81 protein-coding genes, 3 rRNA genes and 1 riboswitch (1 of these 85 only partly in view) are annotated in these 112500 nt (G+C 47.7%); of the genes, 5 read left to right on the top strand and 79 right to left on the bottom strand.

Annotated features, from left to right (window positions below):
• On the top strand, nt 1-726 hold the 3' portion of the coding sequence (locus MKY16_RS00420) for an alpha/beta hydrolase (RefSeq protein ID WP_340953611.1). The gene continues 309 nt to the left of window position 1, outside the view; the window shows 726 of its 1035 coding nt (coding positions 310-1035); the start codon falls outside the window, past its left edge; the stop codon is at nt 724-726.
• Nucleotides 727-836: 110 nt separating this feature from the next.
• Here the strand turns inward: MKY16_RS00420 and MKY16_RS00415 are convergent, their stop codons facing one another.
• From MKY16_RS00415 to pth, 44 genes are all read right to left on the bottom strand, one after another.
• Nucleotides 837-24563, bottom strand: a complete 23727-nt coding sequence (locus MKY16_RS00415; RefSeq protein ID WP_340953607.1) for a non-ribosomal peptide synthase/polyketide synthase — start codon at nt 24561-24563, stop codon at nt 837-839.
• 93 nt (nt 24564-24656) lie between these two features.
• The gene (locus tag MKY16_RS00410; RefSeq protein WP_029514647.1) at nt 24657-25049 is read right to left on the bottom strand and encodes a 3-hydroxyacyl-ACP dehydratase FabZ family protein; all 393 of its coding nucleotides are present in this window, start codon (nt 25047-25049) and stop codon (nt 24657-24659) included.
• Between the two features lie 19 nt (nt 25050-25068).
• On the bottom strand, nt 25069-26310 hold the full coding sequence (gene fabF / locus MKY16_RS00405; protein ID WP_340953603.1) for a beta-ketoacyl-ACP synthase II: 1242 nt from the start codon (nt 26308-26310) through the stop codon (nt 25069-25071).
• 23 nt (nt 26311-26333) lie between these two features.
• Entirely contained in the window at nt 26334-28034 is a 1701-nt protein-coding gene (locus tag MKY16_RS00400) for a thiamine pyrophosphate-binding protein (protein ID WP_029514645.1), read from the bottom strand.
• Entirely contained in the window at nt 28031-29254 is a 1224-nt protein-coding gene (locus tag MKY16_RS00395) for an aldehyde dehydrogenase family protein (RefSeq protein WP_029514644.1), read from the bottom strand. The genes MKY16_RS00400 and MKY16_RS00395 overlap by 4 nt, the downstream gene beginning before the upstream one ends.
• Nucleotides 29255-29298: 44 nt before the next feature.
• Entirely contained in the window at nt 29299-30759 is a 1461-nt protein-coding gene (locus tag MKY16_RS00390) for a class I adenylate-forming enzyme family protein (RefSeq protein WP_340953600.1), read from the bottom strand.
• A 12-nt stretch (nt 30760-30771) separates the two neighbouring features.
• A complete protein-coding gene (gene fabI, locus MKY16_RS00385) occupies nt 30772-31542 on the bottom strand; it encodes an enoyl-ACP reductase FabI (RefSeq protein WP_029514642.1) in 771 nt (256 codons plus the stop codon).
• Between the two features lie 462 nt (nt 31543-32004).
• On the bottom strand, nt 32005-32538 hold the full coding sequence (locus MKY16_RS00380; RefSeq protein WP_340953598.1) for a hypothetical protein: 534 nt from the start codon (nt 32536-32538) through the stop codon (nt 32005-32007).
• Between the two features lie 293 nt (nt 32539-32831).
• Nucleotides 32832-34169: a TrkH family potassium uptake protein gene (locus MKY16_RS00375; protein ID WP_029514640.1), complete on the bottom strand. Its 1338-nt coding sequence runs from the start codon at nt 34167-34169 to the stop codon at nt 32832-32834.
• Nucleotides 34170-34254: 85 nt separating this feature from the next.
• On the bottom strand, nt 34255-35781 hold the full coding sequence (gene lysS / locus MKY16_RS00370) for a lysine--tRNA ligase (RefSeq protein WP_029514639.1): 1527 nt from the start codon (nt 35779-35781) through the stop codon (nt 34255-34257).
• 110 nt (nt 35782-35891) lie between these two features.
• Nucleotides 35892-36368: a transcription elongation factor GreA gene (greA, locus tag MKY16_RS00365; protein ID WP_013308160.1), complete on the bottom strand. Its 477-nt coding sequence runs from the start codon at nt 36366-36368 to the stop codon at nt 35892-35894.
• Between the two features lie 214 nt (nt 36369-36582).
• Nucleotides 36583-37611: a tRNA dihydrouridine synthase DusB gene (dusB, locus tag MKY16_RS00360; protein ID WP_029514638.1), complete on the bottom strand. Its 1029-nt coding sequence runs from the start codon at nt 37609-37611 to the stop codon at nt 36583-36585.
• Between the two features lie 44 nt (nt 37612-37655).
• A complete protein-coding gene (locus MKY16_RS00355; RefSeq protein ID WP_176715713.1) occupies nt 37656-37856 on the bottom strand; it encodes a helix-turn-helix domain-containing protein in 201 nt (66 codons plus the stop codon).
• Complete coding sequence (gene folK, locus MKY16_RS00350) at nt 37808-38356, bottom strand: 2-amino-4-hydroxy-6-hydroxymethyldihydropteridine diphosphokinase (RefSeq protein ID WP_029514636.1); 549 nt, start codon at nt 38354-38356, stop codon at nt 37808-37810. The genes MKY16_RS00355 and folK overlap by 49 nt, the downstream gene beginning before the upstream one ends.
• Nucleotides 38357-38365: 9 nt before the next feature.
• On the bottom strand, nt 38366-38728 hold the full coding sequence (folB, locus tag MKY16_RS00345; protein WP_029514635.1) for a dihydroneopterin aldolase: 363 nt from the start codon (nt 38726-38728) through the stop codon (nt 38366-38368).
• Nucleotides 38729-39177: 449 nt separating this feature from the next.
• Nucleotides 39178-40044 (bottom strand): dihydropteroate synthase, encoded by an 867-nt coding sequence (folP, locus tag MKY16_RS00340; protein WP_029514634.1) that lies wholly within the window; start codon nt 40042-40044, stop codon nt 39178-39180.
• Nucleotides 40041-40937 carry an aminotransferase class IV gene (locus MKY16_RS00335; RefSeq protein ID WP_340953592.1) on the bottom strand — a complete coding sequence of 299 codons (897 nt, stop codon included), beginning with the start codon at nt 40935-40937 and terminating at the stop codon, nt 40041-40043. Before MKY16_RS00335 ends, folP begins: the two co-directional genes overlap by 4 nt.
• Nucleotides 40938-40940: 3 nt before the next feature.
• A complete protein-coding gene (gene pabA, locus MKY16_RS00330) occupies nt 40941-41516 on the bottom strand; it encodes an aminodeoxychorismate/anthranilate synthase component II (RefSeq protein WP_165150716.1) in 576 nt (191 codons plus the stop codon).
• A 5-nt stretch (nt 41517-41521) separates the two neighbouring features.
• Nucleotides 41522-43144 carry an anthranilate synthase component I family protein gene (locus MKY16_RS00325; protein ID WP_340953589.1) on the bottom strand — a complete coding sequence of 541 codons (1623 nt, stop codon included), beginning with the start codon at nt 43142-43144 and terminating at the stop codon, nt 41522-41524.
• A 126-nt stretch (nt 43145-43270) separates the two neighbouring features.
• Complete coding sequence (cysK, locus tag MKY16_RS00320) at nt 43271-44209, bottom strand: cysteine synthase A (RefSeq protein ID WP_029514630.1); 939 nt, start codon at nt 44207-44209, stop codon at nt 43271-43273.
• Between the two features lie 239 nt (nt 44210-44448).
• On the bottom strand, nt 44449-45393 hold the full coding sequence (locus MKY16_RS00315) for a peptidyl-prolyl cis-trans isomerase (RefSeq protein WP_340953585.1): 945 nt from the start codon (nt 45391-45393) through the stop codon (nt 44449-44451).
• 20 nt (nt 45394-45413) lie between these two features.
• On the bottom strand, nt 45414-46298 hold the full coding sequence (gene hslO, locus MKY16_RS00310; protein WP_025718327.1) for an Hsp33 family molecular chaperone HslO: 885 nt from the start codon (nt 46296-46298) through the stop codon (nt 45414-45416).
• A 219-nt stretch (nt 46299-46517) separates the two neighbouring features.
• Nucleotides 46518-47285, bottom strand: coding sequence for a type III pantothenate kinase (locus MKY16_RS00305; protein ID WP_039274025.1), 768 nt, complete (start codon nt 47283-47285; stop codon nt 46518-46520).
• Between the two features lie 6 nt (nt 47286-47291).
• On the bottom strand, nt 47292-48182 hold the full coding sequence (gene nadC, locus MKY16_RS00300) for a carboxylating nicotinate-nucleotide diphosphorylase (RefSeq protein ID WP_039274023.1): 891 nt from the start codon (nt 48180-48182) through the stop codon (nt 47292-47294).
• Nucleotides 48172-49785 (bottom strand): L-aspartate oxidase, encoded by a 1614-nt coding sequence (nadB, locus tag MKY16_RS00295; protein WP_340953581.1) that lies wholly within the window; start codon nt 49783-49785, stop codon nt 48172-48174. Before nadB ends, nadC begins: the two co-directional genes overlap by 11 nt.
• 277 nt (nt 49786-50062) lie before the next feature.
• Nucleotides 50063-52102 carry an ATP-dependent zinc metalloprotease FtsH gene (gene ftsH, locus MKY16_RS00290; RefSeq protein ID WP_340953579.1) on the bottom strand — a complete coding sequence of 680 codons (2040 nt, stop codon included), beginning with the start codon at nt 52100-52102 and terminating at the stop codon, nt 50063-50065.
• 97 nt (nt 52103-52199) lie between these two features.
• Nucleotides 52200-52739, bottom strand: a complete 540-nt coding sequence (gene hpt, locus MKY16_RS00285) for a hypoxanthine phosphoribosyltransferase (RefSeq protein WP_023986447.1) — start codon at nt 52737-52739, stop codon at nt 52200-52202.
• A 47-nt stretch (nt 52740-52786) separates the two neighbouring features.
• On the bottom strand, nt 52787-54235 hold the full coding sequence (gene tilS / locus MKY16_RS00280; protein WP_029514625.1) for a tRNA lysidine(34) synthetase TilS: 1449 nt from the start codon (nt 54233-54235) through the stop codon (nt 52787-52789).
• Nucleotides 54236-54301: 66 nt separating this feature from the next.
• A complete protein-coding gene (locus tag MKY16_RS00275) occupies nt 54302-55240 on the bottom strand; it encodes a protein kinase domain-containing protein (RefSeq protein ID WP_023986445.1) in 939 nt (312 codons plus the stop codon).
• The gene (locus tag MKY16_RS00270; RefSeq protein WP_029514624.1) at nt 55224-55973 is read right to left on the bottom strand and encodes a VWA domain-containing protein; all 750 of its coding nucleotides are present in this window, start codon (nt 55971-55973) and stop codon (nt 55224-55226) included. Before MKY16_RS00270 ends, MKY16_RS00275 begins: the two co-directional genes overlap by 17 nt.
• Before the next feature lie 126 nt (nt 55974-56099).
• A complete protein-coding gene (spoIIE, locus tag MKY16_RS00265) occupies nt 56100-58607 on the bottom strand; it encodes a stage II sporulation protein E (RefSeq protein ID WP_081317563.1) in 2508 nt (835 codons plus the stop codon).
• 505 nt (nt 58608-59112) lie between these two features.
• Entirely contained in the window at nt 59113-59637 is a 525-nt protein-coding gene (locus tag MKY16_RS00260) for a S1 domain-containing RNA-binding protein (RefSeq protein WP_014279051.1), read from the bottom strand.
• A 123-nt stretch (nt 59638-59760) separates the two neighbouring features.
• Complete coding sequence (locus tag MKY16_RS00255) at nt 59761-60090, bottom strand: FtsB family cell division protein (protein WP_029514621.1); 330 nt, start codon at nt 60088-60090, stop codon at nt 59761-59763.
• A gap of 4 nt (nt 60091-60094) precedes the next feature.
• On the bottom strand, nt 60095-60673 hold the full coding sequence (gene yabQ, locus MKY16_RS00250) for a spore cortex biosynthesis protein YabQ (protein WP_029514620.1): 579 nt from the start codon (nt 60671-60673) through the stop codon (nt 60095-60097).
• The gene (gene yabP, locus MKY16_RS00245) at nt 60670-60954 is read right to left on the bottom strand and encodes a sporulation protein YabP (protein WP_025721693.1); all 285 of its coding nucleotides are present in this window, start codon (nt 60952-60954) and stop codon (nt 60670-60672) included. The genes yabQ and yabP overlap by 4 nt, the downstream gene beginning before the upstream one ends.
• A gap of 179 nt (nt 60955-61133) precedes the next feature.
• Nucleotides 61134-61412, bottom strand: coding sequence for an RNA-binding S4 domain-containing protein (locus tag MKY16_RS00240; RefSeq protein ID WP_016818913.1), 279 nt, complete (start codon nt 61410-61412; stop codon nt 61134-61136).
• Nucleotides 61412-61684 (bottom strand): HU family DNA-binding protein, encoded by a 273-nt coding sequence (locus MKY16_RS00235; protein ID WP_007428028.1) that lies wholly within the window; start codon nt 61682-61684, stop codon nt 61412-61414. Before MKY16_RS00235 ends, MKY16_RS00240 begins: the two co-directional genes overlap by 1 nt.
• A 333-nt stretch (nt 61685-62017) precedes the next feature.
• Nucleotides 62018-63517, bottom strand: a complete 1500-nt coding sequence (gene mazG / locus MKY16_RS00230) for a nucleoside triphosphate pyrophosphohydrolase (RefSeq protein WP_340953576.1) — start codon at nt 63515-63517, stop codon at nt 62018-62020.
• Between the two features lie 157 nt (nt 63518-63674).
• Nucleotides 63675-65333 (bottom strand): putative polysaccharide biosynthesis protein, encoded by a 1659-nt coding sequence (locus MKY16_RS00225; RefSeq protein WP_340953573.1) that lies wholly within the window; start codon nt 65331-65333, stop codon nt 63675-63677.
• A gap of 141 nt (nt 65334-65474) precedes the next feature.
• Nucleotides 65475-66017 carry a stage V sporulation protein T gene (gene spoVT / locus MKY16_RS00220; RefSeq protein ID WP_029519371.1) on the bottom strand — a complete coding sequence of 181 codons (543 nt, stop codon included), beginning with the start codon at nt 66015-66017 and terminating at the stop codon, nt 65475-65477.
• Nucleotides 66018-66184: 167 nt separating this feature from the next.
• Nucleotides 66185-67303: a peptidylprolyl isomerase gene (locus tag MKY16_RS00215; protein WP_340953566.1), complete on the bottom strand. Its 1119-nt coding sequence runs from the start codon at nt 67301-67303 to the stop codon at nt 66185-66187.
• On the bottom strand, nt 67287-70814 hold the full coding sequence (gene mfd / locus MKY16_RS00210; RefSeq protein WP_340953564.1) for a transcription-repair coupling factor: 3528 nt from the start codon (nt 70812-70814) through the stop codon (nt 67287-67289). Before mfd ends, MKY16_RS00215 begins: the two co-directional genes overlap by 17 nt.
• Nucleotides 70815-70948: 134 nt before the next feature.
• The gene (locus tag MKY16_RS00205; protein WP_007428020.1) at nt 70949-71179 is read right to left on the bottom strand and encodes an anti-sigma-F factor Fin family protein; all 231 of its coding nucleotides are present in this window, start codon (nt 71177-71179) and stop codon (nt 70949-70951) included.
• An 86-nt stretch (nt 71180-71265) separates the two neighbouring features.
• Nucleotides 71266-71826, bottom strand: a complete 561-nt coding sequence (gene pth, locus MKY16_RS00200) for an aminoacyl-tRNA hydrolase (RefSeq protein WP_029519374.1) — start codon at nt 71824-71826, stop codon at nt 71266-71268.
• A 196-nt stretch (nt 71827-72022) separates the two neighbouring features.
• Here pth and MKY16_RS00195 point away from each other — a divergent pair, with 196 nt between their 5' ends.
• Entirely contained in the window at nt 72023-72223 is a 201-nt protein-coding gene (locus MKY16_RS00195) for a hypothetical protein (protein WP_029519375.1), read from the top strand.
• 67 nt (nt 72224-72290) lie between these two features.
• Here the strand turns inward: MKY16_RS00195 and MKY16_RS00190 are convergent, their stop codons facing one another.
• The 13 genes from MKY16_RS00190 to MKY16_RS00130 form a co-directional block, all read right to left on the bottom strand.
• Nucleotides 72291-73244: a ribose-phosphate diphosphokinase gene (locus tag MKY16_RS00190; RefSeq protein WP_013308125.1), complete on the bottom strand. Its 954-nt coding sequence runs from the start codon at nt 73242-73244 to the stop codon at nt 72291-72293.
• A gap of 59 nt (nt 73245-73303) precedes the next feature.
• The gene (gene glmU / locus MKY16_RS00185) at nt 73304-74701 is read right to left on the bottom strand and encodes a bifunctional UDP-N-acetylglucosamine diphosphorylase/glucosamine-1-phosphate N-acetyltransferase GlmU (protein ID WP_209950313.1); all 1398 of its coding nucleotides are present in this window, start codon (nt 74699-74701) and stop codon (nt 73304-73306) included.
• 345 nt (nt 74702-75046) lie between these two features.
• A complete protein-coding gene (spoVG, locus tag MKY16_RS00180; RefSeq protein ID WP_007428016.1) occupies nt 75047-75334 on the bottom strand; it encodes a septation regulator SpoVG in 288 nt (95 codons plus the stop codon).
• Between the two features lie 175 nt (nt 75335-75509).
• Nucleotides 75510-76337 (bottom strand): pur operon repressor, encoded by an 828-nt coding sequence (gene purR, locus MKY16_RS00175; RefSeq protein ID WP_013308122.1) that lies wholly within the window; start codon nt 76335-76337, stop codon nt 75510-75512.
• 181 nt (nt 76338-76518) lie between these two features.
• Complete coding sequence (ispE, locus tag MKY16_RS00170) at nt 76519-77373, bottom strand: 4-(cytidine 5'-diphospho)-2-C-methyl-D-erythritol kinase (protein ID WP_340953561.1); 855 nt, start codon at nt 77371-77373, stop codon at nt 76519-76521.
• Nucleotides 77374-77517: 144 nt separating this feature from the next.
• Entirely contained in the window at nt 77518-77697 is a 180-nt protein-coding gene (locus tag MKY16_RS00165; protein WP_007428013.1) for a small, acid-soluble spore protein, alpha/beta type, read from the bottom strand.
• Between the two features lie 162 nt (nt 77698-77859).
• On the bottom strand, nt 77860-78141 hold the full coding sequence (veg, locus tag MKY16_RS00160; RefSeq protein WP_013308120.1) for a biofilm formation stimulator Veg: 282 nt from the start codon (nt 78139-78141) through the stop codon (nt 77860-77862).
• Between the two features lie 201 nt (nt 78142-78342).
• Nucleotides 78343-79239 carry a sporulation peptidase YabG gene (gene yabG / locus MKY16_RS00155; RefSeq protein WP_023986432.1) on the bottom strand — a complete coding sequence of 299 codons (897 nt, stop codon included), beginning with the start codon at nt 79237-79239 and terminating at the stop codon, nt 78343-78345.
• A gap of 55 nt (nt 79240-79294) precedes the next feature.
• Nucleotides 79295-80179: a 16S rRNA (adenine(1518)-N(6)/adenine(1519)-N(6))-dimethyltransferase RsmA gene (gene rsmA / locus MKY16_RS00150; protein ID WP_029519379.1), complete on the bottom strand. Its 885-nt coding sequence runs from the start codon at nt 80177-80179 to the stop codon at nt 79295-79297.
• 7 nt (nt 80180-80186) lie between these two features.
• Complete coding sequence (gene rnmV, locus MKY16_RS00145) at nt 80187-80732, bottom strand: ribonuclease M5 (RefSeq protein WP_013308117.1); 546 nt, start codon at nt 80730-80732, stop codon at nt 80187-80189.
• 146 nt (nt 80733-80878) lie between these two features.
• A complete protein-coding gene (locus tag MKY16_RS00140; protein ID WP_029519383.1) occupies nt 80879-82027 on the bottom strand; it encodes a 3D domain-containing protein in 1149 nt (382 codons plus the stop codon).
• Between the two features lie 271 nt (nt 82028-82298).
• A riboswitch (cyclic di-AMP (ydaO/yuaA leader) is annotated at nt 82299-82581 on the bottom strand.
• Between the two features lie 201 nt (nt 82582-82782).
• On the bottom strand, nt 82783-83553 hold the full coding sequence (locus tag MKY16_RS00135) for a TatD family hydrolase (protein WP_340953559.1): 771 nt from the start codon (nt 83551-83553) through the stop codon (nt 82783-82785).
• Nucleotides 83554-83595: 42 nt separating this feature from the next.
• Entirely contained in the window at nt 83596-84879 is a 1284-nt protein-coding gene (locus tag MKY16_RS00130; protein ID WP_340953557.1) for an HD domain-containing protein, read from the bottom strand.
• A 331-nt stretch (nt 84880-85210) separates the two neighbouring features.
• On the opposite strand from MKY16_RS00130, the gene MKY16_RS00125 reads away from it, so the two are divergent.
• The gene (locus MKY16_RS00125) at nt 85211-85465 is read left to right on the top strand and encodes an AbrB/MazE/SpoVT family DNA-binding domain-containing protein (RefSeq protein WP_007428005.1); all 255 of its coding nucleotides are present in this window, start codon (nt 85211-85213) and stop codon (nt 85463-85465) included.
• Nucleotides 85466-85589: 124 nt separating this feature from the next.
• Here the strand turns inward: MKY16_RS00125 and rsmI are convergent, their stop codons facing one another.
• From rsmI to MKY16_RS00075, 10 genes are all read right to left on the bottom strand, one after another.
• The gene (gene rsmI / locus MKY16_RS00120; RefSeq protein ID WP_340953555.1) at nt 85590-86471 is read right to left on the bottom strand and encodes a 16S rRNA (cytidine(1402)-2'-O)-methyltransferase; all 882 of its coding nucleotides are present in this window, start codon (nt 86469-86471) and stop codon (nt 85590-85592) included.
• Entirely contained in the window at nt 86468-87223 is a 756-nt protein-coding gene (locus MKY16_RS00115) for a tRNA1(Val) (adenine(37)-N6)-methyltransferase (protein WP_029519389.1), read from the bottom strand. The genes rsmI and MKY16_RS00115 overlap by 4 nt, the downstream gene beginning before the upstream one ends.
• A 91-nt stretch (nt 87224-87314) precedes the next feature.
• Nucleotides 87315-87689 (bottom strand): DNA replication initiation control protein YabA, encoded by a 375-nt coding sequence (gene yabA / locus MKY16_RS00110; RefSeq protein WP_025722558.1) that lies wholly within the window; start codon nt 87687-87689, stop codon nt 87315-87317.
• Nucleotides 87690-87716: 27 nt separating this feature from the next.
• A complete protein-coding gene (locus MKY16_RS00105; RefSeq protein ID WP_013308110.1) occupies nt 87717-88517 on the bottom strand; it encodes a PSP1 domain-containing protein in 801 nt (266 codons plus the stop codon).
• A 138-nt stretch (nt 88518-88655) separates the two neighbouring features.
• Nucleotides 88656-89651, bottom strand: coding sequence for a DNA polymerase III subunit delta' (holB, locus tag MKY16_RS00100; RefSeq protein ID WP_023986424.1), 996 nt, complete (start codon nt 89649-89651; stop codon nt 88656-88658).
• Nucleotides 89652-89812: 161 nt separating this feature from the next.
• The gene (locus MKY16_RS00095) at nt 89813-90256 is read right to left on the bottom strand and encodes a YaaR family protein (protein WP_013308108.1); all 444 of its coding nucleotides are present in this window, start codon (nt 90254-90256) and stop codon (nt 89813-89815) included.
• A gap of 197 nt (nt 90257-90453) precedes the next feature.
• Nucleotides 90454-90783 (bottom strand): cyclic-di-AMP receptor, encoded by a 330-nt coding sequence (locus MKY16_RS00090; protein ID WP_007427998.1) that lies wholly within the window; start codon nt 90781-90783, stop codon nt 90454-90456.
• 74 nt (nt 90784-90857) lie between these two features.
• Nucleotides 90858-91505, bottom strand: a complete 648-nt coding sequence (gene tmk / locus MKY16_RS00085; protein ID WP_029519390.1) for a dTMP kinase — start codon at nt 91503-91505, stop codon at nt 90858-90860.
• Between the two features lie 103 nt (nt 91506-91608).
• On the bottom strand, nt 91609-93192 hold the full coding sequence (locus tag MKY16_RS00080) for an aminotransferase class I/II-fold pyridoxal phosphate-dependent enzyme (protein WP_340953553.1): 1584 nt from the start codon (nt 93190-93192) through the stop codon (nt 91609-91611).
• Nucleotides 93193-93335: 143 nt separating this feature from the next.
• Entirely contained in the window at nt 93336-93521 is a 186-nt protein-coding gene (locus MKY16_RS00075) for a sigma factor G inhibitor Gin (RefSeq protein ID WP_023986422.1), read from the bottom strand.
• Between the two features lie 399 nt (nt 93522-93920).
• Here MKY16_RS00075 and MKY16_RS00070 point away from each other — a divergent pair, with 399 nt between their 5' ends.
• On the top strand, nt 93921-94448 hold the full coding sequence (locus MKY16_RS00070) for a hypothetical protein (protein ID WP_029519392.1): 528 nt from the start codon (nt 93921-93923) through the stop codon (nt 94446-94448).
• Between the two features lie 364 nt (nt 94449-94812).
• Here the strand turns inward: MKY16_RS00070 and MKY16_RS00065 are convergent, their stop codons facing one another.
• The 6 genes from MKY16_RS00065 to gyrA all read right to left on the bottom strand — a co-directional run bounded on the left by MKY16_RS00065 (nt 94813) and on the right by gyrA (nt 104744).
• Entirely contained in the window at nt 94813-95232 is a 420-nt protein-coding gene (locus MKY16_RS00065) for a hypothetical protein (protein WP_013308104.1), read from the bottom strand.
• Between the two features lie 234 nt (nt 95233-95466).
• Nucleotides 95467-95583, bottom strand: a 5S ribosomal RNA gene (gene rrf / locus MKY16_RS00060).
• A gap of 144 nt (nt 95584-95727) precedes the next feature.
• Nucleotides 95728-98656 (bottom strand): 23S ribosomal RNA (locus tag MKY16_RS00055).
• 345 nt (nt 98657-99001) lie between these two features.
• Nucleotides 99002-100557, bottom strand: a 16S ribosomal RNA gene (locus MKY16_RS00050).
• Together the 16S, 23S and 5S rRNA genes form the textbook arrangement of a ribosomal RNA operon.
• A 321-nt stretch (nt 100558-100878) precedes the next feature.
• On the bottom strand, nt 100879-101967 hold the full coding sequence (locus tag MKY16_RS00045) for an HD-GYP domain-containing protein (RefSeq protein ID WP_340957533.1): 1089 nt from the start codon (nt 101965-101967) through the stop codon (nt 100879-100881).
• A 212-nt stretch (nt 101968-102179) separates the two neighbouring features.
• The gene (gene gyrA, locus MKY16_RS00040) at nt 102180-104744 is read right to left on the bottom strand and encodes a DNA gyrase subunit A (RefSeq protein WP_318627822.1); all 2565 of its coding nucleotides are present in this window, start codon (nt 104742-104744) and stop codon (nt 102180-102182) included.
• Between the two features lie 466 nt (nt 104745-105210).
• Between gyrA and MKY16_RS00035 the strand changes: the two genes are divergently transcribed.
• Nucleotides 105211-106038, top strand: coding sequence for a YheC/YheD family protein (locus MKY16_RS00035; RefSeq protein WP_029518980.1), 828 nt, complete (start codon nt 105211-105213; stop codon nt 106036-106038).
• A 141-nt stretch (nt 106039-106179) separates the two neighbouring features.
• Here MKY16_RS00035 and gyrB read toward each other — a convergent pair whose 3' ends face one another.
• The 6 genes from gyrB to dnaA all read right to left on the bottom strand — a co-directional run bounded on the left by gyrB (nt 106180) and on the right by dnaA (nt 112500).
• Nucleotides 106180-108090, bottom strand: a complete 1911-nt coding sequence (gyrB, locus tag MKY16_RS00030; RefSeq protein ID WP_013308100.1) for a DNA topoisomerase (ATP-hydrolyzing) subunit B — start codon at nt 108088-108090, stop codon at nt 106180-106182.
• 30 nt (nt 108091-108120) lie between these two features.
• Complete coding sequence (gene remB, locus MKY16_RS00025) at nt 108121-108372, bottom strand: extracellular matrix regulator RemB (RefSeq protein ID WP_007433255.1); 252 nt, start codon at nt 108370-108372, stop codon at nt 108121-108123.
• Nucleotides 108373-108388: 16 nt separating this feature from the next.
• Nucleotides 108389-109504: a DNA replication/repair protein RecF gene (recF, locus tag MKY16_RS00020; RefSeq protein WP_013308098.1), complete on the bottom strand. Its 1116-nt coding sequence runs from the start codon at nt 109502-109504 to the stop codon at nt 108389-108391.
• A gap of 54 nt (nt 109505-109558) precedes the next feature.
• Nucleotides 109559-109777 carry a S4 domain-containing protein YaaA gene (gene yaaA / locus MKY16_RS00015; RefSeq protein ID WP_029518979.1) on the bottom strand — a complete coding sequence of 73 codons (219 nt, stop codon included), beginning with the start codon at nt 109775-109777 and terminating at the stop codon, nt 109559-109561.
• Between the two features lie 47 nt (nt 109778-109824).
• Nucleotides 109825-110967 (bottom strand): DNA polymerase III subunit beta, encoded by a 1143-nt coding sequence (gene dnaN, locus MKY16_RS00010; RefSeq protein WP_029518977.1) that lies wholly within the window; start codon nt 110965-110967, stop codon nt 109825-109827.
• Nucleotides 110968-111153: 186 nt separating this feature from the next.
• Complete coding sequence (gene dnaA / locus MKY16_RS00005; protein ID WP_250241425.1) at nt 111154-112500, bottom strand: chromosomal replication initiator protein DnaA; 1347 nt, start codon at nt 112498-112500, stop codon at nt 111154-111156.

Here is a 112500-nt window from a genome sequence, read left to right as displayed (position 1 = left end):
AGCGAGGAGGCTGCTACTCCACGAACCGGGGAAAACATCGTTCGGGAGCTTCATCTCGCCTTAAAAAACGCAGACATCCAAGCTCCTTATATCCTGGTAGGCCATTCTCTCGGAGGGATGTACTCAAGACTGTACGCGCAGACCTACAAAGACGAAGTGGCAGGATTGGTTCTGGTGGATGCCAGGCCTGAGAATGACGCTCGCCGGACAAATGAGATCTATGCCAAAGAACGACCTAAGGTCAATCCCTCCCCGTTAATATCCATTCTCCTAGAAAAGTCAGGAGCATTTCGCCTGTTTCCCAATTTTATGCTAACGGGTCGAGTCGAATATCAAGATAGAAACTCTTTTGTGAATATTGTCGCTTCTTCTAAGTACTTTCGATCTGTTGCGGAGGAAGGTGATCTAGCAAGCACTACCGAAGATGCCATACGGGGACAGCATCTGGGCAACCTCCCTGTACGTGTAATTGCCCGGGGCGTTCAACAAGATTTGACTCAGTTCGGTATTAGTAAGCGCGGAAATGATCAGATCGAACAAAGCTGGCAAATGGGACAGCGCGAGATGCTTAACATCTCTACAAACAGCAAATTTATTGTTGCCAAGAAGAGCGAGCATATGATCATCCATGATCAACCGGAGCTTGTCATCCAGGTCATCCGTGAACTCATCACCGACACCAGTCATTTTCAGTCAACCATGTCTAGAGCATACACAGACAATTAGGGACTTTATATGTTAAGGACAGCATAAAAAAACAAAAGACGCCCCGAGTTCCTTCTATATAAAGGAATCCGGGCGTCTTTGCTACCCTATACTATTCTCGTTGATTGATCTTAGGACAGAATAGGCTTGTTTTTAGATGAGGCTTCTGCAATTTTACCAAGTATTTGTTTCAGTACTTTAGCATTTTCCCCGACAAAACCGGAATCAAGCAGCACATCATGCGTTCCGATGACTTCGTATTCTTTGTATTGACCATGCGTCGCCTTTTGCCATAACAATTTATCTAATGATGTATCTGGACCAATACTATCATCCTCCGCAATCAGAGCATGGATATTCGCATGAACTTCACCTGCGTTAATAAGCTCATCGCGGTAGGTGGAGTACACCAACATTTTGTCCATGACTCGCTCCCTGTCGGCTGGATCGGCGAGGAATACTTTGTACTGCTCCCTAATGCTATCCAGCACCGTCTCGACAATCTCTTCAAGCTCCTCAGGTGTCGATTCATCCTTGGACATCTTTCTCATAGCATCTACCATAATAATGTCACCAACATGGTAGCCTCGGCTTTCCATAGCTTTAGCTACCTCGAAGGCGAGATTTCCTCCAAGTGAGTATCCAAGGAATACATATGGGCCCTCGGCTTGAATGTTCACGATGGCATCGATGTATCGATCCAGCATATCTTGGCCCTGAAAACGATCGCCGATAAATTCCATCCCGTACACCTCGCAAAGCCCATCCAGCTCCTTGGCCATCTCATAGTACCCCAGAGAGTGACCTACCCGAGGAGGGAAGCAAAATACTTTAAGCGTTCCTTTCCCTGGGAAGTGGATAATTTCCATTTCTTGTTCGTCGGCAGTAGTTGTTGCCTGCAGCTTGAAAATTTCATGCGCCATTTCTTCCACAGTCGGCAGATTAAACACGGCCTGGAGTGGGAGATGGACGCCCATATTAGACGAGATCCTTTGGATCAAGCCCAATACTTTCAGGGAATGGCCCCCAAGGTCAAAGAAATGATCTCTGATCCCGATTTCCTGTACGCCGAGCACCTCGGACCAAATCTGAGCGAGCTCGACTTCTGTCTGCGTACGTGGCGCGATATACTCCGCTGTGCTCCGCAGAAGGATTTCTGGTGCCGGTAGCGCTTTGCGATCCAATTTGCCATTCGGATTCAGCGGCATTTGTGCGAGCTGTACGAAAGCAGACGGAATCATATAGCTTGGCAGCTCGCTGCCCAGTGCTTCGCGTAATACGCCCGCTGCGAGCCCTTCCTCGGCCACAAAGTATGCGCACAGCTGAGTACTTCCGCTGGAGTCAGCCAGTGCTAGAACAACCGCTTCCTGCACCGATGGCACCCTCAGAATTTGTGCCTCCACTTCTCCCAGCTCAATGCGGTAACCCCGGATTTTTACCTGGTGATCGATCCGTCCCAAATACTCAATATTCCCGTCTGGCAGCCATCGGGCCAAATCGCCCGTTCGGTAAATCCGTGCTCCCGGTTTGTACGGGTGAGGAATGAACTTCTCTGCGGTCAGGTCCGGCTGGTTGAAATACCCCCGCGCTACCCCTTCGCCTGCAATGCAGAGTTCTCCCGGTACCCCCACAGGTGATACCTGAGAAGCGCTGTCCATCATCCATACTTGGACGTTAGCGTACGGTTTGCCGATCGGCACATGCGTTAGAGCCGCAGTCTCAGGGCTAGTTGTATATCGGGTCGCATATACGGCCGCTTCGGTAGGACCATAGATATTCTCCAGTACTGCGTGTGGAGATACTTTATAGTACTCTTCTACAAGTTTGGCAGGCAGCGTCTCGCCGCAGGCAAACAGGTATTTCAGAGTAAGGAATCCTTGGGTGCCGCTTTCTTTCAAGTATTGAACGAGCACACTGAGCATCGATGGCACCAAATTAAGATGCGTGATTCGGTTCGTATCCACAGCCTCCAGCAGTGCCATCGGGTCTTTGTCCACGCCTTGTGGCAGGATCACGAGAGTCCCCTGTCCAAAGAACCAGCAGAACAGCTCTGGCACAGAGAAGTCAAAGGTGAATGTCGTTTTGAGCAGGAAACGGTCGCCTGCCAACATCGGATATTCAGCTTCCAGCTGACTCAGCGTATGGACGGCAGAGCGGTGTTCAATCATTACACCTTTCGGCTTGCCGGTTGAACCTGACGTGTAAATGATATACGCCAGATGCTCCGGCCCCGCAATTGGCTCCAGATTCGAGCTATCCTCATGGTACGCCTGCGGATCATCAAGTGCCAGGATCGTGCCAGTGAACGGGAACCGATCTTTAAGATGGTTCTTCGTCAGCAGAAGCTTCGCCCCCGAATCCTCCAGCATGTGGCGAATACGGTCTTCTGGGAACTCCGGATCAATCGGTACATAGGCCCCACCAGCTTTTAGAATGGCATGGATACCAATGATCATCTCAAGCGAGCGCTCGACCATGATGCCAACTGGTTGGTCCGGTCTGACCCCTTGGGCACGCAGTGTACGTGCAAGACGGTTCGCCTGCTGATGAAGTTCTCCATAGGTAAGCTTCGTTTCTCCGTAAACAAGTGCTGTACGATCCGGTGTGAGCGCAGCTTTTTCCTCAAATATGCCGTGGAGGGTCTGCTCACGCGGATAAGGAGCTACTGTATCTCCCCACACCTCTATTATTTGTGATTTCTCTTCTGGCGTGATCAGTTCCAGCTCATCAATACGGATAGCAGGTTGTACAGATACGCTTGTCAGAATTCTCGTCAAGTGTCCTTGAATCCGTTCCACGCTCTCCCGGTCATAGACGCGAGCATTATATCGATACAAGAACTCCAGACTACGTCCCGGCAGCACAATAAGGTTAAAATCATAATTCGTCTGTTCAAACATCTGAACATCTGTAATTTTGTATTCAGCCTCTTCACTGGCAATTTTCTCTTCTAGATGCTCTTCTACCGGGTAATTTTCGAACACCATAATATGAGAAATCAAATCTTGCTTTTGTTCGCTCTGTGCTTGAATCTCATAGAGCGGATAGGAATCATAAGCATGTCCTGCCAAATATAATTCCTGCTGTCTTTTCATCACATGGGAGAACGTATCGCTTCCCTCGGCCTGAACCCGAACTGGAACTGTATTAATGAAGAGACCGATCATGCTTTCGATACCCGGAATCTCGGCAGGTCTTCCCGATACCACACTTCCGAAGACGATATCCTGGCTTCTATTGTAGCGCTGCAGCACGATTCCCCAGGCTGCTTGCATCAGCGTATTCATCGTCACCTGATGCTGTTTGGCCACCTGTTCCAGGCGATCGGTCAGTTCCGCATCCAACGTGAATACCAGCTTCTCCGACACATAGGCCTCTGCTTTTGCCGATGGCTGTGTGATGGCTTGTGGCAGCTTCGTCTGCTGCTCGTAGCCTTCCAGGTACCCTCTCCAGTAAGAGGATGCCTCTTCCTCGCCTTGTTTCTCCAACCATTGAATGTACTGGCTGTACGATGCTGCTACAGGAAGCTCAGGTTCCCTTTGCTCACGTAGAGCTCCGTATGTTTCAAACACTTCCTGGAGCACAAGTGGCATACACCAGCCATCCAAAATGATGTGATGAGAACTCCACAACAGATGGTAATGCTCTTTTGCAGTACGTAGAATAGCAACACGCAGCAAGGCTTCATTCGCAAGATCAAAGCCTCTTGCTTTGTCTTGGGCAACATAAGCTGCAAGACGCGCTTCTATTTCAGCGGAATCCAGCTCATGCAAATCCTCGTATACGAAATCGCATGCTCTTTCTTTGAACACAATCTGTATAGGGAAATCGCCCCATCCAGCATGGAAATTCGTTCTCAATATGGCATGCCGTTTCATCAGTTGCTGTAAGCTGCGTTTGAAAACCTCAGGATAGAACACTCCCTGAATTTCAAATGTGGCCTGCTCAAAGTAGACCTCTGAATGAGCCTCCAGCAAGCTGTGGAACAACATCCCCTTTTGCATCGGCGTCAGTTTATACATATTTTCAATACTACCGATATGCCGTGTCTGCTCTTCTAACTCCTCAATCTTTTCCAAGCTGATATCTTTGAGGAGTACATCGCTTGGTGTTAGTTCTGTTCTTTCCTTACTTACGCAATGTCCAATGACTTCACTAAGACGGTTCTTCAGAATGCCAACAAACTTAGCCACGGACTCCCCGTGGAACTGATGATGGTTATAGCTGACCGAGAGTTGAAGCTGCCCTTCGGCAATCAGTCCATTAATGTTCAATGCCTGATGCTGCACCATCTGCTCACTGACCTCAGGTCCTACGGAGTAAGGCGATACTTCCATCGTCCCTCCTGCAAGATCCTGATCGAACTGACCCAAGTAGTTGAACGTAATCTCCGGTTCAGCCGAGAAGGAGGAGGCATCGGGACTGTCGCTTAAATATTTCAAAATCCCATATCCGACACCTTTGTTCGGGATACGACGCAAGCCTTCCTTTACACGCTTGATTCTGGCCCCGATCTCCAATTCCCCGTCCATCTCAAGGGCGACAGGGTATTGACTTGTAAACCAGCCTATTGTGCGAGTAATATCCAGTTCCGGTACAACAGGCTCCCGCCCATGTCCCTCCAGAAGGATGCCTACACGTTCGATTCCCGTCCACTCGTGAACAGCCATACCAAGGGCTGTCAGGAGCAGATCGTTGACCTCCGTATTGTAAGTACGGTTCGCTTCTTTCAGGAACTGCTCTGTCTCTTCTGGTGACCATCTGACCGTGATAGCCTCGCTATCTTTGATGAGAAGAGCGCCATCTACCTTGTCTTTGGGAAGAGGGACAAAGCCACCTCCTTCTACCTCTGCCCAATAGCTGAGTTCTTGTTCAGCCGCCGGGCTGTTAGCAAATTGTGTGATTCCCTCAACCCATGCACGGTACGAATCCGTCTTCTGCGGAAGCTTGACTGCTTCTCCACGTGCTGCCTGCTCGTAGCCTTCCTGCAGGTCCTCAAAGAGGATACGCCAGGATACGCCATCCACAGCCAGATGATGAATAACGATCAACAGATGTTCGCCTTCTGCACAGCGGAACAGACCCAGTCTAAAGAGAGGTCCATCCTCCAGAGAGATGCTGCGCTGAATGGCTTCCGCACCCGCTTCTATTGCTGAAGCCGGGTCTGTCTCATCCCGCAGGTCGTGGATTTGGAGGCTATAGAGTTCACCCTCACCTACGCTCCGGTTCCAGGCCTCCAATCCCTGCTCTCCTTGGCGGAACACCAGTCGTAAAGCATCATGATGCTCTGCAATTGTCCGAACAACCTCGGCGAGCGCATCGGTATTGAAGCCATCCCGTCGGTACAACATGACCGACTGATTAAAGTGATGCAGATCCATTGACTGTTCATCGAAGAATCTGTGCTGAGCAGGTCCCAGTCTTACCGATCCGTGTACCTCGCCTTGGTCCGCAATTCGGCTGACCACACTAACGCGCTGCGCCAACTCTGCAATTGTCGGATAACCGAACAAATCCTTCATTTCAAGCTTGTAGCCTGCTTGAAGAAGCCTTGAGGATACTTGAATGGATTTGATCGAGTCACCTCCAAGTTCAAAGAAATTATCATGAATGCCGACAAGCGGCACGCCAAGTACACCTTGCCAGATTGAAGCCAAAATGTTCTCCACATCCGTCCGCGGAGCGGTAAAGTCTGCTCCCGCCTTTATACCCGAGTTCGGTTCAGGCAGTGCCTTGCGATCCAGTTTGCCATTCGGTGTCAGAGGCATCACGTCCAGTTGGACGAAGTAAGACGGAATCATATATGCAGGCAGTCCGGCAGACAGTTCGTTTCTCAGCTCGCTGACAGACATTTCACGATCCGCTACAAAGTAAGCACACAGAGACTTCTGTCCATTGGCGTCTGCCCACGCAACAACGAGAGCTTCCTCGACAAGGGGCATATCCAGCAACTTGGCCTCAATCTCACCAAGCTCAATACGATAGCCCCGTATTTTGACTTGATGGTCAATACGCCCAATGTACTCAATGTCTCCATTAGGAAGGCGACGAGCCAAATCTCCGGTGCGATACATATTTCCTTCCGCAGCGAACGGATTCCTAATGAATTTTTCTGCGGTAAGATCCGGACGGTTCAGGTATCCACGGGCTACCCCGTCCCCGGCGATGTACATTTCGCCCTCCACACCTAACGGTACGAGACGAAGCTGTTCATCCAGGATATGAATGTATATATTGTCTGACGGCAAACCAATCGGTACGGATTCCCGTGTATCCTTCGCAGGATCATACAGGTGAATCATGCAACCGACGACGGTTTCGGTTGGACCGTATTCATTGTAGATTTTGATATTGCCACCAAAGAGGTCGGTAATCGTTTTTGACAAATGTGTGGTCAGATTCTCTCCACCCACAATAAGCTGCTGAATGCGACTCTCTACCGGGATGGTCATATCTTTAATCAGACTGAGATGCGTCGGCGTCAGCTTGAGAATATCCACCGCATTTTCGCGCAAAATATGCTGAACAACCTCCGCTTTATCTATACCATCATAAATCCGTACTATTCCTCCATTTATTAACGGAGTAAACATTGATGTCATCGTCAAGTCAAACGAAATGGACGAATACAGCGGGAAGTCCGTTGGTTGCCCTGCACAATAGACTTTATTTGCCCACCAGATGTAGTTCACGATTCCTTTATGGTTAATCATGGTTCCCTTCGGATTTCCTGTTGTACCCGAAGTATAGATTAGATACACCAAATCGTTTCCTCTCACAGGAATATTAGGATTATTCACTCCAGCTCCGTAGATGTGCGGGGCATCCAATTCCATAACCATTCCCTCAAAGGCCGCTAGTTTCGTCAGGTGGCTCTGTGTGAGCAGAATCTCAGCGCCAGAGTCCTTCAGAATATACTGAATCCGCTCCTGCGGATATTCAGGATCAATCGGTACATAGGCTCCGCCCGCTTTGAGTACCCCCATGATGGCAACCAGCAGTTCCACTGACCGATCCGCCAACAGCCCCACTACTTGTTCACTCCGTAGTCCTTGGGCTATCAAGGTGGAAGCCAGTCTGTTCGCCCGCTCATTCAGCTCCCGATACGTGATCTGGATGTCGCCGCTTACTGCCGCGATCTTATCTGGCGTACGGGCAACCTGTTCTTCAAACAAGGTATGCAGGCCCTGATCACTTGGGTAGACATGAGCCTTGCCCCCCCAATCAAGCAGGTTTGTCCGTTCCTCAGATGTTACAATCTCCAGTTCCTGTATCGTCGCTTGCGGACGAGTAGCTACCTGATCGAGCATTTGCAATAAATGTCCTCCGATTCGCACAATGCTTTCTTGCTCGTAGACCGATGCATTGTAGCGAATGCAGACCTTAATGTCCTCGCCTGGAATGACCACCAGGTTAAAGTCATAGTTGGTTTGCTCAAACATGGTGAAGTTGGCGACTTCGAGATTGTCCTCCGTTTGATTACCCGATTGCTCCACCTGTTCGTCGAGCGGGTAATTTTCAAAGATCATAATATGAGAAATCAGGTCCTGCTTTTGGCTTGTTTTCCCCTGAATCTCATACAGTGGATAGGTATCGTAGACACGACCAGCCAATGATTGTGCCTGTGTACGTTTCATTACCTCGACGAAAGCCTCGTCTTTGGATGACTGTACACGGATAGGTACTGTATTAATAAACAGACCCACCATATTCTCGATCCCTGCAATCTCAGCCGGTCTACCCGACACAACGCCGCCGAAAACGACATCCGAGCTGGCATTATAACGTTGAAGAATCAGTCCCCAAGCTGTCTGCATGAGTGTGTTTACGGTCACGTGATTGCGCTTCGCGACAACATCCATTTTACCGGTCAAAGATGCACCCAGATGGAGAACATGCTCTTTTAGGACATAGCCCGCTTCTTTGGCTTGAGATTTCGTTTTACCTTCCGGCAATACGGTATTCCCGTCATAATCTTCGAGATATTGGCTCCAATATGTTGAAGCTTCTTGATCATCCTGTGCATCAAGCCACTCGATATAACGGCTATAGGGCTGAGCTGGCGGCAGGACAGGCTGTAATTGCTGTTTCTTGGCAGAATAATAATCGAACAGCTCCTGTGTAATGATCGGGATACACCAGCCATCCATAACAATATGGTGGAAGCTCCACAATACAAGACAGCTTTGATCCTTCTGCAAGACGGTCACTCGCATCAGCGGATCTTCTGACAAGCTGAACCCCTTAACCATATCTTCAGCAATATAAGCCTTGATTCGGGCTTCTTGTTCCTGCATAGATGCGTCGCGCAAATCTACGTAGTGCAGAGGGATTAACCGTTGCTTAAAGACAACTTGCAGCGGTACATCCGCAATGTTGTTGTAAAAGCCGGTACGTAGTATGGCATGTCGTTGCACCAAAGCCTGGAAGCTCTCGAAGAAGATATCTACATCGAAGCTGCCACGCATCTCAAACGTTGCCTGTTCGAAGTATGAAGAGGAATCCGGCTCCAGCAGGCTGTGAAACAGCATGCCCTTCTGCATTGCCGTCAGCTTGTACACATCCTCAATCTCTCCGATATGAGCCGTCTGCGCCGTAAGTCGATCAAGCTGCTCCAATGTTAATCCTTGGAACAGAACATCACTAGGTGTAAGCTGTGAACACTCCTGAGCTACACAATGCCGGATGACCTCACTAAGGCTTGACTGTAATAATTCAGCAAAATGACTCACCGTCTCGTTACGATACTGCCTGTTGCTGTACGTAATCGTCAGTGATAGCTGTCCTTCAGCAATCATGCCATTCACATCCAGAGCATATTGCTGCGGTGTGTGATCGCTGAGCGCCTTACCGACTGAATGTGTAGACAAGCTAAGAGCATTCCCCTCCAAATCCTGGTCAAACTGTCCAAGGTAGTTGAAGGAAACTTCTGGTTCTACGCTGAATCGAGTGTCTTTTTCCGGTGCCATATATTTCAGCAGACCGTAGCCGATACCTTTGTGCGGAACCTCTCGCAAATTCTCCTTGATGCGCTTGATCCGGGTAGATACTTCCTGCCCATCTTGCAGGTTCAGCAGAACAGGGTACTGAGTTGTGAACCAGCCCACGGTACGGGTAATATCCAGATCTGGTACGATCATTTCCCGTCCATGTCCTTCAAGGTTAACCAGAACCTGCTCCATGCCTGTCCAGCGCTGAATAGCTGCTCCCAGAGCAGTCAAGAGTAAATCATTCGTCTCCGTATGATAAGCCCGGTTTGCTTGTCGCAACAGCAGCTCTGTTTCTTCAGCAGACCACGTTACCGTAACCGACTCGGTATCCCGAACGGTGCCTGGCTCCTGATCCTTATCCTTGGGCAGTGGAGCCAGAAGCGTCTCCTCAATCTGCTGCCAGTATGAACGCTCCTCGTCCAGGGCAGGACCTGCTGCATACTTCGCCGCTTGCTCGGACCATACAAGATACGAATCGGTCTTTTGCGGAAGAACAATCGTTTGTCCATTCAACGCCTGCTCGTATCCTGTTGCAATGTCTTCAAACAGGATGCGCCAGGACACACCGTCAACCAAGAGGTGATGAATGACAATCAACAAATGATCGCCATCTTCACAATGGAACAGGCCTAGCTTGAACAGTGGGCCACCTTCCAAGTCAAAGCTTGCCTGAATGGCATTGGCTTGGGCCTGAACCGCAGCTGTCTGGTCTTCCGCCTGCCGCATATCAGCAATGTCCAATGTGTAGAGCTCGCCTTCATCCGTTCCCCGATTCCAAGCTGCGTATCCAGCTTCTGTAGGCCGGAAAACCATGCGCAGCGCGTCATGATGGATCGCAATTTGGTCCATTGTCAATCGGAGTGCAGCCTCATCAAAGCCGTCTTTCCGATAGAGCATGACGGCATGATTATAATGGTGCGGCTCCGCTGTATGGCGTTCAAAGAACCAGCGCTGAATTGGCATTAACTCTGCTGCACCTTTAATTTCGCCCTGTTCCGCTGTACGTCCGGCTGCCTGAAGATACGGGCTGAGCTCGGCAATTGTCGGATATTTGAAGAGATCCTTCATCTCTAATTTATATCCAGCTTGGAACAATCTCGAGGACACTTGAATCGCCTTGATGGAGTCACCACCCAGGTCGAAGAAATGATCGTGGATGCCGACCTGCTGTGCTCCCAGCACACCTTGCCATACGGAAGCCAAAGCTTCCTCAGCCTTCGTCCTTGGCGGTTCATAAACCGCTCCAGTCTGCACATTGGCCTCCGGAGCCGGAAGCGCTTTGCGATCCAGTTTGCCATTTGGTGTCAAAGGCAGCTGTTCCAATTGCATAAAGTAAGATGGAATCATATAAGCCGGCAGTTCGGCAGCCAAGGCTTTTCTCAACTCTCCTACCGTCAGCATCTGATCGGCTGTGAAATAGCCGACAAGCACTTTTTGTCCACTTCCATCCTCTTGGGCGAGCACAACGGCCTCTCTTACAGACGGAGCATGGAGCAGCTTCGCTTCCACTTCGCCTAGCTCAATACGGTAACCACGGATTTTTACCTGATGGTCAATCCGTCCCAAATACTCCATGCTGCCATCCGGCAACCAGCGTGCCAAGTCACCCGAGCGGTACATACGCTCGCCTGCTTCGAACGGATGAGGGACAAACTTCTCTTCCGTCAATTCCGGTCGGTTCAGATAACCTCGCGCCAGACCTACGCCCGCCACATAGAGTTCACCTGGAATGCCAATCGGCTGTGGACGGCGTTGTTCATCCAAAATGTACGCTCGCAGCGTCGGAATCGTGGTGCCGATATTGCTGCGGCCCTGTTCAATTTCCAACTCTGTAATTTCCTTGTAGGTTACATGCACGGTCGTTTCGGTAATGCCGTACATGTTAATGAGCTGCACTTGCGGATACTTCGTTCTCCAGTCCTTGAGCAGGGCCGGAGCTAATGCCTCTCCACCGAAGATAATCATACGGAGGCTCAGTTCTGCCGCTTGATGACCGAGTTCTTCCTGTAGCAACTGGTAGAAGTACGTCGGCGTTTGGTTCAAAACGGTGACCTTCTGATCCTTAAGCAATTGTAAGAAACGATCTGGACTCTTCGCGGTAAGCGATGGAACGATGACCAACCGTCCTCCGTTCAGCAATGCTCCGTACATTTCCCATACAGAGAAGTCAAAACAGAATGAATGGAACAGTGTCCACGTATCCTGAGGACCAAAGTCAAACATATTTTTATCATTAAAGAGCAAGCGAACTACATTTTTATGCTCAATCAGTGTTCCCTTTGGCTTGCCTGTCGTACCCGATGTATAGATGACGTAGGCAAGATGCTCCGGTCCGGCTGCAGGCTGCAGGTTTGAGACATCCTCCTTGTAGGAAGCCGTTTTGTCCAGACTTACGATATCCCCGGCGAAGGAGACCCGTTGCTCCAGATGCGCTTGTGTCAGCAGTAGCTTGGCTCCCGAATCCTCAAGCATAAAGCGAATGCGGTCCTCTGGATATTCAGGGTCTACAGGGACATAGGCCCCGCCTGCCTTCAAGATGGCTAAAATTCCGACCACCATTTCAAGGGAACGATCCGCCATGATTCCAGCCAAACCGTCTGGTTGCAAACCACGTTCTCTCAGCGTTCGGGCAAGTCCATTGGCCCGCTCGTTCAGCTCGCTGTAGGACAGGGCTGCATCTTCACATACGACTGCCACTGCATTCGGAGTACGTGCGGCCTGCTCCTCGAACAGCGCATGGATCGTCTTGTCACGAGGATAGTCTGCCTTGGCTTCGTCCGGCGCTTTCATCAGCCTTAATTTTTCCTGAGGTGTCACGATATCAAGGGATGACAACGGCAGTGCCGGATTGGCGATGGCTTCCCGAATAAGCTGTACAAAGTGGCCTGCCATCCGCTCAGCAGTCTCTTGCTTGTAGATCGCAGTCGCGTACTCAAGCGTGCAGTTCAATGCCCCGTCTGCTTCACTCACGGTCAGCGTGAGATCGAACTTGGCAGCCGGATGTACATTATCGTAAGGAGTGAAGCGCAATCCTTCTATTTCTTGTTCTCCCTGCTCGATATTTTGCAGGACAAACATGGTATCAAATAGTGGGTTACGGCTCAAATCACGCTGAAGCTCCAGCTTTTCTACCAGCTCCTCGAACGGGTAATCCTGGTTTTCATAGGCCCGCAGCGCTGTTTCCTTCACTTCCTGCAGATAAGCCTCGAAAGGCTTTTCTCCTTCTGGATAAGTACGAAGTGCCACTGTGCCGACGAACATACCGATGAGGCCTTCGAGTGTCGCATGAGATCTTCCTGCCACAGGTGAACCGACAATGACATCTTCCTGACCTGTGTACTTGTGCAAGAGCGCTGTATAGGCTGCCAGCAGTACCATGAACAGAGTGGAACCCGTTCGGGTAGCCAGCTCCTGAAGTGAAGCACTCAGAGAAGAATCAATTTGGAAGTCGATTCGATCCCCTGCAAAGCTTCGCACCGCAGGACGAACTTCATCTCCTGGCAAATCCAGCACTGGCAAGCTTCCACGGAAAGCATCCAGCCAGTAAGCCTCCTGGACCTTAAGACGCTCGCTTCCGAGCTGCTCTTGCTGCCATACCGCATAGTCTGTGTACTGGATCTGTAGCTCAGGAAGTACGTCCTCCTCTTGGTAGAAGCGGAGAAACTCTTCTATGAGAATATTCATAGAAACCCCATCTGAGACAATATGGTGCATGTCAAACAATAGTAAATGGCGCTCATGTGCAATTCGAATAAGGCCGACCCGCAGCAATGGAGCTACACCTAAATCAAAAGGACGGACGAACTGCTGAAGGGTAGCTCCTGCCTCTTCCTCGCTCAACTCCACATATTCCACAGCAAACGGAACATCCGTCAGGAGCTGCTGTACAGGTTCACCGTTCACGGTCACAAAACGAGTACGCAGCGAACCATGACGATGAATCAGACGACGGAATGCCTGCTCTAGCCGTTCCCGATCCAAAGCTCCCTCAACGGTAAGAATACCCGGCATATTGTAGCTCAGCTCTCCACCTTCCAGCTGACTTAGAATAAACATTCGTTTTTGGGCCGAGGACAATGGATAATGCTCTCTCGCTCCCGCTGTAGGAATTTCTTCGAAATTCAGCGGTGTATAGCCCTCAATAGCACGGGCCAATCCTTCAATAGTAGGAGACTCGAACACTGCTCTCAGACTAATCTCGCGATTCATTTCCTTGCGAATTCGTGAGACTAGCAGGGCTGCACGCAGGGAATGACCTCCAAAATGGAAGAAATTGTCCTTCACTCCCGCATTCTCTACACCTAGCACCTCTTGCCAGATTTGGGCTAATTGCATTTCTACAGGTGTCTTTGGAGCCTCAGATGAAGCAACTGCCCATCCACGCTCGCCCTGCAGCGCTTTTCGATCGATTTTTCCGTTCGACGTCAGAGGCATATCGTCCATTTGTATGAAGCGGGAAGGGATCATATATCCAGGCAACATCTCCGACAGAACCTCTCGGAGCTCGGATACCTCAAGTTTCTGAGCGGCTACGAAGTAAGCGACTAGATCTTTGTAGCCATCATTGCCCTCTACAGCCATGGCCACGACTTCCTGAACGGACGGCACTCTGAGCATTTGTGCTTCTACCTCGCCTAGCTCGATACGGTAGCCGCGGATTTTGACTTGGTGATCTATTCGACCTAAGTACTCGATGGTTCCATTCGGTAACCAGCGAACCAAGTCACCCGTCCGATACATACGCTCTCCTGGAGCAAATGGATTGTCCACAAACTTCTCGTCCATTAACTCAGGCTGGTTATGATACCCCCGCGCTAACCCGATACCCGAAATGCATAGCTCTCCAGCTACACCGACAGGTTGCAATCTAAAATGGTCATCCAAGATGTACACACTATGGTTAGCAATAGGTCGTCCAATAGATACAATATCCGTTGCTCCCTCACTGTCCGGGACAGACCAGATTGTGGTGCATACGGAGTCCTCTGTTGGGCCATAGCCATTAGAGTAACGTACATGCTTCCTCCACTCTTCGATCAACTCGATCGATGCGGCCGATCCAGCGGTTAGCAAGCACCGCAGTGTTGGCAAACGCTCTGGATCAAGGTGGATAGCGTAAGCGGGTGGCAAAGTCGCTACCGTAATCCCCTTATCGTTCATGAACTGCTCGAACAGGGCATGATCTAAAATATCTTGTGGAGAAGGGATGCACAGAACAGCCCCGTGGCTCAGCGCCGTTAAAATTTCCGAAACCGATGCATCAAACGACAGGCTTGCAAACTGAACGATCCGATCCTGCGGTGTAACTTCGAAGTGTGTCCCGTATACGTCCGAAAGATTGGGTAGTCCCCGATGCTCGACTAATACGCCCTTAGGCTGACCCGTCGTACCTGAAGTGTAGATCACGTAAGCCAGATCATCCGGGCCGGCAGTAGCCTCCAAATTCGAGGTGTCGGCATCATAGGTCGATGATTCATCCAGCAGCAAAACATTTTCCGTCCATCCGAGATGCTCCAAGAGATGGGCCTGTGTAAGGATCAGCTTCGCCCCGGAATCTTCAAGCATGTAACTGATTCGTTCTTTCGGATACTCTGGATCGATTGGAACATAGGCACCCCCGGCTTTCATAATGCCGTAGATCGCAACGATCATTTCGAGCGACCGTGCAGCAATCAGTCCCACCAGATCTCCCGTCTTGATTCCCTGAGTACGGAGCCTTCTCGCCAGTCCATTGGCTTTTGCATTGAGCTCGGCGTAGGTCAGCATCTCGTCCCCAAACAAAAGGGCAGTCGCGTCTGGCGTTCGTCCCGCCTGTTCCTCCAACAGCCCGTGGAACGTGTTACATTGCTCGTAAATGCCTGGTGTATTTCCCCATACGTTCAGAATCTGTTCTTTCTCCTGCGGCGTGACTAATTCTAGAGCATCCACGGAAATTGCAGGATTCTCCACAATTTGTTCCATCAGGTGGAACAAGTGGCCCTTGATTTGCTCGATCGTGGCTGGATCATAGACGAGCGCATTGTATTGGAACAACAATCTCATCTCTTTGCCCGGTAGAACAATTAAGTTAAAATCGTAATTCGTTTGTTCAAGAAGCTCCGCTTCCTCAATCTCAAAGGCAGCCTCGCCACCACCCAGACGCTCTACTTCCTCTTCCACAGGATAATTCTCAAACACCATAATATGAGAGATGAGATCCTGCTTCTGATCCGTCTGAGCCTGAATTTCAAACAACGGGTAGGTGTCATACATATGAGAAGCCATATATTGTTCCTGCTGCTGCTTCATCAGAACTGTGAAGGGGAGACTCTCCTCTGTCTTCACACGAACGGGAATCGTATTGATGAACAAACCGATCATCCGATCAATGCCCGGAATTTCTGCTGGTCTGCCTGATACTACACTTCCGTATACAACATCCCGACTACCGTTATAGCGTTGAAGCGCAACGCCCCAAATGGACTGCAGCAGTATATTCATCGTGACATGAGCATCTCTGGCCACCTTTTCCAGGCGTTCAGTCAATTCCCTGCTGAGAGGATAATTCAGCTTCTCTGCTACATAGCCTTCTCCTTTAGCTGCTCCACCGACTTGAGGTAAAAGCGTCTGTTGTTCATAACCGGCCAGATATCGGCTCCAATAGTCGGCCGCAGCTGCTTCATCCTGCTGTTCGAGCCATTCAATATACCGGCTATACGGCTGAACCTCTGCCAGGTGAGGCTCTCTTCCTTCCAGGAGGGCAAAATAGTGTTCAAATACCTCCTGCGTAATTAACGGAACACACCACCCATCCATGACGATGTGATGAAAGCTCCATAAGAGGCGGAAGCTCTCTTCATCTGTTTGTAGAATCGATACACGGAGAAGCTCGTCTTCAGCTAGGTTAAAGCCCAGTGCTTTATCCTTAGCACCAAATGTCTTCAGGTAAGCTTCGCGCTGCGATGCATTCATCTCCCGCAGGTCTTCGTACACCAATTTAGCGCCTCTGTGCCGAAATACAACCTGCAAAGGCTCGCTGCCCCATCCGCTGTAAAAGTTCGTACGCAGGATAGCATGACGCTCCACCACTGCATCCAGACTGTGTCCGAAGGCGGTCGGATCAAAGCTACCCTTAAAGTCAAAGGCAGCCTGCTCAAAATAAGCACCCGTATGCGGCTCAAACATATCATGGAACAGCATGCCCTTCTGCATCGGTGTCAGACTATATACATTCTCAATATCGCCTATGTGGCTGGTCTGCTTAGAAAGCTCCTCCAGGTCGGCAATGCTTAGACCCTTCGCAAGCACGTCGCTTGGTGTCAATACGGTTTTTTCTTGGGTTACGCAATGCTGGAGAAGCTCCCGCAGGCTTTCTTCAATATATCCAGCGAGCTGTTCCATCGTAGATGACTTATACTGTTTTCCGTTATAAGTCATCGTCAGAGTCAGGGCTCCGTCCGTCACCATGCCATTGATATCTAGCGTATAGGCCGGTTCCTCCAACAAGCTTTGCGCGCTTCCGGTCGGATAAGGAGAGATCTGCAATGAGCCTCCTTGCAAATCCTGATCAAATTGCCCCAGATAGTTAAAAGAAATCTCAGGTTGCAAGCTGAAGCTATCTTCATCCAACTGACTTGCCACCGTTTTGAGCAACCCGTAGCCAATACCTTTGTTCGGAATTCGGCGCAACCCTTCTTTCACAGACTTGATCAAGGAGGCCACTTCCGAGTTATCCCCCAAGTCTAAAATCACCGGATATTGACTTGTAAACCAGCCGACGGTACGGGTGATGTCAATATTCGGTATAATCGGCTCACGACCGTGCCCTTCCAGATTCACAGCAACCTTTTCGATCCCAGACCACTTGGATATCGCCATGCCTAGAGCAGTCAATAGCAAATCATTCGTCTCTGTTTGATAAGCACGGTGGGCTTTTCTCAACAATTGGTCGGTTTCTTCTATAGTCCATTGTGCTGTTACTACTTTGCTATCCTGTAAAAGAAGGCTTTCCACAGCCTCATCCTTCGGCAACTGTTCGAGTGGCTGATCCTTTAGCTCTCTCCAATACGCCCGATGAGTCTCCATTTCAGGGCCTTCCGAATAACGAGCAAGGGCGTCACCCCAGTCACGGAAGGAATCCGTCTTCTGCGGGAGTGTCAGTGCTTGGCCTTGAATCACCTGCTCATAGCCTGCTGCGATGTCCTCGAACAAAATCCGCCAGGATACTCCGTCCACCACCAAATGGTGGATCACGATCAGAAGGTGGTCTCCATCCTGACAATGGAAAAGCCCTAACTTCAGCAGCGGGCCTTCTGCCAGATGGATACTGCGCTGAATGTCATCCGACAGCGATGTAATGGCTGCAGTCGGATCGGATTCATTCCGTAAATCAGCGGTGAACAGGCTATAAAGCTCTCCTTCTTCAAGATCACGATTCCAAGCTTCGTAGCCATGCTCTGTCTGACGGAAAACCATACGAAGGGCGTCATGATGCTCAGCAAGTTTTCTCAGCACCTGATGCAAGGCCTTTTCCTCAAATCCCTGTTCACGATACAGCATAACCGCTTGATTGAAGTGATGAGGCTCTGCCTGCTTCCGGCCAAAGAACCACTGTTGGACTGGAGTCAAGCGAGTCGCTCCACGCACAACTCCCTGTTCAGCCATGTGCACAGCCGTCTGTATTTCCGCGCCTAGCTCGGCAATAGTTGGCGATTTGAACAGTTGCTTCATCTCTAACCGATAGCCGGCCTGCAGTAACCGTGACGACACCTGAATGGCCTTGATGGAATCTCCACCCAATTCAAAGAAATTGTCATGGATACCCACCTGTTCGGCACCCAGCACCCCTTGCCAGACAGACGCCAAAGCTTCTTCGGCCGGTGTACGAGGAGCTGTATACTTCCGTCCTGTATGCGCACCTACTTGCGGAGCCGGCAGAGACCTGCGGTCCACTTTTCCGTTTGACGTTAATGGCATACGATCCATCTGAATAAAATAGGATGGCATCATATAGCCCGGAAGCACCTGCGATAGGGCAAGGCGTACTTCGCCTGCCGTGAGCGCACGATCCGCCACATAATAAGCGCAAAGCTGCTTCTCTCCAAGCTCATCCGCGCGAACGACCACTACGGCGTCGATTACTGACTCCACCTTGGCCAGTTGGGCCTCGATTTCAGGGAGTTCGATGCGGTAACCACGTATTTTGACCTGCTCATCAATTCTTCCTTTAAACTCCAAATTCCCATCTGGAAGCCAGCGTACCAAATCCCCAGTTCTGTAGCAGGGTTCTCCGTCCTTCACAGGACTAGGGACAAATTTCTCTGCTGTGAGATCAGGACGATTGAGATATCCGCGCGCTACACCTTCACCGCCGACAATGAGTTCACCCCAAGCACCAATAGGCTGTAATTGCAGCGATCCATTGACCACATAAGCGGTCGAATTACTAATTGGGCGACCAATCGGTACGACCCCTTCGGCACGACCTGGAATCTCGTAGGTGGTGGAGAAGGTCGTATTCTCTGTCGGACCATAGCCATTGATAGGGACAAGATCAGGATTAGCCTCGATTACACGATTCATATGAGATATGGACAGTACGTCACCGCCGACTAGTAATGCTTTGAGCCCTCTGAACAGGTACTCATCCTGCAGGGAAAGCTGATTGAAAAGCGGTGAAGTAAGCCACAATGTCGTAATCCCGTACTTGGCAATAGCTGCTTTGAGCCTATCGGCAATCAGAATGTCGTCATTCTCTACGAAATAGAGCTGTCCACCGTTAAGCAAAGCTCCCCATATCTCGAATGTAGAAGCATCAAAGGCTACGGCTCCCGTTTGCAAAATCCGCGTAGATTCATTCAGCTCCACATAGTTGGTCTCTTTGACCAGACGAACCACGTTCCGGTGTTCAACCATAACGCCCTTCGGTCTACCCGTCGTACCCGATGTATAGATGACATAAGCAAGCCCCTGCGATCCTTGGGCAGTCTCCGGCTGGGCAGGTTCAGCTGCATAAGCCTCTTCACTGCTAAGATCGACAATCGGTATACCGTAGTCTACATTTATAAGCTCGCTCTTTTGCACCAATAATAGCTTGGCGTCGGAATCATTAAGCATATAACGCACCCGATCTTCCGGGTAATCAGGATCAATCGGCACATAGGCTCCACCCGCTTGAAGCACCGCGAGCATACCAATGACCATTTCGATACTTCGTCCGCCCATCACGGCCACAGGCTGCTCCCTCAACGTTCCCAAACGACGCAGTGTTTGGGCCAGTCGGCTCGCCTTGTCTTCCAATTCAAGGTACGTTAGCTGGACATCGCCGAATACAAGCGCCGTCTGTTTCGGTGTACGCTTGACTTGTTCTGCGAACAGCTCATGAATGGTCTTGTCTCTTGGATAAGGAGCCGATGTCGCGTTAAATACTTCAACGATCTGTACTTTCTCCTCCGGTGTGATCATTTCTATCTCGGCCAGTTGCAACTGGGGATTGGCCGAGACTGCGTGCAGAATCCGGAGCAAGTGCGTTGCAAGTCGCTCTACACTTTCACGGCGATATAAAGCCGTACTATACTCGAGGCCAAAGGCTAATTTTGAGCCCTTCTCCTCTACATTGAGGGACAGGTCAAATTTGGCTGTGACGGTGTCCATCAAGTAAGGAGTAAAGTGCACTCCGTCCATTTCCTGCTCTTCCTGCTCGGTATTTTGTAATACCAATAGGGTGTCAAAGAGCGGATTGCGGCTGACATCACGTCCTACGCCCAGCTTTTCGACCAATTTTTCAAAAGGGTAATCCTGATGCTCAAACGCCTTGAGCGCTGTTTCCTTGATTTCCAGAAGATAATCCTGAAAGGTTTTATCTCCTGCCGGGTAGCTGCGCAAGGCCAGTGTGTTGACAAACATTCCGATGATACCCTCAAGCTCAGCCTGCGGCCTTCCGGCTACTGGAGAACCTACGACGATGTCCTCCTGTCCTGTATATTTGTGCAGTAGTACCGAATAAGCAGCCAGCAATACCATATACAGTGTAGTACCTGTACGGGATGCAAGCTCTTGTATTGCCTTATTTCCAGACTCATCCAATGTAAAATCAATTCGGCTCCCCTCGAAGCTTCGAACCGAAGGTCGTTGGAAGTCTGTAGGCAGATCCAATACCGGCAACTCTCCTTCAAAGGCTTGCAGCCAATATTTCTCAAGATCTTGCCATTGGTTCTCTGACTGTTCCCGTTGCCATACGGCATAATCCTTGTACTGGATGTGCAGCTCTGGTAGCTGTTCTCCTTGATACAAATGAGTAAGCTCCTCTATCAATATTTGAATAGAAACCCCATCTGAAATGATGTGATGCATATCAAACAGCAACAGATGACGCTCCTCCTGGAGCTTCACCAAGCTAACACGCAATAATGGAGCCTGGCTCAGATCAAAGGCACGAATAAAGCTGTGAATGAGCGTATCCGTCTCCTCCACCGAAGCCTCTGTGTAGTTCAACACGAACGGCACATTCCTATGCACACGCTGAACAAGCTCCCCATCCTGCATATAAAAGCCGGTTCTCAGGGATTCATGGCGCTGGATCAGTGCCTGGAACGCAGACTCCAGCCGCGTGCGATCCAACGGTCCATCCACCGTAAAGACCCCTGGCATATTGTAGCTGAGCTCTCCCCCATCCATCTGTCTCAGCACGTATAACCGCTTTTGCGCTGAGGACACTGGGTAAGCTTCGCTTTCCGCCGCCTGCGGGATGGATTCGTACATGGTTGGAATGTGTTTTTTCACAAGTTGGGCCAAGGATTCGACCGTAGGTGACTGAAACACCTCACGCAGCGAAATGCTACATCCCAATTCTTTGTGAATCCGTGAAACGAGCACTGTTGCCCGCAAGGAGTGACCCCCAATTTCAAAGAAATTATCTCTGACACCAACGCGGGCAACGCCCAAGATATCTTGCCAGATGAGTACCATCTGAGCTTCCACAGCAGTTCTCGGAGCCAAATAAGCCTCGCCGGATTGTACGCTGCTTTCAGGAGCCGGCAACGCACGGCGATCCAGTTTGCCATTTGGCGTAAGCGGCATTTGCTCCAGCCGGACAAAATAAGAAGGAATCATGTAAGCGGGGAGTTCCGCTGCCAGCTGAGACCGCAATTCCCCCGGCGAAAGGTCACTGGAGGCTACATAGTAGGCGCACAGCAATTTTTGGCCCTGTTCGTCTTCCCGTGCGAGGACAATCGTTTCCCGTACGTTCGGAGCCTTGAGAATTTGGGCTTCTACCTCGCCAAGCTCAATTCGGTAGCCGCGAATTTTGACCTGATGGTCGATCCGCCCCAAATATTCAATATTGCCATCAGGCAACCAACGAGCAAGATCCCCCGTTCGGTACAGCCGCTCTCCCGCCCGATACGGATGTTCAACGAATTTCTCAGACGTCAAATCCGGCCGATTCAAATACCCACGGGCAAGACCGTCCCCCGCAATGTATAGCTCTCCCGGAACCCCAACAGGCTGCAGGCGTCTTTGCTCATCGAGAATGTAAGCGCTAAGTGTCGGGATCGTTCTGCCAATATTGCTTTTCCCCGCTTCAATCTCATGTTCCGTGATTTCCTTGTAGGTGACATGGACCGTTGTTTCCGTAATTCCGTACATATTGATCAGCTGCACATCAGGATACTTGACCCGCCAGTTTCTCAGAAGAGATGGACTTAAAGCCTCTCCACCAAAAATGATTTTTCTAAGGCCAAGCTCTGTCGAAGAGTGCGTCAGTTCTTCCTGTAGCACCTGATAAAAATACGTCGGCGTCTGATTTAAAATGGTGACTTGGTTATCTTTCAACAACTCCAGGAAAGCTGCTGGGCTTTTGGCTGTGAGAGATGGAACAATCACCAATTTCCCTCCATAAAGAAGCGCTCCGTACATCTCCCAAACGGAGAAATCGAAGCAGAACGAATGGAATAGCGTCCACGTATCCTGAGAGGTGAAATCAAATAGATTTTTATCGTTAAAGAGCAGTCGAACTACATTTTTATGCTCAATCAGCGTGCCCTTCGGGTTGCCGGTTGTACCCGACGTGTAGATGACATAGGCCAGATGGTTTGGTCCCGAAATGCTCTCCAGATTGGAGGCATCTCCTGTATACGTTGCAGAATCGTCCAGGCTCACAAGCTTTCCGTCAAAAGTGGTACTTTCCCACAGATGACCTTGGGTAAGCAACAGACGGACACCTGAATCCTCCAGCATATAATGGATACGCTCTTCCGGATAATCAGGGTCAATCGGTACATAGGCACCACCTGCTTTTAAAATGGCCAACATCCCGATGACCATCTCCAAGGAACGGTCAGCCATAATCCCTACGAGCGTATCTGCTCCTACACCCTCGGAGCGCAAATATCTCGCAAGCTGGTTAGCCTGCTCGTTTAGAGCTAGGTATGTAATGCTCTGCTCGTCCATCTGAACGGCTACGTGATCTGGCGTGCGCTCGGCTTGTTCTTCGAATAAGCCATGGATGGTCTTCTCACGTGGATAGTCAACTGTAGTGCCTTCCGAAAGAGCCAAAATGGATTGCTCTTCGGGTTCGCCCAATAAGTTTACCTCTGCGATAGAAAGCTGAGGTGAATGAATGACCTGCTCGGCGATCGTAAGCAACTGGGAAACCATGTCCTTAACTTCGCTGCGTTCAAACAGCTCCGTCCGATAATCGACATCCAGTACCAGTTCGCCTTCATCCAGGATCTCTACGATATGAAGTACGAAATCGTTCACTTCATCCCCGCAGAAATCATAATCTGTCAAAATACGCACATCATCCAAATCAACCCAATTGATAAGACGATATTCCATTGAAACGCCAAAAAGCCGCTGAATATCCTTGTTGCCATGCATTTCTCTAAGATCCTGAATTAACTGATTGTATGGATATTTCTGATGCCGCAGGATTGACATCTGATCTCTGGCTACATCCTGCACGAAGCTCAGCACATCCATATCCTTTTCGACGTATGTTCTGGCAGCAGCGGTGCTGACGAACATACCTATCTTTTGCTTCTCTTTTTTGTTCCCCCGGTTAGCGAACGAAGTTCCAATCACCACATCCGGCTGATTCGTCATTTTGTGTATGTAGATATACATCGCACCCATGAAGAACTGGAACAAGGAAATTCTGTTCTGTTGGCAAAATGCCTGCAGCTCGTGATACAGCACTTCTGGTACAGTAAAATGCTCCCGAACAGCGTGAGTGCTTAAAGACAATGGATTATATGACTTCCAACCCGTAAGCTCAGGCAAATCAGAAAATTTATCCAGCCAGTATGCCTTATCTTTCTGGTATCTGTCAGAAAGTTCGTATGCATTCTCATCTGCAATATATTCAATATACGAGCAATCGTCGCCCAGCTTCGGCTCATTTCCTTGAATTAACTCCATGTAAAACGCTGTTAGCTGATTGCCATAGACCACCATTGATATTCCGTCAGAAATAATATGGTGCATCTTGATATTAATCCAATACTCTTCCTCGCTAATCTTCACAATTAAAAACTGGAAGAGTTCAGAATCCAGCAGGGGCAAGGGTTTGCTTTTGTGTTGCTCAAGTAAGGCTTCCACTTCAGATATACTTTCATAGTGGGAAAGATCCAGGCACTCCAACTGTCTTTCTTCATAAGGAACGACATACTGTTGAGGCACTCCATCCACTGAGGTAATACGAATACGGAACGCATCATACTGTTTGATAATCAAATTAATAGACTGCATGAAGGCAGCGATATGGATATGCCCCTTCATCTTAGCTGTACCGGAAAGCTGTGACACTGACGTATCTGGGTAGAGTAATTCGGTATACCATATACGCTTCTGCGCATTTGTTAAATCATATAACTGCATGTCATTCATCTCATTCACTCCTATTCCATGATGTGAATATCCTCCCGCTGCACCTGGCAGTCAGGAGGACAAAAGGAAAGTTTAACGTGCGCTTCCACACCGTCATTGATCCAGTGAAACAATTTCTTCCGCCTCAACTACCAATCGATCCCCTACGGAAGCACGACCGCTTCCCAGAATATAGCCCCGTCGACGCTTGATCACTTCAAAGTAGAGATCAATTCGGTCCCCAGGCTTCGCCAAGCTATGGAACCGAATCCCATTGAGATTGGTCAGGTATGAAATCCCTTTTTTATCAACCGCCACGAATGCCGCCAATTGTGCAAGCGACTCCACAATCAACATAGGAGGCATGTATGGATTACTGTCTGTAATGAACCACTCACTCCAGGTGACAAGCTTGTATCCCTTCGCCCATTGCGACGTTTCGTACCCGGTCACGCCATCCAACAGAAGAAAAGGGTACCGGTGAGGAAGCACATCCGGGATATGGATTAGCTCTTCGCTCACAGGCTTATTCCCCTTCCCACTTGCGAACAGCAAGGCAGACGTTGTGCCCTCCGAAACCAAATGAATTGCTAATCGCTGCGCGGACCTCGCGTTCCTGATATACATGCGGCACAAAGTTCAATTCAGGAGCTTCCGGATTGTCACAATTGAGTGTCGGTGGTATTTTGCTGTGAATCATGCTCTGCACAGTCGCAATTAATTCGACTGCCCCTGCACCGCCCATTAAATGGCCAGTCATGGATTTAATAGACGATATCGCCAAACGGGGGGCATGCTCCCCGAACACTTTTTGAATAGCATTAATCTCCATACGATCATTAAATGGCGTACTCGTACCGTGGGCATTGACATAGTCGATTTCCTGCGGTGTTAAGCCGCCATCCTGCAGTGCGATGTTGATCGCTTCTGCCGGGCCGGAGCCAGAGGGATCTGGAGCCGTGATATGATACGCATCCGTTGTGCATCCGTAACCCACAACTTCGGCCAGAATGGTGGCTCCGCGGTTCAAAGCATACTCCAACTCCTCCAGCACCAAGACTCCTGCTCCTCCACCGATGACGAATCCATCACGATCCACATCAAACGGACGACTAGCCTTCTGCGGCTCTTCATTACGTCTGGAGAGAGCATGAATATTCGCAAATGATGCCAGATCAAGCTGACTAAAATTGGCTTCTGCTCCACCGGCAACCACGACATCAGCCGTGCCGTACTGGATCGTACGTAATGCTTCACCGATGGCATTGCTTCCTGTAGCACAAGCTGTAACCACAGCAAACGAAGGCCCCTTGGCCCCAATAGCAATGGAGATTTCACCAGGTGCTGAATTAATCATCATCGAGGAAACAAAATAAGGAGAAACTCTTTTGGGACCAAGCTTTGTTAATTTCCCATAGTTCTCCTCTATAACGTCGAGGCCGCCTGCTCCAGAGCCGACAATAACCCCCACGCGACTTGCATTCTGCTCATCAATCACTAATTTGGATTGCTCCACCGCCTGCCGGGCAGCCGCCAAAGCAAACTGAGTGAACTGTGCCACTTTATTAGCTTCCTTCTTGCTCATATATTGCAATGGGTCAAAGCCCGTAACCTGTGCACCGATCTTTGTCGGAATGTCCGCTGTATCGAAAACAGTGACAGGTCCAATTCCGCTTTTTCCTTCTAACAGTGAATTCCAGAAATCCGTAAGATTAAGCCCAACCGGCGTTACGACTCCCTGTCCAGTCACTACAACACGTCTTCTCACTGTATCCACGTCCTTCGTTGAAATTAATTCTTGGAAGCCTGTTGCTCGTAGAGAGGAAAGTCGCCATACACATGACTGATTTTTTCATGCACATCCGCAAGATCAGCATATACCTCGACGACCACAAGCTTGTTCTCCTGATACTTTTGCCAAGCAAGCTGAAGCTGTTCCCGTGCCTCTCCCTTACTCCGAATTGCGAGGCTTTCCACAAACTCATACTGGGGAATTTGAATTCCTGTCTTGGCCGCCTCAGAAACAAATGGGAGGGACTGCCCTGTGAGATGTTTATAATTCATCTGATTCTGCAACCAACCATAGCCACCATTATTGAGTACGATATAGATTAACGGTATTTGATACTCCACCGCCGTCATAAAATCCGAAGAGAAGAGATTGAACGCACCGTCACCTACAAGTGCCACTACTGGACGTTGCGTTGCCACACTTGCTCCCAGAGCAGCAGCCGCACCGAATCCAAGACTCGTTTGATCACTAGGAACAATCGAAAGAGAGCCTTGGGCAAAGCGGAAATATGGATAAAAATAGGACCACATATCCTGCAATCCATTTTCTTGAAGAAGCACTAGATTTTCAGGAAACTCCGTCTGAATGATTTCCAACAGCTCAGGAACGTGGATCCCAGGAGCTTTTTTCAATTCCTCCAGATAGATAGCCCTTTGAGAAAAAGCCTTCTCTTTACAGCTCCTAATCGTTTCAAGCCACACTCCATCAGGCTTCTGCCCTAGCCGATCATGCCATTGCTCCACTGCTGCATATCCATCACCAAGCACTTTGATACCCCTGTATTCGTGTGCAAAATCCTCCAGATTTACATTGACTTGAATCAAAGGTGTATCCTGTAGCAGAATATCCCACTCGAACGTAGCCGTTTCTTCCAAGCGGCTGCCCAGTGTGATCACCACATCAGATTCCTTCCAGATTTGTCTTAGACTGAGATCCGTATAGAGTCCGGCAACACCGCAGAAAAGTTCGTGTTCTTCATCCACTACACCCCGTCCCGAGGCAGTTGCGAACAAGGCCGCTCCATGTTGGTGAGCGAACCGCTCAATCACATCACCTGTACCTGACTTCATTCCCCCTCCGACTAGAATGAGCGGCCTGCGCGCCGTCTTTATAATCGCCCAAGCCGCATCCAACTCCCGCAGAGACGGAGAACACGAAAGCTTCTCGGGCGGGGTAAACTGAAGTCCTGTTGGCACAGGCTGGTCCATCAGGTTTTCAGGGAGTTCGATATAGACAGGACCCGGCGCTCCATTGATGGCCAAAAAGGCAGCCCGCTCCATCGCCCATACAAGCCGATCTACATGCTCGACACGATAAGCCCATTTTACAAGCGGCTTCACAAGTGAGATTTGATCGGCTTCCTGAAAGGATCGGGTACCCAGCTTATCTCCTCCGGTACCAAGCGCCAGAAGCAAGAGCGGAGCGCCCAGGTTCTTGGCTTCCAGCAGCCCTGTAAGTGTATTACTGAGCGCAGGCCCTTTACCCACAACACATACGGACATCTGGTTGGTGGTGAGCGCATAACCTGCTGCCATGAACACAGCATTACGTTGATCTTTGCACAAAATAAAATCCATACCGGATGAGGGGAGTGACGATACGATTTTGAGGTCATCACTTGGTAATCCAAAGAGATGCTGAACCCCAGCCGATTTTAAGTAGCCAATGATGGCATCCCAGGGAAAAAAGCTCGCAGTCATACCAAACTCCTCTTTTCCGACAAATATTCTGCGACAATTTCTGAAATCAAGATCGGCTTTGAAATGAGCTTGAAATCGTAAAAAATATAGTTCGACATCGTGCCGTAGCCACCAAAAGGCTTATTGCCTTGATCCACATCCTCAAGCGTCTGATTAATGGTCAATGTGTGCTTCTTTCGTAGAACGTCAGTCAGGTGCTCCGATCCGTATAAGCTGCAACCCATTGCACGTTCACTGAAATAACTGGAGGAGATACGCTTGATCAGTTGCTCGTCGTTTTGGTAGCTAACTACATTGAAGACTGGCGAAAAATACTCAATAATCTCCAGATTCTGATCCAATTCACTATATACAACCGTTGGCTCCATTTTTTTCGTACGGAAATCAATGCCGCCGCCGTAAATAATAAACTTATCGTTCGTGTTAAAATATTCAGAAACCGAATATAGCGTGTCTTTATAGAATATAGGGGTATAGTTTGCATTCGGGTCATCGTTGGCTCCAAACACGAGTTGGTCAAGCTGTTGAATCAGCAGATCCTTGAAATGCTCACTCACATCTTGATGTACCAGAATGATGTCGGGGCCTAGGCAGTCCTGTCCAGAGTTGAACAATCTCATTCGGATCACATCGGTAACCGCCAGCTCCAGATCTGCATCAGGCCCGATGATGAAAGGATTTAGCCCTTGTCCGTAAAAAATGTAGAGCTGATCTTTTCGAATCTGTTTTTTGATCTTCTCCGCATTGGTATAGCTCCCGGTGAACACCACAATATCAGCTGGCATCACGGAATTCTCCATGAACACCTTCTGGCTAACTTTGCGAATATAGATGGGTAATCCATGTACAGCCTGAAGCTTTTCATGCAGCATGTTGACGTACTCATTTACGTGAGAAGAAGGGCGAAAGTCTATATTTTCAACGTACAGGGACGGAATCAAAAGGTATAATGCATAGGAGTATAAAATGACGTTGGAAGGCATGAATACAGCCATAGATCGTTGCCGACTTGGCTGATAGGTCTGCACTTCTTGCAGAGCACCTTGAAGTGTGAGGATCGTGGAGTCAATTTCTGCATTGGCGGCCCGATAGGATGAAAATTGCGTGAGAATATCCATCACTTCCTGCCGATTTTCAATCAAATAATTGAGGCATTTCAGAATAGATTCATGCCTTTCCAAAAACAGTGTGTTTTCTGCCAATTCTGGATTTATATTCATGGCACATTCTCCCTTTCCTATATGCGGTTTTGGTAAATATCTTGCTATACTTTGCGAGAGGCAACTTTTTCCAGGGCAATACGCTCCATCTCCAAACGATCCACTTTTCCATTGCGATTTAAAGGAAAGTGGTCGAGCGGAAGCAAAAGATCGGGAAACATGTATGAAGGGAGCACACGATTTATTTCTTTGCGGAGTACAGACAAGGCTTGCAAGGATTCGCCTTCGATGAAGGCAAAAAGTAATGTCCCTTTAGCCTCATCCTCCAAGGTGATCACGCAGGATCGGTAACCTAGAGAACCAATGCGGTCCTCAATATAGACCGGAGATACCATATAGCCCATCCGGTTGACCGTCTTGCCGCTGCGTCCAATGACATACAGCATTCCGTCATCCAGATAGCCCAGATCCCCCGTCTTGAACCAACCGTCCTGTAGAACGGATTGCGTCAGGTCTGGACGATTCAGATAACCTTCCATGCATCCAGCACTGCGTATCCACACTTCGCCTACGACACCGTCCGTCTGCTGTTTGCCTGTAGAATCTAGTATTTTCAAATCCACACCAGGTAATGGTAGACCACAACCCTTAGGACACTCTAGCGTCCCTAGCGTAACGTTGCCCAGTTCAGAAAGGCCGTAACCATTCAGCAAGGGCTGTCCAAATATGTTGTTAAATTTCTCTTCAAGGTCTTGGGTAAGTGGGGAACCGCCTACGCACCACATGCGCACCGGAGCATCCTTGACCATTTCCAGTTGTTCGGGTTTTCGGTTTAGCATACGCAACAAGGTGTAAAAAGCAGAGGGGTTAGCGTCTACGACCGTCGCCCGGTCTTTCGTAATACTTGCAATGACGCTCCAGAGGTTTTTTGGATTGCAGATGATGAGAGAACATGAGGTTAACCACCAGGAGAAGATAAGTGAGATTCCATAAAAATGAGAGAAAGGCACAACGGGGAGCATATGGTCAGACGGTAGGTAGTTCATGGCGTGTATGGAATGCCTGATGTTCTCCATAAAAGCTGAACCAGCTTTCACGATTCCCTTGGGTTTTCCCGTCGTACCTGAAGAATACAGAATGAGCGCATCTGGCCTCTCGCACCACTTGTTAAAGTCGAGGGCTTCAAGCTTTGGCTCTCCCACCCAATCCGGGTGCACTGTTTCTTCTTGAATCAGATCTTGAATTAGAATAACGAGTGCATGAGGAAGTTCTAAATCGGAATCCGTAAGGATGCAACAGGCATCCGCTTCATCATAGATTTGGGCCACCTCATCGAGCACAGTCTGCTCGTCCACCACAGTCACCGAAACAGCGATATTGCACAGGGAGAACAGAGACACAACAAACCAATAAGAATTGGCCGCTTTCAGAATCACTCTACCGTCTTCGGGAATGCCTCTGAGAGTCAACATCCGGGAGAAGATCGTAACGTCTCGCTCCAGACGCTCCCTGGTCATAATTCCTTCAGATGAGATAATCCGGCAATCCGTATGCGTAATAAGCACAACGTTCCCTCCTTACATCCCCGTAATATGGTATCCAGCATCTACATGGATAACTTCACCCGTAATGCCTCTCGATAAATGGGAAAATAGGAATAACGCCGTATCTCCGACTTCAGACGTATCAACCGTCTTGCGTAAGGGCGTAGTTTCTTCAATATGTTTGAGCATTGTGTTAAAATCCTTAATGCCATAGGCAGCCAAAGTCCGTATCGGACCAGCGGAAATCGCATTTACACGAATGCCATATGTGCCCAGATCATTCGACAGATAGCGCATGCTGGCTTCCAGTGAAGCCTTCGCCACACCCATAACATTGTAATTTTTGATCGCTCGTTCTGCGCCAATATACGTCATGGTGACGATACTCCCACCCTCTGTCATCAGTGGGTACACTCGACGGGATACAGCAGCCAAGGAATAGGCGCTGATTTCTTGTGCAACGGCGAATCCCTCGCGAGAAGTGTCAACGAACAAGCCATCCAAATCCTCAGCCTTAGCATAGGCGACACTGTGAAAATAACCATGCAACACGCCTACTTTTTCTTTTAGAAAATCCGCCAATGCATCAAGCTCTTCATTGCTTTGTACATCGCAAGGACAGACCAGTGCTCCCGGAATGGTTTCAGCAAGCTTTAGTACCCGCTCTGCAACCCTCTCATTTTCGTAAGTAAAAATGAGTTGTGCCCCTTCAGCAGCTAAAGATTGAGCTGTCCCCCAAGCAATACTCCTGTTATTAGCCACGCCCATAATCAAAATGTTCTTACCGCTCAGTAGTACTGCCACAGAAACCACCTTTCTTTTTTTACATTATTAAACAAAATAACAACTTAATTGCGTATGTCTACATTTATAGACATATGTAATCTTTCCTGGAATATTATCGCGTTAATTGCCAAACTTAGATAGGCGACGTTTTAGGCAAATCACAAAATTTATTTTAAAATTTGTGTAACACATCATGTATGCTGTCTGTCATCTCACAAAAAATAATTGTGTTGCTTCTGTTGGTCTGTGTTCAAATCGAAAGGGATACATGTGTGTGAAAAAAGATAGCGAGGCGAAAATAAGGTGACTGTCAAAGTAAGTTAAACATAAAATCCGCATATTTTTGTAAATATTTACATTCCGATGACAGACTCACCCCACTACCGGAAGTAACCACTTCATTTTCACCAACAATGACTCTCCCGATTTGAACATCCTGAGTGACCAGCCAGATATCATCTAAGTGTAAAACCTTAACCTTTATAGACTACGCTTTTGTTTTTTGGGAGCTAAAGTATAGCTAAAGGAGACAACAAAGTCGATTACCAGAACGATCGCCCATGTTTGCATAATGCCCTCCAAAGACACCGTACGCTGAGGATCATCAACATACACAATGATGGCGAGCAACAAAGCATTACCTATAGCCCAACCCAAAAGGTGAAGCAACCAACCTATCCGTTCCTCTTTTGCATGAGCAGCACCATACTTGCGTTCAGGCTTGGGTCCCTTACCAAACCAATGGGAGAACCGTACATCCGCCCACTTAATTAACCTATGACCAAATGCTACTGTAATACCAAAATAACAGGCCGCCAAGCCAGTAGCAGTCGTAATCTCCATGCCACTTTTCACCGTGATGAACACCGCAATTAGTAACAGGATATCAATAATTGGGGTAAAGAGTAAAAGAAGCCCACCTAATTTCTTCAACCCAAACATATACCTTGCGACTAACCCTGCAACAACAAAAACCCAAAACAAAACCTCAGCACTAATAATAAATAAATACATAATGGACGATTCCTTTCAAATTAGAAATTGGTATTCACCTCAACTATCCCCCTTTCATGCCCACTATCATACAATATTATACATAATATTCCTAGTATTTTGTCTATAATTACATAAAAGGAAACAAATAGCCGTTTTTTCTGTGAAAAACAGTATCTGTTCAAACTATTTCGTCTCGTTCTCAAAATGGGCATTTTACATCATATGCTACCCATAAAGAATGATGATGATCTGAAATGAAAAAAAGATGTACCTATGCTAATCAGCACGGGTACATCTTTTTTACAGATACACTATCCAATTACGATATGCCCTTCGGGACGACGGTACAATGTCTTGGTTGAGCGTGGACGAATGGCATAGGCAATCGTAAGAGGACCAATTCGACCAATAAACATAGTCACACAAATAATCAGCTTGCCTGCGTCAGACAACCCTGGCGTCACTCCTACGGACAACCCTACCGTTCCAATTGCGGAAGCAGCCTCAAATGCCAGGGAGAGAAATGGGGCATCCTCTGTCATTAAGAGCAGTATAACCACAATCGAGAATATAAATAGGGCTAGTACAATAATGGTCAGCGCCCGCATCATGATATCTTTGGGGACCCTATGACGGAAAAACACGATTTCCTTCTGTCCTCGCATGACGGCGATTAGCGCACCTACCATAAGCAGAAACGTAGTCGTTTTGATTCCTCCTCCAGTTGAGCCTGGAGAAGCACCGATAATCATCAGCAACATAATAAAAAACTGACTTGCCTGCCTTAACCCGCTGATATCGACTGTGCTCGTACCCGATGATCTCGTGGAGACCGATTGAAAGACAGCTCCATATACTTTGCCTTCCCAGTTCAGTGCACCCAAGGTTCGTGCATTGGTAAACTCAAAAATAAATAAAACCAGCGCACCAATCACAATGAGCACTCCCGACACGCTTAGCACCATTTTGGAGTGTAGAGACAGTCTCCGGGTACGGCGGAAATCGAACAGATCGCTAAGCACCAGGAAACCCAAGCCTCCTGATATAACGAGCACAGATGCAATCATATTGAAAACAAAATCTCCAGCGTATTGTTGGAAGCTAGTCCCGAACAGATCGAATCCCCCGTTATTAAAGAGGGATACGGAATGGAATATTCCATAATAGATCGCTTGTCCGACAGGCATTTCTCGCATCCACCGCAAAGCCAAGACAACGGCAGCTATCGCCTCAATGGTAAAAGAAAAGATCAGCACCTTGCGAATAATACGCACGATCCCTTCCATGCTATCGGCATTAATAGCCTCCTTAAGCAGCAACCGATCCTTCAGCGATAATCGCCGCCCCAATAACAGCGCAAACAAGGTCGCTAAGGTCATAAACCCCAGCCCGCCTAGCTGCATCAGCACCAAAATGACGGTTTCGCCAAACATCGTATACGTTGAATCGACGTCAACGACGACCAGTCCTGTGACACAAGCGGCTGAGACGGACGTAAAAAGCGAATCAATCCAATGCGGAGCATGACCACTATGATTGGCAACAGGAAGCATCAGTAGCAAAGTACCCAATGCAATAATCAATAAATATCCAATGACCAATATAAAAGGAGGCGATGCGAACCGACTAAGCTTGACGCTGCGTTTCATTAGAGTATTCTCTCCATCCGTTCTTATGAAAAAGAGGAACAAGACACGGGAAACCCGGCTGATCCTCTATATTCATAATGTTATGTTATTCTACTGTACGGTTACGCATATGCGGGAAAAGCAGCACATCGCGAATGGAAGGCGCATCTGTCAGCAACATGACCAAACGATCGATGCCGATGCCCAATCCGCCTGTTGGCGGCATACCGTATTCCAAGGCGCGGATAAAGTCATCATCCATTTCATGAGCCTCATCGTTACCGTGCTCACGTTCCAGCAATTGAGCTTCAAAACGTTGGCGCTGGTCGATTGGATCATTCAGCTCAGTAAACGCATTCGCATGCTCACGAGCGACCACGAACAGCTCGAAGCGATCCGTAAACCGCGGATCTTGTTCGTTTTTCTTGGCCAACGGCGAGATTTCAACCGGATGTCCAGTAATAAAGGTCGGCTGAATGAGCGTTTCTTCTACGAACTGCTCAAAGAATGCATTCAGGATATGGCCAAAGGTCATGTGTGGTTCGACCGGAACTTTGTGCTCTTTCGCAAGACGATGAGCTTCTTCATTACTCATCTGCACGCTAAAGTCTACGCCTGTTACTTCTTTAACAGCATCAACCATGGAGACTCTGCGCCATTGCGGCGTCAGATCCACTTCCTGGCCTTGATATTGAATGTGCTGTGTGCCCAGTACTTCTTGCGCAATATGTGCAACCATGTTTTCCGTCAATTGCATGATATCTTTATAATCAGCATACGCTTCATACAGCTCAATCATCGTAAACTCAGGGTTATGGCGGGTCGAAATACCTTCATTACGGTAAACACGACCGATCTCATATACCTTCTCCATTCCGCCGACAATTAGTCGTTTCAAATGGAGCTCAATAGCAATACGCATATAAAGCTGCATGTCCAATGCATTATGGTGCGTAACAAATGGCTTCGCTGCCGCTCCGCCAGCAATGGAATGTAATGTTGGGGTTTCAACTTCCAAATAGCCGAGCGAATCGAGATAACGACGCATGGATTGAATAATACGGGACCGTGTAATGAACGTTTTTTGTACTTCAGGGTTCATAACCAGATCGACATAGCGCTGACGGTAACGCAATTCAACATCTTTCAGACCATGATATTTCTCTGGTAATGGATACAAGGATTTGGACAAGACCTCAATATCCAGCACTTTGATTGTCGTTTCGCCTGTTTTGGTCTTAAAGAGCACACCCTTAACACCAACAATATCGCCCAGATCCAAAATGCCAAATGCTTTATATTTGGATTCAGGTACTGTGTCTTGACGAACATAAATTTGAATACGTCCGCTAAGATCCTGTATATGAGCAAAGCTGGCTTTTCCCATAACACGTTTAGCCATAATGCGGCCTGCTATGCTAACTTCAATATTCTTTTCTTCCAGTTCTTCCTTAGTCAAACTGTCATACTTGCTCAGTAGTACGCCCGCTTCAGCCGTGCGTATGTATTTGCGTCCAAAAGGATCAATGCCCAATGAGCGAAGCTCGTCCAATTTGGCACGACGAATTTGCAATAATTCACTTAATTCCTCGCGGTTTTCTTGTGTTTCCTGGTTAGTAGTTTCATCCGACATGGTGCTAAATCAGCTCCTTCAATATGAATAGACGGGCCGGGGTCCGTCCGGGTGTAGAGAAAAAAAGCCTCCACAAGGAAGCTTTTACATTAAATTCCAAAGTCCGTGTCTTATTTCTTGATATCCACGATTTTATATTGAATAACGCCTGCTGGAACGGTGACATCCACAACAGTTCCCTTTTTCTTACCGAGAATTGCCTTGCCAACCGGACTTTCATTCGAAATCTTGTTCTGTAGCGGGTCAGATTCGGCAGAACCTACGATAGCATACTCTGTAATATCTCCGAATTCCAAATCTTCAACAGTCACAGTTGCGCCTACTCCCACAACATCGGTGTCAATTTCATCACTATTGATAATGCGGGCATTGCGTAGCATCTTTTCCAACGTAATTACACGGCCTTCAATAAAGGCCTGCTCATTCTTCGCATCCTCATATTCGGAGTTTTCACTAATATCTCCGTATCCGATGGCTACCTTAATCCGTTCAGCCACTTCGCGGCGTTTGACAGACTTTAAGTTCTCAAGCTCATCTTCGAGCTTCCTAAGACCTTCCTGTGTCAGAATGACTTCTTTATCGCTCATCTTAACCGATTCTCCTGTCATGGGAAAAGTTTAAAAGTGCATCGGAATGCACGCTTTCAAAACATAATATGCCACTCTGAGGGAATGAGAACATTTCCTGCTGTTGTCTTGAGAGCTGCACACAATTTGTAGCATACATCAAGATTTTATACTGAACGATTATAGGGCAAGCAATTAGAAAAGTCAATCGCGTGCGCAGGCCGGAACAGCTTCCTTATTGCGCAACAGCAGCAGGAGATGCAGCGCTTGTAGAAGGCTCATCGTTTTCTACCATGTGCAATTGAGATACAAATTGATCCAAAATACGTACCATATCGTCGCGCTTTGTTTCTTCCATAATGGCATCCTTAATACGTGCTGAACCTTTAAGCCCCTTGAGGTACCAAGCCAGATGCTTGCGCATTTCACGGACAGCTACTGCTTCACCCTTCAATGCAACCAGACGATCCATATGCAGAATGGCAATACGAATTTTTTCTTCCGGTGAAGGATCGGGCAACAGCTCACCTGATTGCAAGTACTCAATCGTACGGTAAAGCATCCACGGATTTCCCAGAGCACCGCGTCCGATCATAACGCCATCACAATTGGTCAAATCCAGCATACGGCGAGCATCTTCCGGTGATGCCACATCGCCATTTCCAATTACAGGAATGGTAACTGCTTCTTTAACTTCTTTTATAATATCCCAATTCGCATGTCCCGTATACAGTTGCTCCCGTGTACGGCCATGTACACTAACGGCCTGTCCTCCGGCACGTTCAACAGCGCGAGCGTTCTCTACGGCATAAATATGCTCACTATCCCAACCAATACGCATTTTCACAGTAACCGGCTTGTTTACTGATTCCACTACCGCCGATACCATTTCATAAATCTTGTTTGGATCGAGCAGCCAACGAGCACCTGCATCACATTTGGTCACTTTGGGAACCGGGCAACCCATATTGATATCAATAATATCTGCATTCGTTTCCTGATCTACGACCTTCGCTGCTTCCACCAAAGATTCGCGGTCTCCCCCGAAAATTTGCAAGCTAAGTGGCTTCTCACGCTCATCTACAAACAGCATCTCGCGTGTACGCTTGTTGCCGTGAATGATCGCTTTATCACTAACCATTTCTGCACATACCAGACCTGTACCGAATTCCTTGGCGATCAGGCGAAAAGCAGGGTTGCACACGCCTGCCATCGGAGCCAGAACGACTTGGTTTTTCATTTCAATACCGCCGATTTTCAACATATCTGTTCACCCCTTTATTCTTTCTTTTGTATCATTATTTATCGTCATTCCGTCAGTTCCCGGACTTCAATTCCTAGCGTTTGGGCGATAATGTTCAGCATGTCTAAGTCTATTGTACGATTGCCTCGCTCCACAGCACCTAATACAGTCAAAGATATACCGGTACGCTCTGCCAACTCCTGCTGTGTGAACCCTTTTAGTTTCCGAAAGGCGCGGAGTCGTTGCGCCAGCTGCATGTTTTCCAAAGCTGTATGCCGTCCTTTCCATCCACAGAATTCAATGCAGTATGCACGATACTGTACAGACCGGACGGATCTTGGTTCGGAACGATGTCAGCCAAGGGAACCAGCACAAAAGCACGCTCCAACATGCGAGGGTGAGGAAGCTCCAAATCCGGTGTAGCCAGTTGTGCCGCTCCCATCCATAACAAGTCCAGATCAATGGTTCGTGGACCATTAGGAATATGTCTTACTCTCCCCAGACGACTCTCCACCTCCAGCATATATACCAGAAGCTCCTCTGGAGCAAGTGTTGTAGATAGGGCTACCGTCATGTTCAAAAAAGAAGGTTGATCCAGATACCCAACAGGCTCTGTTTCGTACAGGCTGGAGCACCGTATTACCCGGATACCCGGATGTTCGTCCAGCGCCGTAATGGCTTCATACAGGGTATGCTCGCGCTCCCCCAAATTAGCCCCTAAAGCAATATAAGCCTCTGATGCCTCAGAGGTCGAATGTGCATTCATGTATCGTTCCTACTTTCTTGCGCGATAAAGCTCAACCGTCACGCCTTGAAAATGAATATCAAATGGCGGATGCGGCTTCGTGACTTTGACAGTCAGTGCATTGACACTAGTATAAGTGTCCAGTAGGGAAGATGCAATACGTTCGCCCAAAGCTTCAATCAATTGGTAAGACTCCTTTTCTACAATATCTTTAACGGTGTAATGCACCTCTGCGTAATTAACCGTTTTGTCCAAAGCATCCTGCTCACCCGCTTCATGCAGATCAAGCTCCAGTTCCAAATCAATATAGTAACGTTGTCCCAGCTTACGTTCCTCTGGAAAAACGCCATGATATCCGTAATACTCCATACGATGCAATTTCATTTTATCCATTGTGGGTAGGCCCCCTGTTATTTATTAGATTTTTCTAAATAAGCTCAACTAAAGGTGTACACGCGGCACCACTACGCGGTCGGATGGTACTTCCCATCGCTGTTGTGCCCAGATTTCCTTATATTAGGATAAAATGGTTGGAATCCTGGCACAAAGGCGACCGCTTCGCTTGTACAGCACCATTCCGTCCACTTCGTTTTCGTTCTACTATTTTTTCCGTTCTTCTTACATTAATTTCTCTCTAAAAAATACAGTGACTTTATGGTGCGTTGTAGCGGAATGAAGGATTTGAATCCGGAGAAGCGTAGCGCTCGCCTCCAAAGCTTTTCAAGGAAAAGCTACATCGTAAGCATATACTCAACGGGATTCCTACAGTCATATGTTTTACCAATTCAAAAGAATCCCGTTGCAACAGCGATCACAGGATCAAATCATTCATGAAGCGTCTCCTAACCACCGTAACTCAGTGCATTTTTAGACCCGTACACCATCGCATCACACATACGTACGGTGCGCTTGATTTGCGCCACATCGTGTACACGCACAATCTGGCACCCTTGAGCAATGCCAAAAGCAACAGTAGCCGCCGTGCCCTCCACCACATCATTCACAGGCAAATCCAGTGCTGTACGAATAAATCTTTTGCGCGACGTAGCCAATAACAGCGGAAAGCCCAGCTGACCCAATCTATCGAGAGAAGTCATGGCATGAATATTTTCATCGTAATCCTTGGCAAAACCGATACCTGGGTCTAAAATGATCTGTTCCTCACGTACCCCCGCATCCAGCGCTAATCGGATACTTTCTTTTAAATCGGACAGCATATCAGAAACCAAATCACTATAGTTATGGTCATGACGATTATGCATCAAAATGACCGGGCAATCGAATTCCGAAGCTACACGTGCCATATCAGGGTCTGCCTTAAACCCCCACACATCATTAATGATATGTGCGCCAGCTTCGAGTGCCTTTCTGGCTACTTCAGCTTTGTAAGTATCTACAGATAATGGAATGTGCGGTGCGATACGATGGATGGCCTGGACGACCGGAATGACCCGAGCCAGCTCCTCTTCCACACCTACTGGATCATGACCGGGACGGGTAGACTCCCCGCCAATGTCAATGATATCAGCTCCATCTTCCACCAGCTTCAATGCATGTAAAACAGCAATCTCCGGGTTATAATGTAATCCTCCATCGGAAAATGAATCCGGGGTCACATTCAGTATACCCATGATCTGTGTGGAATGTCCGAGTGTAAGCTCGGCATCCCCCATTCGGTAACTACGTTGATAAAGGGTCGGTATGTTCACTTGATCCCTGCTTTCTGTCTATAATCGTGCAACAGCAAAGCTGCTATGGACCTGGGCTGCGTCAAGGGAACCGAAAAATGATTCGTTGTTCCTCCCGGCTCCAACAACAAATCCACGGGCCGTATTTCTTGTATAGAGTTGGTCATAAAAATTTCGTCAGCCTGTTTCAGCTCGTCCCAGCGGTACAGGCCTTGCTCACAAGGAATGTCTCGCAGATGCGCCAGCTCCAAAATGAATCCACGCGTAATGCCTGGCAGAATCCCTGTAGACAAGTCAGGGGTATACAGCGTATTATTCCGCACAAAGAACAAATTGCTGACCATTCCCTCTGCCAGGAAACCATTGGCCGTAAGCATCATTCCTTCAGCCTTATAACGGACAGCTTCGGCATACTGCTGAAGTTCCCGTTTCGCAAGAATATTATTCATATAATGCAGCGACTTTAAGCGAACCTCACCCTCTGGAGTGTTTCTGGGGATTCGCAACAACTGAAGCGCCGATGGGGAAGTCGATTGCCCGATTTGTGTATTGGTAGAGGGCAACGGTTTGGCAAACAAAATATGGTTGGGACGCGTATAGTCACCCGTCGGCAATCCTAGCACCTCTTCACCCGCTGATACGGTGTAGCGGATGTAGGCTTCATCCAACCCATTTGCCACCATCAGATGCTGAATGTGTTTCGTAAGCTGCTCCTCATCAGGTTGAAAAGGAATGCCAAGCATTCGGCAGCCTTCCTGTAGTCGATGCAGATGCCGATCCAGCAAGAATGGGGCACCCTTGTAGGTGCGGAATGTTTCAAACAAACCCATTCCGTATAAAAAGCCGTGATCACTTACGTGAACCACGGCTTTTGCGGCTTCCGTGAGGACGCCGTTGACTCCGATATATTTCATGAATCAAACGCCTACCTTGCGTTTTAGGAAATTGCGTAACAGCTGATGCCCGTAATCCGTAATAATGGATTCTGGATGGAACTGAACTCCTTCTACGGAAAATTCTTTATGCCGCAAACCCATAATTTCACCTTCTGCGGTTTCAGCGGTAATCTCTAGACACTCAGGCAGACTCTCACGCTCTACCAGCAATGAGTGATACCGTGTTGCTGTGAACGGAGAAGGCAAGCCTTCAAATACTGACGTATTGTGATGAAGAATCGGTGAGGTTTTACCGTGCATGAGTCGTTCAGCCCGGATAACCTTACCGCCAAAAGCCTGTCCGATGGCCTGATGGCCGAGGCAAACGCCAAAAATCGGAATGCGACCTTTAAAATGGCTGATCACATCCAGTGATATCCCCGCCTCATTCGGCGTGCATGGACCCGGCGAGATCAAAATATGCTCTGGTGCCAGCTCTTCTATGCCTTTCACATCAATCTCATCGTTCCGTTTTACGGTTACTTCTTCGCCAAGTTCACCCAAATACTGAACAAGATTGTACGTAAACGAATCATAATTATCAATCACCAAAATCATACGACTCACCCTCCTGTGATACCGCTTCTGCTCAAAGCGGCTTCTTGTTCACCACATTGTACCGCCTTCATGACAGCTCTGGCCTTGTTCCGACATTCCCGATATTCCCTGTACGGGTCTGAATCAATGACGATCCCCGCACCTGTCTGTAAATAGGCAGTGCTGCCTTTAACAGCTAGTGTTCTTATTATAATATTTAATTCCATATTACCGTTATAGTCAATCCATCCAAGGGACCCAGTATAAGGCCCCCGCCGGACAGGCTCTAATTCTTCGATGATTTCCATCGTGCGCACCTTGGGTGCCCCGGTAATGGTTCCGCCTGGAAAAGTAGCCGCAATTACATCTATAGCTGTACGACCTGGGGCTAACTTCCCCTCCACCTGAGAAACCAAATGCATAACGTGCGAATAATACTCGACAGTCAGCAGTTCAGGTACATGCACCGATCCGTATTCGGCAATCCGTCCGATATCGTTACGCTCCAGATCGACGAGCATAATATGCTCGGCGCGTTCTTTTTCGCTTGATAGAAGCTCTGCTGCCATAGCGGCATCTTCGTCCGGTGTTAGCCCCCTTCTTCTCGTACCTGCAATAGGTCGGGCGCTCACACGTCCATCCTCCAGCTTCACCAACAATTCTGGCGATCCACTGACGATCCGTAAATCTGGCATACGCAGCATACCCATATAAGGGGATGGGTTCAGCAGACGAAGCCATTCATATATATTCTCAGGAAGGGCTGCAAGCGTACGTTGCTGACGAATCGACAAGTTAACCTGAAATACATCCCCTTGGGCAATATATTCCTGCACACGTCTTACGGCCTGTTCAAAATCTTGTTGGTTGAATGCCGCTGTCCAACCTTCAGATTCTTGATGAGCAGCCTCTAACCCCTCTTCGGCAAGCCTAGCACAACGACGAGGGTACGCAGGATCAATCTCTCCAGCATTTATGATGTTATTCCACTGAGTCAGCATACGTTCTGCACGTTGGGCAGCTTCCGCGTAATGCTCGCAAAGTATGAGATTTGGCCCATCCAGCATAACGCCATGGGTCAAATCGGTATCACTGCTGACTTTATCGGAATGCGCAGGATTGGGCATATGAACAGCACAATATATGCAGGATTTTTCGTGATCATAAATCCATAGCTCATTCACCCTCATCCATACATAATCAGGTATGCCCGTATCGTCTGCAGCTTGAGATGGCAAACGCTCCAACGAGCGAGCTACATCGTATCCAAGATAACCTGCAAATCCTCCAGAGAAAAAGGGCATGCCAGGTACACGCGGTGCACGGTAAGGAGCGATCCAGTTATTCATGACTTTCAAAGGTTGACCATGTATATCTCCATGCTTCCCACTTTGCAAATCGGTCCAAACTGCATGTTCTCCCTTGCCTTCCAATACAGCAACCGGATTTAAGGCCAGATAGGTGTACCTCCCACCTTTAGCGCTCTCCAGCAAAAAGGCATATGGCGACGAATCCTCCCAAGCCTTCCGCCACGATGACGGTAGCCCTCCCACGGGTAATGGGTACTCAGCGATATAGGGAAGTATGCTCCAGCCTTCCTCCTGCCAAACCTGCCACTGCGCCTCCGTCACTCTAGCTGTCGATTTCATCCGTGTGTGCTTCCCCTTCCCTACTTTTCAATAAGTCTACATTCTCTCCTTAAAAAGAAACCCCCACTCCCCTGCAACAGGGAAATGAGGGAATCCTTACGTATAGTATACACAATTACGACATAATTACAGCTCGAAATTGTACAGTGGTGTACTCAGGTAACGTTCTCCATTACTTGGAATAATGACAACGATCCGTTTACCCTTGCCCAATTGCTTAGCAAGTTTCAAAGCCGCATGGACAGCCGCGCCAGATGAAATACCGGACAAAATGCCCTCTTCCTTGGCCACTCTACGTGCTACCTCGAAAGCTTCGTCGTTTTCTACATGAATAATTTCATCATAGATATCACGGTTTAAAATTTCAGGAATAAAGTTGGCACCCAACCCTTGGATCTTGTGGGGTCCTGGCTTACCGCCTGCTAACAGCGGGGAAGAGGCAGGTTCTACGGCCACAACTTTAATATCAGGGAATTCTTTCTTAAGCACTTCACCGGCTCCAGAAATGGTTCCGCCAGTACCTATTCCCGCTATAAAAGCGTCCAGAGTTCCGCCAATGGAATGAATGGCTTCCACAATCTCAGGACCGGTCGTTTCACGGTGAATTTTGATATTAGCTTTGTTCTTGAACTGCTCAGCAGCAAAATAATCCGGATTTTCACTCAGCAATTCTTCCATTTTCTTAACGGACCCGTTCATGCCTTCTGATCCTGGTGTTAACACAAGTTCGGCTCCATAAGCGCGCAACAAATTACGACGCTCTATGCTCATCGTTTCTGGCATAACGATGACTGCCTTATAGCCCTTCGCAGCAGCAACCATAGCCAAGCCGATTCCTGTGTTACCGCTAGTTGCTTCAATAATGGTACCGCCTGGCTTAAGCAGACCTTCACGTTCAGCTTCTTCTACCATACTAATCGCAATACGGTCTTTTACACTGGAGCCTGGGTTCTGATATTCCAGTTTCAAATAGATTTCGGCGCTATCTTCCGGTACGATCCGGTTGAGGCGAACAAGGGGGGTTTCCCCGATAAGTTCGGTGATGTTATTAACAACTTTAGCCATGATAATTCCTCCCTGACTGTAGATGATATATTAAAAAATGCGAAATCATATTGTAGATCAATCTTAGTCAATCACTTTAATTTTGTACCGTTCATTTAATTTCCGATAAAAATAGTGGGTTTTATACGCTAATAATAACAATCTTCAATTCCAATGTCAATACGAGTGAGTAAGCTGCGATGCTGTCAACCCGCGTTATCAGCATCGCGCTTCCTTCAAACCAATGTTCTTTCACTACGTTACAGAGAAGCGGAGGATGCATTCTTTCCAGATAAAATACGCGCTCCATACTTATCACGCAGACTCTTCTCAACCTCTTCCAAAGGAGCGGCTTGTGCAAGCGCAAGAGATCGACGAATTTGCTGCCGGATCTGCTGCTTATCCGGAGAATTCTTCAACCGGACATCCTGTACATAAATGACAGCATAGCCATCGTTAACAGAGATTGGACCCGCAACATCCCCAGAGCTTAGCTCTCTCGCCGCCTTCATAATCGCCTCCGGTTGCAATGGATCATATTCATCCACCCATCCCAGCTGTCCACTGCTATCTTTGTCGAAAGGCTTACCTGAATGCTCTTGAATCAGCACATCGAAGCTCTCCCCCTGCTTAACCCGGTCTAGCAACGCTTCTGCTTCCTCCGCATTATCCACATAAAGAGCTGCCAATTGGATCTGCTTACCGACGGCAAATTCCTCGGGATGCTGCTCCCAATACTCGTCAATCTCAGCTTCCTGAACTTGAATACCCTGCGTAGCTATTTTCTCCAAACCAATCCGGTATTCCGCTTCATTCCGCAAGTCAACCGGATCTAAGCCAAACTGTCGCTGCATTTCATCAAAGTAGGTATGATCTGATTCATACCCTTTACTATCCTGCTCCAGCACCTGCTGTAAATCCTCTTGGGTGATCTTGATACCGAGACGCTTGGTTTCAGCCTGCACGGCTTTACGATTCAACATTTGCAACAGCGTATTGGTTCCATATCGCTTTTTCAGTTCCGCTACCCACTGTTCCTCCGATATGCCTTCCTGACCCATCTCCGCCACAGTACGATCGCCGTCATCCTTGCTTACATCACCCGGCTTTGGCAGCCCCCGAAGCATGATAAGACCACCCAAGGCGGCGACGCTAACGGTCAGAATAATGACAGCTGTCCATAATCCCTTTTCCCGTGTAGTCATCGCTTGCACCGCCCATCCGGTTAGGCTTTGGCTTGATCTAACAGATTTTGCAGCTCATCTTTATTAAACTGATAAGCCTCATTACAAAAGTGACATACGACCTCAGCCTGTCCTTCTTCCTCAATTAACTGCTCTAATTCGCTTTCTCCCAAACTGATCAATGTTTTTTCCACGCGCTCACGTGAACACTCACATTGAAAATGGATATCCAATTCATCGAGAATCCGAACGTCCGGCAGCATCCAGCGCAGCATTTCATCAAGTTCCAGCCCTTGATCCAGCAAAGCGGTAACGGGCGGAATGGAGCTGACTGCATTTTCGATCGCAGTTATCTCATCATCATTCAAGCCTGGAAGCAACTGAATAATAAATCCACCGGCCACAATAACCGAGTTATCAGTATCTACCAGCACACCCAAGCCCACCGCTGACGGGGTCTGCTCCGATTTGGCAAAATAATAGGTAAAGTCCTCACCCAGTTCACCGGAAATAATCGGAGTACTGCCGCGATACGGTTCTTTTAACCCCAAATCCTTGATGATATGAATGAACCCCTCTGTACCTACAGCACCCGCTACATCCAGTTTGCCCATACTATTGCTCGGCAAATGCACATGTGGTTCAGTAACATAACCTCGTACTTCCCCTACAGCATTGGCATCAACGACGATTTGCCCAATCGGTCCATCACCTTTAACTTGAATGGTCAATCGCTCTTTGCCTTTTAGCATAGAACCCATAATAGCTCCTGCTGTGAGGGTTCGCCCTAAAGCAGCGGTAGCCGTTGGATACGTATCATGTCTTCTCCGCAATTCCTCTACCAATTGAGTTGTCCGAACAGCAAAAGCTCTAACCCTCCCATCCATGGCTGTGCCACGAATAAGTCGATCCTGCTTATTTTCCATATTGATATCCTCCCCTATTCTCCAGGACAGCTATGCTGCTTATTTTCGTTAGTATTGCTCATCATTGAAGCATAATTTCCTACTATATAAACAACCTGCATCGACAGATCACGCGAATTGTTCAAAAACGTAACATATTTCAGTATAGACGAAAAACGCCGCTAATCCAAACCGATAAGATCATCGGTTGGACGCAGCGGCAGCTTATATCCACTTTTTTTATTCAGCGTTACGTTGGTAAATGATACGTAATCCTTCAAGCGTCAACATCGGCAACACTTTCTGAATGCTCTCTGTCTCTGATGCGATTAGCTCTGCAAGACCTCCGGTAGCAATAACCGTAGGCTCCGCCTGCATTTCTTCCTTAATGCGCCTCACAATGCCATCCACTTGCCCAGCATAACCGAAGATAATCCCAGCTTGCATGGCATGAACCGTATTACGACCAATAACCTTTTTGGGTTTCTCCAACTCGATACGGGGCAGCTTGGAAGCCCGTTGATACAGTGCCTCTGTCGAAATTCCGATACCCGGCACTATTACACCACCCAAGTAGTTTCCCTTATCGTCAATACAATCAAACGTCGTCGCGGTTCCAAAATCCACCACAACCAGCGGCCCGCCGAACCGTTCGACAGCCGCAACAGCGTTCACGATCCGATCCGCACCTACTTCACGCGGATTCTCATAACGCAGGTTAAGACCGGTCTTGATTCCCGGTCCGACGATTAACGGCGTTTTGCCTATGTATTTATCGCACATTTCTTCTAATACACGGACCAATGGCGGAACGACAGAGGAAATAATAACTCCATGGATGTCATCCTTTAATACGCCACCCATACTAAAAAGATTATGTATGAGTACGCCGTATTCATCTGCGGTTGCCTGTCTGGAGGTACTTATCCGGTAATGGTGCAACAGCTCCCGCCCTTCGTACATCCCCAGAACAATATTGGTATTACCTACATCCACTACAAGAATCAATGGGTGTCACCTATCTTTCTTTGCGTTAAGGTCAAGGCTGATATCCAGACTATGAAAAGAGTATGTCAGCCTGCCTACAGAAATCACATCTACGCCACTCTCAGCCATCTCACGCACTGTATCCAGCGATACATTGCCCGAGGCTTCTGTTTTGACATGTGGTGCCCGTTCCCGAATGAACCGAACGGCTTCCTTCATATCTGGGGCAGACATGTTATCCAGCATAATGATATCCGCCCCAGCTTCCAGGGCTTCCTGCACTTGTTTCATGTTTTCCGTCTCTACTTCAATCGTCATCGTATGCGGTATATTAGCGCGCGCTCGACTCACAGCTTGTTCAATCCCACCTGCGCCCTTAATATGATTATCCTTAATCATAACAGCATCGTACAGGCCAAAGCGATGATTCGAGCCACCGCCTACACGAACAGCATACTTCTCCAGCAGCCGATGTCCTGGTGTTGTTTTGCGTGTATCCACCAAGCGGGTGGACAAGCCATGCAATTGATCTATAAAAGCTCGAGTCCGCGTGGCAATGCCAGACATTCGTTGGAGCAAATTTAACGCCAGTCGCTCTCCAGTCAAAATCGCATGGGTACTTCCATTTACTTCAGCCAAAACGCTTCCCTTTTCAATCCACTGTCCATCGGTCACCAGCGGAGTAAACGACAAGGAAGGGTCCACTACCTGAAATACAAGGGCAGCCACGGGTAAACCCGCAACTACGCCGCTCTCCTTGGCATGAATGACAGCCTTGGATTGGTGGCCCTGCTCAATCGTCCAGCGCGTGGTCACATCGCCAGAGCCTGTATCTTCTCGCAGCCAGCTGCGAATTTGTGCCGTCAGTTCCTCCTGATATCCACTAAACTCTCCATAAAGCTCGCTGTTAGATGTCATGAACGTACTCCTCCGTTATCCCTTGATCACGTCGCTGCTGAACATGCTTTCGCCAGGCGCTATCATCTGTCTCAGGAAAATCCTCGCGATAATGCGCTCCCCGGCTCTCCTCACGCAGTAACGCACCATCTGTTACTAATAAAGCACATGTGAGCAAATTGGCAAATTCGATCTCTTCCCGGCTAGCGATCACAGCCTCGAAAATAGGCAATTGCCCTTGCAGCTCATCTAATGCTGCTTGCAGCCCCTCGCCGTGCCGACGAACTCCAGCATAACGAACCATTGCTTCTTGCATCTTATGCCGTTGCTCCGTGACGGATGAAGCCGGGAACTCTGTGCGGTTATCGCTATAAGATATCAACGTATGGCCGACCAGCGGTGGCAATGAATGCAGTCGCTCAATAATCCTGCTGGCGAATACAATAGCTTCAGATAATGAATTGCTCGCAAGACGATTAGCTCCGTGAACACCTGTAGAAGAGGTCTCCCCGCAGGCGAATAAACGCGCAATGGAGCTTTCCCCGTGTAAATTGGTCTGAACACCACCCATCATATAATGGGCAGCAGGCGCAATGGGAATCCAGTCTGTCGTCATATCCAAACCAAATGACAGACATGTCCGATAAATGGTTGGAAAACGTCGCTTCACCCGCTCAGGCGGCTCATGCGTAATATCCAAGTATACAAACGCAGCTTGGGTGCGTTCCATCTCATGAATGATAGCACGAGCTACGATATCTCTGGGTGCAAGCTCCTGCCGTGAATCATACTTGTCCATGAAGCGTTCTCCGTGAATATTGCGTAACACGGCTCCTTCTCCCCGTACAGCTTCGGAAATTAGAAACCTTGGAGCGCCCGGATGGCACAACGCCGTAGGATGAAACTGTATGAATTCCATATCCCGGACAATCGCCCCAGCACGATACGCCATAGCAATACCATCCCCGGTTGCAATATCCGGGTTGGTCGTATAACGGTATAATTGCCCGCTACCTCCTGAGCACAAAATCGTTGCATTAGCAGTGATATACGACCTTTCCTCACCTGGCTTTTGGACGAGGGCCCCAATACACTCACCATGCTCAGTCAGCAGGTCGATGACCATGCACTCTTCCCACACTTCGATACCGGGATGAGCAGCAACCTGCTTTGACAACGCACGAACAATTTCATAACCCGTAGCGTCCCCATTCGCATGCAGAATACGCCGATGGCTATGCGCTCCTTCCCGTGTCAATGCTAGTTCACCATCCACACGATCAAAAGCCGTTCCCATACGTATTAACTCTTGAATACCACCTGGACCTTCATGGACAAGCGTTCTGACCGCCTCTGGTTCGCACAAACCTGCACCAGCAATCAGGGTGTCCTGCATATGATAAGCAGGTGTATCCTCATCCGATGTGACAGCAGCAATGCCGCCTTGAGCATAACGTGTGTTGCTTTCCATCAAAGTCTTCTTGGTGATCAGCAACACTTTCCGATTCTCTGCAGCCTTAATGGCTGTATATAAGCCCGCAATGCCCGAGCCGATAATTAACACGTCGGCTTCCAATCGGGTCAATTCCGCTACATCAAAATCAACTAGATATCTTGGAATCATGCCTTCACCTGATTTCACAGAAGAATAGCGCACACCATAGGTTCTACAGTATGCGCTCACGTATATGTTCAAAATAATAGAAAGTCGATTGCAGCGGCTGTTGGCTTTTATAAGCTAAGAAGACGACAGCCGTTTATTTAACAATAAATGTACACAACGTTCCGGTGTCTGTCAAATCACGTTAGCAATAATCTTCCATTTAAAAAGCTCCGGAAAACCAATAATACCTGGTTCCCCGGAGCTTGCATATACGCTTATTCAACTATCCATTGAATGATTAGGTTGTTGACGGTGGAGTACCACCGGAGTTGCCCGAATTGTTATCATCCTCTGGCTTTTGCAGATTAGGGATATCATTCGGTTGATCTGTTGTATTCTTAGGCTCTTCATCCTTACCTTGAATACGTACACGGACGTCTCCAATGTTGTCGATCACAGGCTCACCGTTTTCCGGTGTTCCTTCTCCCTCAGTCGTGCCACCATCCAAAGAACCTGTCTCAATCAAACGTTTGATTTGTTCAAGTTCCAAGGTTTCTTCTACCAGCAAGGTTTGAGCAATCAAATGAACCTCTTTGGAATACTTGGTCAGGAGTTCTCTAGCACGCTCATAAGATTCAGTGATGAAACGATTCATCTCCTGGTCAATCTGATAAGCGATCTGATCACTGTAGTTCTGCTCATGACCGATATCGCGTCCAAGGAATACTTGGCCTTGTGAAGTACCGAACTGCATCGGACCAAGTTTCTCACTCATACCATATTCTACGATCATGCTACGTGCGATGCTTGTTGCTTGTTGGAAGTCGCTATAGGCTCCTGTTCCGATCTCACCAATGAACAGTTCCTCGGATACGCGTCCACCCAACAATCCAGTGATTTTGTCCAGCAATTCCTGCTTAGTTGTCAGCATGCGGTCTTCCTTCGGAAGCATGATGACATATCCGCCTGCACGTCCACGTGGAATAATCGTTACCTTGTGAACCATGTCGGCATTTTCCAAGAAGAAACCAATAATCGTATGGCCTGCTTCATGATAAGCAACAATTCGTTTCTCGCGGTCACTGATTACGCGGCTGCGTTTTTCTGTACCTACGATAACACGGTCGATGGCTTCATCTACTTCTCGCATCGAAATATCCCTGCGGTTACGACGAGCCGCCAACAAGGCAGCTTCGTTCAATAGATTTTCCAGATCAGCGCCTGTAAAGCCTGTTGTACGTTTCGCAATTACATCCAATTTAACATCCTTCGTTAACGGCTTGTTGCGAGCATGTACATACAATACTGCTTCACGGCCTTTAACATCTGGACGGTCAACCGTAATTTGACGGTCAAAACGTCCTGGACGAAGCAACGCCGGGTCTAGGATATCTGGACGGTTTGTAGCAGCTACAATGATAATACCTTCGTTTGCGCCGAATCCATCCATTTCTACGAGCAATTGGTTGAGCGTCTGCTCACGTTCATCATGTCCGCCACCCAATCCAGCGCCACGTTGACGTCCAACGGCATCAATCTCATCAATGAAAATGATACAAGGTGCGTTCTTCTTAGCGTTCTCGAACAAATCACGAACACGGGAAGCACCGACCCCGACGAACATTTCTACAAAATCAGAACCTGAGATACTGAAAAACGGTACTCCAGCCTCGCCTGCAACAGCTCTTGCCAAGAGTGTTTTACCCGTACCTGGAGGGCCCACTAACAGAACACCTTTCGGAATACGAGCGCCCACAGCTGCAAACTTGCGTGGGTCCTTCAAGAATTCTACGACTTCGACAAGCTCCTGCTTCTCTTCGTCAGCCCCTGCCACGTCCTCGAACGTAACCTTCTTCTTCTCTTCGTTATACAGACGGGCTTTGCTCTTGCCGAAGTTCATAACTTTGCCGCCACCGCCCTGTGCCTGATTAAACAGGAAGAAGAACAACAGGAACATGATCACCAAAGGAATGATAGAAGTCAAAAACGTCAGCCAGATGCTTTCGCCTTCCATTTTCTTCTGTACATATTCAAACCCGTTCGTTTCGCTGGCATTTACCAGTTCACTTAGTGCTTGATCCGTTGGTGGAACATATACGGAAAAATTGGTCGATTTAGCATTAGCCGGCTGCTTCTTATATGCACCGGTTACAAGATAGGCGTAACCGTCAAATTGGACCGTTACTTTAGAGATGTTATTAGCTTTAACCTCTTGCCGTAATTGGTCATATCTAGGGAGATCGGAGGCTTCGTTACTGTTACTAACAAACTGAACGATACCCACCACAACTAAAAAAAGAATCAAATAAAAACCAGAATTCCGGATGAACCGATTCATCCCCTACCTCCTCTCGAGACACTTAAGTTATTTTACCATAGCCTGTAAGTCCTTCTCAACAAAGGGCCTTATTTAGTCCTAGGACTGGAGGCTGAGATTAGCTTGTATAGATTTCCGGCTTCAAAATCCCTATGTATGGGAGGTTCCGGTAGTGCTCGGCATAGTCCAGACCATAGCCGACAACAAACGCATCTGGAAGCGTAAATCCAGTATAATCTGCTTCAAGATTAACCGTCCGGCGTGCAGGCTTGTCGAACAAGGTTACGACACATACCGAATTGGCATTACGATTCTTGAGCAGTTCAATCAAATGTGTCAGCGTCAGGCCGCTGTCGATAATATCTTCGACAATCAGAACGTCGCGTCCTTCCACAGATGCGTCCAAATCCTTAATGATTTTGATGATACCTGAGGATTTTGTGGACGCTCCATAACTTGAGACAGCCATGAAATCAAGCTCCAATGGCACTGTAATGGATTTAACCAAATCAGCCATAAAGATAAACGCACCTTTCAGTACGCAAATCACCAATGGATTTTTCCCTTCATATTTTACGCTGAGCTGTGCACCCAATTCCTTAATTTTACTCTGAATTTCTTCTTCGCTGATCAATATTTCCTGAATATCATTTTGCAACGGTGTAAACCTCCTAAGTTTATACTATGAAAGCCGTTCCTGTGCAATTACCGGTGCCCCGGACTCTCTCGTCTTTGCCATGACATATATATAACCGAAGACGTGTGCTCTTGCACCGCGGCATGTACAGAACGTCGTACGCCCGGAATCCAGAGAATAGCTCCAGAGTGGTCGCAGACGATGGGAATAACGGAACGCATTGAAGGAGGTATTTTTTCATTAATAAAAATATCTTTAACCTTTTTTCTTCCGTTTAATCCCATTACATACATGGTATCTCCAGGTAATCGCGAGCGTACAGTCAAAGGCAGACTCAATTGATCTGCGTCGAACCACGCTTCCTCCTTATTGGCCGGATGGTCCCCGTCCAAATAGGAAGCCCTTCGCCACCGAAGTATACCACCTGCCTCAGGCAACTCTAGCTCACCGGAAATAGGCAATACACTTAGTCCATAGCACCATTCGCCCATAACGACTTGCGTACGGTCAAACAAAACCGCTTGGTCATATTCGCGGACTCCAACCGCACCGCCTCCCAAATCCAAACTCCATGTAGACGATGCCTCTTGGAGAAGTCTTAGTCGAACGGTCTCAATTTTACGAAAATCAAAATTTTCACTGTCCGAAGGCAGATAATTTAATATTAGTTTAATCAACCTCCGTTGTAAAGCAACGGGTAGCTTACGGTATGAAGCGATGGGAAACATGTACCTGCCATTATCCAAGCTCACCATTTTCTCGTATGCTGACAGCGTAGATGCCTCCATAAAGTCATTTTCGTCAGCCATCGTTTCGGCCAGCCGGTTCAGAGATGGTGTCAGTCGCTCATTATATTGCCCCAAAAAAGGAAGCACATCCATGCGGATGGCGTTACGGCGGTATTTGGACGATAAATTAGTGCTGTCTATCACGTAGGAAAGACCATACAAGTTACAAAACTCAATCAGGTCAGCCTTGTACATACGTAGCAGCGGGCGAATGAGTTGCACATTTTTTTCATTGCGTGCCAAACGCATACCCGCCAAACCTGCTGGGCCGCTACCACGCAGCAAGTGCAAGAGAACCGTTTCGGCTTGATCGTCGCCATGGTGAGCCATTGCAATATGCTGTGCTTCCCACTTTGTAGCCATATCATGTAAAAAGCTGTAGCGCAGCTCGCGTGCTGCTTCCTGTGGTCCCTTCCCACTCTCCTTCATATAAGCGGGTACATCGACCCGAGTCATTTCAAATGGAAGTTCAAGCTTTCGGGCAATATTGCGTACCACTTCAGCCTCCGCATCCGATTCCTCTGGTCTGAATCCATGATGAACGTGAGCGCAGACGAGTTGTAAAGGCATATGTATAACGGATATTTCATGTAAAATGTGCAAAAGGGCCACCGAATCCGGCCCACCGGATACAGCAACCACAATGCGGTCTCCGGGGCTCCACAGTGAATGATCTCGCGCCAAGGCGAGCACTTCCTGTACAACACCGGTCGGTTTTGTTGTTCCCATTCCCGACCCTCTTTTCTCCCTACCGTAAAAATGATGATCATCTGTTATCTTATGTAAGTCATGCTGCTACCTTAACGCAATCCAGAGCGCTCCGGCAAGCAGCAAAAGCGATACCGTGAAAGCATATCCCAGCCAGCGTGGATTCCCTCTTTTGACCGACGATTGCCTGACATGTGCGGAAGCCAAACGTGACCAAGATCGGGCCGCTGCACGAGTATCGGAATATTCTCCACGCACTGCACCCAGTAGCCATTCGGCATAGGGACGTAATACACGGCTGCGGCGAATGATGACCGTCAATTCTGCCGTATTACGCAACTGTGGTAGCCTGCTGGCAGCCGCCTTTAACGATTCGCTCTCCAATATATGAATCGTTAGAAGAGCGAAGGCAAACAGGTCATACTGGGAATCAGCATTTCGGCTGCCAGCATTCCAAAATCCCCTGTCATACCATTCTGTAAATTGTTTAACACTCCGGCCAGCAAGAGACACCCCACCGTAGTCAATTAATTCAGCCTCTCCATAGGCATTGACCAAAATATTCTGCGGCTTCAGGTCGCCAAACACCCACCCTGCCTGATGGAGATCGGCCAGACGATTCAGTATACCGGTTCCAGCCACGCCATACCATTCCGGCCCTTTGGCTGCCACAAAGCGATGAAGTGGATCACCCTTAACGTACCGCATAACATAAAAGGGTATCTCTCCGCTGCGTAACACTACATCATCCACCTCAAACAAAAAGGAAGGATTTCCATTTCGCTGGAGGGCGGCCTGAGTGCCCTGAGACTGCAATGTGGTCAGCACATTAATCTCCGATTGCAGATCAAGCGTGTTCTTCCCCATTTTCAGAGCAAATTGCCGATCGGCCTGTGCTTCTTTTACCAAATATACAGTTCCGTTCGCTCCCCGGCCCAGCAAGCGCTGGATGACATAGCTGCTCCGCTTCCACTTGCCCTTGATGACCGTTCCGGGTGCAAGAACGGGATCAGACGACGTAGTCACCGAGCATCCCTTCTCCTTTGCCATAGGATTCTTCCAGATCTTTCTGCTCTCCTAGTGTAACATATCGGTAATAATCAATCACTTGTAAAATGGCAGGACCTGTCGGCGTCGCCCCTTTCATCCGTAAGCGTCCAAATATCGATTTGATCTGGTTAAGCTCAGAGGTCCAACCGATATCCATGACTGCGTCTTCTCCCATTTTGCCGCCTGGGAAATGAAATACCGATAGACGGCTGTGTCCGCTTCTCGACTGCAAGCTGAGCAGCAAATCGCGAATGCTGTCCTCTACAGCAGGCAGCTTGGGCTTCATGCTCGCACTTGCATCAATGAGCAAGGCAATCTCCAGGGTGCTTGTTTCTGTCAGCTCATCCATCACCTCAACTACTTGGGCTCGTTTTGCCGGAGGAAGTTCACCGATATGTTTGGCGCCACCCTCGCCCAAAATGTGCGTTAACTCTCTATTAACCGCCTGCTGAATGGTTTGAACCACCGTTTTGCGCGTCATCATCTGCATGGTCTGTGCCAACTGCTTCGTCCCAACGATTTGGCTAAACCCTCCCCCTGCTTTAGCAATTTCTTGAATCTCCGCGCTGCCAAGCTCGCCAATAGTTCCATAATCTATGACTCCGGCGACATTCACTGTAATACCTTCCCGTAAAGCTTGGGCAGCCGCCATGACTGGACTAACACCTACATTTGAGCACCCGTCTGTAATGATCAAAATTTGCTTCATCGTTTTTTGACCTCCGCTTCCTCTTAATCTATCCCGATAGATTCTATCTTTACCTAATCCGGAACGATTCAAACGAAGGATGCGGATTTTTAAAAACGAATAAGGAATTTCCCGGGCAATGTCGGATTAGCTCACCGTCCGTGGACGTTCCAACCACCTCATACCAGGTACATGGAGAGTTGCCCATTCTGGGCGGAAGTGATCTATTTTACTAACGACTACAGTCATATCATCATAGATTTGATTTTGTTGGTATCGGATAACCCTTTCTAGTAAACAGTCGGCCAACTGCTGTGGATCTTCGCTTTCAATTTCCTGAATCATGCGTTTCATCCATATTTCCTTATTAACCGCATAACCCGGTGAGTCGTATATACCGTCTGTAATCATAATGAGAATATCACCCGGCTGGAGCTGCAGGGATACCAAATCAATTTCAATATCCTGTATAATGCCAATCGGCAAATTGCTGGCAGATACGGGAATGACCTCCTCTCCTCTTTTAATAAAGCTTGGCGTAGACCCAATTTTCATAAAGGTTGTCTGGGCCGTATACTGATCAATCAGCGCCATATCGACCGTAGCATACATTTCCTCAGGTGATCGCAGCATCAGGACAGAGTTAACCGACTTGATCGCCAATTTTTCGTCCATACCCGATTGCAGTAATTCCTCCAAAATGTTAAGTGCTGCACTGCTCTCTTGCTGCGCGCGCTCTCCGTTTCCCATGCCATCGCTTAAGGAGACTGCAAAAGTCCCGTTCCCTAGCTCCATCATGCTGTAGCTGTCTCCTGAGAAAAAATCACCTCCTTTGGCCGCACTAGCTACCCCTGTAGCAATCTCATACGTTTTAGCAGAGCCGAACATGACTGTAGCCAAGCCTTGGCGGCGATCTGCCTCCGTTTCGCGCATCACAGCTATATGCTCGTCCAGTATGTCCGACAGCAGTGGAGCAATGATTTTCCGACATTCATCAAATCCCCTTGTATAGGCATGGACAATCTCAATTTCTACCTGACCTGCATCCAGATTAATAATCTCAATAGATTGGATGGACAAGCCCAGTCTATCAAGAGCCTCCCGTATTTGCTCCTCCTGCCGATGCATGGTCTGCCCTTCCCGCTGAATTTCTCGCGCTAAATCCTCCATGATTTGTGATACGCCCGATAGCTGGTCAGCAACAAGCTGACGACTATCGTATACTTGGCGCTTCCACTGCATATTATGTTGGTAGAGGCTATACTGCTGCTTCATCACTTGCAGGACAGCGCCCGTTTTAGCACATGCCTTACTCCATTGCGGGGGAATCTGTTCCGGCTCCAAATCCGGGTTATCCTCAATGGCGCTCATCATTTCCGTCATATACTGATGGGTTTGCATGAACTTGCCGTCCCAGCACTGCTCACACTTGAAGCAGGAGGCACATGTCCCTTCCGCCACCGCATTCATAAAGTGTTCGATTTCACCATCCGACTTCGCGCCCTCACTTGCAGATATCTGGTGAAAGCTGCGGGATAGCTGACTGAATACACGGGAAAACTTCGTTACTCGCTCTGCGGTAAGATCGCGGACCCTTTTGGCATATTCATGCTGAGATTTAGCATGGTCCTGCGTACCGGGAACATAGGTAGAAACCGCTTTAAAGAAACTTTTTGGGGTCATTAAAAATAATAGAATCGCCGCACAGCTCTCCCAGGTTGATGTCAGCACGTCTCCGGTCCCATCCAAATAGATCGTCAGAATGGAGGAGCCTAGCAGCATCCCAAGCGCAACAGCACCCTTTTTCCCTTCACGCAGCATCCCTGCCAGCAAACCTGCAAAAGCGAGTAAACTCATCTGCACAATTGCAGACATATTGGCCAAGCTTAAAATTAAACCGGTAATGACACCGACCGATGCACCCAGCGAAGCACCTCCCACCAAAGCAAACACCAAGACCAAATATCGCGACAATACATGATCGACAGACAATGAATGAACAGTCCATCCTACTGCTCCTGTCATCACAGAGGCTAATAAAATAATAAGACATAAAATTTCCTCATTTTTGAGCTGGCTTGTCTTCTTGCGGTACGTAAACAACGGTATGGCCTGTGTGAATACCAGCGTAAGCATAAAGCTGAGAACCGCATCCGTTCCCACAATGATAAGTTCATACCATGTGAAAGTTGGAGCCATCACGGCGTTAAATAAATTGACCATAAACACAGACAAGAAAACCATAAGCGGGGCATAGGATAGTTCCAGACGATCGAAGGTTCGTAACCCGCGATACAGGAAATAAAATACCAGTAGCTCACCACCAATCATAAATAACGATGGATAAGGAGCTAACAGGCTGCCTAACACAACGGATAAAGCTACAGGCAGCATCAGGTCACGCCGAAGAAACGTAATGACCGCAAAATAAGCGAGGGCAAAAGGAGAAAGCTCGTCCAAAATAGTTGCGCGTCCCAGTAGAACTCCCATAGCCGACAATAGCAGCATCCATCTTTGCGCTGTTACCCATTGCACCACTTTATGTGAATCCAGCCGTTTTCTGAGTCTGGAAGACCAACCTTCCGTACGCTCTTTGGATTTGGACTTTCTAGATTTTAACCCCGGAAAATGTACCACGTTCCATTTCTCCATCATGCGTCAGGCACCCCATTCATCAATTTGATGTTCCCATCTTAAACCGGAATGATTGAGAAAGTTTGTCAGAACCTCACGTCTTATTCCAAGAAATTTCCGACAAAAAAACGTTCTGCGCGAAAGGACAGAGCATCACCTTGAACATCAAGCTACGCCCGTATGGAAGCAGATGGAAGTTGCGTCTCTTAACTCCTTGCTTGACCTCTCTATGTCGTCCATCACTATGACCAAGACTAGCGATTTGCACAGAAGATAGACGGAAAACCGTTGGAGTTTGTCGGACGATTATGTCCTCACGACAAAAAAAACATTCGCTTTCCAGCACGAATGCTTCCTCGTCTTCATCAAAATTGCGAATCTCATAAAATACATGTATAACGATAACCGGATTTATCGTCCACACCCATTGCATGTCGCATCTATTGTCGGTAGAACGCAAAAAAACCGTAGCAGTCTTTCGACTGTACGGTTTTCCGTGTATGGTTGATACGGTTGTCAAAGTGAATTAAACACGCTTCGCGCCGCGTCCTCCGCGTTTACCTTCGGTGTTCTTTTTCAGCGACGAAATGCGTTCCTCACTATCTTTCAGGAAGCGTGACATTTTATCCTCAAATGAAGGTTTACCCGGTGCAGGCTTGAAAGAACGGCCTCCACGATCGCGGTTGAAACCACCGCCACCACCACCGCGTCCTTGACTTGGACCTGAACCTCCACCGCCGAAACGGTCGCCTCCGCCTGGTCCTCCTGTACGCTCCGGTCTTGGAGCTCTTGGGGGACGGGCTTCACTTGCCGGCTTGTCAATCGTTTGCTTAATGGAAAGTCCAATTTTGCCATCTTTGTCAACATTAATGACTTTCACCGTCACGACATCATTAATCTTCAGGTGGTCGTTAACATCCTTAACATAGTTATCGGCGATTTCCGAGATGTGAACGAGACCCGTGACACCTCCAGACAAATCCACAAATGCTCCAAAATGCGTGATGCCTGTCACTTTGCCCTCTAACTTGGTGCCCACTTCAATTGCCATAGAATAAAATGATCCTCCCTTAAAATATACAACCGATTTTTTTGCAAAAAAATCCCGCTGTGGTGATTTGATTATACAAAATGGCGGAACCAAGGTCAACTAAGCATTGGCCCGATAATGTTCCTATTTCTGATCTCCGATGATTGGCGTCTCTTCCGGTTTGTAAAGACCGTACTTGCTTCTGGCAATCTCGCCAATGTACTCAGGGTCCTTGAGACGATTCACTTCGGTTTGAAGCTGTTGTTCCGTTTGTGTAGCAGCTTGCTTCTGCTTTTCCTTCTGGATGAGCTGTTCATTTCGATCGGCCATAATCATGCCTTGAGAAAAAAAGGTAAAAATTGCCCAACTACCAAAGGCGGCAAGCGATAGCAACCAAATCATGATTCGCCTGCGCCCGCCCGCGTTGGACTTGGACGTAGAAGATGAATGGCGATCTACAGACGAATTACGCATGATACTACCTCCTTCCAAACCATCTTTTCGCTGTGTTTTTCAGTCTGATACCCAGCTTTACGAGCGACTCTGGAGTCCTCCAGCGCGCTTTAAGTGGACCGATCAGCCATAGGATCGGCTTCCAAACCGGCATCAGGATGTATATCAGCATCCTTCCCAGGAACACAATAAGTGCCCATGTCCATCCGACTAGCTTGCGTAACAGCCGATACAGCGCTAACACCGGAAGAACAATCAGGATGCGCAGTATGCTGTTCACGATCAACGTCAGTCTGCGAACTATCTCTAATAACATTACCACAAAACGTTGGGTTGTAACACTAAAGGCCCAAAAATAGAGCCAAACCCCCAAAAGTAGTCCTAAAAAGACATAAAACCGCAGCTCACCGCGATTACTCGCGTATAGCACACGGAAAATAAACAAAGCCGAGGCCACCCAGTACAGCACGTCCAATATATGAACGCTCCAGCGGGCAAAATGAAAGCGGATGGACAGCACCCGGTAGCTGTCAAACACCACTCCCATGGCTATGCCCGACACCAGCATCCACGTTAACGTCAGCCATTGCGTGTAAGGGTTCATTTGAAGATCTTGCCGAATAGGCTTTTTCCGTTTTTAGCCGGGGCCCCGGGCTCCAGGTAGACGAGGGAAGTAATCAGACCTTCAATGGACAACAGTCCCTCTTCTAGGCTGAGGTTTTTGATATGTAAATGTTGTCCGCGAATGGTGAGATGGCCCAGCTCGGTCTGAAGCAAAAATTCTTCACTGTCAAAGCTCTCCACATTGCTGACGCCTGAAATATCGAGTTGCTTGCGGCTTTGCATGCGCAGATCATGGTGCTTCGACTTCCCTTGTTCAATCATGGCATGTACCCCTCCTTCTGTTCTTAGCTTATGAAGGGGGCCGTATGATTTAGAACCGCTTTTGCTATTAATCAGCATATGATGGACGAAAACTCGTCATCTAAAGAAAAAAAAGCACTCCTTCATAAAATAATGAAGGAATGCTTTCATGTACAGTTGTGAGAAAATCAGATGTCTGCTTACCAGTTCAAACCATTGTCCCTGGCAATAGGCTCTTCCTTTACCAACGTGTACATACTTGCAGCCTCGTCCTTGCGTGTAGTGTCGGCGAGCCGTTCCACTCGCACGGTCACCAGCTTCTGGCCAAACTGGACGGTAATTTCATCGCCTACTTTGACCGCACTGCTCGGCTTGGCTTCGCGTCCGTTCACCAGCACTCTCCCTTGTTCGGAGACGTCCTTGGCTACCGTACGCCGCTTAATCAGCCGCGAGACTTTCAAGAATTTATCAAGACGCATTAGTTAACGGCTTCTTTAAGCTTATTACCGGCTTTAAAAGCAGGAACGGTCGATTCTGGAATTTCAATCGTGTTACCGGTTTGTGGATTGCGGCCTGTACGGCTGGAACGCTTGCGTGTTTCGAAAGTACCAAAGCCGATCAGTTGCACTTTGTCACCGCTAGCGAGTGCATCTGTAATTTCACCAAGAACGCCATTCAATACAGCTTCAACGTCACGTTTGCTCAAACCGCTTTTGCTGGAAATATTGTTGATCAGATCTGTCTTGTTCATAAGATAAAAGCCTCCCAAATGTCAAAAAATAATCATCACGCTGCATGTCCATTGATGGAGCAGACGTGAGGTCCAACTGTGGCCGAAGCCCTTCTGAATGTCACTGTAACACGCTTAACTATAAGCTAGAGTTATTTTCAGAATTACTACAAGTTATTCTGGCTTGTCCGTAAAAATCCTGCAATGACAGGCGTTTTTTTATTCGACCCCAGTTAAGCCAACATCCTACTACAAAACTCTGCCCATTGGCAAGTCCTCTCAAACTGGGCCTTCTTTCAACCCTGCATATGTCTCATTTTACTGTTCTGTGCAGCCAAAAGCGAATATGTGGAATCACGCTTTACCAAGGAGCTTTTTCGCTTCCTGCCAGTAAGTCTCCATTTCATCTACGCTGCTTTCTTCGGGACGACGTCCCTGCTCGCGTAATTTCTGCTCAATATACTGGAAACGGTCGACAAATTTGCGATTGGTAGCCGACAATGCCTCTTCCGGGTCTACTCCCATAAACCGGGCTGCATTCACGGCAACAAACAACACATCGCCTAACTCCAGCAACTGGGCTTCCACAGCATGCCCTTCACGAACCGCTTCCTTCAGCTCAGCCACTTCTTCGTCCAATTTATCGAATACGCCCTCAATGCTATCCCAGTTAAAGCCCACTTTAGCTGCTTTCTTCTGGAGCTTGTACGATTTCATAAGAGCAGGCAGATCTCGCGGAACCCCGTCCAGTACAGAAGGGTATGCTGCCGTCGTGCCTTTAAGCCGTTTTTCCTCAGCCTTCATCTGCTCCCAGTTTTGCAGCGCCTCTTCTGCATCATTCGCTTGATTGTCACCAAATACATGTGGATGACGAAAAATAAGCTTATCATTCAGCCCCTGAATTACATCATACACATTGAAGGTTCCGACTTCCTCTTCCATTTGGGCATGCAGCAAAATTTGCAACAACAGATCGCCCAGCTCTTCCTTCATATGCTCAGGGTCGTCCTCATCTATCGTTTCGATGACTTCATACGTTTCTTCGATCAGATTTTTGCGAATCGACTGATGTGTCTGTTCACGATCCCAAGGACAGCCTTCCGGGCTGCGCAAAATATCGACAATCTCGTGTAGACGGTCAAAAGAACGCCGTTTCAGCGTCTCATCTTCACTGCGAGGTATGTATACCAAGGATAGGTTCCCGTAGCCCTCTACTCGATCCAGCTCGTACAGCGGTACCTTGTGCACCGCTTCCTCCCCTTCTACCCCAAGGGCGTGACCGACATATACCTCATAATCGTCAGGATACCGCTCCATCAGGCACAGCTTCACATCAGAAGCCGTAAAGGTGTCATACACCTGTCCGATCAGCGTATGCAGCTGAGGCTGGAGCCAGCTGGCATCCAGTGTACCTGCGTCCAACAACTGAAAGCCCTCAATCGGATCAAAACCAAGACGCACAAAAGCTTCATCCAGGAAACTTTCGCCCCCTAGAATATTCAGTTCAATCCCTTGCGCAGGACAACGCTCCTTAAGCAACTGCACCGCTGCTTCTGCCACCATCGGGTGACCGGGAACCGCATAGACGATTTCGCTTCCGTCTGCCGCCTTAGCAGCCGTCGTAATCAATTGGCTGGTAATTTCCTCGTATACCTCTGGAAAAGACCCCTTTGTCTCATATACCTCGTCAAACGACTCAAAAGCCACTTCAAACTCATTCAGCACTTGAACCGCAGGATGCTCCTTGGTCCGCAGATACAGCGCTGAAGCGCCCCGCATTTTGTTCAATATCCCTATCGTAAGCTGATCCGGATCTCCCGAGCCCAGACCTACGACCGTTAATGTTACGCTCATATCCCATCCTCCGTTTCGCAGAAACAAGGTTCATGCTCGGAAAAATACACGGCCTAACCCCGCTTCCGCTTCCTTTGCTTTGGCATTTACTATACCACAAAGTGGTATAGGCTCATAAAATGGTTGTGCCGATTCACGCCGTAAGCCGTATGCCTGGCTAAGCCAGTACACGTAGCCTGCGCAGCACGGCTGCCAGCGGGCGTCCGAGCTTGGGCACCGCCACAAGCTCGGCTTCCGTGATCAGCCTCAAGCGTGCGAGGCCGATCACGAACACTGCGGCGCCTGCGGCTACACCCAGCAGGCTCTCCACGGCTGCCGTGGCACGACCTTCGGCAGCCCACCCCAAGGCACCCAGCACAGCGCTGGTGCCCCACATCGCTGCCCCGGCCGCACCAGCCAGGGCGATAAGCAGCGCCGCCGGCTTGAGCACGCTGGCGGACCAGCTCGCGCGCAGGCCTACCAAGCGAGCCAGCAGCACGATGTTGATCACTGCCGCCAGCAGATAGGCGACAGCCCCCGCAATGGCGGCTCCAGCCGTGCCTAGCTGCGGCACGAGCAGCCAGTTTAGCAGCGCCTTGGCTACTGCAGCCGCGAGCATCGCCAGAGCCGGCGCGCGAACTGCGCCAAGCCCTTGCAGCAGCGCAGCCGAGATGATGCTGAGCGTGCCGCCTACGGCGGTTAGCGCCATCCAGCGCATGACCCCGCTGCCGGTGTCGTCCGCATACAGCATCACATTGACGGGCACAGCCAGCACGATCAAGCCTGTCGCAGCGGCCAGTCCCAGTAGCCAAAACCAGCGCAGCGATTGCTCGCACTGGCAACGTGCCAGTTCCGTACCGCCGGTTACCCGGGCCTCAGCCAGCGATGGAATGAATAATGCCGACAGGGTGGTGGCAAACATCATGACTAGCTGTACCAGCGGCAGACCTCGGTTATACACGCCAAAGGCCACCATAACCGCAGTATCGTCCAACCCCTCCTGCTTTAACAAGCGAGGTACAGTAAATGTGTCTACTAGGCTAATTAACGGAACGGCTAGCGCTCCAAGGCAAACAGGCAGGGCATAACGCAGCAGCGCCTTTAACAAGGCACCGTTGCTTTCCGCTGGGTGTAGCTCTCCAGTTTGTGCTTGCACTGTCGCCATGACCGTCCCTTGCCTTCTAAGCCTCTTCCTGTGATTTCGCCAATATAGCAACATGACGACCAAGCCCGCTGCTCCACCTGCTGCTGAACCAAACACGGCTCCGGCAGCAATCATATCTGCTCCCGCTCCTTGTGACAGCATGAGCAGCAACAGTATAATCATCACGCTTACTCGTATCGCCTGCTCCGTCACTTGGGAAACAGCAGTCGGAAGCATATTTTGCAAACCTTGAAAATATCCTCTCAGTCCCGCCATAACCGGCACGAACAAAAAGGCAAACGCCGCCGCCCTCACCGACGGAATGACGTGAGCATTGTCGATCCATTGACCAATGAGCGGCGCACACGTATACATCAGCACGCCCAGGATCAATCCGAAGACACCCAAGACAAGCGAAGATAACCGAGCAACACGTTGCCCCGCTGCTCGGTTTCCCACTGCCTCAAACTCAGCTACAAATTTGGATATTGCAGCCGGAAATCCAGCAGCTGCAATGGTAATGAACAGCGTATAAAAAGGATAAACCGTATTATAAATGCCAAACACGCCGTCGCCGCCGATATTCTGCAGCGGGATTTTTTGCACTGTGCCGATCAGCTTGCTCGCTACCGCTGCTAGTGTCAAAATGACAGCACCTCGTAGCAGCCGCGAAGCGGCGCGATTTTCCTGCATTCTCCGTCTCCACTCCCACCTGAAATATGCATCTTACCCGAGTCCTATTATACCGCCTCTTCTCACGGAAAGAAAAAAAACCCTGTGCAACGTAGGACGGCTTTCGCCATTCTGTACGTCATACAGGGGTGAAACGGGATGTTACTGTTCCATTTGTTTGCCCAGGAAGCCAGCGGCTGTTTCAGCCATTTTGACCTCCATTTCGGACATTTTTACATTTTCGTCCTTGTTCAACAATACAACGGAACCAATGGGATCACCACCGGAAACAATGGGAGCCGCCACAAAGGACGAGAGTGTTTCTTCGTGGTCTCGCGTTAGCTCATAAGAGCCGCTGGCTGTCTCCAGCACAGTTTTGCGATTATCCATACTACCTTCGATAATGCTACCGATTGGCTTGTCCAGAAACTCTTTTTTAGAGCCTCCAGCCACCGTAATAATGGTGTCCCGATCGGTAATCATTGTAATATGGCCCGTGCTTTCAAACAGGGACTCAGCATATTCTTTGGCGAAATCACCAAGTTCACCAATAGGTGAATACTTTTTCAAAATGACTTCTCCGTCACGATCCACAAAAATCTCAAGCGGATCTCCTTCACGAATTCTCAAGGTGCGGCGAATTTCCTTTGGAATAACTACCCGCCCAAGGTCATCAATACGGCGAACTATACCAGTAGCTTTCATTTCACATGTTGCCCCACTTTCTCAAGAAGAATTTAGTAAACTACTGACGGTATCGAAAGACGCTTCCACTCCCCCAGAAGCGGTCACGAAGAACGTCACGGTCATGGTGTTTATGGTGATATCTGACCATAGTATTCATCTGTTCCCAATTCCTTATGCATGTTCAGTTATTTACCTTCGTTTGTAGCTCCATCTTTGGCCGTTCCTGCCTTGGCATCGCCCGTACCGTTTGTTGTTGCGCCCGGTGTAGTTGTGCTACCGGCACCGGAAGTTGCACCGCTTTTCTCTTGCGTAGCTGGTACCTTCGGCAGATTGATTTTCAAATCAAGTTTCGTCAAATCATTTTCGGTAAAGTTTTGGATACTTTCCCCGGCCAATTTATTTTTCAGGGCAGCCTTTTCGTTGTCTTTCAATTTATCAAACGTTGGCTCATTGCGGGACTCCACTTTGATCACGTGATATCCGTATTCCGTTTCCACCGGCTCACCGATTTTGTTAATCGGTTGGGTCTCAGCGGCCTCTTTAAAGGCAGGTACCCATTGCGCTACGGATGCATTCTCATACAGACCTCCGTTAGACGCAGAACCTGGGTCTTCTGAAAATTTCTTGGCAATCGTCGCAAAATCCGCTCCTCCGTCCAGCTTCGCCTTCACTTCTTTCGCCAGCTTGAGGGCATCCTCTTTTTTGCGCTGTTTCTTTGTTTTAGGATCTTGGAAGTTAATCAATACATGACGCACGGTTGCTGTCGTGAATTGATCTTTATTTTTCTCAAATTCCTGTTTTAGCTGATCATCTGTTACTTTGTTAGTTTCGCTGTTGATTACCGTCATTACACGCGTGAAGTAATCTTTCACACCTTGTTCGGTCAGTTTTTTATCACTCAGAAATGTCTTGAACTTATCTTCTCCGACTGACTTTTTGTACTGCTCTAGTTGTTCGTTCCCTTCTTTGGCACCCTGCTCCTTGGCTTTGTCGTCCGCTTTAGCCGCCAGAAGCTTGTACACCACTTCCTGCTTTACAATTTGCTCTCGTACCTGATCCGAAGCTAACGCAGCCTCATACTCTGGGTACAGGAATTTCATCATACTGATTTCTTGGTTGAACTCATTTTCGGTAATCGTTCCACCCTTATAGGTCACGACAACCTTGCTGTTGTCCTTCGGTTCATCCTTGACCTTGTTCTCATCCGCTTGCTTCGTACATGCTGCCAGAACGGATATAGCTAGCAGCGCTGCCATTCCCAAGGAGAGCATTCTCCAAGGTTTTCTTTTATTTAGTTGTGGCATTTTGCAGTTCCTCCTTCAATGTGAATGCTTCTTTCAATGCACTCAAAAATTGTTCCAGCAGTTCTAACAACTGTGGATCACTTAGACCTTTACCCTTTATGCGTGCGCTCATAGAAGTGCCCTGTTCAAATTGTACACGTCTTTCAAAGCGATTGCCAATCTCGGCAAGTTTGGCGGTCTGTACCGCCTGCTGGCGCCCTTCATGGAATTTCAACACGATATTGTCATCCCGTTGTACCATGGACTCGATGCCATACATGCGTCCATATACCTTGAGACGGGCCACGGCTAGCAAATGAGACACAGCCTCTGGCAGATCGCCAAATCGGTCGACCAGTTCATCCTCCAGTTCAGAAGCCTCGTCAAAGGTACTGACCGCTGCAACCTTTTTATAAATCTCAATTTTCTGGATGCTGTCATAAATATAGTCACCCGGCAGGTAAGCATCGACGCCTAAATCAATCGACGTACTCCAATTCCGATTGGACTGATCCTCTTCTCCAAGTACGCTGACTTTACGTTTATTAATTTCCTCAGCCAGCATCTGCGAGTAAAGATCAAAGCCGACGGATGCGATGAATCCATGCTGCTCAGCGCCAAGCAAGTTACCCGCGCCACGGATGGACAAATCACGCATTGCAATCTTAAAGCCGGAGCCCAGCTCCGTAAATTCTTTAATCGACTGAAGGCGCTTCTCCGCCACTTCCGTGAGCACCTTATCCCGCTGGTACGTGAAATAAGCATAGGCAATCCGATTGGAACGACCTACACGCCCACGCAGCTGATAAAGCTGGGAAAGCCCCATTTTATCGGCATCATGCACAATGAGTGTATTCACATTGGGAATATCCACGCCAGTTTCAATAATGCTGGTGCTGACCAGCACATCATATTCGCCATCCAGGAAATCCAAAATAGTTTTCTCCAGTTCGGTTTCGGACATTTGTCCATGACCCACGCCCACCTTGGCCTCCGGTACGAGCGCATTGATCTCTGCAGCCATCTCCTGAATACCCTGCACACGATTATACAGATAGTACACCTGCCCTCCGCGTGCCATCTCGCGTTCAATGGCCTCACGGACTAGAGTCTGGCTATGCTCAACCACATACGTTTGCACTGGAAAACGGTTTTCCGGTGGCGTCTCAATGACTGACAAGTCACGTACACCCAGCATGGACATATGCAACGTACGCGGAATAGGTGTTGCCGTTAACGTCAGCACATCTACGTTCGTTTTCAGCTTCTTCAGCTTTTCCTTGTGGGTTACGCCGAATCGCTGTTCTTCATCGACAATCAGCATTCCCAAATCCTTAAACACCAGATCCTGCGACAACAGACGATGGGTACCAATGACAATATCGACCGTGCCTTGCCGGACCCCTTTAATCGTTTCATTCTGCTCTTTGCGCGAGCGGAAACGGCTCAATACCTGAATATTGAACGGATACCCTGAAAAACGTTCACGGAACGTCTCATAGTGTTGCTGTGCCAAAATCGTCGTCGGTACCAGCACCGCTACTTGTTTGCCTTCAATAGCAGACTTAAAAGCAGCACGAATCGCAACTTCAGTTTTGCCGTAACCTACATCACCGCATAGCAAACGATCCATCGGGCGGCTCTGCTCCATGTCCTTCTTAATCTCTTCGATGGCCCGAATCTGGTCACGTGTCTCATCATACGGGAACATATCCTCAAACTCTTGTTGCTCCGGTGAATCCTTTTCAAAAGCAAACCCTGGTGCCGACTGTCGTTCTGCATATAGCTTGATCAAGTCATCCGCAATATCCTGAACCGAGCTGCGCACCTTACTTTTAACCCGTGTCCACTCATTGCCACCCAGTTTATAAATCTTGGGTTCCTTGTCCTCTGAGCCAACATATTTCTGAATCAAATCAATTTGTTCAATCGGCACTGACAGCTTATCTCCACCCGCGTAGAGGACATGCATGTAATCCTTATGGATACCGCCAACCTCCAGCGTGCCGATCCCCATGTACTTCCCGATCCCGTGATTTTGGTGTACGACGTAGTCGCCCACCTTCAGCTCGCTATAGCTCTTAATTCGCTCTGCATTGTCCACATGGCGGCCCTGCTTACGAGCTTTCCGCTGCTTCTGAGAAAACATTTCACCCTCGGTAATGACCGCCAGGTGAATAGATGGCATTTCAAAACCGCTTTGCAGATTGCCGATAGCCATCGTCGGCTCATCAATACCATAATCCTCAAGCACTCGGCGCATCCGGTCCAGACGTTCATCTCCACTCGCCAGCATCATAACCTGTGTGCCAGCTTTGCGCCAACGATCCATCTCCGCCTTGAGCACATTCATTTGGCCATGGAAATCCTGCATGCCTCGGCAGATGAAGTTCAAAATATTTTGCGGCTGGGTATGAGGAACCTGACGGAGGAAAATCGACAGGAACAACGTCTGAAATCTCCGGTTGTACAGCAGATTGTCCGCGTCGTCTGACAGTTCTAGCTGCGGTAACGTTTTACCGTTTTGAAGCAAATGCAGATTCCATTCTGACTCATCCCGTTCCAGTTGCTTGGCTGTTTCCAGCATACGCGCCGGTTCGTCAATAATCAGAATCGTATCTTCCGGCATATAATCTGCCAGGGTTTTACGTTCAGGATACAGCAGGGAGATATATTTATAGATTTCGTCAAAATACACATGCTCTCGCAGCAACTCAATTTCACGATGGATCTCTTCTTTCAGATGCTGCTTAGCTTGACGATCCGTCATTTTGCCCAGCTGCTCCTCCAACAAAATAGCAGCGGCATCTGCCGCCTGATCCATACGCTGGTTATTCGCAATAACTTCCTTACACGGCGTTACAGTAACGGCCTGAACCTTTTCCACCGAGCGCTGATCTTGCGGATCAAACTTACGGATCGAATCAATTTCATCGTCAAACAGCTCCACACGATAGCCCCAACGGGTTGTCATTGGATAAAAATCAATAATTCCTCCACGTACGCTCATCTCTCCACGTGATTCCACACGCTCTACACGCTGGTATCCCATCTCGACCATATGTAGCAAAAACGCTTCCAGCTGAATTGTTTCGCCTTCTTTCAGCTCAATACGAGCCTCACGCCATGTTTCCGCCATTGGCAATAAACGTCGAACACCAGAAAACGGCACGACAACAATCCCACGAAAACCCTGGGCGCAGCGTATCAATACATCAATTCGTTGGGATAAGGTCTCTGGACTGGATATGGCTGCTTCAGCAGCTACCAGCTCATTGGCAGGATACAATAAAACCTGATCAGGGGAAAGCGCTTCCTGTAAGTCATCTGCTATTTTTTGAGCGGCAAACATATTGTGCGTCATGACCATTAACGGTCGTCCGGTATCTTCGGCAAGCGCGGCCATCAGTACCTGTCGGGAAGAGCCTGATAAACCTGATATCAGTTGTTCCTTCATCCCTGATGATATGCCTGCTGCAATGGATGCATAATCAGCATCCTTCGTAAAAGCCTGAATAAGTGCTTGTAACAAAAAAGGCACCCCTTTATGCTTATAAATAGTTACATGTAAACCGAAAAAGAAGCCTCAGCAATGCTGCCAAGGCTCCATAAGCGGAATTGCCGCTTCACCTCTCAAGCTGGTACATCGGACCAGTTGAATACCTGTTATTGGAGCGGATTAACGAGCAGACTCAGCTCTGGATTATTCTCCAGTGCCTGACTGCAATGCTCGCAAATGACTTTGACGGTCACTTCACCGCCCGAATTATACGCTATTATATCTCTACGTTCGGCAGGGGTCAAGGAATGGAAGCCTAACCTTTCTTCGGTTATTGCCGCGGAATCAATTCGTCCCAAGAAAGTTCGACAATGTCTGCATACATAATTAACAACCATGTAATGTATATGCCTCCTGAAAGTTTTCTATACCTTTCAGTATGTCCAACAATCTTCCATTTAAGCCCGTCTGCCTACGTCTAAACTTACTTGTTGAATTCAGCCATCGTCCGTTCAAACGGATGACTCAAGCTGTATTCTAAGGCGTTGCACGTGTCCTCGATCATTCCGGCCAGCAATTCTTTTTCCTTCTTTGGAAAGGTACCTAGAACATAATCGACAATAGCATGTCCAGGCTCCGGGCGGGAAATGCCCATGCGAATCCGATTGAAGGACTGCGTGCCGGTATGTTGAATGATCGATTTAATGCCGTTATGGCCGCCTGCGCTACCTTGATAACGCAATCTTATTTTACCGACTTCTGTATCCAGGTCATCGTACACGACAACCAGATCTTCCATATCGGCCTTATAATAGTCCATATAAGCACGTAGAGACTCGCCTGATAGATTCATATAGGTCATTGGCTTAATCAGTACAGTTTTCACGCCACCAATGTGGCCCTCTCCAATCAACGCCTTGCATTTGCTTTGGTTAATCTGGATGTTATGACGCGAGGCAAGAGCATCCAATGCCATAAATCCGACATTATGTCTCGTTTTCTCGTATTGGGGACCGGGGTTGCCCAATCCTACAATCCACTTCATAACCTTGACACCCTCTTTCACAGTCTGGATTTTTTGGTAAAATAGTTGTATTGAGGATTTTGCAAAAATCTAATAAGCGACTTTCAATGAACAATATATAGATCGAAATGGTCTAGTTCGTCTATATATTGCACTTTGGAGCGACTGGAATCGAATTTTGCAAAATCCTGTTATGAATAGGAAGGTGCGTGCCGGTATGCTCAATCAAGGTGATATCCTCTTATATGACAGCCATTTTCTATATCATTTAAAACATTCCGTTCCTGTCCAGGTTTATGACGGGAATGTACATATCCAGATTGGCATCGTTGCGCGTTTTAATGAGCATTTCGTCGAAATAGAGGACACACTATACAATCGTCAACGTTTCACATTCATATCTCGCCCAGGCTTTTAGCCTGACATGCTGATAGGGGTTACCTTTTCCACATGGAAAAGGCAACCCCTTTTTAATGAGCCAGCGCTTATTCGATTTCAAACAGTTTGCTGATCGACAATTCTTCATGCACACGGATGATAGCTTCTCCCATTAATGGAGCCACAGACAATACCTTCAGCTTGCTTGTCGGATTCGGGTGAACGATCGGGATTGTATCCGTCACAACCACCTCTTTTAATGGCGAATTCTCCAGTCTTTCCATAGCAGGACCGGACAGCACAGCATGTGTACAACACGCATACACATCTTTTACGCCGCCTTCTTTAAGCGCATTTGCACCTAATACAATCGTTCCGGCTGTATCAATGATATCATCAATTAAAATAGCCGTTTTACCCTCAATGTTCCCGATGATGTTCATCACTTCACTGACATTTGGCTCTGGACGACGCTTATCAATAATAGCAAGCGGTGCACTCAGGAAGTCCGCCAGCTTGCGCGCACGAACAACCCCGCCATGATCGGGTGAAACGACAATCGGGTTCTCAATTTGCTTGGAACGGAAATATTGGGCCAGAATTGGTGCTCCCAGCATATGATCCACTGGAATATCAAAGAATCCCTGAATCTGCATCGCATGCAAATCCATACTGATTACGCGGTGAGCCCCCGCCTTTTCAATCAAGTTAGCGACAAGTTTCGCTGTAATCGGATCGCGTGAACGAGCTTTACGATCCTGACGAGCGTAACCGTAATATGGCATAACGACATTGATACTTTTGGCAGAAGCGCGTTTAAGTGCATCAATCATAACCAATAACTCCATCAAGTTGTCGTTAACCGGCAGACAAGTTGACTGCACAATATACACATGGCAGCCGCGTACGCTTTCTGACAGCTTAACCTGGATTTCACCGTCACTAAACGATGTGGTATGGGATTCCCCCATTGGGATGCCGATGTAGTCCGCAATCTGGTGGGCTAACTTCGGATTGGAGTTACAAGTAAATATTTTGAGTTTGGAATCGCAATAAGTCATTAATAGAAACCCTCCGTGCTGGTTCATTCATTACAGATTCAACAGCTTGCTGATTAAGGTCATTCCGATCTTTTCTTCTTCGCTTTGGCACGTGCGCGGATTTTGTCCGCATATCCGACTTTGTTCTCTTGACGTGGTCTGGCAATAGCCAGATCGTTATCAGGGACAGCATGTGTTACAGTGGAGCCTGCTACAACATAAGCACCTTTTCCAATCTTAATCGGGGCGATCAGATTCACATTGCTGCCAATAAAGGCATCGTCTTCAATTTCTGTAATGGATTTATTATATCCATCATAATTGACCGTTATTGCCCCGCAGCCAATATTTACATTTGTACCCACCTTGGCATCACCGACATAGCTCAAATGAGACACCTTGGAATGATCTCCAATGGTCGCATTTTTCACCTCAACAAAGTCACCAATTTTCACATGTTCGCCAAGCTTCGCGCCTGGACGCAGATAAGCAAACGGCCCCACAGATGTACTGCTTCCCACTTCCGCTTCGTTCAACACCGAATGTTTTACCGTTGCGCCTGAATGGATAATCGTATTCTGAATCTCAGCCTGCGGACCAATCACACAATCTTCTCCGATTTGTGTTTGACCATGCAGCCATGTGTTCGGGTACAGTACCGTATCGGAACCAATAACAACCTCGCTCCCGATATAGGTAGAAGACGGATCAATGACAGTGACACCATTTAGCATATGCTTGCGAACGATGCGCTCACGCATATAGCCCTCAGCTACCGACAAAGCGACTCTGTCGTTAACACCGATGGATTCAGACACATCATCTGTCAAATACGCCTCAACCTGTTCACCTTCACCATGCAAAATACCAATGACATCTGTCAGATAATATTCCTGCTGTGCATTGGTGTTCGTTACCTTGTCCAGCGCTGCAAACAGCTTGGCATTGTCAAAGCAGTACGTTCCCGTATTGATCTCCCGGACAGCATCCTCCTCAGGTGAACAATCTTTCTGTTCCACGATCTTGAGCACGGCCCCGGAAGCATCACGGATAACTCGTCCATATCCTTTCGGGTCGTCCAACTCAGCGGTCAAAATCGTCGCAGCTGCCCCATGGCTCTCGTGCAATTGCACCAAGCCTTCTAGCGTTTCCGCTGTGATCAAAGGAGTATCCCCACAAATGACAATGGTTGTACCCTTTTCCTGACCGAGCAAGTCCTTGGCTTGCTTAACAGCATGGCCCGTTCCCAACTGCTCTGCCTGAAGCGCATATTCTGCCGACGGTCCCAAATAAGACTGTACCGCCTCTGCTCCATGACCCACGACGACTACACTTCGGGACACACCGATTTCACGAACCGTGTCGAGCACATGCCCAACCATCGGTTTTCCGCACACCGGATGCAGAACTTTATATAATTTGGATTTCATACGTTTTCCCTGCCCTGCGGCAAGAATGACTGCCAACCTTTCCAACAAGTCCAACCTCCTATCCTGAAAATAACAGTTACCCCTTGGCTAAAACGTTAATTCCCAGATCAGATTTTGCTTAACTTTTCACAATCCTCCTGAAAAATAACGGCGAACCTTTGGTTAATGGCTATTTTTTCAGGCCAGCTTGTGCTGGACATTCATCCCCGGGACGCATCGCTGCCTAGTCCCTGTCTTATGAAAAAGCCGCTTCGGCAGCCCGGATGGCTCCAAGTTGCCTTAAAACTGACTGTTAACTCACTAAAGAATATATCTCATTCCAGACAAAAAGAAAAGAGAGCCACAGTTAGTGGCTCTCTTTTTCTTTTGTTCCCCAATCCTGCTTTAGGCGAATTAAGCGCCTTCTTCAATAGCAACTTCTTCATCCACAGCCGCACGTTCGTACTCAGTCAATACAGCAGCTTGGATCTTCTCACGGGTTCCTGAAGATATCGGGTGAGCGATATCGCGAAACTCTCCGTCTGGAGTTCGTTTGCTTGGCATAGCTACGAACATCCCGTTATTACCGTCGATAACTCGGATGTCATGAACAACGAACTCGTTATCAATCGTAATGGATGCAATCGCCTTCATTCTTCCTTCTGAGTTCACTCGGCGGAGTCTAACATCCGTAATCTGCATGTGTGTTTCACCACCTTTTTCCAAATAGGACTTGGTGTATACATTCCACACAGCAGTTCGAAATCCTTCTTTTTTTCGGCAATTCGTATCCTAAATTCAGGTAATTTTTTTGAAAAGATTTCTTTTCGACATATTTAGGTATTTTATGATGGATTGTGACAATTTACAGCCCTGTTCACTCATCAAAATAATTGCCCAGCTTGACCGTAATTTGCTTGCTTCGAGAATCGACTGCGGTCAGATTCGCCAGTGAAATATAATCGTGCAGCAGGCGCTCTTCGTTCTCCACCTCGCCCGATTCTACCAGCACGCCTACACCGGCCACCTCAGCATCAAACTCAGCCAGCAAGTCGACCATCCCCTGAATCGTGCCACCGGCCTTCATAAAATCATCTACGATGAGCACACGCGATTTCTCACGCATCGCACGTCTGGATAATGACATCGTATGCAGGCTCTTTTGTGATCCTGAAACATAATTAATACTTACAGCCGAGCCTTCTGTCACCTGATGATCACGCCGTACGAGAACGACTGGCAAATTCAGCTGTGCTCCGGTTGCATAGGCAAGTGGAATACCCTTGGTCTCCACCGTCATAACCACATCAATCTGACGATTGGCAAAGGCGGTCGCGAATATTTTACCAGCTTCGTTCATCATCGCAGGTTGGCCCAGCAAATCGGACAAATACAGGTATCCTCCCGGTAATATGCGGTCAGGCTGCTCCAGTTGCGCACACAGGTCGTTCGCAAACGCAAGCGCATGCTGCTTGGAAAGCCTCGGGATCAGTTTCACGCCCCCTGCCGCTCCCGCCAGCGTCAGAAGCTCGCCAGTACCTTCATCCTCAAATACTTCCTTGATGATGGCCAGATCCTCGCTTATGGACGACTTAGCTGCCCCGTAGCGATCCGCAAAATGAGTAAGAGGCACCAGCGTATGCGGCCGTGACAATAAAAATTGCGTCATTTCCACCAATCGTGAGCTTCTTTTAAGTTTTTTCACAACAATTCCTCGCGATCTATTCTCCTGCCGCCCGCTTCGTACAGTAAAGCACCGGCGGACTGGCCGGTTGCTGGCGGAATGTAAGTGATATAGTGAAATCCGAATATTTAATAGTAAATATATCATCTTCGTACGTATTTGTACAACAATTGCCACTATAATAAGAAAGAAATATCTAAAATCAGGTCAAAAGTCGTACTGCGTACACATCTTTACAAAACCCTCTTAGTCCATTGTAAATCCGTGGCACTTTGGCTTCCTTCGATACTAGTCCGAACACCGTAGGTCCACTACCTGACATCAGCACACCGTCTGCTCCTAAGCGGATCATGGAGTTTTTAAGATGCTCTACCTCTGGATACAGCTTTAGTGTTACATCCTCCAGTACATTCCCCAGTGCGTTGCATACATCGGTAAAAGAAGCGTTACGGATCGCATGCTCCATCTGGCGTGCAGACGGGTGGTGCGTAATCTGATCCGCTTTGACACGACCGTACACTTCAGCCGTCGATACATTAATCGGCGGCTTCGCAAGGATCACCCAGCATTGTGGCGGATTCGGAAGTGGCTTGAGCAGTTCTCCGCGTCCACTCGCTAAAGCTGTACCCCCTGTAATACAGAAAGGTACATCTGAGCCCAGCTCCGCACCCAGCACCCTTAATTCGGCATCCGAGATACCAAGCTTCCATAGCTTGTTCAGTCCACGCAGCGCTGCGGCAGCATCACTACTTCCACCCGCCAACCCTGCTGCCACCGGGATATGCTTATCCAGATGGATGTGGACGCCCGTAGACACGTTATAACATTCTTTGATCAGACGCGCAGCCTGAAAAGCCAAATTCTTTTCATCCAATGGTATGTACCCGGCTTGACTTGAAATAATAATGGTATCACGCGGTAACTCAGACATCGTCAATCGGTCAGACAGATCGACCATGGTCATAATCATTTCGACCTCGTGATAACCATCGTCCCGTTTACGTAGAACATCAAGCATTAAATTGATTTTCGCCGGTGCTTTTTCATATATTTTCAAGGCGTTCACCCACCTTCAACTTTTCCCTCAAGACAGCTTAACATATTATATCAGACTCAGCGTGTCAAGTCATGAGGTTCAAAAAAGCGGAGATGACCCGGTCTAATCCCGGATATCCCCGCTTTTCATCAGCACCACCGATGGCTACGATTTGCGAGAAGCAGCCTGCTCAGCAAGCTGGATGGCCCGCTTGACCATATTGCCCGCATCCTTGGCTTTAATGCCTCCCCAGCCTTCTTCCTTGACCGTGTCGTAAAATCCAAGATCTTTGGCCAGCTCGTACTTTAGCTCCTCCGACATGACACTCCGTCTTCTTCGGCTCATACATACGCCTCCTTCGGCAATGGAATAAGGAAGATCATTCCCGGCTTAGTATGTGCAGAGATGTCATGCTTCATCCTGCTCTGTATATACAAAACGGCCCCGTCATTTGAAATGACGAAGCCGTCGTTAAACCTGCAAAGCTGGTATAAATCACGAAATGAATTAAGGTGTTTCAAAATATTCGACTACACTTGTATGGGAGTCGGGATCATATACGCTGACTTCCACCGACTCGGTAAGGATGTCAGCATAGCTGTAGGAGACACGTTTAAACGTCTGTTGCTCCTGATCCAGCTTGACGATAAAAACAGAAGGGTACGTTTCTTCCAAGACACCAGTTCGTTCGACGGTCTTACGGCGTCCGCCGTTAGCCCGCAGCAAAATTTTTTGCCCTACATGTGCGTCGAGACTGCGTTTGATTTCCAACAGCGTATTTTTAGCCATTGCCTAACGACCACCTCTTTCCTTGTCCATTATAACGAATTTTAGAGGGATTGTCAAATCGAGCTAAATATTATAACAACACGAAAAATAAGTTGTCAATTTAATTTTTTGCGAACAGGAATAATTTATATAAAAAATGACAAAAAGCCTCTGAAAGCAGAGGCTTTTTGTTCAAGTCAATCCTATTGGCACATTTGAATCCTAGATTGCAGAAGGCGTTACTTTAAGCGTTGACAAATTTTCAAGCTTCGGCAGGCCGATGCGATAGCTTCCTCTGGTTTCAATTCCACCCACTCCGCGACTGCCGCTGATTGTCTGGTGAAACAGGTCCCCCATATTCACCGTATCACGGATCGAAGTAAAGGCCGCCTTGGCAGCCACGTAAACGGGGTCCAGCGCGTGAATCAGGATACGCCCTGGTGAACTGGCGAAGTTCGCTCCCGCACGCAGCAGCGCCTCAAAATGGGACTGGCACGCCCCCGCTACAATGGTCAGCGAATCCAGATGACGTTCATATTGTCTTGCTACCTGAATTGCCGCCACAAAATTTTGCGAATTTTTATAACTTTTCAAGCTGTACAAATCGTAAGGCTGTGGCTGCTTTAGCACGCCATCATGTCCGGTAATCACTACAATATCCGGACGGATACGGGGAAGCAGCCGGTACAACGTATCCGCCATTGCCGATTCATGAACGTGATGTCCCTCTGCAGGAACACGGAGCTGTTCATATAAACTGAGACATTTTTTCAAATAGCCGGGATCTCCATCCAGATGAAGAACCTTTCCCGGCATTTCAAAATACGTTGACTCGACTGGATCACTCCAGTCCCCAACCAGAGCTGCCTGACTACGAGCAGCTTGCTGCTGGCGTGCCCGTTGCAACAGATTAAGAGACTCACCAGCCTTAATGTGAGCCTGCTGGGTCTTACCGCTAATCTGGTCTGCAGGCACTCTGACCAGATCGTTCACCGGGGAATCGGCCAGCAACCGAAATTCTATTCCCTTAATGATCGCTTTATCCCGCTGGATGTCCTCAACGCGAAACGTGACATCTCCGCCGTACGATTTCCGAACGACCAAGTCTCCTAAACTCATCACACTGTATCACCCCTCGTATATCGTATGGGTGAATGCACAGTTTGGTTCCAGCTTAGGATATACCTGCTTCCACCAGAACAGCACTGAGACGCGCAAATTCCTCAATACTTAGCGTTTCTCCTCGACGGGAGGGTTCAATACCAGCTTGTTGCAACAACGGCTCCAACGTGTCCTTGTTCTCTTTGGTGAAGAATCGGCTTTTTAAGTTATTGGAAATCGTTTTACGACGCTGGGCAAAAGCAGCATGAACCACTTCAAAGAAGTGCTTCTCATCCACCACTTCCACCGGAGGGGCTTCCCGTACACGCAACCGAATGACTGCAGACTCCACATTTGGCTGGGGAATAAATACTGTATTCGGTACAATACAGACTAATTCAGGTTCGCTGTAATATTGTACTGCAATGCTCAGACTACCGTAATCCTTCGTTCCAGGAGACGCAGCCATACGCTCAGCCACTTCTTTTTGGATCATAACGACGATATTCTCCAAAGGGAGCTTGTCCTCCAGTAGCCTCATCAGAATCGGTGTAGTAACGTAATACGGCAGATTAGCCACGACACTTACTTTACTCACGTCTGCAAAATCAGCTGCAAACACCTCGCGTAAATCCAGCTTCAGCACGTCTCCATGACGTACCTTCACATGCTCATAAGGGGCCAACACTTCTTCGAGAATTGGCAGTAGCCGCTGGTCAATCTCAACAGCGGTAACTACCTTGGCCGATTGCGCCAGCTTCTCGGTCAAAGCGCCAATCCCAGGACCAATCTCAAGTGCGCCCTTCGTCTCATCCAATCCGGCAGCATTCACAATCTTATTGAGAATATTTTGATCAATCAGGAAATTTTGTCCCAAACTCTTTTTGAACGAAAAACCGTGCCGTTGAATAATTTCCTTTGTACGCCGCGGTGTTGCTATATCTTGAATTCCTGTCATACGGATATCACAATCCTTCACTTTCAATTTGTGCCAGCGCTCCGGCAAATTCCTCGCGGCTGATCTGAAATACAGAGAGCCGTTTATGTAGCTGCTTTCCGTTACAATAACCAATACCCAGCACATTCCCTAAGGCCATACGGCGTGCAGCAGCATTGGGGTGGGTGATAAGTCCAGCATCAATCAGGTCCGCCCACTCAATCAGCGGGTCGGCGCCTTCTACTGTCGTATGAACCCGTGCGAGAGCGTGTCTGATCGCTTCCGGTGAGGCATTCTCCACACCAATATCTCCTTTGCGCGTCGCTTCTGCCTCGGGTATAAAGGCCTGCTTGCAGCCGGGTACCTTGGAAGCGATAATCTTACGGATGCGCTCCCCTGCATGATCGGGATCGGTTAAAATGATGACCCCCCGCCGCTCCTGCGCCAATGCAATTTTACGCAGCGTCATTTTATTAATGGCTGAGCCGCCAGTTTCTATCGTATCCGCTTCAACAGCGCGGCGAATGGCCACCGTATCATCCCGGCCCTCTACCACAATCACTTCCTTGATCATTTGCATTTCCCTCCACTGCTACACAGCAAGCTATATTTATCTTTCCCTGCTTTTGAAAACAAAATAAGAAGAGGATATCCTCTTCTTAGCATGGCATAACTATGTTGTTAATACTATCGCATTGCCCTCAACATACACAACCTGTTTTAGTTGATTTCAGGCTTTACCGGTCCGATAACATATACGGTTTTACCGTGCTTACGACCAAATTGGTTGGCTCGGCTCAAACTCTCATAATACACATCGATTTTGTGGCCTTTAATCGCGCCACCGGTATCCTCCGCACGGCGGAAGCCCACCCCTTCGATATACACCCACCAGCCGATTGGAATTATACTCGGATCGACAGCGATGGTACGGCCTTCCGTCACGCGCGTGCCGGATGCAGTACGTGTACCGATACCTGGCTCCTGTGAGGAATACGCCGTCATGGAGACATTTTGTAAAACTTTGCTATATTTAAAATTGACGCCTGCTTTACGGACAGCACTGCCCGAACTAACCGTTGTTGTCTTAACCGCATCATTGGGACCGACGGAAGCAGCAAGAACGACCGGCTTTTTCTTCGTTCCTACCGCAATAACCTTATCCACACGGTTCTGTGCAACTTCCTTGTTAACCAGCTGTTTGGATACCAACTTTCCATCATGATATACCTTTTGAACGTGCTGGACTACCACACCCGATTTGCCGCTTTGAATGACCCGATTATCGCCTTTATAAAGACTTGGATCGGCCGTTTTGATGACCTGATAAGGCACCTGTTTTTTCTGTTCGACCTGCTGTTTCTTCACACGGACGATTTTTATGTCCATGTTAGACGAAACAGAGGCATCCAACGCAGGATAAACTTTATCCGTTGACGATAATTTATAGCCCGAGGTACGAATGGCACCTTCTACTGTATTTTCTGTTGTGTACAGCTTTTTCGTCTCATTGCCTGAAGATACTTTAACTTGATTGGCACGTTTAATGACTACGCGGTCCCCATCCTGTACTGCTCCATTTAGCGGCATAGAAATTGTATCATGCGGCTGAAGTGAAATGGAATGCTCGCTCAGCAAATCTTGAAGCTTGGATTCCCGGGTTTCTACCGCAGATGCCTTGCCATCAATGACAAAAAAGACTTGTTTTTTAGATTGCGTGTACATCAGAATTGAAATCATAATCGTTAGCGCGATTAGAAAAATAGCAACCAAAGCAGCCTGGCGCACATTCTCTTGCTTCCAACGCAATACGTAAGACATGCTGGATGAGCGTGACTCATGGGTCTCCTCTTTTTGGAAAATGCCCATTTCCTCCGTCCTCCTTACATAGCCCGCCGTCTGGAGTAAGACATAGTTGAGATTTGACGTGACTATAACAGATTTTCTACAAGACAAGCCCAAACTGCGACTGTCCTGCACCATGTACCCGTCTTCGCGGCATGCTGTCCTCCCCTGTTTAACCACAGTATGATGACAGATTTTCTTTTATTCACAACAAAAAAAGCCAAAGAAAGAGACTAGAGAGCTCTTTCGTGGCTTCCGGCATGTGTGAATATGCGGGAAAACTCATGCACGAGATGGCTTCTCTCTTGTTACGCTTACGGGGTTAGCTGTCGGGTTCGGACGTAGAGAGTCGCCCTAGCTTGGGTCAACCGCTCATGGCGGTCGCCTTCACATTCACCCCGAAGACCCAGAAAGAAATCGAAATACGGCTCCTCTACCTGTTCAATCCCATCTGGGAAAAGAATTTAGGTCGAGCCGGCTGGCGGAAGAGACGTTCCCTTCTTGCACATAAGCCGGACGTACTGTAAGCCATATCGGTTCCCCCGTTCCCTGTAAAAGGGACTCAGCGAGACTGGTTCATGAAATGACTTGTTGATGTTTACATTCAAACAACAATTCACTGAAAAGATGATATCCTGTTTCCATGCATGTTGTAAAGCAGGTTTCAAGTACATTTTTCAAAATATTCGGTTAAAATATTGTAATATTCTCGAGTTTCCTGCAACAAATTCATGATTAGCTTCGTCTATCTCTTTATTTTGATCGATTTCTTCGCTTTTTTATTGAATGTCAAATCGTTCCAAGGCATTTTGGGTCGTTATTGACACTAATTCCTCCACTGTAATCCCCTTAATTTGGGCTGCAGCCTCTGCTACCAGTCTCACATGCGCAGACTCATTTCGCTTCCCGCGAAACGGATGCGGCGTCAGGTAGGGCGCGTCCGTTTCAATGAGCAGACGGTCCAGTGGCACCTGTGCCAGCACCTCTTTTGGCTGCTTGGCATTTTTAAACGTAATAGGACCACCGAAGGAAAGGTGAAATCCCATATCCAGCACCATTTGGGCTGTCTCCCAGCTCCCAGAAAAGGAGTGCATGACTCCGCCAATCTCACTCGCTTTTTCCTCACGCAAAATCTTAACAATATCTTCATGGGCATCCCGGTTATGAATAACAATGGGCATTTTGAGCTCACGAGCCAGACCAATTTGATTTCGAAACACCCGATGCTGAACATCCTTCGGTGATGTATCCCAATAATAATCCAGACCGATCTCTCCGATGGCTACGACCTTCTTATGACTGCATAACGATGCAATCCATTCTAAATCGCCCTCTTGCATTGTAATCGCATCCTGCGGGTGCCATCCAACTGCCGCATAAATAAAATCATACGTCTCGGCCAATTTCATGGTGGATGGAATGGTCTCACGATTAAATCCGATATTGATCATCCGCGTTACTCCTGATTCGACAGCACGTGCTATAACTTCTTCACGATCTTCGTCAAATTGTGGCGCATCCAAGTGAGTATGAGTGTCGAACAAATCCAAGGTTTACATCTCCTTTTTTTACTTACATTTCTATATAGTTGTCTATTCTTTGACAAAATAATTCCTTATTTCGGCAGGAAGCCTGTCTTTTACCGCGTTCAATTTATTCTGGGGAAAATACATATGATATTTCCCTCGGTGAATACCACTTATGGAGCGCACAATTTCCGAAACTTCGGATATTTCACTCACCTCGCCCTGACGTCCAAGCAGTAAAATCTGGTTGTCCGTCGAGCCACCCTGCCGAAACACATCATAAGGAAGATCCGTCGGAAAATCAATTTCAAAATCATATTCAGGGTGCAAACCAGCCTCTTCCAAAGCTTTCCGAATACTGTCAATGGTATCTGTATCCATATTTTCAATCTCTACATATTTATACAATCTACGGTCCATAAAGCGGCTGCTCAAATCACTTAAAATTTCGTCCTTTTCTCGTTTCCACTGGCTAAATACGGTCTGAATTAATGACTCATCGAGCATCAGATATTGCTCTACTGTAAGCTCTCCTTTCAACAGATCCGGCAGCGGGTTCAGCAGAAAACCAAACTCATATCCATTTTTAGACAATTCCTTTGCTCGCTTGAAAATTTTACGTAAAAGGATCTCCGAGCTGCGTGTTACAGGATGAAAATAAATTTGCCAATACATCTGATAGCGTGACATTAAATAATCCTCTACTGCATGCATGCCTGATTCCTTCACAACAATTCTCCCATTATGAGGACGCAACAGTCGTAAAATACGGTCCAAATCAATCGTGCCGTAGTTGACACCTGTCGAATGAGCATCCCGCAACAAATAATCCATACGATCGGCATCTAGCGGACTGGTCACCAAGTTAACAACAATCGGCTTATCATACGTTTTGGCTATAACTGCAGCCACCTTTTGTGGAAGCTTCTCGTCGACTTGCCGTAGCACGGCGTTGATCTTCGTGTCTCCCAGTACAATGCGGCATGTCCAATCCTCATGGTTCATATGAAAGGCTTCCTCAATTGAATGTGAAAATGGGCCATGCCCCACATCATGCAATAGAGCTGCACACAGAGCAACCTGCCTTTCCTCTTTCGGCCAATCTGGGAAATCTCCACGTTCAAATTGAGAAATAATACTTCTCGTAATCTCATATACGCCCAATGAATGTGAAAAACGGCTATGCTCCGCTCCATGAAACGTAAGATACGATGTGCCTAACTGCCGTATGCGGCGTAAACGTTGGAACTCCGGCGTGTTGATCAACCGCCATATCACAGTATCCTGAACATGAATGTAATTATGTACCGGGTCTTTAAATACTTTTTCTTCACTGAGTGGCTGGTGCAAGATATCAGCTCCTTTAATATTCGGAATAATGGATTAAAATACAATAAAATCCTAAAGCATTTCCCTCATTCGACATTCTTTGTCGTAATATGTCGAATTATAGTTTTTCGACATTTCCAAATCGACAAATTGAATAAATCATCAATAAGATAAGGCAATGCACATGAGTAAAGCTCTTTAATCTAAATACTTTTGCATAATCAGACTGTTACTACATTTTTTAGGTTGACTGTTTTGGGAATCGTTGGTATAGTAAATATCAGAAAAGAGAAAATTTTGTCGAATCATGACACTTATATTATTTTAAACGGCGAGAGGAGCCTGATTTATTATGATGAAATCCACTGGTATTGTAAGAAAAGTCGACGAGCTCGGACGTGTTGTTATTCCAATCGAATTGCGCCGTACCCTGGGAATCGGGGAAAAAGACGCGTTGGAAATTTATGTTGATGGCGAACGCATCATGCTTAAAAAATACGAGCCTGCTTGTATCTTCTGCGGTAATGCTGAGAACGTAATTTACTTCAAAGGGAAAATTGTTTGCCAAGATTGCATTTCTGAAATCCCAACACCTGTGACAAACTGAGAATTTTAGTATATAATAGACTTATCAGATATTGTTAATTCTAACCTTTTTCATATACACTCCTTGTTGCCTTCCACGGTTTGAACCCAACCGTTGGAAGGCCCTTTTTTGTTTAGGCAGATATTCATAAGAGTGCGTTGTAAACATCTCTCTTGGAGATTGCACGATCTGTGGCTGTACGCTTCATTGCGTCCTTGCGTGTAAGTCCCTCTTGCTCGTAATGTGCGACGTGGGACTCCAAAGATAAGGACTGCCACCATGCCTGACGTTCCTGTTCTTCTTCCTCTTCGTCTTTTCCTTCAACCACTAGACAATACTCACCAATCGGTGGATTTTCCTCTAGTTTAGCAAGGCATTGCTCCACGGTTCCTCGTACCCATTCCTCATGCAGCTTGGTCAGCTCACGCGCAAGCACCACTTTGCGTGAACCTAATGTTTCCTTCAACACCATCAATGTCTTCACAATACGATGAGGCGATTCATAAAAAATAATTGTGCCGTGAGATACCTGAAACGATAGCAACAGCTTCTCCAGGTCCTTTTTCTCCCGTGGTGGAAAACCAGCGAAGGTGAACCTTTCTGTATCCAGTCCTGAGGCAATTAAAGCAGATAGTGCCGCATTCGCTCCTGGGATGGGGATGACGCTAATTCCCGCTTCCAGTGCCAGCTTGACCAGATCCGAACCAGGGTCAGAAATGGCCGGTAGACCTGCATCGCTAACCAGCGCCAAGTTTTTCCCTTCTATTATGTAACGTATCAGTTCAGGCCCACTGGCAACCTTATTATGTTCATGATAACTAAAGAGCATATCCGGTGTGATTTCGAAATGAGTGAGCAGTTTACGTGTCTGCCGCGTATCTTCGGCAGCGATAATACTACACGACTTTAAGGTGTTAATTGCCCTAAAGGTCATATCGTCCAGATTCCCAATGGGTGTTGCAACAAGATACAACTTTCCCCGTTCTTCTTCGCTGTTACTAAAGCTTTTTTGTACAGCTGCTTTCACACAGAATCCCCCTTGCTTACTTCTCCATAGATATCTCTTATCTCCTGAGTATAATTCCCATTTTCCTGATATACAATGAGCGGAGGCAACAAACGAACCTCCGGTTTACCGTCACGTAATGCTTCAACCAGTACCATATTGGCTTCCATATGAACTCGTGGGTGAACAAAACGTATTCGTTTGGGTTCCAAACTATGTTTACGCATCAAGGTTATAATCTCGCCCAGCCGCTGCGGGCGATGAACCATGGATACCTTTCCCCCATTACGGACAAGCCGGGTGGATGCCTGAATGACTTCTTCCAGTGTGCAGTTCACTTCATGACGGGCAATTGCCTGGTGAGGATTCAGCTTGATATCGCTACCATTTAGCGGCATATAGGGGGGATTCACGGTAATCGCATCATAAACACCATGTCCCGTGATGTGAACCAGCTCACGCAGGTCCCCTTCCCGAATCTGAATTGCTGCTTCTAATCCATTCAAGCTGACACTGCGTCTAGCCATATCTGCCAAGCGTGGTTGAATCTCAATTCCTTCAATAGACGCTTTTGTTCGTGTCGTTAGCAGCAGGGGGACAACCCCATTGCCTGTACACAGATCAAGAATCTTTCCACGCTGCGGAATACCAGCAAAACGTGCCAGCAAGACCGCATCCATCGAGAAGCTGAATACTTCATCACTCTGGATAATGCGCAAATTATGTGAAAGCAGATCATCAATTCGTTCAGACTTCTTTTCTTTTTCCTCCATAGTGCTCTCCCATCTTTTATAACCAAAGTCGCTTTTCACTCATACTTCCCTACAAAAAAAGCCGTAGGCATCTTGCTCCTACGGCTTGTTTTTATTTATTCAAAAATGACAGACAGAAGAGGCAATCGCCTTCCGTTCGCAAATGTCCGTAATACACGTTGCATATATGAAATCCTTCATGATACAGCCTTGCTAGATTGTCGTAGCCTTCGCCCACGACCTCACCCGTTTGCCCTTCATCCTTAATGACGATCGGAGGAGGAAGCTTCGGCTTGTTTGCCGTCTTTTCTTCTCCAGAGGTTTCACGTTTGAGCATCTTGCGCACCTGTTCGTTTTCAATCGTTAGTCGTTGATTTTCCTCCAGCAGCTCTTTAACTGCCAGTTTCAATTCACCCAGATCGCTATGCAACTGTCCCATTTGGGTTTCCATTTCGTGAATACGCGCAAAAACATTTAATTTATCCAAGTTTCCACCCCGAAGCAACCTAATGGTTTACTTGACGACTACATCGTCCATTGGAAGTTCCTTGACCTTACTGATCTCAAACAGTTGAACATGCACCGTGCGATGACCTGCATTCACACCTACGACTTTACCTTCCCCCAAAGAGGTGATAACCATCTTACCCACCTGAGGTAGCTCTTCTCGCATACTTTCGTAGTTATCATGTTCAAACTTGAGACAGCACATCAATCTCCCGCACAACCCGGAAATCTTCGTCGGATTCAGCGACAAACTCTGATCCTTCGCCATCTTAATAGATACCGGCTCAAAATCCCCCAGCCATGAGGAGCAACACAGAATACGTCCACAAGGTCCAATTCCGCCAAGCATTTTAGCCTCATCCCGTACGCCGATCTGCCGCAGCTCGATCCGTGTACGAAAAATACTGGCCAAGTCCTTTACAAGCTCTCGAAAATCTACTCGACCCTCTGCCGTAAAATAAAAAATGATCTTATTGCGGTCAAATGTAAATTCTACATCTACCAATTTCATTTTAAGGCCATGGTCTTTAATTTTATTTAAACACGTGCCGAATGCATCCTTGGCCGCTAATTTATTCTCTTCTACCACAAGAGCGTCATCATCCCCAGCAATACGAATGACTTTTTTTAAGGGCAGGACAACATCCGAATCATTTACCTCTTTTTTGCCCACTACAACCTTGCCATATTCAATACCGCGCGCGGTCTCTACAATGACACAGTTTTCTTTCTCCACTGGAAGATCCAGCGGATCAAAATAATAAGTCTTGCCCGCCTTCTTGAAACGGACACCCACTACACTATACAAAAATTAACCCCCTTGTATGCCACTAAACCTCATTTGAAGCCGACATTGTACGAATGGCCGCAATTGAAGTCTCACTGTCGCACAAACCGGGAACCTGGCGTCGCGGATTGTGCAGAGTGGAACAAGCGCGCCTTCCTGTTAGCCGGTGATAGAACCGCTTGTATCGGACAACCCAATCAGAAGCTGCTCCACGCATAACTGCCCGTTGACGTGAAAACGGAGCTTCTTCCTGCAATTCGCGGCCAAATCCATATAAGAGACCCATTGTTCCGTGCTGCGGGTGATTGCCAATTTGGAGACGGACTCCAAATGATCTATGAAAACAATGCTTTCGTGCCTTCCGTAACGGAAATGAAGCATATCCTTAAACCACAAATGAAACAGATGAAACAGAATATCCAGGTGTTCAGAAAGTCCAGTTTTAAAAATCTTCTGTTGAGCCAGAATAATAGACGAGCTCCCCCGACTCATGGACTCCTTCACTAATTGTAACACTACGTTTCTAATTTCTGCAAACCAATTCTGCTGGAGAATTTCTCTACATGATTCCAGTCCTGAAGCAATATGAACGACCGACCGGACAAGCCCTGCCGTATAGCCTTCCCCAATTAATGCCTGCATCATCACCTCCGGCTGTAAAGCGTGGAAAGGAACCTGCTGCGTCCGTGATTGAATCGTAGGCAGCAACGCCTGTCCATTTTCAGAAATGAGTATACCGACCACTGGAATTTGGGGCTCCTCCAGAAATTTAAGTAAGCTATTAGCAGCTTGCACTGTCATGGTATCCGCCTGTCGGATGATATATACCTTCGGATTGGAGCTTTCAGATTTGTAAGAAAATATACGTTGAAGCCCGCGAATCTGATCAATTTTAATCGTAGCTCCATCCGGCTCTACAATATGCAAATCTGGATGATTCCCGTGCTCTACCTTGCGGCATGACAAACACTCCCCACATGCATCGTCCGTCTGTCGCTCACAAAATAAAGCCTTAGCAAAGATCTGCGCCATGTTCATCTGCCCGCTTCCCGGCGGCCCGCTAAAAACATAGGCATGGTTGACCGTATGATTCCGTAGTGCACTTTGCAGCATTTTTTTGGCTACATCCTGGCCCATTATATGTTGAAAAGACATATTTCCTCACTTTCTCCACTGAAAACAACTGTGATCCATCGGCAAATCGTTGTTCTTCCAGGCATGTACATAGTCAAAAATAATCTGCCAGCATGATCAGCAAGCAGATTATTTCTTCGTGGCAATAGCCCGTCTGTATTCATTTATAACATAAGTCTGCATTAAAATGAGAGATTAATTAGCAATCCTCTGATCTCACCGACCCCTTGCAAAAGCTCAATCTTGCCTTGCTCGGTTTCGAGCAGTTCATCTGCCATTTTGAGCAACAGCTCATCCACTTCATCAATCAGCTTATAACGTTTGCTGCGTCCCCGGCGATCCCAGCCCTTCGTGTCCTTCATGGACACGCCTCGCCGAACGGTATCTTCCAAAAACCGTTTAACCAGCATCTTATAGGCCTTCAGCTCACGAATCGTCATTGAACGTGCAAGACGATCTCCCTGCATTTGTATTTCCTTAAAGCGCCGATTCAATTCCTCCTGCGAAGCTTGCTCACCATTTTGCTGCATAACGTCGGAGAAGCTCTTGGGCTGAATTGGCTTTGCACTCATTTCATTTGTAGACAATGTACTTTGTAAAGGGCGATAGCCCGGATTTATTTTCATATAAACCTGCTTTCTCCCCGGATGCTTCCACTTTCCCCCTTCATGAACAGTTCAACCTAGAACTCAGGGTTTCTTCGGCTTTCCGGGGACTGCGCTGTAGCGCTGCCGTTTTAGTAGATCTGCCCTCATTCCCATCATGCAGGAAGATACAGGCGATTCCCCTATCATATCGGCAGAATAGGCCCTATTGTGTAGATTCAGAAATGCTCGAAACGGTCTACAGGCATCACGAATACCGTCGCTCCACCCACCTGCACTTCAACAGGCAACGGTAAATAGGAGTCCGTCGTCCCGCTCATAGGGGTAACGGGTGTGACCAGCTGTTCACGAACCTTGCAACTGCTGCGAATGACGTTCATTAATGAGTCCACCTGATTGTCATCAACACCGATCATAAATGTCGTATTACCTGCACGCAGAAATCCTCCTGTGCTCGCCAATTTGGTAGCACGGAAATTAGCTTTCACCAGTCCGCTGGATAATCTATTACTGTCCTTATCCTGTACAATCGCAATAATCAGCTTCATCCTGTATTCCTCCTTCAAGTCATATTAGAGACAACCTTGTCCCTAGCTCAATTTTACCGTATATCCTTCGACAATTATATGCTAAAATTCTGAGCAAACCGTGTTTTCAGCAAATCCTTCAATACTTGCTCCACCTGCTCTGGCGCCGGAGATGCATCAACAATTGTAATTCGCTCCGGAAATTTGCGAGCCAACTCCAAATATGCCTCTCGCACCTTATGGTGAAACGATATACTCTCCATGTCGAGGCGGTCCATTTCTGCTCCTCGTGACGCACTAATTCTTGCCAATCCCAGTTCGGGCTCAATATCCAGATAAAATGTGACATCCGGCTCCCAATCATCTACCGCAAAGCGATTAATTGAAGCTACCTCTTCAATTCCGATTCCTCTTGCAAATCCTTGATAGACTAAGCTACTATCCACAAAACGATCACATAATACGATAGCTCCCTGTTCAATAGCCGGCTTTACCTTCTCCACCAAATGCTGACGCCGTGCCGCCGCGTATAAAAGTGCCTCTGTTCGAGCATCCATACTGGTATGAGCAGGGTCCAAAATGATAGAACGAATCTTTTCGGAAATTTCGATGCCACCCGGCTCCCTTGTCGTGATGACTGGATAGCCTTCTTCCTCCATAAACTTCGCCAGCCGTTGAATCATAGTTGTTTTACCGGAGCCGTCTCCCCCCTCCAGTGTAATAAAAATGCCTTTGCGATTCATGTTATTCCCTGCTTTCCTGTCTGAAAAATAAAAGTCACCCACAGGCCACGTATGCTTCTTTTATTCAGTCTTCTGTATTTGTTAAGTCTCTAGTATCTAATCTTTATTGTAAACGGAATACCCGAATTGTAAGCATACTTTCATCTGCTACCCCGTGCCATTTGGCTCCCAGCTTACGTAGACGACCCATCCGCAGTGCAATCGCTTCTGTGATCGTTTCTCCTGCATATAGCAGTGGAATACCTGGAGGATACGGGATAATCATTTCGGCCGCTACCCTGCCAGCGCATTCCTCTACAGGCACCGTCTCCATCTGATCGGGGCTAATCGGTCGAAGACCAAACGGCACCGGAATAGAGTATACCTTCATTCTATCATTGTTCCACGTGGAAAAATCTAATTCGAGTCTTTGCTGCTCTTTTTCCGTTGGCCCCGGCTCACCAGCCGTCTCCTTAAATCTTATATCATTATTTATATGCACAAGAGCCTGCAACAGGTGACTCGCATCCTTAGCCGTAGAGCCTAACGTAAACAATAAAACAACATGTTTTTCGTCGCTCATCTCTGGAACACATCCGTAAGACTCCAATTCGTGCTTGAGTTCAAATCCATTCAGTATACCCCATGTATCATACAGCACCAATTTAAAAGGATCCTGGGTTGAATATCTGCTTATTCCCTCCTCAGCCCTTTCTAGGACCTCAGAGATTCCCCTGTGAGCGTATTCCCCCTCTAGTGCCTGCTGTGTAGGTTCTAACAAGCGAAAGCGCGGGAGCTGCTCCAGGCCCTTTCTAAAAGCATCTACTGCCGCTAAGCCCATGGTAAAAGCATCTGCTCCATACGCCTCTATATACCATCTTGCCAAATCCAATGAAGCCATTAACGGATAAGAAGGGCTAGAGCTTTGCACCATCGCCAGTCGCTGACGAAGTAGTTCCCGATGAATTCTCTTTCCCTGCACATGTAACATGGCCCCCATGGTCATGGCTGGGAGCATTTTATGTGTCGATTGGACGACTACATCAGCCCCGCAGGATAGCGCAGAGGCTGGCAAACGAGGATGTAGTCCATAATGGGCACCGTGTGCCTCATCTACCAATAGCGGCACATGGGCTGCATGACAAGCCTTAGCCGTTGCCGTCAGGTCATGCCCCATCCCATAGTAATTAGGTAGTGTAAGTAACACCCCTTTAGCCGAAGAATAGGCCTTCAGTGCAGCCTTTATTGTATCCGTTGTTGGGGCAACCGCCAGCCCGCTTTGTGTATCTATTTCCGGATCCAGGAATACCGCATTAGCCCCTGACAGCATGAGACCGTTCAGGACAGATTTGTGTACATTTCTCTGTACCAGCAGTAGATCTCCCGGCTCCGTACATACAGTTAAAATCATAGCCAAATTACCGACCGTGCTTCCTCCAATTAGCCAAAAGCTCTCTTCAGCACCAAAACACTTTGCAGCCAGCTCTTGCCCTTCACGAATCACATCTTCTGGGTGATGCAAATCATCCAGTCCAGTAATTTCTGTCGCATCAATAGACATCACTTCTTGCAACAGAGATGCAATATTTTCATGCTCATATACTTGTCCATTTTTATGACCGGGCACATGGAAAGAAGCATTGCCCTGAGTCCGGTAACGTATTAGGGCTTCCATTAATGGTGCGTGTACCGCCTTTTTCCCCATCATTCTGCAATCCTTCCAAACAAAGCTTTATATCTACCTTATTTTATCGTAAAATCAAGCGGAATCCTACTTTTACTCACAGAAAAAAAGGCCCGTATCGACAGACCTTGAATGCCAATCCTTCAAAGACTAATTAGCAAAGGATATTATGCATTTTTCTGTACCCAGATTTGCTTTAGTTGATCAATAAAAAAATGATATTTGGCATCAGTTGCATCCGTGTGTACCATTTCAGCTTCACACGTATCACAGATAAACTCGGAAACGATAAAAATGCCTTCATGCTTGTGCTGTCCGCATATAATACAGCGGTGACCGCCTTGATCATGCATATCCATCCCACCTTGTTTCTTTTACTATTAGTATGGGGCACTTTCTACTATTTTAAACCTTTTCATAGCTCAGTTTGACGATATACTCTATATATATTCCTCCTGGGTCATTATGGTGTTTGTACCCCGTATGTTTAAAAAACAGCCGTCTATGCCGATATAATAAGAAAAGCTCTTATGTATGGATACCCTTTCATCGGAGCCTTGAACACTTCATCAGTGATAGCTTTTCCAGTAATTATAGAGTAGGCTAGCTAACACTGGATGTCGATCATTCTGTATTTCTACAAAAACAATTAAATGCTTATTTAAAGCGGCATGAGCGAAGTACCGTCCCTTTTTCCGGCTGTGGACGGGAAGCCACTTGTGATGCAGTAGATTAATGAAAGGACTGTTCGCATGACAGAGGAAACCGGAACCAAAGCTACCTACTATCACTACAAGCTCATTAAAAAAATCAGTATACCGCGTCAACTAGTATGGAGTCATATTTCACTGCCTATTATTATGCTTCTCTTTCTGCTTCTTGCCTTTTCCTGGACTAGCGTGTTTTTGTTTGCTCTTGCCTTTTTCCTTACCTTATGGGTACACTTCGTAATCTCACGATCTGTCCTATACATCGGTGGCGGAGCATCCTTCCGCAAACGCTGGGCATTCCACCGTAAGTTACCCTGGCTAGGCTATATGACAGACCAGTACATAGGCTATAGCATCTTTCGTCGTGTGCACATACATACCCTCTGGATCGGTATCTGCTTATCAGGCGTATTCATTCTCTGGTCTCCACCAGCCTTTACGGTATCCTTACTCTTCTGGCATCTATGGCTTATTGCACCGCGTCTATACATCCTCAGTCGGCTTACGGGCGAGAGAAAAGACGGCATGTTGAAGTTTACCGATGAAGATGCCTCATATTATCAACAGTAAATCTAACCACTCATATCCGTACAGATAAAAAATCCGGATCTGAACTACCTACAACGATCTAGACTGAAGCAAAAAGGAGCAACCTCAATCGGTTACTCCTTTTTTTGCGACTTAACAACCATAATCGCTTTATTCTCTTATCAAGTAAACTTTCCCTCAACTTTATCCTCGTTAAATGTAGAAAGATTATTCAACATGCAAATATATAAAAGGAAGCTACTCCCTACTCAACGGCAGTTCTGAGTGCTTCCCCACATCCAATCTCATCATTCATCATTATACACAGCATACGATACGCTATGAGTTTACTATAAATATGATCTACATTAAGTCCTATGCTGCTTACCGGTTGAAAACCGTACTCCTAATTAAGATCCACGCTTTTGCTCTTCACAACAGCCTTTCTGTCTTTTGGAACCAATACAGTAAAAGAACCATCATGCACAGACAAATGCACCATGTGTTTATTTTTCTGAAACACCTTCTGATTGGAGGTGGATAGATTCGGTTCCTCAGTCCAGCCCCAAGCTGCAATCTCCTCTAGATAAGGAGCAGGTAGACTATCACTTTCCTTCAACGCTGGCAGTGCATAGCGAACATAGTCCATGTCCGAATTACTGCTGGCCCGATCGGTTTTACTAGCTTCTTTGGGAACCGGAAACGTCTTCTCGTTAGCAGCACCCTCAAACGATGTCCAAGAAGGCTCCTCTTCCACGCACCCGGTAAGAATCGCGACAGCGACACTGAATAGCACCAATAGAGCAAGCCATTTATTTCGCCGCATGATCTTCCCTCCTTACCAGCCTGATTGATTATACAAAAATCCTATGATGGAGTTTGCATAATTCTGCAACAATGCAGCGTGTGTGTATGGGATTCAATACCTATATTATACAGGGTTTACTCTTACATTCCGTAACAAAAATGTTACCTTCCTTTTGCAAGGATATTCCCAAAATATACGTATATGCAAAAGAGGACCATGATCTCAATGAGATCATGGTCCTCTTCACCTGTTGCTTGGCGACGTCCTACTCTCCCAGGACCCTGCGGTCCAAGTACCATCGGCGCTGGAGGGCTTAACGGTCGTGTTCGGGATGGGTACGTGTGGAACCCCTCCGCTATCGCCACCAAACATGAATTTACATCGTAAATTCTTTTTCAGGAATCAGCATCGCCAAATGCTGTGTGTTTACTTGTTCCATATAAGCCACTTGAGCTTATACAATACAAAGCTTACACCCTGAAAACTGGATCCGAAACTCATTGCGTTTTATCTTAGGATAAGCCCTCGACCGATTAGTATTGGTCAGCTCCATGCATTACTGCACTTCCACCCCCAACCTATCTACCTCGTCGTCTTCAAGGGGTCTTACTAATTGGGAAATCTCATCTTGAGGGGGGCTTCACGCTTAGATGCTTTCAGCGCTTATCCCTTCCGTACATAGCTACCCAGCGGTGCTCCTGGCGGAACAACTGGTACACCAGCGGTACGTCCATCCCGGTCCTCTCGTACTAAGGACAGCTCCTCTCAAATTTCCTACGCCCACGACAGATAGGGACCGAACTGTCTCACGACGTTCTGAACCCAGCTCGCGTACCGCTTTAATGGGCGAACAGCCCAACCCTTGGGACCTACTTCAGCCCCAGGATGCGATGAGCCGACATCGAGGTGCCAAACCTCCCCGTCGATGTGGACTCTTGGGGGAGATAAGCCTGTTATCCCCAGGGTAGCTTTTATCCGTTGAGCGATGGCCCTTCCATGCGGTACCACCGGATCACTAAGCCCGACTTTCGTCCCTGCTCGACTTGTAGGTCTCGCAGTCAAGCTCCCTTCTGCCTTTGCACTCTTCGAATGATTTCCAACCATTCTGAGGGAACCTTGGGGCGCCTCCGTTACTCTTTAGGAGGCGACCGCCCCAGTCAAACTGCCCACCTGACACTGTCCTCGCACCGGTTTACGGTACCAAGTTAGAACCTAGATACGATCAGGGTGGTATCCCAAGGATGCCTCCCTTCAAGCTGGCGCTCAAAGTTCGACGGCTCCCACCTATCCTGTACAGATCGTACCCAAATTCAATATCAAGCTGCAGTAAAGCTCCATGGGGTCTTTCCGTCTTGTCGCGGGTAACCTGCATCTTCACAGGTATTAAAATTTCACCGGATCTCTCGTTGAGACAGCGCCCAAGTCGTTACGCCATTCGTGCGGGTCAGAATTTACCTGACAAGGAATTTCGCTACCTTAGGACCGTTATAGTTACGGCCGCCGTTTACTGGGGCTTCGGTTCATAGCTTCGCCCCGAAGGGCTTACCACTCCCCTTAACCTTCCAGCACCGGGCAGGCGTCAGCCCGTATACTTCGCCTTGCGGCTTCGCACAGACCTGTGTTTTTGCTAAACAGTCGCTTGGGCCTTTTCACTGCGGCCCCCTCGGGCTATTCACCCTACCGAGGCACCCCTTCTCCCGAAGTTACGGGGTCATTTTGCCGAGTTCCTTAACGAGAGTTCTTCCGCGCGCCTTAGAATTCTCTTCTCGCCTACCTGTGTCGGTTTGCGGTACGGGCACCTTCTCCTGGCTAGAGGCTTTTCTTGGCAGTCTGAGATCATGACCTTCGCTACTACAATTTTCGCTCCCCATCACAGCCCAGCCTTAACGATGTGCGGATTTGCCTACACACCAGCCTCACTGCTTAGACGGACATCCATCCGTCCGCGTCACTACCCTACTGCGTCACCCCATCGCTCATAACGGATTACGGTGGTACAGGAATTTCGACCTGTTGTCCTTCGACTACGCCTATCGGCCTCGCCTTAGGTCCCGACTTACCCTGAGCGGACGAACCTTCCTCAGGAACCCTTAGGCTTTCGGCGGATCTGATTCTCACAGATCTTTTCGTTACTCATACCGGCATTCTCACTTGAATGCAGTCCAGCGCTCCTTACGGTACACCTTCAACCCGCATTCAACGCTCCCCTACCCCTGATGCAAAGCATCAAGCCATAGCTTCGGTGGTGTGTTTAGCCCCGTTACATTTTCGGCGCAGAGTCACTCGACCAGTGAGCTATTACGCACTCTTTCAATGGTGGCTGCTTCTAAGCCAACATCCTGGTTGTCTGTGCAACTCCACATCCTTTCCCACTTAACACACACTTGGGGACCTTAGCTGATGGTCTGGGCTGTTTCCCTTTCGACAATGGATCTTAGCACTCACTGTCTGACTCCCGGAACTAAATCTATGGCATTCGGAGTTTGACTGAGCTTGGTAACCCTTGCGGGCCCCGCACCCAATCAGTGCTCTACCTCCACGATTCTGTTTTCCGAGGCTAGCCCTAAAGCTATTTCGGGGAGAACCAGCTATCTCCGGGTTCGATTGGAATTTCTCCGCTACCCCCACCTCATCCCCGCATTTTTCAACATGCGTGGGTTCGGGCCTCCAGTGCGTGTTACCGCACCTTCACCCTGGACAGGGGTAGATCACCCGGTTTCGGGTCTACGTCCACGTACTCATTCGCCCTATTCAGACTCGCTTTCGCTGCGGCTTCAGCTCTTCACCTTAACCTTGCACGGGAACGTAACTCGCCGGTTCATTCTACAAAAGGCACGCCATCACCCATAGATCGGGCTCTGACTTCTTGTAAGCACACGGTTTCAGGATCTATTTCACTCCCCTTCCGGGGTGCTTTTCACCTTTCCCTCACGGTACTGCTTCACTATCGGTCGCCAGGGAGTATTTAGCCTTGGCAGATGGTCCTGCCGGATTCATACGGGGTTTCACGTGCCCCGCACTACTCGGGATCCGTCTCGGAGAGAACAAGTTTTGAACTACAGGGCTTTTACCTTCTCTGGCGGGCCTTTCCAGACCTCTTCATCTAACCGGTTCCTTTGTAACTCCATGTGAGACGTCCCACAACCCCAAGGAGCAAGCTCCTTGGTTTGGGCTAATCCGCGTTCGCTCGCCGCTACTGACGGAATCACTATTGTTTTCTCTTCCTCAGGGTACTTAGATGTTTCAGTTCCCCTGGTCTGCCTCTATTCTGCCTATGTATTCAGCAGAAAGTGACTGTCGATGAAGACAGCCGGGTTTCCCCATTCGGACATCCCCGGATCAAAGCTTGCTTACAGCTCCCCGAGGCTTTATCGTTGTTCGCCACGTCCTTCGTCGGCTCCTGGCGCCTAGGCATCCTCCGTGTGCTCTTTGTAGCTTAACCTAGACTTTTCTTTGATAAAAGAAAATGTCGATGTTCGATAAAGAATGATTTTTGCCAAAGGCAAAAGATCTTTCCTTACCTGCTACCTTTATTTCACTTGTTTACACAAGATCAGCTTAAAGGAATATTCTAAAACGCAATTTCGTTTCGGTATCCAGTTTTCAAGGTGCAATTCGCTTCATCGAAGCGAAACCCGATGAATATTTCGGCTCCACACGAATGTGTGAATGAAGTATTCGTCGAAGCTTGAGAGTTTGAGCTCTCAAAACTGAGCAACGAGTGAGTAGTTTTGAAGCTTACGCTTCATATTTGAATGTTTCCATTGCAGGAAACGATTCTCCATAGAAAGGAGGTGATCCAGCCGCACCTTCCGATACGGCTACCTTGTTACGACTTCACCCCAATCATCTACCCCACCTTCGGCGGCTGGCTCCCTTGCGGGTTACCCCACCGACTTCGGGTGTTGTAAACTCTCGTGGTGTGACGGGCGGTGTGTACAAGACCCGGGAACGTATTCACCGCGGCATGCTGATCCGCGATTACTAGCAATTCCGACTTCATGTAGGCGAGTTGCAGCCTACAATCCGAACTGAGACCGGCTTTTCTAGGATTGGCTCCACCTCGCGATTTCGCTTCCCGTTGTACCGGCCATTGTAGTACGTGTGTAGCCCAGGTCATAAGGGGCATGATGATTTGACGTCATCCCCACCTTCCTCCGGTTTGTCACCGGCAGTCTGCTTAGAGTGCCCAGCTTGACCTGCTGGCAACTAAGCATAAGGGTTGCGCTCGTTGCGGGACTTAACCCAACATCTCACGACACGAGCTGACGACAACCATGCACCACCTGTCTCCTCTGTCCCGAAGGAAAGCCATATCTCTACAGCGGTCAGAGGGATGTCAAGACCTGGTAAGGTTCTTCGCGTTGCTTCGAATTAAACCACATACTCCACTGCTTGTGCGGGTCCCCGTCAATTCCTTTGAGTTTCAGTCTTGCGACCGTACTCCCCAGGCGGAATGCTTAATGTGTTAACTTCGGCACCAAGGGTATCGAAACCCCTAACACCTAGCATTCATCGTTTACGGCGTGGACTACCAGGGTATCTAATCCTGTTTGCTCCCCACGCTTTCGCGCCTCAGCGTCAGTTACAGCCCAGAGAGTCGCCTTCGCCACTGGTGTTCCTCCACATCTCTACGCATTTCACCGCTACACGTGGAATTCCACTCTCCTCTTCTGCACTCAAGCTCCCCAGTTTCCAGTGCGACCCGAAGTTGAGCCTCGGGATTAAACACCAGACTTAAAGAGCCGCCTGCGCGCGCTTTACGCCCAATAATTCCGGACAACGCTTGCCCCCTACGTATTACCGCGGCTGCTGGCACGTAGTTAGCCGGGGCTTTCTTCTCAGGTACCGTCACTCTTGTAGCAGTTACTCTACAAGACGTTCTTCCCTGGCAACAGAGCTTTACGATCCGAAAACCTTCATCACTCACGCGGCGTTGCTCCGTCAGGCTTTCGCCCATTGCGGAAGATTCCCTACTGCTGCCTCCCGTAGGAGTCTGGGCCGTGTCTCAGTCCCAGTGTGGCCGATCACCCTCTCAGGTCGGCTACGCATCGTCGCCTTGGTAGGCCTTTACCCCACCAACTAGCTAATGCGCCGCAGGCCCATCCACAAGTGACAGATTGCTCCGTCTTTCCTCCTTCGCCCATGCAGGTAAAGGATGTATCGGGTATTAGCTACCGTTTCCGGTAGTTATCCCTGTCTTGTGGGCAGGTTGCCTACGTGTTACTCACCCGTCCGCCGCTAGGTTATGTAGAAGCAAGCTTCTACATAACCCCGCTCGACTTGCATGTATTAGGCACGCCGCCAGCGTTCGTCCTGAGCCAGGATCAAACTCTCCATTAAAGACCAACCGAAGCTGGTTTATAGAAAGAGCGATAAGCTCATTTTGAAACTGACGAGATAAAAAATATCTCTTGTTTGATTTTGCGAACAAAATCGTTTTACTCACTCGTTGTTCAGTTTTCAAAGATCAAACATCCATTGTCCGCCTCGGTGTTTTATTCAACCCCTCAGCAACTTTTATAGTGTATCATATTCCCTAGAGTTATGTCAACACTTTTTTTTCAAAAGTGTTTTTCGCTCTTCTTGATAACACTTGAAGCGACAAGAAATAATATATCATACTTTTCTTACAGTATGCAACTCTTTTTTCAAAATACTTAGTTAAGTAACAATACACTCAATATAAAGCTCTCTTTGCAGCATTAAGTTAATAATTTCCCCATCTACTTGAATCAACGGACGAGTCGGATGATCTCGATCAGCAAATATAATTTCCCCTGTACGGTTATCATTGAGGCGCACCTTGGTTCCATTATTGAATTGGGTTAACTTATGAATAAAAACTTGTACAACACTTGGGTCCAGCTTTCCAAATGATTCTGACTTGATTTGCTCTAGAACCAGATACGGTGATTGGGCAGGCCGGTATGTTTTCTCTAGAGTCATGGCATGGAATACATCAGCCACTCCAACAATTTTAGCGTAGATGTGGATTTGTTCACCTTTAAGACGCAGTGGATATCCAGTACCGTCCACTTTCTCATGATGCTGAAGAGCTGCCAAACGCACACCTTCGTTAATAGCTTTCACATTTTTAAGCAACTGGTATCCTAGTGATGTATGACTACGTATTTCTTCTTGCTCTTCCCACGTTAGTTTGGAGGGCTTGTACAGAATGGCCGGGTCCATTTTAGCGTTCCCTATGTCATGAAGCAATCCAGCAAAAGCCACCTGCATCCAATCCTTTTGAGGTAATCCGATCCATTGTGCAATGGAGTAGGAAGTAAGGGAGGTTAGCACGGCGTTGTGAAAAATATAGTCCACTTCGATCATGGCGGGCGGAGTATAGGTCATTACATTATAGCGCTGAATATGCACCAGTAAGGACTCCAATTGTCCTCGCAGTTCATATATAGATAAATTAGAGACGAGTACCGATTGAAATGCGTTCTTAACGAGCATCACCATTTTGTCATACTCATCCTGAAATTGTTCAGATTCATCTCGTCCATCTAACGAAGGTCCTTGCGATTCAGATATTCCAGATCGAACAGTCGTAGACTCGCTACTGAATTTTGTAAGATCATCCGTCCCTACCTCAACTTGCTGAATCAGGAACGCCTGTAAAATCTCCAAGTCACGTGGTAGCAGAATGCGCCCTTTCGGTAGCAGCAAGCTGCCCATTTCTGTAAATACATCGCTTTGCAATCTAAGTCCTGCTTTTAATTCGGATACGGGTACAGTTGTCATGGTCAACCTCTCTGTTCTCACAACAGCTGCTCCAGCTGCCAGTTATGATGTCATTATATTACTTGGGATTGATCCTGTACATTCATTTTATGCCATTTAAAGCATACTTGTCTGAATTCGTTAGCCAGAAAAAGAAAGACTCCCCGACCAAATAGTCAGAGAGTCTCTTCCATCTAAAATTTAGTAACTACTGTTGTTCCATATTCAGGCTCTTATTCGCCCTCAGAAGATTCTGGGTCGTTACCTTCCGCACCTTCTGTATTCGTTTCGAGAGTTGGTTCAACAGATGATAGAGATGAGCCCTCTCCAGCTTCCCCACCCTCTAATAATTCTTCAAGCAGTTCATCCTGCTCCTCATTCTTGTTCGCTCGACAAACCGTTGCAACCGAATCATCATCGCGAATATTAATCAATCTTACCCCTTGTGTATTCCGACCCATCGTGGAGATTTCCCCCATGCTGGTCCGAATCAAGGTGCCACTAGCTGTAATAATCATCAGATCCTCTTCGGTTTTTACAACCTTGAGACCGACAACTGGACCATTTTTTTCCGTAACATTAATCGTCTTGATCCCCTTACCTCCACGGCTTTGGATACGATAATCCATAACAGGGGTACGCTTGCCATAACCTTTGGCCGTTACAATCAGGATATCCAGGCTGGTATCCACGATGTCCATACCAATTACAGCATCACTCTCATCAAGGTTGATCCCTTTAACCCCTGTAGCGCTACGGCCCATAGACCGTACATCACTTTCAGGGAAACGGATAGACATGCCTTGTGCTGTACCAATAATCATTTCCTGCTGTCCGTCCGTCAGCTTCACTTCGATCAGGGCGTCATCTTCACGCAAGTTAATGGCAATCAAGCCACCTTTGCGGATATTTGCATAGTCGTCAAGCGGTGTCTTCTTAATAATCCCATGCTGAGTCGCAAAGAAAAGATAGCTATCCTCCACAAATTCCTCGATTGGAATTACCGCATTGATCGACTCACCCTGTTCAATCTGAATCAGGTTAATAATCGGTGTTCCCCGGGCTGTCCGGCTTAGATCAGGAATCTCATAGGCCTTAATTCGATATACCTTACCCTTGTCGGTAAAGAATAACAAATGATGATGTGAATTCGTAATGAACAGATGCTCTACGAAATCCTCATCTTTGGTATCCATACCAACTACACCACGACCACCGCGTTTTTGACTGCGATAGGTGGTAACAGGAAGGCGTTTGATATATCCCGTATGGGTTACAGTAATAATAACATCTTCACGCGGAATGAGATCCTCATCCAGAATACTCTCTTCACCCACTGTAATTTCAGTGCGACGTTCATCAGCGAAACGCCCTTTAAGTTCATTCAGCTCTTCGCTAATGATGTTGAGTACCAGATGCTCGTTCGCCAAAATCTCACGGTATTCCGCAATCTTTTGTATTAGCTCGTTATATTCGTTCTCAATCTTCTCACGTTCCAAACCGGTTAAACGTTGCAGACGCATATCGAGAATAGCCTGAGACTGCTCAAGAGTGAGCGAGAAACGCTCAATCAGTCCTTCACGAGCTGCTTCTGCAGTTTGGGAAGAACGAATCAAGGCAATAACTTCGTCCAGATGGTCAAGAGCAATGCGCAAGCCTTCCAGAATGTGTGCTCTAGCTTCGGCCTTTTTCAGATCAAATTCTGTCCGGCGACGAATAACTTCGACCTGATGTTTGAGATAATGATACAAGACATCCTTCAGGTTTAGAATCTTCGGTTCGTTGTTTACAATGGCAAGCATATTAATACCGAAATTCGACTGCATAGCTGTATGTTTAAACAAATTATTCAGAACGACATTCGGGTTCACGTCTCTACGCAACTCAATAACGACACGCATACCCGTACGGTCCGATTCATCACGCAGATCCGTAATGCCTTCAATACGTTTGTCACGTACTAATTCGGCAATTTTCTCAACCAGACGAGCCTTATTCACTTGGTAAGGCAGCTCATGCACGATAATCCGTGCTTTATTGCCGATCTCTTCTATGGTGGTCTTTGCACGCATGGTCACAGATCCGCGGCCCGTCTGGTACGCCTGACGGATACCAGAGCGTCCTAAAATATAACCTGCTGTCGGGAAATCCGGTCCTTGAATATAATCCATAAGTTCCATCGGCGTAATGTCAGGGTTTTCGATCAGTGCTTGTACACCATCGATAACCTCTCCCAAGTTATGCGGAGGAATATTGGTAGCCATCCCGACTGCAATCCCGCCGACCCCATTCACCAGCAAGTTAGGATAACGTGCTGGTAATACGACAGGCTCGCTCTCTTCACCATCGTAGTTCGGCATAAAATCAACGGTCTCTTTGTTCAAATCACGTAGCATTTCCATGGCAATCTTGGACAACCGTGCTTCGGTGTAACGCATCGCAGCGGCCATATCTCCATCCACGGAGCCAAAGTTACCGTGTCCATCCACCAACATGTAACGCAAGGAAAAATCCTGCGCCATCCGCACCATCGTATCATATACAGCCGTATCACCATGAGGGTGATATTTACCGATAACTTCGCCGACGATTCTTGCCGATTTTTTGTAAGGCTTATCTGGCGACATGCCTAGCTCGGACATCGCATACAAAATACGACGGTGTACCGGCTTCAGTCCGTCCCGCACATCAGGCAAGGCACGGCTAACAATAATACTCATGGCATAATCCATAAAGGATTCGCGCATTTCCACTCCGATATCCCTATTGATGATTTGCGAGTTATTTTGATCCGCCATGCTGGTCCTCCTTCTTATCCTTCAATACAATGCTCTCTATGTGAAAAGCCTAACAAGATACTGCCTATACACTCCGCTCTCTGCGCAGGATTTTGGCTGAAATCCTCATCTGTATAATTATATTACTTTCACAAAAAGAGCACAATTAAACGCATCTGTCCTCTTTACAGCGTAAATCCCTCGTCATTCTCTTTCTGCCTGTAGCAGATCGCTATTCTCTTGTACAACTCACAAGCCCTGATTATAACAAATTCCCCAGAGCTGGGGATTAGCCCCCACCATAAGGGCCTTTTCCACATACAATACGTATACGGTCAGGGTTCAATTAGCAAAATTCCGAAAAACGCCGTATTTCTCTATTATATCATTGTTTTACGCGCTTGTCCTTTAGTTTCCCTTGTTTTGTTAAAGTGTTGCGGATTCCAAGTACATGACTCATATTTCGAAAAGAAAGGGATGAGATTACTTGTCTATTCAACGAGTATCCAGTAAGTGGACCAAAACAAATGCCATTCTCCCCAATCCGACATTGGCTGCTTATGTACCGGAAACACGGTTGTACACATTTGATCACTTAAACGAAATGTTGGCCGTGTATGGTACTGTCTATATTAAGCCGGATAACGGTACTTATGGAAAAGGGGTTATGCGGGCAGAGAGGCTGACAGAGCCGCTCCCGCCGACAGAAGAAGGAATCATCGAAGAGAGAACTTGGTATGTGCTTCGCTATGAAGTAGACATTTTCACCTTCGAAAGTCTAGAAGATCTGCACAGAGTGGTTTCTTCCCGCATACGAAAACGTCCATATCTGATCCAACGTGGAATTCCACTTCTTCAGCATGAAGAACGCCCCTTCGATCTGAGGGTATTAACCCAGATGAACTTGAGACACCAATGGGAAACAACACTTATTGTAGGACGCGTAGCTGCTCCTGACAAAGTCGTCACCAATCATCACAGCGGTGGGACAACACGCTTTTTCAATGAGCTGGTCGCTCCATATATGGATGTAAAGGAAGCTGTACGACTGGAGCAAAAATTATCGAAAATGGGCGAACGGGTAGCCTGGCAGTTGCAAAAAAAATACCCACGTTTAAGGGAAATCGGATTAGATGTGGGACTGGATCAGCAAAATTATCCGTGGATTCTTGAGGTTAATACGAGACCAGCAATCAAGGTATTCTCTTCCCTTCCAAACAAAAGCCTCTATCATAAAATATTTAGATATGCAGTAGGCTACGGCCGATACTCTCCGTCGACAGGTAAACCCGTGCGCTCTAAGAAAAAAGCCTAAAACAATGAGATTAGATATTCAAATACACCCGGGCTGGTTAATGACAAGAAAAGGGACGCCCATTTGGGCGCCCCTCGTGAACTCTTACAAAATACTACCTAATGAGCATGTAATACAGCCACTAGGAAGGAACGTTACACATTAGAAATCAAGATTTTTCACGTACTTTGCATGCTCTTGGATAAAGTCACGACGAGGTTCTACATTATCACCCATCAAGGTATTGAACAGTGTATCAGCCAGCATCGCGTCACTGACAGTTACCTGAAGCATAGTACGACTCTCAGGGTCCATCGTAGTTTCCCAAAGTTGGGTCGCATTCATCTCACCCAAACCTTTATAGCGCTGTACATTGTACTTCGCGTTTTCTCCAAATTCCCTGATGATCTCATCACGTTCCGCCTCGGAGTTCGCATAACGTACAACTTTGTTACGCTCTACTTTGAATAATGGTGGTTGAGCAATATAAATATAGCCTGCATCAATGATTTTACGCATGTACCGATAGAAGAACGTCAGCAACAACGTACGAATATGGGCGCCGTCGACATCCGCATCTGTCATGATGATGACCTTGTGATAACGGGCTTTGGCGATGTCAAAGTCGTCTCCGATCCCTGTACCCATTGCTGTTACCATCGACCGGATTTCATCACTGGACAAAATACGGTCCAAGCGTGCCTTTTCAACATTCAGGATTTTACCACGAATCGGCAAAATAGCTTGAAAGTGACGATCACGCCCCTGCTTGGCTGATCCCCCTGCGGAGTCACCTTCGACAATGTACAGTTCACTAATCGAAGCATCCTTAGAGGAGCAATCCGCCAACTTGCCTGGGAGCGAACTGATTTCCAGCGCACTTTTGCGACGTGTAAGCTCACGCGCTTTACGCGCTGCTTCCCGGGCACGTGCTGCTTGTAATGATTTATCTACCACGCGGCGGGAAACAGACGGATTTTCCTCTAGGAACTCCTGGAGTTTCTCTGCGAATAAGGATTCGACAATCCCTCGCACCTCACTGTTACCCAGCTTTGTCTTGGTCTGACCCTCAAACTGTGGTTCTGGAATTTTGACGGAGATAATTGCCGTCAATCCTTCACGCACATCGTCACCGGTCAGGTTGGCATTGTTGTCTTTAATCAAGCCATTTTTACGTGCATAATCGTTTATAATCCGGGTTAATGCACTCTTGAAACCTGATTCGTGAGTTCCGCCCTCATGGGTGTTGATGTTGTTGGCAAAAGAATAAATATTTTCGGTATAGCTGTCGTTATATTGCAATGCAACTTCGACTTGAATCATATCCCGCGAGCCTTCGACATAAATCGGCTGTTCATGTAGTGCTTCTCTTTTTTGATTCAAGAATTGCACATATTCACTGATTCCGCCCTCGTAATGGAATGTATCGCTAGCTCCCGTCCGTTCGTCAGTCAAGCTGATTGCAATGCCTTTATTCAGGAAAGCCAACTCACGAATCCGCGTTTGGAGCGTATCATAATCATATACGGTCGTTTCTGTAAAGATTTGATCGTCCGGATAGAAGGTCGTTTGGGTACCCGTCTCGTCTGTATCACCGATGACTCTGACATCATACTGCGGAGCACCACGGTGATATTCCTGCTCATACAGATGTCCGTCTCGTTTAACATGAACAATCATTTTGCTGGAGAGAGCGTTCACTACCGATACCCCAACCCCGTGCAGACCACCGGATACCTTGTACCCTCCGCCTCCGAATTTACCGCCTGCGTGAAGCACAGTCATAACGACTTCCAGCGCAGATTTTTTCATTTTGGCGTGTTCGCTTACTGGAATACCACGTCCATTATCTGTAACGGTAACACTGTTATCTTCGTGAACCACAACTTGAATGCTGTCACAATAACCCGCCAGCGCTTCGTCAATGCTGTTGTCCACAACTTCCCAGACCAGATGATGGAGACCTTTGGCGCTTGTGGAGCCAATATACATCCCGGGACGTTTCCGAACCGCCTCCAGGCCCTCAAGGACCTGAATCTCGCCCGCATCATAAGACGGTTGATTCATAGACATGCCTTTCACCTACTTCTATAGATTCTATGGTTAAGCATTGGCAACAAACTGGTTTGCCCGCTTTTTGAGTGTTGTTGAGGAGATGGGGGAATAATACACCGTATTCTGAGTAACTACGATGGACTTGGCTTCCTCTTCGCCAATCATCTCGACATGCTTTTGCTGTTGGGCATGGTTCACGTATTGCTTGGAGATTTTAGAGGATTTTTCAATCGAGATATCGAAAATAGCCACAAGCTCTGACGAGCGGATGATTTTTTCTCCACCCAGATGAATATACATAGCGGTCACTCACTCCTTAGTGTTCCACATGCCCGTCGTGGACGTGATAAATATTGGCATCCTTGAGTCGTTCTGCGTTCAAAGTCTCAACCCCGGTTGCCGTGATAAAGGTCTGTACTTTGCTTTGGAAGGTCTCGATCAGCTGGGTTTGACGATAGGGATCCAGCTCGGACAAAACATCATCCAGCAGCAAGACAGGATATTCACCAATTTCCTCATGAATTAACTCAATTTCGGCCAACTTCAAGGACAGGGCCGTCGTCCGCTGCTGCCCCTGAGAGCCATACGTATGCACTTCTCTGCCGTTAATGGCAAAGGCTAAATCATCACGATGGGGTCCCGCCAAAGTCATGCCACGGCGGATTTCCTGTTCCCTCATTTGGGATAACTTTATCATAAATCGCTCCAATAAGACAGCTTCATCTTCTTCCTCTGGCTCACTGAAGGAGGGAACATAGGTTAATTTTAACTCTTCCGTCCCACCTGCGATCCCTTCATGAATAGCCTGAGCCCACTTTTGTAGCTTTGTTATAAATTGTTTCCGCTTTTTAACAATTTTAACACCATGCTCAACAAGTTGCTCATTCCATACCTCCAGCATCAGCTGCACTGACGCCATATCCTTACCCCAAGCTTGCTTGAGCAGGTTATTTCGCTGAACCAATACTTTCTGGTATTGCTGCAAATGATACAGATAGCCTGGCGCAACCTGGCCGATTTCCATGTCAAGAAACCGGCGGCGAACCCCCGGTGTTCCTTTCACAATTTCCAGATCCTCAGGTGCAAACATGACCACATTTAACGAACCGATAAAATCGCTCAATTTACGCTGCTCCAGTCCGTTGATCTTTGCTTTTTTGCCTTGTGTGGATAACGCGAGATCCAGTCTGATTTTCCCGTATTTTTTATCCACATCTGCGGCTAGGTGAGTGGAAGTAGCCCCGAAAGAGATTAACTCCTTGTCGCGGGACGTTCGATGACTTTTGGTTAAAGCTAGTACAAAAATCGCCTCTACCAGATTCGTTTTGCCCTGCGCATTTTGTCCGATCAGCAAATTAACGGGACCAAATTCATTCAGTTCCAGCTGCTCATAGTTCCGGTACTGCTGCAAAACAATGTTGTTCACAAACACATAGGGTCCCCCTTGTTACTCCGTACCTAAAAGGAGTCCTTGCCACCCAGGCGATCATGCTCCTGCTGTAACCTCGAAACTTCCGTTGTCCTCTACTTCTACGGTATCACCTGGGTACAGTTTTCTTCCACGACGTTCTTCCGGTTCACCATTCACACGGACTTGTCCCTCTTGCAGCAGGGCTTTAGCCATGCCTCCTGTGGATACACAATCGGCTAATTTTAAAAATTGATCGAGCTTGATGTATTCGGTCTGTATAGATATTGGTTTCAAGGCTTGTTCATCCTTTCGGTTGTCCTCAGGTGGGTTAACGCTAGACATCAGTTGGTTGTGCGATATGGCAGGATGATATACAGCGCATTGCTGGAATCTGCCGGTTTTAAAATAATGGGACTCATAATGCCGGTAAAAGCAATCGTCAGCTGCTCGCTGTCAATCACCTTCAGCACGTCAAGCATGTATTTGGAGTTGAACGAAATTTTGAGCGGCTCCCCCTCAAATTTGGACACCGTTACTTCCTCACGCACTTTGCCAAGCTCAGAGGAACTAGAGGAAATTTCCAAACCGCCATTTTCCAGCGACTGCATTTTTACGATATTCGTTTTTTCCTCACGGGACAGCAAATAAGCACGGTCAATTGACTCACTTAAACTTTTTGTATCCACAATCAGTTCTGTTTTGTAGGAGGTCGGAATAATTCTAGAAGTATCAGGATAGGTGCCGTCCAAGATGCGGGAATAAAATAGCACCCGATCTACTTTGAATAATACCTGATTGTCCGCTACTACGATATCCACAAGCATATTTTGGTCTGGAATAATTCTGCTCAGCTCATTCAGCGTTTTGCCCGCAATGACAACATTGCTAAAGCGCAAGCCTTCAGACGTCTCCAAATGAGCGCTGCGGGTGGCAAGGCGGTGGCGGTCCGTTGCCACAAACTTCAGTTCCCCCTCAGCCAGATTCCACAACACGCCGGTTAAAATCGGTGTCGTTTCGTGGGTGGAAATGGAGAACACCGTCTGTTTAATCATATTTTTAAGTAAATCTCCTGGCACAGAGATGACTTGATTTTCTTCAATGTTGGGAAGCACCGGGAATTCTTCAGGATCTAAGCCAACAATCTGAATTTCAGTTGCACCGGACGAGATAAAGGTTTGGAATTGGTCTTTTACCTCCATACGGATCTCCTGCGACGGCAACTTTTTGATAATTTCGACAAAGAATTTGGCTGGCAGCACAACACTACCGGGTTGTTCGACCTGAACGACAGTTTGGTCACCATCCTCCATCGGAATAAAGGATTGAATCGAGATGTCTGTATCGCTGGCGGTCAGCGTTACTCCCTGGTGATTCACATCCAGCTTAATACCACTCAGAATTGGAATCGTAGTTCGACTTGATATCGCTTTGGATACATGTTGTATAGCCTCGTTCAAAACGTTTTTCAGAATGCTGATCTTCATAAGTTCCTCCTACGGGTTTTAATCCTTCAAGCACGCGTTGACGCGAGCCTTATTTAGGTGATGTATATCTTTAAAATATATTAGTAATAGTAATAGGCGCACTGAATATGTGGATAAGTCACTGTAACCCTAATAAAATCAAGCCTATCCACATGTGTATAAATTGTGTATAGGCTCTGAACTTGTTCAGGTTGGATTTTTGATTTTTTCTATTAGGTTGTTGATAACTTTAAACAGATCCTGATCCACTTGAATGGATTTGGAGATTTTTTCGTGCGCATGAATGACAGTCGTATGATCACGCCCACCGAAAGCTTCGCCGATTTTCGGCAAAGAATAGTCGGTTAGCTCACGAGACAGATACATGGCAATCTGTCGTGGAAAAGCTACAGCCTTCGTCCGCTTACGCGCTTTAAAATCCTCTAGCCGTAGATTGTAAAATTCCCCGACTTGATGCTGTATATCCTGAATCGTAATCATTTTTGGACGACTGGACGGGATAATATCCTTCAACGCCTCAGCCGCGAGATGACTTGTTACATCCTGATTGGTTAAGGAAGAATAGGCGACAACGCGAATAAGTGCCCCTTCCAGCTCACGGATGTTTGTATCAATTTGATTAGCGATATACATCATGGCCTCATTGGGAATATCCAGGTTTTCCGCCCGCGCTTTTTTCCGAAGGATAGCAATTCTCGTCTCCAAATCCGGCGGTTGGATATCCGTAATAAGTCCCCACTCGAAGCGAGAGCGCAGCCGTTCTTCCAGTGTTGGAATTTCTTTAGGTGGCCGATCGCTTGAGATTATAATCTGCTTGCGTTCCTCATGAAGCGCGTTGAACGTGTGGAAAAATTCCTCCTGCGTCGATTCCTTGCCCGCAATGAATTGAATATCATCAATGAGCAAAATATCAATGTTGCGATATTTATTCCGGAAACTTTCCCCGCGGTTGTCCCGGATGGCATTAATGAATTCATTCGTAAACTTCTCCGACGATAAATAAACGACCTTGCTGGCCGGATTGTGCTCCAAAATATAGTGTCCGATAGCGTGCATCAGATGCGTTTTTCCCAGCCCTACACCACCGTATAAAAACAGCGGATTGTAAGCTTTGGCCGGCGCCTCGGCGACGGCCAGCGATGCTGCATGGGCAAAACGGTTCCCCGATCCGATGACAAAAGTATCGAATGTATATTTGGGATTCAGCATATGGGACACAGCTTCTTCATGAACGACCGGCTGCTGCTGAGGTTGTTGCTGAAGGTCGACCTCGGCGGGCTTGTTCTCTTCAATAACGAACTTGACCTCTAGCTGTTTGCCCAAAATCTCATAAACCGTTGCTCCGACTAGCTTGGTATAGCGGCTTTCAAGCCATTCCACGGCAAAAGTTGTCGGTGCAGAAATCACAATGGAGTGGTCATTTAGTTTCGCTGCCTTGGTAGCCTTAAACCAAGTGTCGTAACTCGGCTTACTCAGCTTGGTTTGTATGATGGATAGAATTTGCTGCCATAGTTCAGAGGTATGGCTGTCCAC

The organism is Paenibacillus sp. FSL L8-0641 (assembly GCF_038006265.1).
Classification (GTDB): Bacteria; Bacillota; Bacilli; order Paenibacillales; family Paenibacillaceae; genus Paenibacillus; species Paenibacillus polymyxa_D.
The sequence above is the reverse complement of the archived record's forward strand: the minus strand, read 5'-3'. Positions and strand labels throughout refer to the sequence as shown.

Bases quoted from the DNA above. Each gene is read 5' to 3' on its own strand.
- MKY16_RS00190 (WP_013308125.1), bottom strand. From the start codon at position 73,244: ATGACTTATTGCGATTCCAAACTCAAAATATTTACTTGTAACTCCAAT.
- folK (WP_029514636.1), bottom strand. From the start codon at position 38,356: ATGAATGCACATTCGACCTCTGAGGCATCAGAGGCTTATATTGCTTTA.
- spoVG (WP_007428016.1), bottom strand. From the start codon at position 75,334: ATGCAGATTACGGATGTTAGACTCCGCCGAGTGAACTCAGAAGGAAGA.
- MKY16_RS00080 (WP_340953553.1), bottom strand. From the start codon at position 93,192: ATGATGGGGAAAAAGGCGGTACACGCACCATTAATGGAAGCCCTAATA.
- spoVT (WP_029519371.1), bottom strand. From the start codon at position 66,017: ATGAAAGCTACTGGTATAGTTCGCCGTATTGATGACCTTGGGCGGGTA.
- MKY16_RS00125 (WP_007428005.1), top strand. From the start codon at position 85,211: ATGATGAAATCCACTGGTATTGTAAGAAAAGTCGACGAGCTCGGACGT.
- greA (WP_013308160.1), bottom strand. From the start codon at position 36,368: ATGAGCGATAAAGAAGTCATTCTGACACAGGAAGGTCTTAGGAAGCTC.
- tilS (WP_029514625.1), bottom strand. From the start codon at position 54,235: ATGGGAACAACAAAACCGACCGGTGTTGTACAGGAAGTGCTCGCCTTG.
- rsmA (WP_029519379.1), bottom strand. From the start codon at position 80,179: ATGACAGGAATTCAAGATATAGCAACACCGCGGCGTACAAAGGAAATT.
- pth (WP_029519374.1), bottom strand. From the start codon at position 71,826: ATGAAGTGGATTGTAGGATTGGGCAACCCCGGTCCCCAATACGAGAAA.
- nadB (WP_340953581.1), bottom strand. From the start codon at position 49,785: ATGATTCCAAGATATCTAGTTGATTTTGATGTAGCGGAATTGACCCGA.
- yabP (WP_025721693.1), bottom strand. From the start codon at position 60,954: ATGATTGAACAAGGGAAGTCGAAGCACCATGATCTGCGCATGCAAAGC.
- MKY16_RS00270 (WP_029514624.1), bottom strand. From the start codon at position 55,973: ATGAAGCAAATTTTGATCATTACAGACGGGTGCTCAAATGTAGGTGTT.
- folB (WP_029514635.1), bottom strand. From the start codon at position 38,728: ATGGATAAAATGAAATTGCATCGTATGGAGTATTACGGATATCATGGC.
- MKY16_RS00065 (WP_013308104.1), bottom strand. From the start codon at position 95,232: ATGCGGCGAAATAAATGGCTTGCTCTATTGGTGCTATTCAGTGTCGCT.
- MKY16_RS00415 (WP_340953607.1), bottom strand. From the start codon at position 24,563: ATGAATGACATGCAGTTATATGATTTAACAAATGCGCAGAAGCGTATA.
- pabA (WP_165150716.1), bottom strand. From the start codon at position 41,516: ATGATTTTGGTGATTGATAATTATGATTCGTTTACGTACAATCTTGTT.
- MKY16_RS00255 (WP_029514621.1), bottom strand. From the start codon at position 60,090: ATGCGTAATTCGTCTGTAGATCGCCATTCATCTTCTACGTCCAAGTCC.
- MKY16_RS00240 (WP_016818913.1), bottom strand. From the start codon at position 61,412: ATGCGTCTTGATAAATTCTTGAAAGTCTCGCGGCTGATTAAGCGGCGT.
- MKY16_RS00225 (WP_340953573.1), bottom strand. From the start codon at position 65,333: ATGCAGGAAAATCGCGCCGCTTCGCGGCTGCTACGAGGTGCTGTCATT.
- MKY16_RS00315 (WP_340953585.1), bottom strand. From the start codon at position 45,393: ATGACTACACGGGAAAAGGGATTATGGACAGCTGTCATTATTCTGACC.
- MKY16_RS00095 (WP_013308108.1), bottom strand. From the start codon at position 90,256: ATGAAAATAAATCCGGGCTATCGCCCTTTACAAAGTACATTGTCTACA.
- remB (WP_007433255.1), bottom strand. From the start codon at position 108,372: ATGTATATTCATCTGGGTGGAGAAAAAATCATCCGCTCGTCAGAGCTT.
- MKY16_RS00215 (WP_340953566.1), bottom strand. From the start codon at position 67,303: ATGCCACAACTAAATAAAAGAAAACCTTGGAGAATGCTCTCCTTGGGA.
- MKY16_RS00395 (WP_029514644.1), bottom strand. From the start codon at position 29,254: ATGAATATAAATCCAGAATTGGCAGAAAACACACTGTTTTTGGAAAGG.
- MKY16_RS00115 (WP_029519389.1), bottom strand. From the start codon at position 87,223: ATGGAGGAAAAAGAAAAGAAGTCTGAACGAATTGATGATCTGCTTTCA.
- veg (WP_013308120.1), bottom strand. From the start codon at position 78,141: ATGGCTAAAAATACGCTGTTGGAAATCAAACGCAGTCTCGACGCACAT.
- holB (WP_023986424.1), bottom strand. From the start codon at position 89,651: ATGTCTTTTCAACATATAATGGGCCAGGATGTAGCCAAAAAAATGCTG.
- lysS (WP_029514639.1), bottom strand. From the start codon at position 35,781: ATGTCGGATGAAACTACTAACCAGGAAACACAAGAAAACCGCGAGGAA.
- MKY16_RS00165 (WP_007428013.1), bottom strand. From the start codon at position 77,697: ATGAGCCGAAGAAGACGGAGTGTCATGTCGGAGGAGCTAAAGTACGAG.
- MKY16_RS00195 (WP_029519375.1), top strand. From the start codon at position 72,023: ATGCTCAATCAAGGTGATATCCTCTTATATGACAGCCATTTTCTATAT.
- cysK (WP_029514630.1), bottom strand. From the start codon at position 44,209: ATGGCTAAAGTTGTTAATAACATCACCGAACTTATCGGGGAAACCCCC.
- gyrA (WP_318627822.1), bottom strand. From the start codon at position 104,744: ATGGCGGATCAAAATAACTCGCAAATCATCAATAGGGATATCGGAGTG.
- nadC (WP_039274023.1), bottom strand. From the start codon at position 48,182: ATGACATCTAACAGCGAGCTTTATGGAGAGTTTAGTGGATATCAGGAG.
- mazG (WP_340953576.1), bottom strand. From the start codon at position 63,517: ATGAGCGTAACATTAACGGTCGTAGGTCTGGGCTCGGGAGATCCGGAT.
- MKY16_RS00070 (WP_029519392.1), top strand. From the start codon at position 93,921: ATGACAGAGGAAACCGGAACCAAAGCTACCTACTATCACTACAAGCTC.
- rnmV (WP_013308117.1), bottom strand. From the start codon at position 80,732: ATGATCAAGGAAGTGATTGTGGTAGAGGGCCGGGATGATACGGTGGCC.
- MKY16_RS00235 (WP_007428028.1), bottom strand. From the start codon at position 61,684: ATGAACAAGACAGATCTGATCAACAATATTTCCAGCAAAAGCGGTTTG.
- MKY16_RS00260 (WP_014279051.1), bottom strand. From the start codon at position 59,637: ATGGCAATTGAAGTGGGCACCAAGTTAGAGGGCAAAGTGACAGGCATC.
- MKY16_RS00375 (WP_029514640.1), bottom strand. From the start codon at position 34,169: ATGAAACGCAGCGTCAAGCTTAGTCGGTTCGCATCGCCTCCTTTTATA.
- dusB (WP_029514638.1), bottom strand. From the start codon at position 37,611: ATGTTGAAAATCGGCGGTATTGAAATGAAAAACCAAGTCGTTCTGGCT.
- gyrB (WP_013308100.1), bottom strand. From the start codon at position 108,090: ATGTCTATGAATCAACCGTCTTATGATGCGGGCGAGATTCAGGTCCTT.
- MKY16_RS00045 (WP_340957533.1), bottom strand. From the start codon at position 101,967: ATGACAACTGTACCCGTATCCGAATTAAAAGCAGGACTTAGATTGCAA.
- ftsH (WP_340953579.1), bottom strand. From the start codon at position 52,102: ATGAATCGGTTCATCCGGAATTCTGGTTTTTATTTGATTCTTTTTTTA.
- hslO (WP_025718327.1), bottom strand. From the start codon at position 46,298: ATGGAAAATAAGCAGGATCGACTTATTCGTGGCACAGCCATGGATGGG.
- MKY16_RS00205 (WP_007428020.1), bottom strand. From the start codon at position 71,179: ATGGTTGTTAATTATGTATGCAGACATTGTCGAACTTTCTTGGGACGA.
- spoIIE (WP_081317563.1), bottom strand. From the start codon at position 58,607: ATGATGGAGAAATGGAACGTGGTACATTTTCCGGGGTTAAAATCTAGA.
- yabQ (WP_029514620.1), bottom strand. From the start codon at position 60,673: ATGAACCCTTACACGCAATGGCTGACGTTAACGTGGATGCTGGTGTCG.
- MKY16_RS00075 (WP_023986422.1), bottom strand. From the start codon at position 93,521: ATGCATGATCAAGGCGGTCACCGCTGTATTATATGCGGACAGCACAAG.
- MKY16_RS00380 (WP_340953598.1), bottom strand. From the start codon at position 32,538: ATGTATTTATTTATTATTAGTGCTGAGGTTTTGTTTTGGGTTTTTGTT.
- MKY16_RS00400 (WP_029514645.1), bottom strand. From the start codon at position 28,034: ATGACTGCGAGCTTTTTTCCCTGGGATGCCATCATTGGCTACTTAAAA.
- MKY16_RS00090 (WP_007427998.1), bottom strand. From the start codon at position 90,783: ATGAAGCTGATTATTGCGATTGTACAGGATAAGGACAGTAATAGATTA.
- MKY16_RS00140 (WP_029519383.1), bottom strand. From the start codon at position 82,027: ATGGGCATTTTCCAAAAAGAGGAGACCCATGAGTCACGCTCATCCAGC.
- MKY16_RS00335 (WP_340953592.1), bottom strand. From the start codon at position 40,937: ATGAAATATATCGGAGTCAACGGCGTCCTCACGGAAGCCGCAAAAGCC.
- dnaN (WP_029518977.1), bottom strand. From the start codon at position 110,967: ATGAAGATCAGCATTCTGAAAAACGTTTTGAACGAGGCTATACAACAT.
- yabG (WP_023986432.1), bottom strand. From the start codon at position 79,239: ATGAGTTTAGGAGACTTGGTCGTTCGGAAATCGTACGGCGGAGATGTC.
- tmk (WP_029519390.1), bottom strand. From the start codon at position 91,505: ATGAATCGCAAAGGCATTTTTATTACACTGGAGGGGGGAGACGGCTCC.
- MKY16_RS00325 (WP_340953589.1), bottom strand. From the start codon at position 43,144: ATGAAATCGACAGCTAGAGTGACGGAGGCGCAGTGGCAGGTTTGGCAG.